This is a genomic window from Corynebacterium lipophilum (assembly GCF_024102595.1).
Lineage (GTDB): Bacteria > Actinomycetota > Actinomycetes > Mycobacteriales > Mycobacteriaceae > Corynebacterium > Corynebacterium pseudogenitalium.
In genome coordinates, this window is sequence record NZ_JAEUWV010000002.1 from 55,603 (window position 1) to 167,952 (window position 112,350).

Here is a 112,350-nt window from a genome sequence, read left to right on the forward strand (position 1 = left end):
CCACCGTGCAGCGGGCCCTTCAGGGCGCCGATAGCCGCGGTGATCGCAGACCAGGCATCGGACTGCGTCGAGGTCACCGTGCGGGCGGTGAACGTGGAGGCGTTGAAGGAGTGCTCCGCGTAGAGAATCATGGTCTTCTCAAACGCCTCGATATCCGACGGGATGGTAGCCGGGGAGCCTTCCTCGTCACCGAAGACCATCCAGAGGAAGTTCTCTGAGAAGCCCTTGTCCTTGCTCGGGGCGATGTAGCCCTTGCCCTGGCGGCGGCGAATGTCGGTGGCCACGATGGTCGGCAGCTTCGCCAACAGCTCGGTACCGATCTTGCGGATGTGGTCAGCATCCGGGGTGAACTTGTACTCGTCGCGGGTGCCCAGGAAGGACACTGCGGTGCGCAGCACGTCCATCGGGTGGCAGTCCTTCGGCAGGTAGTTAATGACCTGGATGAGCTCCTCATCGATGTCGCGGTTGTTCATACATCCGAGGCGGAACTCCTCCGCGCCCGACTTGTCTGGCAGCTCGCCGTGCCAAAGCAGGTACGCAACCTCTTCGAAGGTGCAGTGCTCTGCCAGCTCGTGGACCGGGTAACCGTAGTACAGCAGGGAGTTCGTCTCAGGGTTGACCTTGGAGATTGCGGTGTAGTCCGCAACGACGCCAGCGAGGCCCTTCTTGATTTCTTGAGTGGTCATGGGATGAAGTCCTTTCAGGATAGGGATTGGGTTAGGGATGCGGGATAGGGATTACTCGAATGTGGACGAGTAGGTGTCCTTGGAATATGTGAAGACGGACTGGTCGAACTGGTTGAAGTCTTCGTACTTGACCAGCTCGTATAGGCGGGACCTGTGCTGCATGCGGTCCAACCACGGCTCCTGCGTGCCGGTTTCCGCGATGTCGCGGAGCATGGCCTCGGTCTGCCCCATTGCGAGGCGGAACGTGGTCACCGGCCAAATCACCGCGTTATAGCCGAGGTCCTGCAAGGTTCCGGCGGAGAGCAGCTTGGTCTTACCGAACTCCGTCATGTTCGCCAGCAGCGGGATATCGACGGCCTTGCGGAAGGTCTCGAAGTCCTTCTCGGTATAGAGTGCCTCCGTAAAGATAAGGTCCGCGCCGGCATCTGCGTAAGCCTTGGCCCGCTCGATTGCGGAGTCGATGCCCTCGATGCCAGCCGCGTCGGTACGCGCACAGATGACGAATGCATCGTCGTGGCGCTCCTTTACTGCGGCGCTGATGCGTCGCACCATCAGGTCACGCGGCACTACTTCCTTGCCGTCGAGGTGCCCGCAGCGCTTCGGGTTCACCTGGTCCTCCAGGTGCAGCGAGGCAAGCCCCGCGGCCTCGAACTCAGCCACGGTGCGTGCTGCGGACATCGGTTCGCCGAAGCCGGTGTCGGCGTCGATAAGCACTGGAAGGTTCGTAGCGCGAGCGATGTGCCCGCCGCGCTGCGCGACCTCCGTCAGTGTGGTCAGCCCAATATCCGGCAGGCCTAGGTCGTTGGCGAGTACCGCGCCGGAGACGTAGACACCTTCGAAGCCACCGATGTCCTCGATGAGCCGAGCCGTCAGCGGATTGAACGCGCCGGGCAGTTTTGTAATTTCGGTGGACTCGAGTGAGGCCCGCAGCGCCAGTCGGCGCTCATTTGGCGTTGTATCAGGAACAAACATCTTAGAAAATCCCTCCTGGGATCTGAGGAGCATTGGCTTGCGCGTCCGCGTTCACCTTGATGTTGAGCTTGCTCAAGTCGGTGAGCTGCTCGAGGTTCTGCACGTCTTCAAGGAAACGGTCCTGCTCTTCCTTATCGACGATCCCCTCCGCCAGCGTGCGGAACTTCTGGATGTACTGCTCACGGGCAAACGGGCGTGCCCCCAGTGGGTGAGCGTCCGCCACGGCCATCTCATCCTCGATGACGGTGCCGTCATTGAAGGTGATGACGGCCTTTGCGCCGAACGCCTTCTCGGCCGGATCCTGCGAGTGGTAGCGACGCGTCCACTCCGGGTCCTCCACCGTGGAGATCTTGTGCCACAGCGTGATCGTCTCAGGGCGATTCACACGCTCAGGAGCGTAGGAATCGACGTGGTGCCACGTGCCGTCCTCGAGCGCTACGGCGAAGATGTACATGATCGAGTGGTCGAGGGTCTCGCGAGACGCCTTCGGATCCATCTTCTGCGGGTCGTTCGCGCCGGTGCCGATGACGTAGTGCGTGTGGTGCGAGGTGTGCAGCACGATCGACTCAATATCGGCGGTGGACTTACCGGCATCCGCGATGGTCTGCTTCATGCGACGCGCCAGGTCGATTGGGGCCTGCGACTGGTACTCAGCCGAATGCTCCTTGGTGTAGGTATCCAGGATTGCGCGCTTTGCCTCACCGTCTGCAGGCAGTGGCACCACGTAGGTGCGTTCTGGGGAATGCAGCATCCAGGCGATGAAGCCGTCCTCGCCCTCCCAAATCGGAGCGGGTGCACCCTCGCCGCGCATCGCGCGGTCGACGGCCTCGATGCCCATCTTGCCGGCGAATGCCGGGGCGGACGCCTTCCAAGAAGAGATGAGGCCCTTGCGGGACTGGCGCGTCGCCGTCGTAGTGTGCAGCGCCTGGCCAACCGCCTGGTAGATGGTGTCAATGTCCAGGTTCAGCATGGTGCCCAGACCCGCCGCAACAGATGGGCCGAGGTGCGCCACGTGGTCAATCTTCCACTCGTGCAGGCAAATACCCTTGACCAGGTTGACCTGGATCTCGTAGCCGGTCGCGATACCACGGATCAGCGCCTTACCGTCGAGGCCCTTGTGCTGTGCTACTGCAAGGATCGGCGGAATGTTGTCGCCCGGGTGGGAGTACTCCGCCGCGAGGAAGGTGTCGTGGAAGTCCAGCTCGCGGACCGCTGTACCGTTGGCGAATGCGGCCCACTCTGCGGAGTAGGAGCCGTCGACACCAAAAATCTGCGCACCGCCTTCGGATACTGGATGTGCCTCCGCCATCACGCGAGCGGTCGCGACTGGGCGGCGACCGTAGGAAGCGACGGCGACCGACGCATTGTCGATAATGCGGTTGATGATCATCTCAGTCGTATCAGCTGGAACCTCTACCGGGTCTGCTGCAACCTTGGCGATCTTGTATGCGAGGTGCTCTTCAATCGGGAAATCTTCTGCCGAACGGTGCGTGCGCACGTTGTGTTCGATCATCTTGGCTCCTTCGTCTTCGTTGTAGTTCCGCTACCGCGAAACCTCGTTGATGTTGCAGCTCATACTAGGGAGCCAAATGTGATGCGGGCCATGATTTTCGCATGTAAACTTCTGCGTACAAATTCTGCTACTTGTGCAAATTCTGTTAACTACGCAGTACACGCATACAAAATGGGAGAAAGGTACGATGGCAAAGCTGTACGCGGGGGCAAAGATACAGACGCTCCGCCATGAACTCGAACTCACACAAGGCGAAATGGCCCGCCGCATAGACATCTCAACGAGCTACCTCAACCAGCTCGAAAACGACCAGCGTCCACTCACCGTCAGCGTGCTCCTCCAACTCACCCACGCGTTTCAGCTCTCCACCACTTTCTTCTCCCCCGATGAAGACCAACGCGTGGTCAACGAGCTTTCCGAGCTACTCCCCGACGTCCCACAGCCGAAACTGCACGAGTTCGCACAGCGCTTCCCCGACATCGCCAACTCTCTCAGGGTGCTGCCTTCACCCGAGGCCACCGACTCCGAACACCCCCACGCACTCGTGCGTGAATTCTTCCAGAACCACAAGAACTACTTCCACGAGCTCGACGTTGCTGCCGAGCAGCTCGCAGCGCACGCCGCGAACCGGCAACTGCGACTGACACGCCTCGCGGCAACCTTCGACAGGGAATACGGCATCCAAGTGCGCTTCAACCAATACGCCCACGGCCCCCGCTCGACCCTGCAGCACGACCAGCGCGAGATCCGCCTACGCACCGGACTCACCGAGTCCCAGCAGTGCTTTGAACTCGCCTACCACTACGGCCGCACCGCCTTCGCAGAGCTCATCGACGAGTACGTCCGCGACACTTTCGACGAATCGACACAGCCCGAGCCCGTCCAGCTCGCGCGCCACGGGCTGGCGCAGTACTTCGCCGCCGCTGTCACCATGCCCTACGCGGAGCTCCTCCAAGCTGCCGAAGAAACCCGCTACGACATCGACGTCATCTCCGCGCGCTTCGGCACTGGTTTCGAGTCAACCTGCCAGCGCCTCGCGACGTTGCAGCGCCCCGGCGCAGAGGCGATTCCGTTCGTCTTCGTGCGCACCGACCGGGCAGGCAACATATCGAAGCGGCAGTCATCGACAGCCTTCCACTTCTCGCGCCACGGTGGGGGCTGCCCGTTGTGGGTCGTGCACCGCGCGTTTGAAACTTCGAATAGAGTGACGCGTCAGGTCGCCGTCATGCCGGACGGCCGGACCTACCTATGGATTGCGCGGATGGTGCAGGGCCCCGTCGTAGGATTCGACTCCCCGCGCCGGGAGCACGCGGTGGTGCTGGGCTGCGATATCGCGTTCGCCCAACGCATGATCTACGCCGACGGACTGAACATCTCCCCCGAATCGGCAACAAAAATCGGCCCCGGCTGCGCTACCTGCCCACGAACATCCTGTCCGCAGCGAGCGTTTCCGGGGCCGCCTAGTTCTAGCCCGAGCGCTAGTCCAGATCGGACTTAGCAATCAGCCTGCGTGCCGCCTCTGTAATCGAACCGGACAGGGACGGGTACACCGCCATCGAGTTCGCCAGCTGACGCACAGTCAGGTCGTTGGCTACCGCGATGGTCAGCGACAGAATCAGTTCGGAGGCAGTCGGTGCGACAATCACGCCACCGAGTACCTGGCCGGAGCCCTTGCGGGCGAAGATCTTCACAAAACCGTGCTGGAGGGAACGCATCTTTGCGCGAGGGTTCGTGGACAGGTCCAGTTTGTAGATGTCCGCGTCAACCTCGCCGTCGGTGATCTGCTGCTGCGTCACACCAACCGCGGCGATCTCCGGGCGGGTAAAGACCGCGTTGCCCACCGTCTTCAGGCGTACCGGTGACACGCCCTCGCCCAGCGCGTGGTCGACCGCAATGCGTCCCTGCTGCGCCGCGACCGATGCCAGCGGCATCAGGTCGCTGCAGTCACCCGCAGCGTAAATACCTGCAACGTTGGTACGCGACACGCGGTCAACAATGATGTGGCCCGACGGGGCGACTTCCACACCGGCCGCCTCCAGGTTGAGGTCCGCCGTGTTCGGAATCGAACCAATGGACATCATCACGTGCGAACCGGCGATCTCGCGCCCGTCCGTCGTGCGCACAACCACGCCGTCGCCGGTGTTCGTCACCGACTCCACGCGAGCGTGTTTCTCCAAGTGGACGCCACGGCCCGCGAGCACCTCCTCGAGCACGTCAGCGGCATCGGCGTCATCGTGCGGCAGGATGCGGTCACGCGAAGCAACCATGGTCACCTCGACGCCCAGCTCAGCGAACGCAGAAACAAACTCAGCACCGGTCACACCGGAACCAACCACGATCAGGTGCGTCGGCATCTCCTGCAGGCTGTACATCTGACGCCAGTTCAGGATGCGCTCGCCGTCCGGCTCAGCGCCCGGCAGCACGCGCGGGTTCGCGCCGGTGCACACCAGCACCATGTCGCAATCAATAATCTCGGTGTCTTTACCCTCGCAGTGCACCTCCACGCGGTGCGTGGTGTGACCGTGCTGTTGGTCCGTAAAACGAGCGCGCCCCTGGATAAGGCGCACGCCGCGCTGCTCCAACTGCTTAGCGATGTCACTGGACTGCTTATCAGCCAGCGCGATCACGCGTGCGTTCAGGGCGGTCAGCGAAAGCTGGGCTTCCCCAAGCCCGTGGTTGAGCCCCATGTCGTCTGCACGGCGAAGGTCCGTCTTAATGTTGGCGCCGGCGATAAAGCTCTTCGAAGGAACAACGTCCTTGCGGATAGCGGAGCCGCCCAAACCATTGTCTTCCACAATGGTGATATCGGCCCCGTACTTTGATGCAACCAGCGCAGCCTCGTAACCAGCTGGCCCTCCGCCAATGATGACGATCTTCTTCGACACCTACATACTCCTCAACGGTCTTCGTCGTTCGCACAAATACCTGGCTAGTCTACACGGCCGCCCATGGCTTCGTTACCAACCAAAAGTTGCACTAGCTGAGGTTTTCGGCGTACTTTTCGACGACCCCTCCGAACAAACGCACCCCAACTTCAAGTGCTCGCTCATCAATATCAAGGTTGCCTTGGTGCAGGTCCTGCATCTCTCCCTCACCGCTCCAGGCACCGAGCCGGAACATCGACCCGGGGACGTGCTCCAGGTACCAAGAGAAGTCCTCCCCGCCCGAGGACTGCGGCGCGGTCACCACCGCGTGCGGGTCAATCCTGCGTCCTGCCTGCACCCCGATCGCCGTCGCGGCGTCGTCGTTGAGCACCGGTGGCACGCCCCGCATGTAGTCGAGGTGGTACGTGCACCCGGTCGGTGCGACGACGAGGTCAATCAGGTCAGTGACCAGATCTTCGAGGATCCGCCACGTCCCGATATCCGCTGTCCGCAACGTGCCCAGTAGCTCGCCTGTCTTCGGGATCGCGTTCGCCGCGTCGCCCGACTCGACGTGCCCGAACACCAACACCGTGCCCGTACGTGGGTCGACCCGGCGCGACAGCAGCGCCGGCAACTGCGTAATCAGCGCCCCAAGCGCGTAGACCACGTCCGCCGAAAGCTGCGGGCGAGAGGTGTGGCCGCCAGGCCCGTTGACCGTAATGCGCAGCACGTCCGACGCCGAGGTAATAGCGCCCGTGCGCACACCGATCTGGCCTACGCGCAGTTTCGGTTCGGCGTGGAGGGCGTAAATGCTCGCGACATCCTGCAGCGCGCCCCACTCGATCACGTCGAGCGCACCGCCGTTCATCACCTCTTCCGCCGGCTGGAAGATGATGCGTACGCCGAGCGGCAGCTGGACCGTCGATAAGGCGCACGCCAGCGCGAGCACCACCGTCGTATGCACGTCGTGGCCGCACGAGTGGGAAACGCCCGGGTGCTGGGATGCGAACGGCAAACCGGTTTGCTCCGGCACTTTCAGAGCGTCGATGTCGCCGCGGAACGCGAGCCGCTTGCCGTCTTTTGGGCCCAGGTCGACGTAGAGTCCCGTGCCGGGAAAGAGGACGGGCTCAAGACCGTGCTCACGCAGCACCTTCGCAATGAACTCGGTAGTGGCGAACTCTTGGTTGGAAAGCTCCGGGTAGGAGTGGAAGTGACGACGCCACTCCACCATTGTCAAGTGATGTTCCTTCACCCATTGGTCTACCGCGCGCGCAATTCCTCCGGCCGTCATCGTGTATGTTCACCCTTCACCCAGCATTTGTGCGCGTGGCTCCCACTGCGCCTTATTGTGGCAATGATTCTACGCTCATCTCCGCCGAATCTTGCGACTGGTCATGTTCGTCCACCTGCCCCTCGTCCGCTGGAAGCAGCTGCAGGGGCGAAACATCGAGCGCGGCAGCGATCCGGTAGATCGTCGAAAGCGTGGGGTCAGCAGCCCTATTCCTGTTGTAGCTATTGCGCTCCAGGTTAGAGAGCAGCGAACGAGAGATCCCCGCCCGCTCCGCCAGGTACGCCTGCGATAGCCCCTGCATTGTTCGCAGCGCGCGGATCTTCTCCCCTAACGCAAACGCGTAGCTGGCCCAGTACTGGTCCGAATCCACGTCCGAAAAACGTGCGCCAAGACTCCCCTGAAAGAACACGTATACCCCCTCGTGTACGTAACAAACTTCCGGTGATTATATCCGACGCACGTTACTTTGACTAGAGGTCAATATTGCGTGGCCCGTACAACCTATCTCCGGCGTCACCGAGGCCCGGCACGATGTACGCGTCCTCGTTGAGCCCTGGGTCAATGACGGCGGTGATCAGTCGCACCGATCCGCCGTGCTGCTTCAGCTTGTCGACGCCCGGCTGCGCACTGACCATGCACACACAAGTAATGTCGTCTGCCCCACGGCCTTCCAACAGTTCAATCGCGTGGATGAGGGAACCTCCCGTGGCCAGCATCGGATCAACCAAGAACACCGGCTGTCCCGACAGGTCGTCGGGCAGCGCCTCGAGGTACGGAACCGGCTCGTGCGTCTTCTCGTCGCGCGCCATGCCGATGAAGCCGACCTGCGCGTCCGGGATCATGGACAACGCCGGGTCAATCATTCCGAGGCCGGCACGGATGATCGGAACAATAATTGGGGGCTTTTCCAAGCGAACGCCGGTGGCTGTTGCAACCGGCGTTTTGGTTTCAAAGGTTTCGGTTTTCAGGTCACGCGACGCCTCATAAATCAGCATCGCGCCCAGGTCAGCGAGTGCGGCACGAAACGCGGTGTTGTCGCTTCGCTCATCGCGCATCAGTGTCAGACGGGAGGCTGCTAGGGGGTGGTCAACAACGGTAATTTCCATGATTCACATGGTAATTGAAATTCGGAGGGAACCGTTTACTGACTCTGTGCGTCCAACCTCTTATGACTACTTTCGCTTTTGACCAATCAACGATCCATTCGCACGCTGACTCGCTACGCGACGACGCCGCTGCGCTCCAACCACTGCCAAACGTTCCGGTTCCCAATGTGTGGCCGCTCGCGGAGTTCAGCCAGGCGCTCTCGCAGGCCGTGGAGCAGGAAAACGCGAGAAGCGAGGCTTTGAGTGAGGAAGCAAGCCGCGTCGCTTTCGCGATGCTCCTGGCTGTAAAAGCGGCCATCAGCGTTGATGAGCGATTCAGCAACCTTCTTCAGGCGGTGTTGTGATGGCTGCACTGGCTGCGGGCATTGACCCGATCGCGGCAGCGCAGCTCATTCTGCGACACGTCCCTGCCCCACTTCCCCAACTCCCATTCCTTTCCACTCCAGATTTTTCCGCCATCGAGCCCCTTGCCGCGTTCGTAGGGGCGCACCCTGCGGGCCAGACGCTGCGCAATGCTGCGAACCTGCTGGGGAAAGATCGCGACACCATTGTGAAGATGTTCGGTCAGGCGAGCAGCCTCGTGTTCTTTGCCGCCAAAGACCTGAGCAATATCGTGGTTGACCTCATCCGAGACACCCAACCGCTCCTACCACTGCTACTCAACCCTGCAACTGCGATCGGAGCGGGGATCAAGATCGCCGCCCAGGTCGCGTGGGCGGTCACCCAGGCTGGGCTCACGCTCAACGGACTGGCGAACGACCTCGCACCACTAGCCAAGCAGCTCTCGGAGATCGTGGCACACGCAGCGAGCCAACCCGCTATTGCCGCATCCTCGCAAGCAAAAGCCGCCATGTACGAGCTCGAGCGCCTCATCACAGCCCGCGAACTCCCTCACGCTAAGAACGAGGTCACCCAGCTCGCCGCCGTTCAGCAGGCGGGACCTCCTCCCTCCCGGGGTGGCTCGGCAACTGGTGAAGCTGCGGTCGCGGCGGCGAAACAACAGCTCGGCACACGGTACGCGTGGGGTGGATCTGCGCCCGGCGGGTTCGACTGCTCCGGGCTGACAAGCTGGGCGTATCGGCAGGCCGGTGTGGAGCTACCACGCCTAGCTCAAGAGCAGAATATCGGGCAACAGGTCCGCTACGAGGACCTACAACCGGGCGACCTCGCGGTGTGGGATGGACACGTTGCCATGTACGCCGGTGACGGGATGCTCATCGAAGCTGGCGACCCTGTACAGATGAACCCAGTGCGAACAGAAAACATGGGAATGGCCTTCAAAGGTTTCTGGCGTCCAACAGCGTGATAGATTTGCTGCATGATTACCCGTGCTATTTTGCCCGTCAAGCTTTCACTGACCGACGGCGATTTCTACACCCTGTGGGCGCCAACCTGGAAGGAGCACGGCTCCGAGTGGCAGGCCTTTTTCGGCGATGAAAACTCGGTGCTCGTCTTCGAATCTCCTGAGGCGCTGCTCGCATATGTCAATAACACGCCGAAGCATGACCTGGCGGACCACCCCAAGTGGGAGCAGTTTTCCAACCAGGGCGACGACCGTGTGGTGCCGAATGACAAGCAGTACTTCGACATCATTGGTGCACCGGAGTTGCTGGCTGGCCGCCCAAGCCACGAGAACGTCTCGCACCTGTCCCGCGTGTTGCAGATTTCGCGCTCCCTCGCGGAGGTAGCGGCGGCAGAGCCAGCACTGATCTTCTTCGCCTCCCACTCGATTTTGGGCAACGTCAACCGCGGCTCTGATCACTACCAGGGTGAGAACGGCCTGGACGAGTGGTCTGGTGTCGGCCGCGTCGTGCTGGCGAACTGGGAAGAGGTAGTCAAATCCCTCGACGAGTCGGTCCGCGTAGTGAAGACGGACTCCATCGACGCGGCAGCGGTCAGCGCCGCTGCCGCAGCTATCGAGGCCGCGCAAAAGGCCCGCGAAGAGGCGCAGCAGCAAGCCAGCGAGGCCGAGCGTGCTGAGCAGGAGGCGCAAGACCCATACGACAACTCCGTGTGGGCACGTGCCGGAATCGACCCAGTGAAGGTTTCCATCCAGGGCAAGAGCGTCTACACGCTGCGCACCTACCTGGGCTCCAACCCGGTATTCCTGGGCAAGTACGGTGAAATCTTCACGTTCCCGTCCACCAAGCACCTTGGACGCTGGATTATCGAGAACGATGACCATGACCTCGCCGCAGTAGCAACCTGGCCTGACCTGGTTACCCTGGCCAACGCTGGTGAGCTCGAGGTCACCGTCCACCCGGACAACTCCTACTCCTTCAACGGCATCGCGCAGGACATCAAGCAGGGCGTCGATAGCGTCGATACCAAGCAGATGGCGAAGGCCTACGAACTGCTTGCCGACGCCGCCGACTGGGCCAAGGACGACTCGCTCAACTCCTTCCTCCTGGCAAACCCACGCATGCAGGACTACCTGGCGTACATGCTGGGCTCCACCGAAGCCGCAGGCTACGTCCCATCCGCGCCGTTTACGGATAAGGCTGAGGCGTGGAACGAGATGGAACTGCAGCTCATCAAGCGCTTCTCCAAGTTCTAGTCGCAGCCTACATTCCTGAGGCCGTCGAAGACACCGGATTCTGGCACACGTAAAATGTGCCACCATGGACCAGGTCGATCCGTTAATCTCCGCTATTTATCGTTGGTTCGATGTATCCGGTGTCTTACTGATGGGCATCATCGGTGGCACAATCGCACGCCACCGCGGCTACGACATCATCGGGTTTTTCTTCATCGCGATGCTCTCCGCACTCGGCGGAGGCATGCTTCGCGACGTCCTCATCAACGAAGGCACCGTGGCCGCAATGAGCCAGCCGGAGTACCTCATCCTGGCCTTTACCGGCGCGGTGATCGCGCGCTTTACATACTTCAAAGGGCGCGCGTGGAGCGTGCTTGAAAGCCACGGCGACGCCTTCGTCTCAGCGCTGTGGGCGGCCACCGGGGCGTCGAAAGCCCTGACGTACGGGCTGCCGGTCCTGCCTGCGATCATGATGGGCGTGTTCACCGCGACGGGCGGCGGCATGATCCGCGACGTCGTCACCGGCCGCGAGCCGAGTGTCTTCGGCAACAACCAACCAACGGTCATCCCGGCGGTGGCCTGCTCCATCATCGTCCTGATCGGGCACGCCACGGGCCACATGGCGATCGGGATGGTGCTTGGCCCGATGGTGAGCTTCGGACTCTTCCTGCTCGGCTACTACGGAAACTGGCGGATCTCCACGAACTCCGAGTTCGCGCCGGTAAACCAGACCGCGGCACACCTCGCCGAACTGGCTCGGAAAGCGGAGCGTCGCTCACGCAACATCGCACGTGAACTCGAGCCGACCCGCGTGCGCTCCTGGCGCCACCGCCAGATGGAAAAGGCGCTCCAGCGCAGGATAGAATCGGAGGTCAAGCGCGGCAAAGGGCGTAAGGAGGCCGTGCACGAGGCAGACGCGTTCCTGCAGGAATTCACCTCCCAGTTCGAGGCGATTGATGCTGAGGACAAGCAGGATGTGACGGAGGAGGCGTCGACAAGCGAGTCGCTGCTCGACGGCATCGGGGTGGATCTCTCCGGCGACTCCTACGACGAAGACCAGCACCTGGACCAATCCGCGAGCAAGATGTTGGACATGATCCTGCAGGACGACAAACTCACCGACGAGCTCATCGAGCGGCTGGTCAAACAGTACGAGGCCCGCAACCCCTAGAGCGCCGTGGTGCCGAAGACCCAGCCGGCGCCGAACGTAATAGCAAGGCCGAGTGCGCCACCAATGACCAGGCGCAGCACGGCGCGCGTCACGCTCGCGCCGCCAATGCGCGCGGAAACCGCGCCCGTCGCCGCCAACGCCACGAGCGTCACAATGAACGTCGACGCCACACGCCACGAGTCCGGCGGGAGCAGCACCGCAGCAAGCGGCAGCAACGCACCGAGGAAGAAGGAAATGAACGACGCAATGGCCGCGGACCATGGGTTCGCAAGGTCGTCCTCGTCGATGCCGTAGTGCATTTCCAAGTGGGCCTTGATGGGGTCCTCGGCGGTGCGCTCCTTCGCCACCTTCAGCGCCGTCTTCGAGCTCAAACCAGACGCGACGTAGCCTGCGACCAGGTGCTCGAACTCCTCGTGCGGGTCCTCCTTGTGCAGCTCGAGCTCGCGCTCAATGAAGGCGTTTTCCATATCCCGCTGGGAGGACACAGACACGTATTCGCCGAGCGCCATCGACACCGCGCCACCAATCAGCGCGGCGATGCCGGCCGTAGCGATCGCGGGAACATTCGGGGTAGCACCCGCGACGCCGACGACCACCGCGGCCGTCGAAACGATGCCATCATTCGCGCCGAGCACTGCCGCGCGCAGCTTATTCAGCCGCTCATTCATGCCTTCTACTGCAACCATGCGCACATCGTGGCTGAAACTACACACCTGCGCAACAAAGCGCAGCCTCACCAATATCGTGGGTGACCTGGCGTACGATAGCCTGCGATGAACACTGCAATACGCATCGCAAGCGCCGTGTGCGCGCCCCTGTGCCTGACTCTCGCCCCTGCCCCGCTTGCGCAGGCGGAGGATATGACGGTCACGACCACGGTCACTCCCCGCCCCGGGTTTTACGACGACTACGGCAACTGGGTCCCTCCTGTTCGCCTCCACGCGCCGGACACGAACAATTGCGAACGCTCCCTGTGGCCGCCCGAACCAGTCTCGACGTCCGAAGCTCGCGAAACCGAGACGCTCCAACCACTCCCCGTAACCTACGAGGGCTCCTGCGGCATCGAGGCGCCCGAGGGATTCCATGTCGATGAGGGGGTGCTCGCGTCCGCGTGGCTGGTCGCCAACCTCGATACCGGCGACGTGATTGCGATGAAGGATCCGCACGGCAGGTACAGGCCGGCCTCGATTATTAAGGTGCTGCTCGCACTCGTGGCGATTGACGAGCTGCCCCGCGAACAGCGCGTTGTGGTCAGCGAGGAATCCGCTGGCCAGGAGGGCTCCGCCGTCGGCATCGGGGCCGGCGGCGAGTACACCGTCAACGACCTGCTACACGGCCTGCTGATGGCCTCGGGCAACGACGCCGCCCATGCGCTCGCGCAGGCGCTCGGCGGTGACGACGCCACCCTGACGAAGATCAACGCGAAAGCCCGCGAGCTCGGCATGACTGACACCCGCGCAACCTCCTACTCCGGCCTGGATCGCACCGGCATGTCTACCTCGGCGTGGGATATGGCGCTCGCCTACCGGGCCGCATTTTCCAACCCCACGTTCGCCGAAATCGCGGACACCGCCTCCTACCCCTTCCCCGGCTACGGCGACATCCCGGGATACGAGCTGTGGAACGACAACCAGCTCTACCTCAACGACCCAGACGGCATCGGCGGCAAGACCGGCTACACCGATGACGCAAACCACACCTTTGTCGGCGCCGTCAACCACGACGGCGTGCGTCTGGTGGCAGTCGTGCTAGATACCACGGTAGATAAGATGCGCGCGTGGCAGCAGGCGCAGGCGCTGCTCCACGAGTCCTACGCCTACGCCTCCGAGGGCCACACCCACGTGGCGTCGCTGAACCCTGTCGAGGGAACGCCGACGACAACATCGCAGCCGACCGATACCGCTGATGAGCAGCCTGGAACAGCAAAAAGCCAGGGTGGCATTCCCTGGCTTTCCATCGCGCTCGTCGGCGGCGTGCTGGTGGTTACCGCACTCGCCGTCGCGCTTAGTTTCGCGTCAGCAAAGAAACGATCCCGACGCCAATAGCACCAATCGCGGCCCCAATGCCTAGCGCCTTGCCCGATGCCGAGGCGCTGCTAGCAGGGTCCTGGTACGCGCCCGCGCGCACATTAATGATCGCGGACTCCGGGACCTCAACCGGCTCGAGCTCCAACGACTCCTCTGTAGTTGCGGTCCAGGCAGAAACGTAGAGCACAACGCGCCAGATGAGATAGAGCACCACCATCAGCACAATCACTGGGCCGAAGATCGCGCCGGCTGGGTTGCCCGTCGCCGAGCTGACGATCACGGTTGCGAACTGCTTCACCAGCTCGAACGCGACCGCGCCGAGCAGCGCGCCCTTCAGGCCGGACTTCATCGGCACCTTCGTGCGCGGCATGTACGTGACCATCCACCACATAACCAGGAAGTTCGCCAGCACACCGACCAACAGGCCGACGGCCCACACCACGAGGCGGGCCCCCGGGAAGTCACCGAGACCGAAGTGCTCCATCGCCTGCGAGGTCCAGGAGGATGCACCTACAGCGGTCACACCGAACGCCACGATGAAGAGCAGAATCAAACCGATCAAGCCCAACAGGTCCGTCAGCTTCTTCACGACGAAGTTTCCACCATCATTCGCGTCAAGGTTCCACATCGCCGAAACGCCGACTCGCAGGTTGTTCATCCATCCCAAGCCGGACCAGAGGGTTGTGAGCAAACCGACACCTGCGACGGCTCCACGCTGGTCGATCGCTGCCTGTAGCAACTCGTTGACGGTCTCGCCGAGTCCCCCTTCGAGGTTCTCAGTGATTTGGTCCTGCACCTGCTGCATGATGTCCGGGCGCCCGTTCAAAAACATACCGAGGGCAGCGAACAGCAACATCGCCAGCGGGAAGAGTGACAGTACCGAGAAGTACGTAATACCTGCTGAAAGCTGGTTTCCGCCCTGCGCGGAGAAACGCTCGTTCATCCGCATCAGGTGCCCGACCGCCGGAGCCTTCTTCGCAATCTCGTCCGCAGCGCCCTCTGTTTGCTGCTTCGTGGCGCGCTCAATGCCCTGCCGATCGGTGTACTCCGTCTGTGGCGACGTCGAAGTGGCCATCACAGTCCCTTCCCTACTTCTGGTTTGTTACGTTAAGCACACCATCGTAGAGGAAAGGTCCACCATCTAGCCACCGAATTGCTAGGCTCCCGCGAGAAAACCAACCTTCTCATACACGTCTTTTACCAACGGCGCCGCGATCTCGCGTGCGCGCTGCGCTCCGTCCGCAAGGATGCGTTCCAGCTGTCCACGGTCGTTCATGAGTTCGTCGTAGCGGGCGCGAAGTGGCGTCGTAAAGGCCTCAAGTGCATCGGCCGTGTCAACCTTCAGTGCGCCGTAGCCCTTGCCCTCGTAGCTGGCCACCAGCGAGTCGATCGGGGTGCCGGTCAGCGCAGACTGGATCACTAAGAGGTTGGAAACACCTGGCTTGTTTTCCTTGTCATAGGCGACGACGCCATCGTCGTCCGTCACCGCGGAACGGATCCGCTTCGCGGACACCTTCGGATCATCCAGCAGGTTAATCAGACCCTTGGGGTTCTGCCCAGACTTGCTCATCTTCGACGTCGGGTCCTGCAAGTCGTAAATCTTTGCCGAGCCTTCCGGAATCAGCCCCTCCGGCACAACGAACGTGGAGCCGTAGCGGGAGTTGAAACGCTCGGCGAGCGTGCGGGTCAGCTCAAGGTGCTGACGCTGATCTTCACCAACGGGCACAACCTGTGGCGAGTACAGCAAAATATCGGCGGCCATCAACACCGGGTAGGTGAACAGACCGACCGAGGTGCGATCCTGGCCCTGCTTCTGGCTCTTGTCCTTAAACTGCGTCATGCGGCTTGCCTCGCCGAAGCCGGTGAGGCACTGCAGCACCCAGGTCAGCTCCGTGTGCTCAGGCACATGCGACTGCACGAACAGAGTGGACTTCTCTGGGTCGATGCCGAGCGCGATCAGCTGCGCGCAGCCCGCGATGGTGCGCTCGCGCAGCTCCTTCGGATCCTGGTCGACCGTGATGGCGTGCAGGTCCGGGATGAAATAAAACGCGTCGTACCCGTCTTGCAGGTCAATCCACTGCTTCAATGCCCCAAGGTAGTTGCCGAGGTGGTAGGAATCTGCCGTGGGTTGAATGCCGGAAAGTACGCGCTGTTTTTTAGTCATGCCTACCTACTGTAGACCGGAACGTGCGCGTGCGGTACCTGCCCTATTCTTTTTCCTCTTTGTCGGTCTTATTGTTTGGCCGCGGGTCGGTTCGGCGCATGCGCTTGATGCCGCGGTAGACCTGGCGCGCCCCCGGCACCATCCGCGCTCGCCGGTAGAAGTAAGAGGTCAGCGCGTACTTCGGGTCGATCTCGGCGACGCGCTCGTCGTCGTACACATAGACCGGCAGTGACCAGCCACGCTTCAGGGAAACCAGGCGGATACCCAGCACGAGCAGCACGGTAACAATGACGTTGACCCACTCCGGGACCCTCGCCATCATCATGAGCCACCACGCCACGGTGCCAATCACCGCCGCCGACGCATACAGCTCTTTCCGGAACACCAGCGGCACACGATCGGAGAGGACGTCGCGAATGATACCGCCGGACACACCGGTGGTGATGGCGGCCACGCAGGCAATGATGAACCCGTGGCCGTTCTCAATCGCGATTCGAATACCAACAACAACGAACGCGGCGAGCCCGATGGCGTCGGCAACTAAGAAGCCGCGACGCAGCTGGTGCATCAGCCAACTAATGCGGACAGTCAGTACGGAAGCAACTACGACGAGCAGCAGATACTCGGGTTTTTCCACCCACACCATCGGGTAAATCCCCAGCAGCAGGTTGCGCACCGTGCCGCCGCCGAGCGCGGTCAACGCGCCGAGGGTGATGACCCCGAAGAGGTCCATGCGCATGCGGCCCGCGGACACGGCGGCGGTCATGGCCTCTGCGACGATGCCGATGATGAAGAGCGCGGTGATGAGCTGATCGGTGCTGACTGCGTCCATATTAAATGTCGTATTCCACGATGAGTGGGGAGTGATCCGACCAGCGCTGCTCAACCGTAGGCGCCTTTTCCACCCAGCTGCGCTGCGCGCGCTCGAGCATGGACTTCGTTGCGGCCTGGTAGTCGATGCGCCAGCCGGCGTCGTTGTTAAACGCCTGGCCACGGTAGGTCCACCATGTGTACGGCGCGTCCTCGGGCTGCAGGCGGCGCGCGACGTCGAACCACTGCGGGCTCTCATTCGCTTGTCGACGCCCCTCCGACTCATACTCCACCGCCCCAGCCCACCGGCTTGCTTCCTTGTCTTCGAGGTCCTGCGCGGCGTCATCCGGGAACGCACCGAAGACGGAGTCCATGAACGCGCGCTCGTCGGGCAGGAAGCCGGACTTCTTCCGGTTCGTCTTCCAGTTCTTCAAGTCTTCGCGGCGGTGGCAGATGTTCCAGTCGCCTGCGATCACCATGTCGGGGTACTTCGCGGGCAGTTCCTCGAGCACCGGGCCGAACTGGTCGAAGAAGCGGTACTTCTCGTCCTGCTTGGCCGTCTCCGCCGCACCCGACGGCAGGTAGAGCGATGCCACCCGCACACCATTTTCGAGCGTCGCCGCAATGAAGCGCCCCGCGTCCTCGAATCCTGGGATACCAACACTTACCTCAGATAGGGGGGTTCGTGAGAGAATTCCCACACCCGCGCGGCCTTTCGCGCCCGGAGTTTCTGCCGGGGCGACGGCGAGATACCACCCTTGCTCAAGCGCAGGCGCCAGCGCGAGCTCGGTTTGTTCCTGCGTTGCCCGCACCTCTTGCATCAGCACGACGTCGACAGACGAGGCGTCGAGCCATGCGTGCATCCCGTGATTAAGCTCGTTGCGGACCTTCGTGGCCGCGCGGATTCCGTTGACGTTGACCGAAGCAATGCTTAAAACCATGCCCATGACCCTACCTTTCCCCGCTAATACAAGACACGCGGTATGTAAAAGCTGTACGCTGTGGGTTTAGGCAACACATTTGACGCGATACTTAAGGAGAACCATGGCTCAAATCATTTGGACACGCACCGATGAAGCGCCACTGCTGGCAACCTATTCCCTCAAGCCAATCGTTGAGGCATTCGCCGCTCAGGCGGGACTCGATGTCACCACCGCTGACATCTCGCTTGCAGGCCGCATCATTGCGCAGTTCCCGGAGCGTCTCACCGACGAGCAGAAGATGGACGACGCACTTGCGCAGCTCGGCCAGCTTGCTACTACCCCCGAAGCGAACATCATCAAGCTTCCGAACATCTCGGCTTCCCTGGTCCAGCTGAAGAAGGCCATCGCAGAGCTGCAGGCCGCTGGCTTCGACCTGCCGGAGTACCCGGACAATCCTTCCACCGACGAAGAGCGCGAAGTACAGAAGCGTTACGACGCCGTGAAGGGCTCCGCCGTGAACCCCGTCCTGCGCGAGGGCAACTCCGATCGCCGTGCGCCGGAGGCCGTCAAGAACTTCACAAAGAAGCACCCACACTCGATGGGCGCGTGGTCGAAGGACTCCAAGACCAACGTTGCGACCATGGATGCTGGAGACTTCCGCCACAACGAGAAGTCCGTCATCATGCCGGCGGCCGATTCCCTGACCATCAAGCTGGTCGCCAATGATGGCACCGAGACCGTCCTCAAAGACTCCCTGGCCGTTGAGGCTGGCGAGGTCGTGGACGGCACCTTCATGTCCGCCAAGGCACTCGACGCCTTCCTTCTCGACGCCGTCAAGCGCGCCAAGGAAGAGGGCGTGCTCTTCTCCGCCCACCTGAAGGCAACGATGATGAAGGTCTCCGACCCAATCATCTTCGGCCACGTCGTCCGCGCATACTTCAAGGACGTCTACGACAAGTACGGCGAGACCCTTTTCGCTGCTGGCCTGAACGGCGAGAACGGCCTGGGCGCGATCCTCGATGGCCTTGCTGGCGTCGATAATGGCGAGGAGATCCGCGCGGCCTTCGAGCAGGCACTGAAGGACGGCCCGGCGTTGGCGATGGTCAACTCCCACAAGGGCATCACCAACCTGCACGTACCATCCGACGTGATTATCGACGCCTCGATGCCTGCGATGATCCGCACCTCGGGCCACATGTGGAATGCTGCCGACCAGGAGCAGGACACCCTGGCGACCATCCCGGACTCCTCCTACGCGGGCGTCTACCAGGCGGTTATCGACGACTGCCGCGCCAACGGCGCCTACGACCCAACCACCATGGGCACCGTGCCAAACGTCGGCCTGATGGCGAAGAAGGCTGAGGAGTACGGCTCCCATGACAAGACCTTCAAGATCCCTGCCGACGGCAAGGTGCAGGTTGTCAGCAAGCTTGGCAACGTCCTCATCGAGCACGACGTCGAAGCCGGCGACATCTGGCGCGCATGCCAGACCAAGGACGCCCCGATCCAGGACTGGGTCAAACTCGCGGTCAACCGCGCACGCCTGTCCGGCATGAAGGCCATCTTCTGGCTCGACGAGGAGCGCGCACACGACCGCAACCTCATCGAGCTGGTGAACAAGTACCTGCAGGACCACGACACGGACGGCCTGGACATCTCCATCTTGAACCCGGTTGAGGCGACGAAGGTTTCCGTCGAGCGCATCCGCCGCGGCGAGGACACCATCTCCGTGACCGGTAACGTCCTGCGCGACTACAACACCGACCTGTTCCCGATTCTGGAGCTGGGCACCTCCGCGAAGATGCTCTCCGTCGTTCCACTGATGGCTGGCGGCGGCCTCTTCGAAACCGGTGCCGGCGGCTCCGCGCCGAAGCACGTCCAGCAGGTCCAGGAGGAGAACCACCTGCGCTGGGACTCCCTCGGCGAGTACCTCGCACTTGCAGAGTCCTTCCGCCACGAGAAGAACACCAAGGGCAACGAGAAGGCAGGCGTCCTCGGTGACGCGCTGGACCGCGCAACGGAGAAGCTGCTCAACGAAGGCAAGTCGCCATCGCGCAAGGTCGGCGAGATCGACGACCGCGGCTCCCACTTCTGGCTGGCCCGCTACTGGGCCGAAGAGCTCGCCGCGCAGTCCGAGGACGCAGACCTGGCGGCCACGTTCGCTCCGGTTGCTGCGGCGCTGGCAGAGAACGCCGAGACCATCGACGCAGAGCTGCTCGCGGTGCAGGGCTCCCCTGCCGACTTGGGTGGCTACTACTGGCCTGAGGAGGCCAAGGTCACTGCCGTCATGCGTCCGTCGGCAACGTTTAACAAGGTGATTGACGGTTTGAAGTAAACCCTCGGTTTGATCGGCCCCGGTTGCTGCGTTTTCGCGGCGGCCGGGGTTTCGTTTACGGTTCTTGACCTGGCGCCCAGGATGGTACCTCTACGTGGTAACCAGAGGATGGTAATCAGCCGAGTAACTGGGCCGACGGCGATCACCTCTACTCGGCTGATTACCGTCCTCTGGTTACCATCCTCGGCAAAGAGCGGGCTGCGGGTGTGGTGGCGTCGAGAAGCGACTGCTCACGCGAGCGCAGCCCGGCGGCCAGCGATGGTGTCGCGGACCTCGCGGACGAACTGATCGGGGTACCGACGCAAGAACGACGGCGAGTAGCGGAGGAAGACATACCCCCTGTTGGCGATTATCTTCTGCCGCTCGAACTCTTCCTGCCGCGCGCGTTCGGCGTTGGGTCCCTGGTATTTCACGTTGCCGTCGATCTCGATGAGCAGCCAGCCGTCGATGCAAAGATCTGCGTAGCGTCCAGCCACTTCGTACTGCGTAAGCAAAGGGCCGATCCCCGCCCGGATCAGCAGAGCGCGTGCGAAAGATTCGTAGGGCGAACCGGAATCCGCGACACAGTGCCGGATGCACTCCCGGACCACGGCAACGCCCTTTAGCCTGCCAAGTTGGGATGCCTCCCGTTCAAGAAGTTCAAACGTAAACCCACTACACCGAAGGTAGTCGGCAGCGACGAGCCCTTCGACGAAGCCGTAATGGCGGGCGATGTCAGCAAACGTTCGGAAACCGTTAGTAACCCGGTGGCCGTCGCGCAACGAGATTTCGTTGCTACGCAGCACCATGCGCCGAAACATTATCCCCTCCCGGTTTCGGCGAGATGGCGGGCTCCCCCTCGAAAGCAGACACAGTTCGACGGGTTCTTCCGTCGTACTGATCACCCAAATGCCGTGCATGCGCGCGGCCGATCTTCCGACCAACACCGCTTCCCTGCTCATCATCGCAGCAGCTTCGACGCGCAGCCACTGACGTTCGTGGAACCTCAGCTCTTTCCATCCCGTCTCTGCATACACAATGCTCGTGTCGAGCACCCGATACGGCCCTCGGAGTTTGTCGAGTTCCTTGTGGGAAAGAACCCGCTTGTCCACAATCCCCCGCCGTAGCTCTTCCTTCCGTTCCTCCCACCGTTGCCGTTGTGCATTATGCGCTCTGTCAATCCCCATGTCTTTTCTGACGGCGAAAACCCGGCACCGGTTCCCTCCCGCCGCGAAGGCCTAGCCCGCGTTGCACGACGCGAAGGTTCACGAACGTACACCACCGTCACTATTGTCAACATGGTTGAACCAGCAAGTTGGCATGACTACCGCCCGGGGTGAGCGTGACGCTGGAAGCTCTTCACTTTTCTATTTATATTCACATATATCGCCTGGTTAAACAGTATTGCTAGACAGCTTGGTTCACACGAAACCTACCAAGCGTTACATTGTTCCCCATGACTCAATACGACAACAGCAATACGAAAGATTGGTCCTTCAACACCCGCACCATCCACGCCGGACAGGCCGTGGACAGCGACTACGGGGCCCGCAACCAACCCATCTACATGACCACCTCCTACGTGTTCGACAACGCTCAGCACGCAGCAGACCGCTTCAACCTCTCCAACCCAGGCCCGATCTACACTCGCCTGACCAACCCAACCCAGCAGGCACTCGAAGACCGCATCGCGGACCTCGAGGGTGGCGTCGCAGCTACCGCATTCGCCTCTGGCATGGCTGCAGAGACCGCCGCCATTACGAACCTGGCGTCGGCAGGTGACCACATCGTCACCTCGCCTCGCATCTACGGTGGCACCGAGACCCTGTTCCAGGTGACGCTGCCACGCCTCGGCATCGACGTCACGTTCGTGGACAACCCTGACGATCCAGAGAGCTGGCAGGCGGCTGTCCAGCCGAACACGAAGGCGTTCTACGGCGAGACCTTCGGCAACCCGATCGCCGACGTCCTCGACATTCCGACCGTCGCCGAGGTCGCGCACCGCAACCAGGTGCCGCTGATTATCGACAACACCATGGCCACCGCTGCCCTGGTCCGCCCACTGGAGCTCGGCGCGGACATCGTGGTCGTTTCCACCACGAAGTTCTACACCGGCAACGGCGCAGCTATCGGCGGCGTCCTCGTCGACGGCGGCAAGTTCGACTGGACCGTCGAACGCGACGGCAAACCGGTCTTCCCGTACTTCGTCACCCCGGACCCGGCGTACCACGGCCTGAAGTACGCGGACCTCGGCGCACCGGCCTTCGCCCTGAAGGCTCGCGCTGGCATCCTGCGCGACACTGGCGCTGCAATCTCCCCGTTCAACGCGTGGGTTGCACTGCAGGGGCTGGACACGCTCAGCCTGCGCGTGGAGCGCCACAACGAGAACGCGCTGAAGGTGGCAAAGTTCCTCAGCGAGCACGACAAGGTGGCCAAGGTGAACTTCGCCGGCCTCGAGTCCTCTCCGTACTACGCGGTCAAGGAGAAGCTCGGCCTGCGCTACACCGGCTCGGTGCTCTCCTTCGAGGTCGCAGGCGACAAGGACGACCACACCAACGCCTGGAAGTTTATCGACGCCCTCAAGCTGCACTCGAACCTGGCGAACATCGGCGACGTCCGCTCCCTGGTGGTTCACCCGGCTACAACGACGCACTCCCAGTCGGACGCGGAGGGCCTGGCACGAGCCGGCATCTCCCAGGCAACCATCCGCCTGAGCGTCGGTATCGAAGACGCCGACGACATCATTGCGGACCTCGAGCGCGGATTCGCAGCGATCTAACATGCCCAACCTGGCGCCTGAAGGCGAGCTGCAATTAGTCCCGATTGGCGACTTCACCACAGAGGCCGGAGCCACCATCCAGGACGCCCACATCGCATACCAGCGGTGGGGGCAGTTCCGGGGTGACCCGAAGGGCGACAACAACATCCTTGTTGTTGAGCACGCCTTAACCGGCGATTCCAACGCCGCCGAGTGGTGGAGCGGGGCGATCGGCCCCGGCAAAGCACTCGACACCGACACTTGGTGCGTGATCTGCACCAACGTGATCGGGTCCTGCTACGGCTCGACTGGCCCTGCGAGCACGCATCCCGACGGCGCCGCGTGGGGGTCCCGCTTCCCCGCACTTTCAGTCCGCGACCAGGTCCGCGCCGAACGCACCTTGTTCACCCAGCTCGGTATCCACCGTGTGCATGCCATCATGGGGGGCTCCATGGGCGGGGCGCGCACCCTGGAGTGGACGCTGCTTTACCCCGAATCTGTCGGCTACGCCTGCGTCATGGCGGTCTCCGCGCGCGCAAGCGCCTGGCAGATCGGCATCCAGGAGGCTCAGATTTACGCCATCGTGCGCGACCCCAACTGGCACGGCGGCGACTACTACTCCACCGGCACCTCCCCCGATGAGGGACTGGCTGCCGCCCGGCGCATCGCACACCTCACCTACCGCGGTGAGCTCGAAATCGACGAGCGCTTCGGCACAAGCGCCCAAGAAGGCGAAAACCCACTCGGCCCCTACCGCGAGCACGACCAGCGCTTCGCTGTGCAAAGCTACCTGGACTACCAGGGGCAGAAGCTCGTCAAGCGTTTCGACGCCGGCGCCTACGTCACACTCACTGAAGCCATGAACCGCCACGACATCGGCCGCGGTCGCGGAGGCCTGAACAAGGCGCTGCACTCGTCGACGGTGCCGACGATGATTGTGGGCGTCGATACGGATATTTTGTACCCCTACCACCAGCAGGAACACATGTCCCGCAACCTGGGAAACCTGCTGGGGATGCACAAGCTGTCATCCCCGGTTGGCCACGACGCGTTTCTCGTCGAAGCCCGCCAGATGGACAACATCTTGCGCAACTTCATCGCGCTGACCAGCGCGTAAGATCCTTTTAAGAGCCCAGCGCGTCCACCGACCAGGCTAGCCACACCATCGCGGCGCCCAGGCCGGTGGAAAACGCGATATCGAAACGCTTGGAGCGCACTGCCAGCAGACCAATGACTTGCGAGTCGCACGTCAGGCGCAGCAGTGCGCACCACAGCATGGTCGCCCCGAGTGTGAACGTGGCACGCCGCCAGTGGTCCGTCAGCGACCACACCCCCGCGGCGACAAACCCCAGGATGAACACGCCGACCATCGCCACCTGCACGTTCCGAGGCAGTGGCGAGGGCGGGTTCCCAATGTCATGAGGGTTGTCCAGCGACAACCCTTCTGCCGAGTTAGGCAAGCTGCTCAGCCCGCTCCACGATATTGCGGACCAGGAACGTGCGAGTCATCGGGCCAACGCCACCAGGGTTCGGCGAGACCCAGCCCGCCTTCTCCCATACATCCGGGTGCAGGTCGCCGACCGTTTTGCCGTCGACACGAGAGACGCCCACGTCCAGCAACGCGGCGCCTTCCTTAATCATGTCCGCGGTAATCATGTGTGGCTTGCCAGCGGCCGCGATGACCACATCCGCCCGGCGCGTCTCCGCAGCCAGGTCCTTCGTGCCGGTGTGGCACAGCACCGTCGTGGCGTTGACGTTACGCGAGGTCAACATAAGGGAAATCGGGCGCCCCACGGTCACTCCGCGGCCGATGACACACACGATCGCGCCGTTAAGATCCACGCCAAAGCGCTCCAGCAGCTTGATGGAACCGTTCGGGGTGCACGGCAGCGGCGCGGGCTCGTTAAGCACCAGTTTGCCCAGGTTGACCGGGTGCAGGCCGTCGGCGTCCTTGTCCGGGTCGATCAGTTCCAGGATGCGGTTCTCATCCAGGTGCTTCGGCAGGGGCAGCTGCACGATGTAGCCGGTGACGGCGTCGTCGTTGTTGAGCTCCTCGATGACTTCCTCGAGTGCTTCCTGCGTGATGTCCCCCGGCAGCTCCTTCATGATGGAGGCAATGCCCAGCTCCTCACAGTCGCGGTGCTTCATGCGCACGTAGTTCTGGCTCGCCGGATCATCGCCGACCAGCACGGTGGCCAGCCCCGGCGTGATCCCACGCTCGCGCAGGGCAGCAACTCGTGTTTTGAGATCCGCAAAGATCTCCTCGCGGTACAGTTTTCCGTCTAATTTAATCGCAGTCACGGTGACCATCCTAGACTGTAACCATGTGCGCTTTTCACGTTATCTTTGACAATCCCGTCATCCCAGGCAACACCGGCAACGCAATCCGGCTGTGCGCAAACACCGGCGCCGTACTGCACCTGGTGGAGCCACTCGGGTTCAACTTCGAAGACAAGCACCTGAAGCGCGCAGGGCTGGACTACCACGACCTAGCGGACGTCCAGATCCACCCAACTATCGACGCCTGCTTCGCCTCCATCCCGGACGCCCGCATCTTCGCGTTCACCACGCAGGCAACCGACTACTACCAGGACGTCGAGTACCGCGACGGTGACGCCCTCCTTTTCGGCACCGAGCCGACCGGTCTCCCCGAAGCACACCGCAGCCACCCGCGCGTGACCAAGCAGCTACGCATCCCGATGCTGCCGAGCCGCAGGTCAATGAACCTTTCCAACTCCGCGTCCGTCGCCGTCTTCGAGGCCTGGCGGCAGTTGGGATTCGTCGGCGGCGTCTAGCTCCGGCTCGGTAGCTACCGGGGGCAGCGTACGGGTGCGCAGCGTGTCGACGAGCCAACGCCCCTCCCCCGCACGCACGTCCCGCGCCACCATTTTGACGGCTCCCGGGACCAGATCAAATCGCACATGTGCCAGGCCAAGCCTGCGCTGCAACGGCCCTTGTTTGAAGGAAAGCTCCTGGATATGCGCGTTTTCCACCATCTGGTACCGCTGGGACAGGCGACCGAACGTGACCACGGTGACCTCTGGGTACAGCGTGACTGTCTGCCGCCGCCAATCAACCGGTGAAACCCACCGCGCAGAGCGCGGGGAGCGCAGCTGTGCACGCGACATGTCTCGCATCGCCTCACCGGACAGCGGCGCAATCGCGTCGATGACCTGCATGGCCTGCTCCAAGGTCCCGACCGGCAGCAGCTTGGATGTGCCAGTTGCCTTGTTGCGCTCGGACCCGTACCCGGCCACAGTCACCGAGACGGTCCACCACCCAAACATGCGCCACAGCAGTGGCTGGCGAAGCTGTACCGCGTGGATGCGGTGCAGCGGGACCGCTTGGTGCCTGCGGTTCGCAAGCCCGTACGTCATGTTGATGACGGCCCCGTTGCTGCCGGAGGTGGCGTCGTCAAGCACTGAATTGAAGCGCCACGAGTGGTCGATGGTGCGCCAGATCTGTGGCACGAACCCGACGAGGATCGGTACTGCCGCGGTGATCGAGAGATCGGTGAAGAGCGGGACGGCGCTCGAGACAACAGTAATGATGGTTGAGAGTTGGAACGCCGCAGCAAGCAGCGAACGACCAATCGGGATTGGTGGCACCAGCGTATTAGCCGGGTCGGCGTCTTGCTCGGTGGGCGTCAACGCGGACGCAGCTGCGCCGGGGCGGGCAGCAATGGCCTGCAGGATCTCGGCGCGTAGTTCGTCCGCTTCCGCGCGGGGCAGGTAGGCGATCTCGATGGCCGAATTGTTGCCTCCGGCCGCCTCGACGCGCACCGCCGCAAGCCCGAACAGGCGCGGCGCGAACGGTTCGATGACGTCGACTGCCTGGATCCGGTCGTAGCGAGCGGTGCGCACCTTAGTGGTGAGCACCCCTCGCGTCAGCTCGATGTCTTCTTCGCCAACGCGGAATCCGATCTTGGCCCACCACAGCTGCGAAATAATGAACACTACGAGCAGGCCAACGACGAACACGCCAACGGCCACGCCCACATCCATGATGCCGATGCCTTCGTCCTGCAGCCAGTTGACTAGGGGCATCGTGAAGTTGAAGACAGCGATCGTGAGCAGCGCAAGCAGCGTCGCCCACACGCGCAGCAACGGGGTCAGTCGGTGGACCCGCCGGTACTCAGAGGCCGCCGTCATAGGCCACTCATCTGTTCGCGTGCTTTGACTACAAGCCGGTCACGCAGCGCGTCGGCGTCGTGGGCGGGAAGTCCAGGCAGCGTGGTCACCGAACTGACCGATGCCGTGTTCACCACCAACTTCTTGAGCCCAAGTATCCGCATCACCGGTCCCGTGTTGACGTCCACGAACTGGATGCGCCCGTAAGGGATAACGGTGAGCGTGTGCCACATCTTCCCCTGGCTCAGGATGAGCTCGTTGTTCGTTTCCAGCCACGCCAGGTTGCGTACCTGGAACGGGATAAGGAAGTACTTCCAGATGAAGAACACTCCGCAGACGGCCGCTCCCCACATCCACCAGCCGCCGTACTTCCACTGCGCCCACAGCAGGCTGCCGATGACAATCAGCGCCCACACCGTGTTGGTCACCAGCATGGGCACCATGTACTTCGGTGATACGCGGTGCATCTGCTCAACCGAGGCCGGTAGCGGTGGTCTCGCGAGTGCGTCAGTCTGCTGTTCCATGGGCCCTACCCTAGCGACTTCACCGAAAATCACGTGAACCACGCGAGAGCCACTGGCCGACATCGATTTGCTCCAGACGGTCCGCCACGACGCTGACCGCACCTGACGCATTTTGGACAATCCCGCGCACCACCAGCGCGTGCGCTGTGCGCGCCACTACGCGCTGTCGCTTCCACAGCCCCGGCGACACCATGATGTTCAGCAGCCCGGTTTCGTCCTCCATCCCCAGAAACGTCAGGCCTGATGCCGTCTGCGGCCGCTGCCTGTGCGTGACCACGCCTGCGACGCGGACGCGGGTACCGTCTTCCACGCTACGAAGGTCGACCGCTCGGAGAATCCCCTCCCGTTGCAAGTGTTCGCGCAGCAGCTGCATCGGCTGCGTGTCGGGGGTAACGCCCGTGGCGGCAACATCGGCCGCGAGCAGCTCGAACGCGGTCATCCCGGGCAGCGCTGGGGCGTCGATACCTGAAAGCCCAGGCAGCATGCCGTCGCGCTCTGTTGCTGCGATGCCCGCAGCCCACACTGCTTGTCGACGCTCCCCTCCGAAGCAGTCCAGCGCACCCGCCTTGGCGAGCGCCTCGACGTGCTCCACGGTCAGCTCCGCCCGACGCGCCAGGTCCGCGATGTCCGTGAACGGCGCGGCCTTCTCGATCCTGGCCGCAGCCTTCTCCCCGACCCCCTTCACCAAATTCAGCCCGATCCGAATTGTGTCATTATCTATACAGCGCGCCTGTACGCCGGATCCGTTCACGCTCACCGGCAACACCGTGATGCCGTGGCGGCGGGCGTCTTGAATCAGGGACTGGGGCGAGTAGAAGCCCATCGGCTGTGCCCGCAGCAGGCCGACGCAGAACTGGGCCGGGTAGTAGTACTTCATCCACGCGGAGAAGTACACAAGCGACGCAAACGATTGCGAGTGCGACTCCGGAAATCCGTAGGCGGCAAACGCGACGATCTTGTTCCAGAGCTTTTCCGCGACGTCCGCCCCGATCCCGTTCGTGGTGTTGCAGCCCTCGAAGAACCGGGCTTTGAGCGCCGCCATTTTAGCTGGAGAACGCTTCGAACCCATCGCGCGGCGCAGCGCGTCGGCCTCCCGGCGGCTGAATCCTGCGGCGTCGACGGCGATCTGCATGAGCTGCTCCTGGAACAACGGAATACCCAGCGTCTTCCCAAGAGATTTTTCCAGCACCGGGTGATCGTAGAGAACGGGCTCGAGGCCATCGCGGCGCCGTAGATATGGGTGAACGGATCCGCCTTGAATTGGGCCTGGGCGGATGAGGGCCACCTCGACCACGAGGTCAAAGAAGCGCTGTGGTTTCAGCCGTGGCAGCGTGGAAAGTTGCGCGCGCGACTCCACCTGGAATACTCCGACGGCGTCAGCGCGGCACAGCATGTCGTAGACGTTGGTGTCGGCGAGGTCGAGCTCCCACAGGTGCACCTCTGTGCCCGTTGTATCGCGTACGAGGTCCACCATGTGGTGCAGGGCCTCCAGCATGCCGAGCCCGAGCAGGTCAAACTTCACCAACCCCGCCGAAGCGCAGTCGTCTTTGTCCCACTGCACCACAGAGCGCTGTTCCTTGCGCGCCCACTCGATGGGAACGACGTCCGCGATCGGCCGGTCGCAGATCACCATCCCGCCCGAGTGGATCCCGAGGTGGCGTGGCTGGCCAATGAACTCCTCCGCCAACGTACATACCTGCTCCGGCGGGTCGCTGAGTCCTTTTGACCAGGCATCCGCAGCACCTTGTGGGTACCCGAGCGCCCGGGAAGCGTCACGAACAGCACCCTTCCTCCGGTACGTGATCACGTTCGCCACCTGCGCGGCACGCTCGCGGCCGTAGCGCCGGTAAACGTACTGGATTACTTCTTCGCGCCTGCCGGACTCAATATCAATATCGATATCCGGTGGGCCATCGCGGTCCGGCGACAGGAAACGCTCAAAGAGAAGGCCAGCGCTGATCGGCTCGGCGTTCGTGATCCCGAGAGCAAAGCAGACCGCTGAGTTCGCCGCCGACCCACGGCCTTGGCACAGGATATTGCTGCGCCGACAAAAGTCGACCAGGTCGTACACGATTAAGAAGTAGCCGGGGAATTGGAGCTCCTCAATCACGCTGAGTTCGTAAGCAATCTGCTTCATCGCCTGCTCACGGATGTTTTCCGGGCGCGTCGCGTACCGCACCTGCGCACTCGCGTAGGTCAACTCCTTCAGATAGCTCATTTCATTGTGGCCAGCAGGAGTGTCGTAGTCCGGTAGGTTTGGCGCGACAAGGTCGAGCGTAAACGCGCACTGTTCGGCAACCTCCACGGTGGTGGCCAGCATCGGCTCACATCCCGGCAGCAGCCGGGCGAGCTGCTGCCCGCTGCGCAGCCAGTGCGCCCCCATGGGGTGCAGGTCAGCAACGTCTTGCCGCAGCGCGCGGCGCTGGCCAAGCGCATGTTTCGCTGCAGCGAGGCGCGCGTGTCGGCGCGTCGCAGCGGCAGGCCGGGTACTCACTATGGCGGGAAGATGAACGAAGCGGTCTAATTGTTGGTGATGATCGGCGTCATCCGGCATGAGTGAGACCACGTACTCCCTCACCACATTTTCCACCCCGAAGCTCTCGCTCAATTTATCGAATAGCGGGGTCCACTCCCACCCGCCAAGCGCTAAGCAGGAGCCATCAAGCCACTCCCCGATTTCCCACATCGGCGGGTACGAGAGCTCGCCTTTTTGCCTACCCTCCATGTGTGCGCGCGACATCAGATGCGATAACCTCCGGTACCCTTCCGCACCACGGGCCAGGACGGGCAGCACCCCCTCTTTCAGCGTCAGCTCTGCACCAAACACCGTGGGCATCCCGGCCGCAGCAGCAGCTTCCGCAAACTTCACTGCACCGTAGAAACCGTCACGATCACACAGGCCAAGCGCCGAAAGACCGAGCGACCGAGCGCGCGCGACCAGCTGTTCAGGCTCGCTCGCCCCGCCAAGGAAGCTATAGGACGACACCGCGTGCAACTCGGCGAATGGCACCCCACCGCGCCGCCCACCGACCCCCTCACCCTCCGCTTCACCAGCAAAGGTGAGGTGATCTACCGGAACGACAGGACCGACGTCGTTCCCAGACAGTATCCGCTCCAGCTTTGACCATGTCAGCGGAGCACCCCCATTGAATCGCATGTTCGATAGTGTAAACATGTTCGAATGCTCGCGCAAGCGGATTTATATTCAACGTTTGTAGCCAGGGATAGACTAAGCGGTCCAATAGATGCTAAGTTTTCAAACCATCAATGATTCCCCAACGAAAGACATAAAGGAGACATCATGCGCCTCAACCGTGTGATTGCAACCATCGCAGCTTCAGCCCTCGCCGCTACCAGCCTGGTAGCTTGCTCCAACGACTCTGCCGAGAAGACCACCGACGCTGCCGGTGGCGGCGAGGACACCGTCGTCAAGATTGGTACCACCGACGCTGACCAGAAGGCATGGTCCGTCTTCGAGGACCTCGCGGCAGACAACGGCATCACTCTCGACATCGTGCAGTTCTCTGACTACGCACCAGTCAACGAGGCGCTTGCCCAGGGCGAGATTGACCTGAACAAGTTCCAGCACATCCTCTACCTCGCCACCTACAACGAGGCTTCCGGCAACGACCTGAAGGTGCTGTCCACCACGGAGATCTACCCGCTGGCACTGTTCTGGAAGGATCACGATTCCCTCGACGGCATCGAAGGCACCGAGGTTGCTATCCCGAACGATGACTCGAACCAGGGCCGCGCAATCAACGTCCTCGTCCAGGCTGACTTGATCACGCTGAAGGATGGCGCTGATGAACTGGCACCGTCCCCAGCAGATATCGACGAGGCAGCGTCGAAGGTGAAGGTCGTTCCGGTCGACGCTTCCCAGACGACCTCCGCATACAAGGAAGGCCGCCCGGCCATCATCAACAACTCCTGGCTGGAGCGCGCTGGCATTGAGCCAAAGCAGGCTATCTTCCAGGATGACCCGGCTTCCGAGCAGGGCGAGCCATACATCAACGTCTTCGCTGCACGCGCTGAGGACCTGGATAACCCGACCTACAACCGCCTCGCAGAGCTGTGGAACTCCCCAGAGGTCGCAGCTGCCGTCCAGGAGGATTCCCGTGGCACCGCGGTCGCTGTTGAGCGCTCCCGTGATGACGCAAACGCTATCCTCGCACGCCTTCAGGAGAAGTAATCCGTGACGAAAACCGGCACCCGGGTTGAGTTCCGGGACGTATCGAAAGTCTTTACAACGGGTGGGCGCGAGGTTGTGGCCGTCGACAATGTGTCGCTGACGGTCGAGCCTGGTGAGATCCTTGGAGTGATCGGCTACTCCGGCGCTGGCAAGTCCACGCTGGTGCGGCTGATCAACGGGCTCGACATGCCTACCAGCGGCGAACTCCTCCTCGACGGCACCAATATCGTCGGCAAGAGCGAGAAGCGCCTGCGGGAAGTGCGCCGAAACGTTGGGATGATTTTCCAGCAGTTCAACCTGTTCTCTTCCCGAACTGCGGCGGGCAACATTGAATACCCGCTGCAGCTTGCCGGTTTGGGCAAGCAGGAGCGTCGGGCGCGCGTCGAGGAGCTCCTCGAGTTCGTCGGCCTGTCGGATCGTGGCAAGAACTACCCCGAGCAGCTTTCGGGTGGTCAGAAGCAGCGCGTGGGCATCGCTCGTGCGCTCGCCACGAATCCCTCGCTCTTGCTTGCCGACGAAGCCACCTCCGCCCTCGACCCCGAGACCACCCACGAGGTGCTCGAGTTGCTGCGCCGCGTCAACGCGGAACTTGGCATCACGATCGTGGTGATTACCCACGAGATGGACGTGATCCGCGCGATTGCGGACAAGGTCGCCGTGATGGAGGCCGGCAAGGTCGTCGAGTATGGCTCCGTCTACGAGGTGTTCTCGGACCCGAAAACGAAGGTCGCGCAGCGCTTCGTATCGACGTCGCTTCGCAACACCCCAGACAAGCACGAGGAGCTCGAGTTGCTGAACGCGGCGCCTGGGCGCCTCTTCACCGTCGACCTGACCGAACACTCGGGATTCTTCGGTGCGGCGGAGAAGGCGCGCCAACGCGGCGTGTCGATTCAGCCGGTGCACGCGGGTATTACGACCCTGCAGGAGCACTCCTTCGGCAAGATGACGGTCCGCCTCAACGGCGACGATGCAGCGATTAACGAGTTCCTGCACACGCTGCAGGGCACCACGGATATTCAGGAGATACGTCGATGAACAGTGCTGTCAACGAATTCATTCTGGCGCAGCCGAACTGGGACCGGCTCGGCCCCACGTTCGTAGACGCCATCGGCGATACCCTTTGGATGGTGGGCATCACCCTGCTCGTCGGTGGTATCTGTGGCCTGATCCTCGGCGTGTTCCTGTACACCACCCGCCCGGGTGGCATCCTGCAGAACAACGTCGTGTACTGGGTGATTAACTTCGCCGTGAACTTCTTCCGGCCGATCCCGTTCATCATCATGATCGCGATGCTCTACCCCATCACCCTGTCGGTGGTGGGCACCACGATTGGCCGGGGCGCAGCTACGTTTGTGATGTGTTTCTCCGCGACCTTTACCGTGGCCCGTATTGTCGAGCAGAACCTGGTATCCATCGACCCCGGCATGATTGAGGCCGCGCGTTCGATGGGCGCAGGCCCGTGGACGATCATCCGCACCGTCATCCTCCCCGAGGCGCTCGGCCCGCTGATTCTCGGCTACACGTTCATCTTCATCGCGGTGATCGATATGTCCGCGATGGCCGGCTACATCGGCGGTGGCGGCCTCGGTGACTTCGCCATCGTGTATGGCTACCGCCAGTTCGAGCCGCAGGTGACGTGGGCGGCTGTGATCGTCATCGTCGTCATCGTGCAGCTGGCGCAGTTCTTGGGCAACTGGCTGTCCAAGAAGGTGATGCGCCGCTAAGGTGTGACCAGTTGGTTAGGATGGGTGCCATGAAAATCGCAGCGTTTGATTTTGATGGCACCCTTCATCATCCCACGGACACTGACACGGGCGAGCACGGCTTCGACCCGGCCGACATGGCCGCGATCCAGGCCTGGCGCGACGCCGGGCACATCGCCATTTCTGCCACCGGACGCTCGCGCACCGCGCTCGAGTTCGGAATGCGCCACTGCCCCATCCGCTTCGACTACCAGGTGCTCTCGAACGGTGGCTCCGCAACCACCGGCGACAACGAGCGCCTGCTCTACTCACACCTTGTAGACCCGGAGATCGTCGAACAGGTGGTCACGCACTTCGCTGACACGGATGGGGTGGCGGTGTTCGGCACCACGATCGGCCACGTCGATGGTGAGTTCAGCAACAACACCCAGGCTCGCAGTAGCTTTACCGTCAACTTCGACAGGATGACCACGGCCGACATTCCCCACCACGAGTTCGCCGTCGTCCCCTTGTGGATCCCGAACGACGAAGACCTGCGCGCGGAAGTCTACGAGTGGACGCGCGCGCTGCCGCATGTGTCAGTGGCCCAGAACCAGGACTTCATCGACATCATGGCGCCGGGCCGCACGAAGGGTGCGGGCATCCAGGACCTGTTGCAGCTACTCGACGTCCCACGCGAAGACATCGAGCTGTACACCTTCGGCGACTCGTGGAATGACCTGTCCATGCACGAAATCGCAGATCACTCGCATAGCTTCCGCCACTCGCCCGCCGAGGTGCAGCAGCGCACCGACCACGTGATCAACAGGGTCGCTGACGTGCTGCCCAGCTACATCTAGGAGCGACTAGCGACGACCCAGCTCTTGCCGGGCTTCGGGTCCTTCCCGCATGATGCCATCACGGCATCAACGTCGCGCTGCTCCAACATCACCTCGTAGGCGGTGTCGGTCGCGGTGTCGGTCACGGTGACGTGGGCGGAGGGGCCGTCGATACGCTCGGCGGTGACTTCGAGCTGGCCGTAGCGCACCTTGTCCCCTCGGGTGGCGAGCTGCGTTGCGACGTCCACTTCCGCCACCTGGCCTACCGGGCTGAAGGTGCCGCGGCCGCGGTTGCCCGGCACGAAGTACTCGCCGCGCATCGCAGCTTCAAGCATGGCCTCAGTAGCCTCGAGGTTCATCCGGCCAAAACTGTACGCCCACGGCATGAGCAGCATCGTGGCGGCGAAACGGTGCCCCTTGATGTGCGAGGTTTCCCACACCACGTCGTTGCCATGCCCAAACGGGTACTTCTCTACGAGCTCGTTGACGATGGGGCGGCCCTTGATGGCGCAGCACATGTCGCGCTTCGCGTGGGTACAGACCAGGACGAGTGGCTTCGTACGCGACTTGGCGCTGTTTTGCCCTGGGCCTGACAGGTCGAGATCCAGGATCGCCTCAGGCCCATCGACATGCAGCACCTCGGTTGCTGCCTGGTCGGCGAAGACCAGGTAGACGTGGTGGTCTTCAATCTGGCGGCCTTCCCTCGTTGGGTGGCGGATAAGCAGCAAGGTGGCGTTGTAGCGCTGCATGTGCGCTTTCAACTTTTCGGTCAGTTCGTCCCCGAAGGTGTCGCCGTCGAGTACGTCGTGGCTCCACTTGTGTGGCCACTCAAACAAAACGTAGGTCGAGCCGGGTTTCGCGGTACCCGGCAGCGGCTCACTGTCCGTATCGGAGCAGAGTGTGCGTGCATGGGCTGTAGTCATGTCACCTACTGTAGCGAAAATTTCCCGATTGATTAGGTATACCTAAACCGGGCCGAGTCGGGCAGTTAACATTTTGATAACCTTTTTGATTTTTCGCCGTTCTGCTTTGCTCTTCGAGATTCGTTCTAGCTACGGTATTTTGCGTGTTTCCCTTACCGAAGTTCGCCGTTGCGGCGCTGACGCCCTGTATTGCTGGCGCCGTGCTCGCCGGGTGCGTGTCCTCTCCTGCTCAGGACCAGGCCGCGACCCGCGTCGGCTCGATGCTTGCTGCGCCATCAACGACGCAGCTTCGCCCGCTCGGTACCGCGAACGCGAGCCCGAAGACTCAGCGGCCTTCCGCGCCTACTCAGCTCGCCGTGGCTGGCGTGCGTGTGGGCACCCACGAGGGGTTCGACCGCGTTGTCGTGGACCTCGTCGGCGAGGGCAAGCCGGGCTGGTTCGTGGATTACACCTCCACCCCGATGCAGGAGATCACCGGCAAACCACTGAAGGTGACCGGCAACGCGTTCCTCAATATCAACATCGACGGCACCGTCTACCCCTACGAACTTGGCCTGGACGCGGACCAGATCAAGGTGGATACCCCGGCAGAGACCGGCAACATTATCGACGTCGTCAACGCCGGCACCTACGAGGGTCGCAGCCGCGTGGTCGTAGGGCTACGCTCTGACCTGCCGTATTCGGTGCAGATTCTGGAGCACCCGCTGCGCCTGGTCGTCGACATCGTGCAGTCCTAACACCTAGTGGTAGAGCGCCTCGACGCTCCATCGCTGCCGGTGCCACACCAACAACCACCCGCGCTGCCCTGTTCCTACCGCCTGGTCGTGGCCCAGCACCTGGAGGCGCGCAAGCCGGGTCGGATGCGCACCCCACCACTCTTCGTCAACGGGCCAAGGCCCTGCCCACGCGGTGATGTCGTAGCAGCGCTTGCCCCACACTAGCGTTGTCGGCTGGCCGCTGAGCAGGACTTCGGCGTTGAACAGTATCGGCTGGTCGGCGCTGTCCAGCAGCTGCACCCGCGATGACGGGTGTTCGATCCCACCGCCGAGCCGGGCTGGAAGTGGTGACGGAACGGCGCCGACGAACGCCCCGCGGCCCTGCGGCGGCACCTCCCCATAGGGCACCAGCTGAATACGCTCGGCCACGCCGCGACCTCCAACCGCGACCGGCTGCAGCACCGCCTCCATTCCGAGCTGGGACTGCACCCGCTCGATCACGCGCCGCGCCCCCTCATCCGACGCCCCGTCGGACCACAGCTCCCCCACCATGTCGGGTTGCGCAAGCTCAAGTGGTTCCAGCATGAGCGAGGCGATCGGCCCTGCGCCCCCGTTGGTGAGCCAGCCGTCGAGCTGCCAGCGCACCCGGTCGGCGGTGCCAGCCTCTGTCAGTGCTTCCCGGGTGCGCCACACGCGCTCGACCCGGGTGGCGTCGACAAGCTCGGCGGAGATTTTCAGCCGGAGGCAGTGCACCCCGGCCCCCTTGAGGCGCTGGTGCAGCGTGGCCGCGAGCGCCCGGGCGGCGAACGCGGCGGCGTCGACGCGCTCGATCGGTTCCTCCGGCGTCATCTCGACGGCGAAGTCCTCCACGGGTAGCTCCGGGGCGACGCGCCGGTCCGGGGCCGCGCTGGAGATCCGGTGGAGGTGGATGCCTGCGACCCCGAAGCGAGTCATCACGGCAGAGGACGGCAGTTGCGCGAGCTGCCCCAGCGTCTGGATGCCCAGCTGGCCCAGGGTACGGACCGTTTCCGGGTCCGCGCCGAGTGCCGCCTCCGCTGTGAGCACCCGAAGTGGCTGTACTGCAAGGAACTGCGCCGACTCCCCCGCTGCAACCACGTGCGAGCTCCGGGTGGCGATCACGGCCGTGGCGATCTCATCCGCCGCCCCTGCCATGACGTCAATGCCGTGGCGTGCGGCGGCGTCGAGAAGCATCTCAAGCGCCGTATCTTCATCGCCGTGGAACTTCCCCGCCGCGGCGAGGTCCGCAACCACCAGACCAGGGCGCAGCACCTCCACGGAGGCCGCCACGTCATCCAAGGATCCCGCGAGCGCGCTGAACGTGCGGCCGTCGCGCTCCGGGTTGTCCTCCACCACCGTCAGCTCAGGCGCGACGGCCTGCGCGTTGCGCACCCGCATCCCACGGCGGACCCCGGCGCGCCGCGCCTCCTGCGAACACACCTTGATACGGTGCTGCACCGCGATCGCGATCGGTTCCTCCAGCGTGTCCTCGGCTTCGAGCTTGGCTGCTTGCACGGGCCAATCCGGGAACCAGAGCGCCGCAACCCTCATGAGGGCACCGCCTTCAGGTGCGCACCACCGCCCGCCACAACCCCAAGCTTCAGTAATGCCGGTGGCCGCTTCCAGCCTTTCGCGTGCGCGGACACCTCCAGGTCAATGCCTGCGATGCGCCCGCGGCCGCGCCCGATGCCGTGGAAGCTAGCGATGTCCGCGCTCATGCGCAGCGCGGGCGAAGGCACCGTCACGTTCACGCACAGCATCGCCGCCTCCCCGGCACGCACGCGGGCAAGCAGTGGGCGTGCCTGGGCGGGCGTGTACTGGATTTCGCATCGGGTGTGTAGCACCACCACGTCTAGCCCCTCGGCGAGCACCCCTGCGGCATGCATGGCGTCCATCCCCGGTTCCGGAACCGCTACGGTTCTGCGCAGCGCTTGCTCCGAGAGCTCTGCGTAGGACAACTCCGGCCACCCCACCACGGCCGCGTATCCTCCGGCTTCCGTGACCTGCCGCAGGATCTCTACGATAAGCGACGGCGTATCGCTCACCTGTGTGACTTGCCGTCTTGGTAAACCCCCGTTCGGGAGCACGCGCGCCAACTCTGCAGACAGCGGAACAACACCCTCGCTCCCGATCGGCTCCTGCACAGCACCGCCGTCGAACTCGGCTAATTGCGCACGGAGCTGCGCAATCTGCTCAGCCTTACTGAGCCGCCCGCCACCGTCCGGGGCGAACTCGCGCGAGCGAATAGGTGTTCCATTCATGCCTGTAAGTATGCAACGCGCCCCCGACACGAGCAACAGCAAAGGTCGAACACTATTTCGAACAGTAGCGCCACAAGGCAGGCCCCTATGCGGTACGCTCTGCCCTATGTATTACGCAGACTTCCGCAACCGCGTCACCCCAATTCCCACGCCACCCGTTGTGCGGGCGGTAGCGGCGGGGTGCGTAGCGGCGTCGATAAGCGTGATGGCGGCACCGCTGCCCACGGCCGCGAAAGTCGGTATTGCTCTCGCCGCGGTGCTCGTCGCCCGCGCCACCACCCGGGCACACCCGTACCGCAAGGCCATGGCCGAGTTTGCGCGCAGCCGCAACGTCTCGCAGGTGCCGTCGCTCAGCATGGTGGTGCCGCTGATGCTGTGGTGGCTGGCGCTCATGCTGAGCCCGCTGATCGCGCCGCTGCCCGGCTGGGGGCTGGCACTGCTTGCGGGTGGGTTGTTTGTGGTGGCGTGGGTGCTCATGCCGCACGTCGACGGCACGCGACGCCTCGCATACGCGCCCGCAGCCCCTGCAGCGCCCACCCAGAAGCGCTAGCGGTAGCGCTTCGGCACATCAGCCGCACCCAGGCTGAGCATGAGGCGGTTGGCCCAGTTGAAGAACGCCGCCGAGTTGATCAGGTCGAGGATCTCGAGCTCGCCGCAGCCGACCTCGCGGAGGGCTTCGACGTGCTGTTGCGAGAACGCGATCGGGGTGTGCGTGAGCGCCACGGCGGCGTCGCGCAGCGCGTTCCACAGCGGGGTGCCCAGGTCCGCGGTCACGCCTTCGTCGAGGAGCCGGGAGATCGCCTCGGCGTCGCCGCCTTCCTGCTTCGCGCGCCCCTGGTGTACGGAGGCGCAGTACTCGCACCCGTTGAGACGGGAGACCACGGTCGCGGCGAGTTCACGCTCGGCGCGCCCCAGGCCGCCGTCGGTGTTGTAAAAAATGTCCAGGTCAGTCAGGGTGCGTGCCTTGAGCACCTCAGGGTCACGTGCGAGCAGCCGGAAGTACTCCATGTCGATTCGCTCGGGCTTGAGCAGCGCGTCGCGGTGCTCGTCGGTGAACTCGGACTTGTCCAGGCTGGGCACCCACGCGCGCCAGCCCAGGGAGTGCTCGACGAACTTCGTCGGCGCCACAACTTCGGGCAGCAGGGTGCGTGGCCCGGGCTCCCAGCCGGGGTCAGCCACGCCGTGCGCCCGCCCGCTCATCGACGCCCGCTGCACCCCACCAGCGTCAACCCCGCCGAGCACCCGCACGCCGTGTACGACGCGCAGCTGGAACGTCACAAACGCGATGAGCTGCGCCAACGTCACGATGCCGTTGTCGCTCCACCCGGCGGTCTGCAGGTGACCGATCACTGCGGCGGTGGAATCCTTCGGGTGGACAACCAGCAGGTGTGCGAAGTCCAGGGCAGCGGCGAACTGCTCGGACGCCTCCCCAATGACGTCACCGAACAGGACGAAGTCGCCGTGCCAGTACGGCCCATCGGATGCACCGCGCGCGACAGCGGCGTCGACGGCCTCGGCGAGGCCGGGGGCTTGGTCTTCGAGGTCCTCGAGCAGCTCCCGGTAGAACGCGCTCGCAGTTGGTAGCCCGGTGAGCCCTGCCACGAACGCGGCGACACCATAGCGCCAGGCCAGCGGCACATCCCCCTCGTCAGCGGGCTCGAAGAGGGCCGTAAACGTCAGCTCCGCGTTCTCGACTGCTTCCGGGCGGCGCCTGCGAAGGCGCGCGAGTTCCGGAGAGGCGTCGGCAAGCGTATCGATGATGTTAGACACTAAATTCTCCTAACTGCCGGGCACGGAAGCGCGCGCCCGGGATTGCATGGATCAAGTTCTTTGTCACTTCGTGGCGCGGCCACTGGAAGACGTCATCGGTCGGGCCGTACTCCACCTGGGTACCACGGCTGAGCACGCTGACCGTATCCGAGACCTGGCGCACCACCGCCAAATCGTGGGAAATAAAGATATAGGTCAGGCCCAGCTCTTGCTGCAGGCCTTCCAGCAGCCGGAGGATCTGCGCCTGCACCGTCACGTCGAGCGCGGAAACCGCCTCATCGAACACGACGAGCTCCGGCTCCACCACGAGCGCACGCGCAATGGCGACACGCTGGCGCTGCCCGCCGGAAAGCTGCGACGGGGTGCGCCGCGCGAACTGCTGCGGGTCCAGCGCCACGCGCGCCAGCACCTCGTGCGCCTTCGCGCGCGCCTCGCGTTTCGACGCCCCCGTCAGGTTCCGAACCGGCTCGGCCACGATGGCCTCCACCGTCATTTTAGGGTTCAGGGAAGAAAACGGGTTCTGGTGCACCAGCTGCACCGTGGAGCGCAGCTTCCGGCGGGTGGCGTCGTCGACGCCGGTCACGACGTTGCCGCCGATGGTGACGCTGCCGCTCGTCGGATCCCGGAACAGGGAGATCGCCCGCCCAGTCGTGGTCTTCCCGGAGCCGGATTCGCCCACAATCGCGTGCGTGGACCCTCGCTTCACTTCGAAGGAGACGTCATTGACGGCCACGAAGTCCCCATACTCCTGGCGCAGGTGATCCACGCGCACCAGCACGTCGCCGTCCGGCGCTGGCCGGTGGTAGGCGTTCGCGACGGCGAGCGAAGGGGCGTCGGCAAGCAGGCGCTGTGAATACTCCTCTTGCGGGTCGGCGAGCACCTCCGCGGCGGGGCCTTCCTCCACGACGACGCCGCGCTGCATAATCACCACGTCGTCGGCACGGTCACCCGCCACCGCCAAGTCGTGCGTGATCAGCACGATGCCGAGGTTGAGGCGCTCACGCATCTCGTCGAGCACGTCCAGCACCTTTTCCTGCACGGTCACATCCAGGGCGGACGTCGGCTCGTCGGCGATCAGTACCTGCGGCTCGGGCGCGATGGCTGCTGCGATGAGCACGCGCTGCTTCATCCCGCCCGAGAGCTCGTGCGGGTACTGGCCGTGGCGGCGCTGCGGGTCGTCGATGCCGACGGCCTCCATGAGCTCCAGCGCGCGTGCGCGGCGGGAGACGGCTGTGCCAATACCGTGGACCGCCATCGCCTCCTCGATCGAGGCCCCGACGGGCTTGAGCGGGTTGAGCGAATTGTTCGGGTCCTGCGGCACCAAGCCAATCTTCGCACCGCGCAGCTGACGCCACTGCCGCGGAGACAACTGCGTGATGTCCTTGCCTTGGAAATAGACTGCGCCGTCCAGCACCCGCACGGACCCGCCGAGGAGTCCCAGAGTCGCCATCACCGAGGTCGTCTTGCCAGAGCCGGACTCCCCCACGATCGCGGTGAGTTTGCCAGGCGCGACGGAAAAGGACACGTCTTGCGCCGATGGCGGCTGATTGCCGTACGCGACGGTCAGGCCACGTACTTCAAGTAAAGGTTGCAGGGGTTGCATGGGTTAGGCCTCCGTACGAATGAGTTGGGACAGGTGGTTCGCGCTCATGACGGTGGCGATGATCGCCACGCCGGGCAGGACGATGATCCACCAGGCGGTGGCCATGAAGTCGCGGCCTTCGGCGATGATGAGGCCCCACTCCGGGATCGGCGGCGGGGCACCGTAGCCGAGGAACCCGAGGATGGACAGCTGCAGGATCGCCGTGCCGAACTGCAGGGCCGCCAGCGCGATGACCGGGGTGAGCGAGTTCGGCAGGATGTGGCGCACCAGCACCTGGGACTTCGTCGCTCCAGAGCCGTAGGCGGCCTCAACGTAGTCGGTGCCTGCAACCTGCATCACCTGTGAACGGGCGAGGCGGGCGAACGTCGCCACCGTGGTCATGCCGACAGCGAAGGCCGCCTGCAGTGAGCCGAAGCCCAGCACGATGATGATGGACAGAGACAGCAGAATGCCTGGGATAGCGAGCAGGACGTCCACGATCCGCATGAGCACGGTATCGACCTTGCCACGAAGCGCGCCCGCCACCAGGCCAATCAGCGTGCCGAACACCAGCCCGACCGCCACCGCGATTATCGCGCCGAGCAGCGACTGGCGCGCGCCGTAAACCACGCGCGAGTACACGTCGCGCCCCACGGCGTCGGTGCCGAAGAAGTGCTCCGCGCTCGGCGCTGCAAGGGCTACGTCGACGCCCTTGTATGGGTCGTGCGTGGCAAATATGCCCGGCAGCAGGGCCCACGCGCACGCAAGCAGCAGCACGAGCAGTGCGAGAACCGTTCCCGGTTGTTTCCAATTCGTCGTTCGCATGGTTGCTACTCCCGTCCCGTTTCGATTGCCCGCACGTCGATGGCGTCGGCGGACTGGCTGGCGTACTGCTTCGGTGTTGCGGCAAACGGTCCGCCGGCGGTGCGCAGCCGCACGTCAAGCACCGGGTAGAGCAGGTCAATGATGAGGTTGATGGTCACGTACGCCACCGCAGCGATGAGGACTACGCCCAGCAGCACCGGCGTGTCGCGGTTCGACACGGCGGTGACCACCATGGAGCCCAACCCGGTGCGCCCGAAGACGGTTTCCGTCACCACAGCACCGCCGACGAGCTCACCGAAGAGCAAACCAGCCATGGTCAGCGCTGGGAGCAGCGCATTTCGCAGCACGTCGGACCAGAAGATGCGGGTCTCGCTCGCACCGCGCGCACGCGCCACCTGCACGAATGGGCTGCGCTGCACCTCGTCGATGGAGCGGATCAGCACCTGTGCGAGCGGGGCCGCCATCGGGACGGACAGTGTGAGGGTCGGCAGCACGAGCCCCTCGAGCGGGCCGGGGGCGACCACGTTGATCCAGCCGAGTTCAAAGGACACCAGCTGCAGCAGCACAATCGCGATCCAGAACCCTGGCAGCGACACCATCAGCGAGGGCACCGCGCGAAACAGCTCGCCGATGCGTCCGGCGCCGGGCAGCGTCGCGATGAATGCGGTCGCCAGCGCCACGATGATCGCGAGTCCGACCGAGGTCGCGGCCAGCGCGAGCGTGTGCGGCAGTGCGTCGGCAATGAGCTGGCCCACCGGTGTACCCGTGCGCACCGAGTAGCCGAGACTGCCGGTGAACAGACCCGTCAGCGTCGCCACGTACTGCGTAAGCAACGGCTTATCGACGCCCATCTCCGAACGGATCGCCTCAATCTCAGCCTGGCTGAGTCCCAGTGCCGGGTCAGCGTAGCGGGCCATGACACCGTCGGATGGCAGAGCCGAAAGCAGAAAGAATGCGAGAGTGTAGGTCAGCAGCAGCACGATCAGTGCTTGGCCTACCCGCTTTACGATGTACGGCATGGCGTATCCCCTTCCTGGAGGTAGGCGCTATAGAGCGCAGGGCGTGCAACGGCTTCGACGCCGAATCCGCACAGACGTGGGCTGACGGCGTAGACCTGCGGCTCTTCGAACAGCGGCAGCGTGTAGGCCTGCTCAGTGACGTAGTCCTGGACGGCTTCCACCGCGCGGGCCCGGCCGGCGTCGTCAGGTGTGGAGACCACGGTCTGCAGCAGGTCTTCGAGGTGCTGGTCGATCACGTTGTCATTTTCATCCTGGTTAATGAAGGAGTCTCGGCGCCCAACCGCGTAGTGCGACTCGATGGCGTCGTAGTCCGCCCGGCCGACCATCGTGTGGTAGAGCTGCACCTTGTTCGGGTCCTTCGACGCCACGTTTTGCGTCGAACGGTCGCCGGAGAGCACGGAGAGCTCAATGCCGATGTCGCGCAGGTTGGACTGCACCATCGTCATCACTTCGCGGGCGCGCGGCTGGGTCTGCGCGTAGTTGACGGTCAGGTGCAGGCGTTCCCCGTCCTTGACGCGGATGCCGTCGTTGCCCACGACCCACCCGGCCTCATCGAGGAGCTGCCGGGCAAGCTCCGGGTCGTATGTGTAGGCGTCGCCCTGGTTCTTGTAGCCCAAGCCGGTGGCGGCCACGCTCGAGGTCGCCAGCGGGTAGGAGTCAGAGAACAGGATGCGCAGCAGCTCTTCGCGGTCCACGCTGTGCGTGATCGCGCGGCGCACCCGGATGTCCTGCAGGTACGGGTGCTGCGGGCGCATCGCGATCTGGTTGTTCATCGCGTTCGTGCCGCGGGAGACGATCTGCACGCCGCGGTCTTTCAGGTGGCGCTCGGCGGACGCAGTCACGTCGCGCACGATGTCCGCCTGCCCGGATAGGACCGCGCCGGTGCGCATCGCCTCTTCGGCGGCGAGCCGGTACGTCACGCTGTCCAGCCGGGCGCGGCCCTGGTGTTCGAGGATGGGCGGTGCCCAGTCGTAGTCTTCGCGCGCCCGCAGCTCGATGGAGGTGCCCAGCTCCTCACCGGCGATGACAAACGGGCCGGAGCCGATGATGTTGTGGGCGCTGCCCGGCCCGAAGGACTCGTTGTCGAGCGCCAGGGTGGCGTCGGAAAGCAGCCCGGCGTTGTACACGGAGACCGCTTGCTCGAACCCCGGCGAGGGTGCGGTGAAGTGGAATCGCACCGTGTCTTCGTCGATGACTTCGCCGTAGTCGTAGTTCGAGATCTGCTCGGATGCGTTGAGCAGCCGCTCCTTGTCGCCTTTGCCGTAGAGGTCGAAGTTGGCCACGACGTTCTCCGCGGTGAGCGGCGAGCCGTCGGAGTAGGTGACGTCGGTGCGGATGTCGAACGTGTATACCGTCGCGTCCTCGTTGATCTCCGGCAGCTTCGTGGCGATCCACGGGTGCAGCTCGAGCGTCTCCGGGTCCTGATAGAGCAGTCTGTCTGTTATTTGATTCACGACGCCACCATTCGGGTAGAACCCGGCCGCAGGCGGATAGAGCGAGGTAAACCAGTTCGGCTCCAGGTACGTGATTGCCTGCATGTCCCCGCTTTGCTCTGTTTGTCCTGCACATGCGGTGCATAACCCGAGTAGCGTGGTAGCCGCAAGCAGCGCTCCGGCCTGCGTTCGACGTGTGTGCTTCACTGTTCTCCCTTCGATGAGCGATAACGCTAACACAGATTAGACGGAGCGGTCTCATACGTCTAGACTAAGCAGTCTAAACGGTCACTGTCGCAACAGGAAGGAACACACAGTGCAGCCAGCAATCGCCATCGTCGGCGCAGGTCCACGCGGCATTTCCATCATCGAACGCGTCGCCGCCACGCTCAACGAATCTAATTCCACCAAGCCGCTGACAATCCACCTCATCGACGACGCCCAGCACGGCGCCGGGCGCGTCTGGGACACCGCACAGACCCACACGCTGTACATGAACACGCTGGCCGGCGCCGTCACCCTCTTCACCGAGCCCGGCGCGACCGTCACCGCCCCCGTACTCGAGGGCCCCACCATGTACGAGTGGATCCAGCTCCTGCGCGGCGAGCGCGACGCCGTGTCCGCCACCAAGCAATCACTGTTCGACGCCCACCCAACCCCCGACCACGTCACCGCGGACTTCGGCGCGGAGCTGGCTGCCACCCGCCCGGAGTCCAACCCATCCCGCGCGCTGTACGGCGAGTACCTCCACTGGGTCCTCACGGTCGCGCTGGCGCAGCTCCCCGAGCACGTGACCGTCACCAACCACCGCTCCCGCGCGCAGCGCATCACCGCCGAGAACGGCCGCGACGCCATCACGCTTGAGGACGGCACCACCGTCCACGCCGACGCCACCGTGCTCGCCACCGGCTGGGTCGTCCCCGAGCACCCGGTGGCCTTCCGCGGGCACTGGATTCAGCCGGGCAACCCGGTGGAACAGGACGTCGATACGCTGGTTGCTGGCGAAACCGCAATCGTGCGCGGCCTTGGCATGGGCTTTTTCGACCTCATGGCGCTGAGCACCATCAACCGCGGCGGCCGCTTCGTGCCCGCCGACACCCGCTCCGGGCTACGCTACGAGCCCAGCGGCGCCGAACCACACCTCGTGGTTACCTCTGGCCGCGGCTACCCTTACCTGCCGAAATCCGAGTACCACTCGCTGCCGCCCAAGGCGGACCTCTCGCGGCTGCGCGCCGCGATCGAGCACCACAGCGGCGCCACCACGGTGAGCTTCGGAGAGCAGCTCTGGCCGGCGCTCATCCGCGACTCCTACGCCGCCTACTACACCACGCTTGCGCGCGTACGCCCCGACGCCCTGCACATCCCGCTTGCGGACATCATCTCGCGCATCGACGCCGCACCACTCGCCGGCGCCGCCACCCGCACCAGCCTCCTGCCCTGCACCCGCGCGCTCAACGACGCCCTTGCCGACGCCACCACCGAGCCCTTCGACATCTCCTACTGGATCGACCCCCTGGCCGGGTGCGACGGCCTCGACGCCGAGAGCCTGAACTGCGTCATCGCCGACGCCCTGGCCCGCGACATCGCCGAGGCCGTCGCCGCCCACGACTCCCCCATCAAGTCCGCCCTGTGGGTGATCTCCGCAGGCCGCAAACCGACCGCCATCGCCGTCGAGAACGGCCGTGGTACCCCGGAGGATCAGCGCGGCGCGCTCTCCGACTACATGGCGTTCGGCCAGATGGTCGGCTCCGGTCCTCCGCTGTTCCGCTCCCGCGAGCTCCTCGCGCTCATCGACGCCGGCCTGGTCACCTTGCTCGGCCCAGCCCCAACCGTCACGCAGTCGGGCACCACGTTCACCGCCACCAGCGCCGAGCGCACCGTCACCGCGGATACCCTCGCGGACGCCTTCCTGCCGTCCCCCAACATCACCCGCGCAGCCGACCCACTCACCGCGTCGCTGCTGGAAAGCGAGCGCATCCGCCCGTTCGCGCCTTTCGGCACGCCCACCGGCTCTCCCGAAACCGACGCAGACACCCGCCGCACCGTCCACCCCGACGGCACCCTGGACCCGCGCCTGCACATCGCCGGCATTCCCACCGGCAAGCAGTGGGCCGACACCACCATCTCCCCAATGCCCGGCACCGACCCGCGCATGCTGCAGGAAACGGACCTCACCGCCCAGTCGCTGCTGCGGCAGGCGGGCGTACGCTAACCCAGGTCGCGCGCAACCGCCCACCGGGTCAACTGGTGGCGGTTCGAGGTCTGCGTCTTGCGCAAAATATTTGACGCGTGCGTCTCCACCGTCTTCACCGAAATAAACAGGCGCTGCGCGATCTCCTTATACGTGTAGCCACGTGCCAAAAGCCGCAGCACCTCGAGTTCGCGCCGGGTCAGCGAGTCCACCGCCGGGTCGTCCTCCTCGACGACCGGCCCGCTCGCGAACGCGTCAAGCACGAACCCCGCCAGGCGCGGTGAGAAGTACGCGTCCCCGCCGTGCACCCGCTCAATCGCCTCCGCGAGCTCCGCGCCCGCGATGTTCTTGGTCACGTACCCGCGGGCGCCCGCGCGGATCAGGGCGATGACGTCCTCGGCGGCATCGGACACGCTGAGCACCAAGTACGCAGGGCCCGGAGCCCGCTTCAGCACGGCGAGGCCGCCGCCGTCGGGCATGTGGACGTCGAGAAGCACGACGTCGGGCTGTGTCTGCTCGATCCCTCGCACCGCCTCGGCGACCGTCCCGGCCTCACCGACGATGTCCACCGCTTCCTGCAGCTCTGCCTTCACCCCAGCGCGGAACACGGAGTGGTCATCCACTAGAAACACGCGAGTCATAGGTCCAACGCTAGTTCAATCTCGGTGCCACTGCTTTCCGACGCCACCACGTGCACCTCTCCCCCAACGCGCTCCACGCGGCCCACGATGGAGTCCCGCAACCCGTGGCGGTCCGTCGGCACTGCCTCAGGGTCGAAGCCCTTGCCGCGATCCCTCACGAACACGGTGAGCCTGCCAGCAAGGTGCTCCGCGTAAACATCAACGGTGTCCACACCGGCGTGCTTTGCCGCGTTGACCATCGCTTCCCTGGCTGCGAGCACGACCGCCTCTGCGCGCTCGCCGAAAGGGATGTCCTCGCCCACCGTGACCGGTTTGATCACGATCCCGTACGCGTCCTCCACCTCGCCGGCAGCCTTGCACAGCGCGGCGAAGGTGGTGGTGTGGTTGGACACGGTGTCGTCGAAAAGCCAGGCGCGAAGCTCACGCTCCTGGCCACGGGCAAGCCGAACCACCTCGTCCGGATCACCAGCCTGGCGCTGAATCAGCGCCAAGGTCTGCAGCACCGAATCATGCAAGCGGGAAGCGATCTCCGCGCGCTGGTCCGCCACCGCCTTCTGCTCACGCTCCGCGACGAGCGAGTTCGCCAACTTCGTAATCAACGGCACCACCAGCACTGCTACCCCCAGCACCGTCACCAGCACAGAGACCACAACCCCGGCGACCCCGCTGCTTTCCCCCATGAGCGCGAGCGCCAGCACCCCACCCATCATGAGCAGCGCACCCAGCGCCAGCGCCGCAAGATTCTTCCATGAGGCCATACCGCGGTCGTAGGCCTGCAACGCGATAATCGCACCCACTATGAGCACGCCAACCACGAACAGCACAGCCGATCCAACGCCCGAGGAGCTCTGCAAGGACATCAGCGCACCCGCAAACCCCACCAGCACAAGGAAAACATCCAGCGCTCCAGGACGCTGCCGGGGCTCGGTACTCTCTGCAACCGGCGCGAACATCCACAAGCCCGTGTACAACAACACGCCAATCCCGCCAGTGAAACTTGCGACGACAAAGAACAGCCGCACCCATTTCACGTCCACCCCGAAGTGGCCAGCAACTCCAGAGGCCACACCCGCGATCACGCGGCGTGAACGGTCCCGGGTCAGCCGGGGATACAACGCAGACATGCACTCATCATGACACGGGCGGCGCCTCGGCCACATCGGGGTAAACCCTGAAATCAAAAATCAGGGTCATTCCCGATACCGTCCACGGGCCCACCACGCGACAATGGAGGCATGGAAACCAACACACTGAAGCGCATGTGGGAGACCCGCCCGCCCCGCATCCCAGAAGACCAGGGCGGTAAGGCTGTCATCGCTGGCGTCTGTGAAGGCATCGGCGCCCGCTACCAAGTCGACCCGACGCTTGTTCGCGTCATCTTCGTAGCACTTGCACTCGTATTTGGCGGCGGACTTTTCCTCTACCTACTGTGCTGGATCAACATGCCACGCTTCGGCATGACCCGCAGCCCGTGGAACTCAATTATCACGCCGAAAGAACAACTCACCGAGCCAGAGAAGAAGGACCGCAGCACCGGTTGGTGGCTACTCATCGGGTTGGTGATCTTCTTCCCATCTGTCTCAGCGGCAGGCGATCTCAACGGGGTGCTCGTTACGTTCGTGTTGTTCGCGCTCGGCTGGTACCTCGCCCACCAGCGCCAGCCGGAGCCGCCGGCAGGACTGCTGGTAATGAACCCCGAGGAGGCGTCGACAAGCGAAGGCCCCACCGTGGATACCTCGCACCTCACCGTGCCCGAAGGCTACGAGCACCCCGGCACGCCCCCCGCGTGGGACCCACTCGGCGCGGCGCCCGGGCTGTGGCACCTGCCCGAGCCAACCGAGCCAGCGCCGGAACAGCCGAAGAAAAAGACACGCCTCTGGCTATGGCTGCCCCTGGCTGTCATCCTCGTCTGTGCCCTGTTTATCACCGGTATTGTCGGCCCCCGGTCCGATATCAAAGTGGGCAGCCGCATCGGTGAAATGCACCACTCATTCGAGGACGCGGCTTCAATCCCCGATCTCAACAACCTCGTTGGAGAAACCACCATCGATCTGAGCAGCCTCAAACCACTCGACGAACCGAAGACCGTGAACATTGCCAACGGCGTCGGCGAAATCGAGATCATTCTGCCCAACAACGTGCCGGTCGACGTCCACTGCGAAGCCACCATCGGCGAAACTACATGCCCCCAGGGCAAGCAAAACGCGGACAAGGACGGCGAGCTCCTCACGATCAACGTGAAGCAGCGCGTCGGGTCCGTGTCCGCGTACTTTGCTGATTAAGTCGGCGAATTACTCCCACTCGATGGTGGCCGGCGGCTTGGACGTCACGTCCAGCACCACGCGGTTGACGTCCGCCACCTCGTTGGTGATGCGGGTCGAGATGACCTCGAGCGTCTCGTACGGGATGCGTACCCAGTCCGCGGTCATCGCGTCCTCGGACGCGACAGGGCGCAGCACGATCGGGTGGCCGTAGGTGCGCCCGTCACCCTGCACACCCACCGAACGCACATCAGCCAGCAGCACGACCGGGCACTGCCAAATCTGGTCGTCCAGGCCAGCCTTGGTCAGCTCCTCGCGAGCAATCGCGTCAGCGGCGCGCAGGGTTTCCAGGCGCTCCTCGGTGACCTCACCGATGATGCGGATACCCAGGCCCGGACCCGGGAACGGCTGACGGTTCACGATCACCTCGGGCAGGCCCAGCTCGCGGCCGACCGCGCGGACCTCGTCCTTAAACAGCAGACGAAGCGGCTCGACCAGCTCGAACTCGACGTCGTCCGGCAGGCCGCCGACGTTGTGGTGGCTCTTAATGTTCGCGGTACCGGTGCCACCGCCCGACTCGACGACGTCCGGGTACAGGGTGCCCTGCACCAGGTAATCCACCTTGTGGTCCGACAGCACATCAGCCACGGCGCGCTCGAAGGAACGGATGAACTCCGCACCGATCGCCTTGCGCTTGGCCTCCGGCTCGGTCACCCCGGCCAGTTTGTCCAGGAAGGCCTTGCGCTCATCGACAGTGACAAGCTTCGCGCCGGTCGCAGCGACGAAGTCCTTCTCCACCTGTTCGCGCTCGCCCTGACGCAGCAGGCCGTGGTCCACAAACACGCACGTTAGGCGGTCACCGATCGCGCGCTGCACCAGCGCCGCAGCAACAGCCGAGTCCACACCACCGGACAGGCCACAGATGGCGTAGCCGTCCCCAACCTGGGTGCGAACCTGCTCAATGAGCTGCTCCGCAATATTGGATGCCGTCCAGTTCTGCTCCAGACCAGCGATCTCGGTGAGGAAGCGCGTCAGCACCTCCTGGCCGTGCGGCGAGTGCATCACCTCCGGGTGGTACTGCACACCGGCGAACTTGCGCTCCACGTTCTCGAACGCGGCGACCGGCGCACCCTTCGAAGACGCGGTGACCTCGAAGCCCTCCGGAGCCTGCGTTACCGAATCACCGTGGCTCATCCACACCTTGTGCTCCTCCGGCAAGCCGGCGTGCAGCACACCACCCATGACGTTCATCGCCGTGCGGCCGTACTCACGGGCGCCGGTCTGCTCAACCTTGCCGCCGAGCGCCTGCGTCATCACCTGGAAGCCGTAGCAGATGCCGAAGATCGGAATCCCCAACTCGAAAATCTCAGGGTCCAACTGCGGGGCGCCATCCTCATACACGGACGACGGGCCACCGGATAGGACAAGCGCCAGCGGCTGCTTCTCCTTCACCTCCGCAGCGGAGATCGTGGACGGAACGACTTCGGAGAACACGTGCGCCTCACGCACACGACGCGCAATGAGCTGCGCGTACTGCGCACCGAAATCAACAACAAGAACAGGGCGAGTTTGAGCTGTAGTCACGCACCAAATCTTAACCTACGCAGCACCTAATGTGTACGTGAGCCCGATGACAGTGTCCTGCGCACCACATTCCCGCGCGCACAATTCGGGACCTGGGGAAACGCCAATGCACCCGGCCGAAATACTGGAATCTGGTGCGGGAATCCCTTCGAAACAACAAGACACCACCCGCTTGGCGGGTGGTGTCTTCAGCGTTGCGACGTTACAACAGACTACTTCAGCAGCGCACGCAGGTTCTCCAGCGCATCGTGCACCCCGTCAATCGCCGGGTCGGAGCCCAGCTTCTGCGAGGAAGCGTGCAGGCGCTCGATAGAGTTATCAGCAGCCTGGATAGCGCGGTGCACCTGAGCAACAAGCGGCTCGATGTTCTCGCCGAACGGCTCCTGCGCCGTGGTCTGGGACCAGCGACGAATCATCTCGAGCGGCATCTTGGTCAGCTCGGAAATCGAGTTCACCTTCAGGTCCACGCGGTTCGCCAGGGAGGAGTGCAGGAAGACTGCGTCGTCCATCTGCTTCACGTCCACCTCGAGGGCGTCGAACAGCATAGAGAGCACCTCGCCGCGGTTCGCCTCAAGGGAGAAAATCGCGGTCTGCGCAGTATGCAGACGAGCCAGCGCAATCGCCATACGCGCGGACGCCGCCTTCTTCGCCAACTCGCCAGCCACCTCGTTGAGTGACTGCGCGTTCTCGTCGATGATGCCACGCATCGTTGCCCACACCTGCAGCGGTGCAAGCAACAGCGTACGGGCAGCGCCCTCCGCCATGACGTTTTCCATCTCGCCCTTCACGCTGTTGGTCACAGCGTTTTCTTCCACCAAAGTCTGGCTGGCCTTTGCCAGTTCTTCGGCGGCTTCCTTAATGGAGGACTGGATTTCCATGAAGCGGTCCAGCTCGCGGTAGAGGCGCTTAGTGGCCTCGTACACCTCGCCGGTGCCCTCTGGAAGGTCGAAGCCCGCTTCCTCACGCGCCAGCACCTCGGCCGGCAGCGCTTCGGCAACGAAGGCGTCGTAATCAGGCACAAGCTCCTGCAGCTTGTCCAAGCCAAGCTCTGCACGGCGGCGACGGCCAACGCCCTCGTGGCGCGCCTTCCACTCAACGTCGTTCACCGCTTGGTACACGTCGCCGACGACCTTGAACAGTTCGGTCATCGGGCGGGTGCGCACCGAGAGGTAGTCGCCATTTGGCAGAGGCGTCACGGTAGCAAACACGTCGTACGCAGAGCCGCTCTTTGCGCGGTTACGGACATAGCCTGCGAACGGTCGGCCGTCCTCAATGACGTCCCACATCAGCTTGAACGCGCCACCAGGCATCTCAATATGGCGAATGAGATTGTGTGGCTTCCCGATCATCTCGACTTCGGGATACTGCGCGTAGTGAATAAAGACCTCATTGACATGGGTCATAATGCCCTTGCTGTCCGTCACCGAGAAGAAGATGTGGTTGACATCAACCTCGTGGTGTGGGCCGTCAGGGGCATCTCGTTTAATAACTACTTCGTAGGCCATATTCGATACATTAGGTCAATCTGTTTACGGGCGGACGGTCACGTCGACCTTTTGGAACGACTTGAGATCAGTGTACCCACATTTCGCCATAATACGGCGCAAACCGCCCACTAAGTTCGTGGCAGCGCCCGAATCGCTCGATGGACCGAACAAAATCTCAGACAGCGGAAGACGATCGCCGAACTCCCAGTTGGCAACCTCGCCGCGCGGGAAGCGCGGGTGCGCAGCCGCCGGTTCCCAGTACGCGCCGCCAGCAGCGGCCTCGTTCGCCTTCGCGAACAGACTGCCTACCATGACGGCGTCGGCGCCCATGGCGAGTGCCAACGCGATGTCTCCGGCGTTCGACGGTGCCGAATCAGCGATGACGTGGACATAACGGCCACCGGTCTCGTCCAAGTAGTCGCGGCGAGCTGCAGCCACGTCAGCAATCGCAGTTGCAAGGGGAACGTCCAGCGCCAGGCCGGAAGAGGAACGACCCGAACCAACAATCACGCCGGCAGCGCCAGCACGCATCAGGTGCGTGGCCGTCGTGTAGTCGAAGACACCACCTGCGATGACCGGAACGTCGAGGGAGCCGATGAACTCCTTCAAGTTCAGCGGTTCGCCACCGGGCTGCACGTGCTCGGCGGAAATCAACGTACCCTGCACGAACAGGATCTCTGCACCGGCCTTGATCACTGCAGGGGCAAGCTCGCGCACGTTTTGCGGGCTCACGCGCACAGCGACGGTCGCGCCCGACGCGCGGACCTGTGCAATGCGCTCACTCAACACGTCCAAATTAATTGGCGCCTGATGGAGCTTCTGCAGCGTTGCCGTAGCCTTGGCAATCTTGCTAGGAATCTCGTGGTAATTCTCCTGCTCGAGGTCCTTGGGATTTGGCGCTTGTCCGCAGACCTCGTTGATCGCCTCTTCGAAGTTCGCGTGGCGGCCCAGGATGCCCTCGGCGTTGAGCACCGCAAGTCCACCCTGCTTACCCATCTCGATGGCGAACTCGGGGCTCGCTAGGGCATCGGTCGGGTGGGATACGAGCGGCATGTCAAAGGAGTAGGCGTCGATGTGCCACTCCGTGTTGACGTCCTTCGACGAGCGGGTGCGCCGCGTCGGAACCAGGGTCAGATCGTCAAGGTCGTAGGCCTTGCGGGCTTCGCGTCCGATGCCAATTTCTACATATTCACGCATGTCAGGTTCTCTCCTTCAGGAGCCAGTCAGAAAGGATTAGTTGTGGTAGTTCGGCGCTGCAACCGTTTGCGTGATGTCATGCGGGTGCGATTCGCGCAAGCCAGCCGTGGTGATTTGGACGAACTGCTTCGTCTGCAGTTCTGCAATCGAGGCGGAGCCGGTGTAGCCCATCGCGGCGCGCAGACCACCAACGATCTGGTGGGTGATGGCGTCGATATCTCCGCGGAACGGAACGCGGCCCTCGACGCCCTCCGGCACCAGCTTGTCCTCGCTGGTGACGTCTGCCTGGAAGTAGCGGTCCTTGGAGAAGGAACGCTTCTCGCCGGTCAGGCCACGGCCCTGCATCGCGCCCATCGAGCCCATGCCGCGGTAGCGCTTGTACTGCTTGCCCCCAACAACCACGACGTCACCGGGTGCCTCAGTGGTGCCTGCGAGCATGGAGCCGAGCATGACGGTCGATGCGCCAGCGGCGAGGGCCTTAGCAACGTCGCCGGAGAACTGCATGCCACCGTCTGCGATGATCGGTACTCCGGCCTTGTGAGCAGGTACGGAAGCCTCCAGGATGGACGTGATCTGTGGTGCTCCGACGCCCGCAACAACGCGGGTGGTGCAAATGGAGCCAGGACCGATGCCGACCTTGATCGCGTCCGCACCGGCATCGATCATGGCCTGCGCGGCTTCGCGCGTTGCCAGGTTGCCGCCGACGACGTCAACGCGGTCGCCGAAGTCCTTCTTCACACGGGACACCATCTCCAGCACGCGGTTGTTATGTGCGTGCGCAGAGTCGACGACGAGGGCGTCGACACCCGCCTCAACGAGCAGCGCGGCACGCTCGTAGGACTCTTCACCAGTGCCGATACCAGCGGCAACAAGCAGGCGGCCGTTCGAGTCCTTCGACGCGTTCGGGTACTGCTCGCTCTTCACGAAGTCCTTCACCGTGATCAGGCCAACCAGCTTGCCTGTCTTATCCACGATCGGCAGCTTCTCCACCTTGTTCGCCGACAGCAGCGCAAGTGCCTCCTGTTTATCGACGCCCTCATCCGCCACAACCAGCGGCATCGGTGTCATCACCTCTGCGACCTTGCGGTCGTAGTCCGGCTCGAAGCGCATATCGCGGTTGGTGATGATGCCCACCAGGCGCTCGTCGGCGTCGATCACCGGCAGGCCCGAGATGTGGAAGCGGCCGCACAGCGCGTCGACGTCACGAATCGTCATGTCTGGTGTGGCGGTCACCGGGTTGGTGACCATGCCGGACTCAGAACGCTTTACGATGTCAACCTGCTCCGCCTGGTCCTGAGCGCTCAGGTTACGGTGGAGCACGCCAATGCCACCCTGGCGCGCCATCGCGATCGCCATCCGCGACTCCGTGACCGTATCCATCGCAGCCGATGCGATCGGGATACCCAGCTTGATGTTGCGGCTGAACTGCGAGCTCGTGCTCACTTCGGCCGGCACAATGTGAGACTCGGCTGGCAGCAGCAGCACATCATCAAAGGTCAAGCCCCGCAGTGCAACCTTGTGCGGGTCATCCCCACCTGTAAGAACTCGCTCGTTTGCCATTGACAACTTCTCCTTCCGCGCGCGGTGTACCCGACATTGGTTTTCAGCCATGATATAACGTCGCGCGACACGACACACAGCGGCGTCGAAAAATCCCAACGCACATGGCTAATTGGCCTTGCTACTCCCCACACAATAGGCTGATCGGTGTGAATTACGACGACATGATGCCACTCGACCCGTTCGCAAACGACCCGAACGACCCGGCATCGTTCATCGAGGACGACGAACAGCCGGAGCCCTTAAGCAGCGAGGAGCGGCAGGCGATCATTCACGACCTCGCCCACGTCCGCGACGCACAACGTATCCTGCGCCCCCGCGGCATCCTCGGGATCTTCTTCATGTGTGAAGACTGCGAGCAGACGCACTACTACGACTGGGACATCATGGAGCAAAACATGATCTCCACGCTCAACAACGCGCTGCCGCCCGTCCACGAACCAAGCGCTAACCCGGACGTCAACGCCTATGTCACGTGGGATTACGCGCTGGGGTACATGGACGGCATCGAGTCCGCCGGGCGCTAGTGCTGCGGCGAGGCTGACGCCGGGGGCTCAACCGGCTTGGGGGAGGTCGTCGCCACTGGCGATTCCGGCGCGGCGTCCTTGCCTGTAGTAGCCGGCACGTGCGCACCGCTCGGTTCCGCACTCACTGTCGGCTGCGCGGAGGAATGCTGCTCGACGGCAGGCTGCTCCGTGACCACCTGCGTCACCGTCACCGGTTCGCGCGGCTCAGGTGTCACCGTCACAGTCACGGTGCGCGTCACCGTCACCTCAGGGATTGTCGACGCCACCGTGGGCTCAGACCCTTGCGTCTTCTTCGCATCCATGGAGTCAAGCAACGCCTTGGCCTGCAGCACCAGGGCACGCACAGCGTCGCCGTTACCCTCATCGCTGGCTACTTCCATCTCGTCGAGCGTGCTCGCAAGCTCCATGACCGACGCACGCTCCCCAAACACGGTTGAGGCTACTGGCCACAGAGGGGAATCAGGAGTCGCGTTGTACAACACTGCCCCACTTCCAGCAACGATTGCGGTGGCTGCTGCCGCGCCCACAAGCCCACTGAGCCACGGGTTCATCTGCTTGCGCGCAGGCGCCGCCACGGGCGCTATGTATGGCGGCTCCGGCATCGGACGCTCGACGTCCTCGCGCAGCGCACCCATCAGGCCCAAAAGCGGATCGGTGCCGTCGCTAGGGTCCTCTCCACGTGACGCTTTGGTCAACAGGGCGTCATCCGCCAACAGCTCATCAAACTGCGGGATACGGTGAGCATCACGTGTCATTTCGCAGACTCCTCTTCTTCAAGGGCCTCACGCAGGCGAGCCAGGGCACGGTGCTGTGAGACACGAACCGACCCAGCTGTCCCGCCAACAATCTCTGCTGTTTCTTCCGCCGAAAGGCCAACAAATACGCGAAGAATAATGATATTTCGCGCTTTCTCATTGAGTACATCGAGCAGCTCGCGCATTTTGTTACTCGCGTCGACATCCAGCGCATATCCCTCTGGATCCGCCTCTTGCGATACCCCATCGGGGATATCTTCGGTGGGCAGCATTCGGTCTCGCGCATAGCTGCGGTGCGCATCCGTCACCTTATTAAATGCAATCCCGTACACGAATGCCATGAATGGCTTGCCCTGGTCCTTATAGGTACTGAGCGCCTTGACTACCGCAAAGCACACGTCCTGAGTGACGTCTTCCGGGGTCGGGGTGCGCCCACCGCCAATGCGGGCGCGGGCGTAGCGCAGCACAAATGGATAAATGAGCGCCACGACGCGCTGCGTCGCCCGATCATCACCGGACTGTGCAGCAGGCAGCAGTTGCGCAAGCTGCGCATTCACGTCATCAGTATCTATACCGCTCATACGCGACGCCCGACTCCTTTCCAGTATCGCCTAAGGGTACAGCGCCGAGCATGCCATTCCCAAAGCCTGACCCATCAGGCACGCAAAAGCCCGAACGGCATGTATCCGTCCGGGCTCCCCTCGTCACAAACACTAATTAGTGCGCGTGACCGTGTGCGTGTTCCTCAACTTCTTCCGGCTTGTTCACCACAGAAACCTCCGTGGTCAGCACCATGCGGGCTACCGAGCAAGCGTTGACAACAGCGGAGTGTGTCACCTTCACAGGGTCAATGATGCCCTGCTCAACCAGGTTGCCGTACTCCATCGTTGCGGCGTTGAAGCCTTCGTCGTTCGCCATGTCTGCGATCTTCGACACAACAACTGAGCCGTCCAGCCCAGCGTTGTCCGCAATCCAGAACGCCGGCTTCACCAGCGCGCGGGCAACCGCCAACACGCCAGTCTTCTGCTCGCCCTCGAAGGTCTCCGCGTATTCCTCCAGGTCGCGTGCGATCTGGACCAGTGCGGAACCGCCACCGGCGATGATGCCCTCTTCGACTGCCGCGCGGGCAGCGTTGATGGCGTCCTCGACGCGCAGCTTGCGCTCGTTGACCTCGGTCTCAGTCGCGGCACCGACGCGGATGACGGCGACGCCACCCGACAGCTTCGCCAGGCGCTCCTCCATCTTCTCCTTGTCCCAGGTGGAGTCCGTCGCCTCGATGTCGCGGCGGATCTGGTTGCGACGCTCCTCGACGTCCTCAGCGGAACCGGCGCCGTCGACAAGCACGGTATCGTCCTTGGTCACGGTGACGCGGCGCACCGAGCCGAGGTCGTCCAGCGTGGCGTCCTTGAGCGCCATGCCGACCTCAGGGTCGATGACGGTCGCGTTGGTCACCACAGCCAGATCGTCCATGAACGCCTTACGACGCTCGCCGAAGTACGGCGACTTCACAGCGACAACCTTCAGGGACTTACGCAGCGTATTCACCACGAGTGTCTGCAGCGGCTCACCGTCGACATCCTCGGCGATGATCAGCAGCGGGACGGAAGCCTCCGCAACCTTTTCCAGCAGAGGCAGAAAGTCCGGCAGCGAAGAAATCTTGTTGCGGACCAGCAGCACGCGGGCATTTTCCAGCACCGCCTGGCCGGCGTCGGGGTCCGTCATAAAGTACGGCGACAGGAAGCCCTTGTCGAAGGACACGCCCTCAGTGACGTCGACGAACGAGTCGATCGTCTGGGACTCTTCGACGGTGACGACGCCGTCCTTACCGACCTTGTCCATCGCACCGGCAACCATCTCGCCGACCTCAGGGTCACGGGAGGAAACGGTGGCGACGTTGGCGATCTCGGCGGAGGAAGAAACCTCCGTCGCGCGCGACTTCAGCTCCTCGATAACTTTCTCTGCCGCAGCCTGGATCCCTTTGTTGAGCTGGATCGGGTTCGCGCCAGCCGCCACGTTGCGCAGCCCCTCCGTGACCAGCGCTTGCGCGAGCAGCGTCGCGGTCGTGGTGCCGTCACCGGCGATGTCGTTCGTCTTCACTGCGACGGACTTCACCAGCTGCGCACCGAGGTTCTCGAACGGCTCCTCGAGGTCGATGTCGCGGGCGATCGTCACACCGTCGTTCGTGACGGTCGGGCCACCCCACGACTTCGAAAGCACCACGTTGCGGCCGCGCGGGCCAAGGGTGACCTTGACGGTATCCGCCAGGGTGTCAACACCCTTCTTGATGCCTTCGCGGGCCTCCTGATGAAAAGCAATAAGTTTTGCCATTGGTGGCTACGCCCCCTTCAATTACTTTTCGACGACGGCCAGCAGGTCGCGAGCGGAAAGCAGCAGGTACTCCTCACCGTTGTACTTCAGCTCGGTGCCGCCGTACTTGGAGAAGATCACGGTGTCGCCCTCGTTGACGTCGACAGCAATGCGCTTGCCCTGCTCATCCAAGCGGCCAGGACCAACAGCAATAACAACTGCCTCCTGCGGCTTCTCAGCAGCGGAATCAGGGATAACCAGGCCGGATGCCGTCGTGGTCTCCGCCTCAGCGATCTGTACCAGAACCTTGTCTTCCAGTGGCTTGATGTTGACGTTTGCCATGATCTGAACGCCTTCCTTCAATGTTGTATCTATCAGTTCAGTAGTGTGTGGTTATTCGAAGGCCCAGCCGTCGTCGCGGGTGTACAACTGCGCTCTCAACAACCTTGTTAGCACTCTACCCCTGCGAGTGCTAACACTCAACATTGTGACGGCTCTCACCAATAGTTACTGGTGAACGAGCGGAATCTCCACTTCCAGCGACGTATCCGTCGCCACGGACAGCACCGAAGGCTGCGCCCCCTCGTGGATGAGTTGGCCGGCCAGCGCTGCGATCATCACACCGTTGTCGGTGCACAGCCCGAAGCGCGGCACGCGCAACTCCGCCCCGGCCTTCTCGCAACGCTCCTGTGCAAGAGCGCGCAGGCGACTGTTCGCCGCCACGCCGCCGCCAAGCAGGAGCGTTTTCGCGCCGGTCTCCTCCAGCGCCAACATCGCCTTGCGGACGAGCACGTCGCACACCGCCTCTTGGAACGACGCACACACGTCCTCCACGTTGACCACCCAGCCTTCACGCTCAGCCTTTTCCACGTAACGCGCCACGGCAGTCTTCAAGCCGGAGAACGAGAAGTCGAAGCGGTGCTCGCCCCGCAAATCGTCGGCCCTGCTCAGCGCGCGCGGGAACGGGATCGCATCCGGGTTACCCTTCGCAGCCAGGCGGTCGATCACCGGGCCGCCGGGGTAACCAAGCCCAAGTAGGCGAGAGACCTTGTCGTAGGCCTCGCCGGCGGCGTCGTCAAGAGTGGAGCCCAGCTCGCGCATCGGCTTGCCGACGGCCTCAACCTCCAACAACTGCGTATGCCCGCCAGAAACAAGCAAGGCCACCGAGTGCGGAAGCCGCTCCTGGCCCTCCAGGTTCGCCACCGCCACGTGCCCACCCAAGTGGTTCACGGCGTAAAACGGCACACCCCACGCCGCCGCGTAGGCCTTCGCAGCGGACGCGCCGACCAGCAGCGCACCGGCAAGACCAGGCCCGATCGTCGCCGCAACCACGTCCGGGGCATCGATACCGGCCTCTTCCAGTGCCGCGGCCATCACTTGCGGCATCACCTCAAGGTGGGCACGCGACGCGATCTCGGGCACCACGCCACCAAAGCGTGCGTGCTGCTCCATCGAAGACGCCACCTGGTTCGCAAGGATCTCCATGGTGCCGTCGGAGTGGACGTCGACAATGCCAACGGCCGTCTCGTCGCATGAGGACTCAATCCCGGCAACAATCATGCCTGCTCCCTTTCGATCTTCCGCGGACGCATCATGGAAAACGCGTCCGCGCCAGAAGGTTGATAGTAATTCTTTCGGGTGCCAACCACGGAAAAGCCGTAGCGCTCGTACATGCCAAGCGCCGCGGAGTTGTCGGTGCGCACCTCGAGGAACATCGGGCCGTCGAGAAGGTCGGCGGTGTGGACGAGCTGGTCCATCAGCTCCCTGCCCACCCCGCGGCGCTGCACCTCGGGCGCGACGCCGATGGTGTGAATTTCGAACTCCGGGTCGTTGCGCGGCCCCAGCATCGCAAGGCCCGCATACCCCAGCAGTGCGCCCTTGTCGTCGAAAGCACCGATGTAAAACGTGTACGGCTGCGCGAACTGCGTCAGCAGCACCTCCCGCGACCACGGGGTCTCGCCAGCGAACAGCACCGCCTCCAACGCTGCGACTGCGTCAGCGTCGCTGGGTGTGAGCTCCCGGATATTCACAGTTTGATGTCCGGCAGCGCAGCAGAGCGCGGGCGCGGCTTCGGCGGGACTGCGTCCGGGCGGCGCAAGTACAGCGGTGTGAGTGGCTCCGGCGTATCCGATGGATCGCACGCAGCCAGCAGACCGCGCACCCCCGGCGCGAGATCGTGTACCTCACCAGCCGCGACCGTCACAGTCTCACGCAGCGCGTCCGGGACGACGAGCATGTCAACGGCGTCACCCTCAACGTCGATCGCGCTGGCTGCGCTGACGTGTGGGCCGTCGACGCGCTGTCCGTCACGGTAGAGGCTCCAGTACACCTCGCGGCGGCGCGCATCAGTGACCACTAGCACGCTTTTCCCGGTGGTGTCCCCGGCTTCCGCGGCGATGGCGTCGTGGGTGCAGACCCCGTACACCGGCACACCCAGCGCCTGCCCGAAGGCGGACGCGGTGGCCATGCCTACGCGAAGCCCCGTAAACGGGCCAGGCCCCACGCCAACAACGACGGCTTCGAGCGCACCGTAGGTGCAGCCCGCTTCCGCCAGTAGTTCGTTGACAGTGGGGACCAAAAGTTCGTTATGCGAGCGGGTTCTGATTACCCGCTGTGCATCCACGCGGCGCGACTGTTGCTCGCCCACGCCGACAACGAGGTCGTGCGTGGCTGTATCGAGCGCCAGCGTCAGCATTACGCCGCTACTCCCATGACCCAGCCGTTACCGTCCTTGTGGAACGGCAGCGGCGTATTCATTGGGAACATCTCCGACTGCGGGATGGAGCAGATGTTCACCTTGGAAAGCTCCACCTTGTCCAGGTCGATCTCCGCGTTCTGGTCCTCGTCGAACAGCAGCATGTAACCCCAGTCGCCGGAGAAATCGAAGCGGTCCTGGTCAAGGTTCAGCGCCTGCAGCTTGCTCAGCAGCAGCTGGTCCGGCTCGTTCGGGCACAGCGTGGTGAACCCGATGTAGTCCTTGTCGTAGACGCGAGTCAGGTCGATGAGCTGGCCCGCAACGGCTTCACCACCAGGCTTGACCTCTTCAAGGGAGCGGGAAAGAGAATTCGTTGGCGTCGCAGCCGCCATTGGGGACGGCTTGGTCAGTGGGATGAAAATGAGAGCAACGAGCACAATCACCCACAGTGCACACGCAATAGCGACCCAACCACGGCTAGTATTGTTCAGCTTCAGCATGGCCTACAGCCTACATCTTCCTATTCTGCGTGCACCCACCGCCATGTAATGATGCGGCCCTCACTGTCTTCGTCTTGCTCCACGAGCGTGGTGCGATCAATCCTGACCAAGAGGTACTCGTTTGCGATGTGACCTGCAAGATCACCGCCCCACTCTGCCACCACGACGCTGCGGTCCAGTTCCGACTCGAGGTCCAGCGCGTCGAGCTCACCCAGCGGGTCGCCAGAGCTGCCCTCCCCCAACAGGCGGTAGGCATCGACATGAATTAACGACGCCCCCTCCGCCTCCTTCGCGCGGTGTTCCCTGGCGATGGTGAAGGTTGGGCTCGTCACACGCCCCTTGACCTGCATCCCTTCGGCAATGCCCTGCGTCAGCGTGGTTTTCCCGGCGCCGAGCGGGCCGTCGAGAATCACCACGTCCCCGGCGCGCAAGGTCTCCCCCAGCTCACGCCCCAACGCTTGCGTTTCCTCGCGCGTCTCGCAGACACGCCTGCCGCCGTACTCCCGCACTGTCCGTCCTTTCGGTGCACACAGCACCTCGTAGTGAATGGTGTTCGCCCGCAGCGCGAACTCGTCCGCACTCACGCCGCCGGCGCCAAAAAGTACCGCTTCATCGCCCGGCGCGACACCGGCTTCGTTTGCGCCCAGCCACACCACAATCTGATCCATGCACACCCGACCCACTTGGGGGTAGCGCGCCCCGTTGATGGTGACGTCCATCCGGTCCTGCCAAATGCGCATCACACCGTCCGCGTAGCCGGCGGGCACCACGGCGGTAAACCCGTCCTCGGGCGCAGTCCACGTTCCCGAATAGCTCACCGGCTCCCCCGCCTGGATTGGTTTGACCGCGGTCACTGTTGCAACCCAGCTCATCGCAGGTCGCAGCCCGTTGTCGGTGCCGTCGATTGCTTCCAACCCGTACAGGCCAATCCCGGGACGGATCTGTTCAAAGCGGGCGTCGTCCCTCGTCCACGTCGCCGGCGAGTTCGCCACGTGGTTCACCAGGTCCTCTAGCCCCGCCTCGTGCGCCTGGTTGAGCGCTTCACGGAACGTCGCCAGCTGCCGGTCCGTGTACGGGTCCGCTGGGTTATCCGCGCACGCAAAATGGCTCATCAGCCCGGCCACACGGATCTGACCGGCCTGTTGCGCCTCGGCGGCCATCGCGAACAGCTCCGGCCACTGTTCCTCATCTACGCCCGAGCGGTTCATCCCCGTGTCGATCATCAGATGCACGGTGGGTACGAAGGGGGCGTCAATAAGCGCGCGCAGGTGCGCAAGACTCGGCACACCCATCTCGATGCCCTCCACCAGCTCCTCCCCCGGAGCCCACAGCCACGCCATCACGGGTTTCGACGTCAGCTTCGCCACACTAGCCGCCTCCGCGATCGTCGCGCAGCCGAACGCATCCGCACCGTTCGCCTCCATGATGGGGACGCACTTCGCCGCGCCGTGGTTATAGGCATCCGCCTTCACCACGCACATCAAACGCGCGCCACCAGCCTGACGGCGCATCTGCCTCGTGTTGTGGGCAATCGCCGCCAGGTCAATGCGAAGTTTTAAAGCGTTCATGGGCATCTATTGAACAACGATCACAGCAAATGCGCCACGCCGACTACACCTAGCAGCAGCGATACCACCCACGTCGCGGTCAAACCAACCGTATCCGGGTGTGAGCGCGCCCACGCGAAACCTCGTCCAGCAACCGAGTCCGGCTTCGCCCGTACCCAACCGACCAGCAGGGCGCACAGCGTGGGTAGGGACAGCGCGACCGTCGCGTAGAGCACCAGGAAGCTGTACTTCGTCGTCGTATCGATGCCCGTCGCAGACAGCACCGCAAGGCCACCAAAGAACGGCACCGACGTCGCCGATTGGACGATCCCCAGCACAAACCCCGTCAGCACCGTCAGCGCATTGGGTGCTCGCAGCGGGCGCATCACCCGTTCAATCAACGCGTGGTTATCTCCCCCACGCAGCGCCAGCACCGCGGTCAGGAGACCAGTAGCGATGAGGAGCCACCCGAAAATGGGCCCCTCGACAAACGTTTGCACCACCGGACCGAGGCCATCGAATACGAACAACATCACCGCCGCGAGACTCGCCACCCCAAGCCAGTCGCCAGCAATGAGCAGCGCCGTGATCTTCGCATACTGCCGTTTCGCTTGGGAGGCAACCACCCCGACTGCCACGATAACCCCGATCAACAGCACGTTGATGGAATCAATAAACGCAAAGGACAACGCTCCAAGCATGTCTTGCTCCTTCCGCGCGGCTCCATCAGGCTGAATCTCGGCCCTGTCTCGATCTGGCCCCTAACCCTAAACCACAAAAACGCTGAAGCGCTATTTCAGTACTGCAGAATTCAAGTAGGGTAGGTTGCGTGTCTGCGAAATTGAAGAAGTTAGCTGAACTGTCCAAACGAGGCCCACACAAGGTGCTAGAGGGCGATCTCGGGTACACCGGGTTGCCGGGCAAGGTGTACACGCCTGCAGAGGGCAAGAACCTCCCTGCCGTCGCCTTCGGCCACGACTGGCGCCAGAGCGTCGACGACTACCACGGCACACTTCGCCACCTGGCCAGTTGGGGCATTGCGGTCGCCGCGCCAGCTACTGAAAAGGGGTGGCGCCCCGACCACGCTGGCTTCGCCGCCGATTTAGAAACCGCCCTGCAAATCCTGACTGGGGTGCGCCTCGGGAACGGCAAGATTAGCATCCACCCACAGCGCCTCGGCGTCGTTGGCCACGGCATGGGCGGCGGCGCTGCCGTACTCACCGCGGTAGAAAACCCGAAGGTGCAGGCAGTCGCCGCCATTTATCCGGCGAACGTGGCGCCCTCCGCAGTAGAGGCGGCCCGGCGCGCACTTCGCCCAGGGCTCATCATCGGCCCCGGCGAGGACGGTGACTCGCTCTTCGATCCAGGCAACCCCGCCAAGCTCGCATACAACTGGGCAGGCGAGGTGGCCTACCGCAGCGTCAAGAAAGGCGAGCAGCAGAGCTTCTCGGAGGACTCACTGACCAAGCGCCTGCTCGGCCTGGGCAAGTCGAGCGCCTCCCTGCAGACCACAGTGCGCGGCCTGCTCACCGGGTTCCTCCTGCACCAGCTAGCCGGGGAGAAGAAGTACTCCTCCTACTCCGAGCCGGACGCCGAAGGAAAGAACGTCACGTCCTATACCGGTGAGGACCTCGCTGAGCTGGCGGGCCTCACCAAGGACGACAGCCTCTTCTCATTCTTCTAACGTGCCGGGCTGACCAGCACGCTTCATCTCCCCCGGTGCTTCCGGGGCGTTGGGGCGTGCCTCGGTACGGATCGACGCGATTCCGCCCTGCGGCGGGCGGCGAAACGGGAACAACCGCTCGCCACCCTGTGGAATGACAACAGGTTGGCGTTTGTAGCCAAGCGCGGCGGCCCTTCGCTGCTCGGTAAGCATCATCTCCATTTGGCGATGGTGCTCAGCGATCATCTTTTCAAAGTTCTCCATCCGCATCGCCGTGCGCTGACGGTACTCTGCTGCAAACCTTGAAAAATCCATTTACCATTCCCCCAATTTCTTGACGCCCCAAGCATCAGCCGGGTCTGTATCTGCTGGCTGCTGCTCAGCGTGTTGTTCTGATGACGTCTCTGCTGCCGCCGGTGCCGTCATCGCTTGTTTTTCTGCCGGCACTGGTGGCTGCTCCACCTCGCCGAGTTGCTCAGGTGGCACGAACACACCGTTTTCGTCGACTGCCGGTGCAGGCTCCGGCGCAGGAGCGGGCTCGGGTGCCGGTGCTGTCGGTGGTGCCGGTGGTGTTGGTTCCGCGACGTCACACGGCACCTCCACAGCCTCCGTCGCGCACTGCCAGGCCGCGTCGATATTTGCCGCAAAGACGTTGATGCTTTCAATGACGACAGCCGCGCCCGTTTGCGCAAACGCGCCCGTGAACGCCTGCGCAGCGTCGCACTGCTCCTGTACCGGTGCGAACAACGCCGCTGCGTCGCGTGTCACGGCCTCGATGGGCGCGTTAACATGCACATCGACGTCGAAGTTAAAGGCCACGTTGATCCCTGCCGCACCTGCCAGTGCCGCTGACGCGGACTGCGTGCCGACGCTCTCCAGAGAAACAAGGCGCTCGCACGGCTGCGGCGGTGCCGGCGGCACAGGAGCAGGGGCAGGCACTGGTGCTGGTGCTGGGGCGGAAGGTGGTGCGGCAACACTCGCGCTGGCAGTCGAGGTGCTTCCGGCTGCGTGCGCAGCCGTCGCTGGCGCCGCAGCAGGCGCACTTCCAGCTGGCTTTCCGCCGGGCGCCTGACTGCAAGGCTGTTGTGCTTCCTCCACGCACACCGCGATCGCATCGAGGCACTCAGCGACAGCCACGTTGCATTCTTTCGCTGTCTGGCTCGCCTGCCGCATCGCATCAATTACGACCTGCACCAATGGGCGAATCAGGGTGGCGATTCCAAGCTTCGCAAGTATCTCAAGGTGCGAGTGCGCAAGGACCACGAACTGTTCCACCGCCAGGTTGGACGTCTTCTTGACGTCATCTATAGCGCTGCAGCACGAGGTAATCGAGCTTCCCAGCTCATTTAGGCGTGTAAAGTGCTGCGTCTCCGAATCTGCCGAGCATCGCTCCCGCGACCCCACGCCGATCTGCTCAAACCACTCTTTACTGCCCGGCGTATCCTGGCAAGGCGCCTTCAACGAAAACCTATAGCCCACGGCGTCACAATTGAACTGTGACAGCGAGACACCGACCTGGTGGAAGCCGCGTAGGTCCTGGCAGCGGGTGGCCTGCAGCTCCCGAATGACTTCCTTCGCTAGTGCCTGCAATTGGTCGCGCTCAGGCCCCTCCAGGGCTGGGGCCGTCGCAACTGACTGAGAGAAGCGCTGCACCCCTTGTTCGACAACGTCGCTGGTTACCATGCGGAACCCACCCCCGAAATGCCATCGGTGGCGTCCTCGTCAGCGTCGCGGACCTCCTGTGCAAGGCTGCGAATCCCCTCCCACTGCTGCGTTCGCTCCTGCAACAACCGGAGCGAGTCCGCATAGACCGCCTGCACCGCCGCCGTGATGCGCTGGCCCTGCAAGGCAAAACCGGCACCGAAGTCGTCCGCACCCAGGTCTGGTTGCTGGCGGGCGAAGTCCGTGGCGGTGTCTTCGTAGGCGGAGATGGCGTCGGCAAAATATGACCGCACCGCGTCAACGTTCAGGCTGACGCCCTTGTTGTGCACAGTGTTTACCGTGTTCACCATGTTCAAAATTTCCCCCAAAATCCACGTCGGCTCACCACCGACAGTTCTAACTACTTCTCTTAGTTAGACTCCCCCAACGGCCCCGCGGTTCCCCGCGAGGCCAAATTTCTTACCAACGGACTCTACACTGCCGCAACGACAGCTGCGAGGCGACCCGCCACCTTTCGGGCTTGTTCTTCCTCGGCGGCCTCCACCATGACGCGAAACAGCTCCTCAGTACCGGAAGGACGAAGCAGCACGCGACCCGAGTGCCCGAGCTCTTCCTCGGCCTCATCGATCGCAGCCAGCACCTCCTGCGAGCTCATAATCTTGGACTTCTCCGACACCGGCACGTTGATGAGTACCTGTGGCAGCACCTGCATCACCTGTGCGAGTTCCTTGAGGCTCTTGCCGGTTTCCGCCATCTGTTCCATCAGCAGCAGCGCGGACAGCGTGCCGTCGCCAGTCGTGGCGTGCTCCGGGACAACGATGTGGCCGGACTGCTCGCCACCAAGCGAGAAGTCCCCACGGTTGAGCTCCTCGAGAACGTAACGGTCGCCCACCGCGGTCTGCTTCAGTGCAATGCCTTCGCGCTCCATGGCGAGGGTAAGTCCCAGATTGCTCATGACCGTGGCTACGAGCGTGTTGTCGCGCAGGTTGTTCTCGGCCTTCATGCCGCAGGCCAAGATCGCCATAATCTGGTCACCGTCGATGATGTTGCCTTCGGCGTCGACGGCGAGGCAGCGGTCCGCATCGCCGTCGTGTGCCACGCCAAGATCAGCACCGTATTCGACGACGGCCGCCTGGATCTTGTCCATATGAGTGGAACCGGAGCCATCGTTAATGTTGAAAGCGTTCGGCTCGTTGTAGATCGCCACAACCTCGGCATCGGCGGCCTCGTACGCCTTCGGGGCGACCTCGGACGCCGCACCGTTCGCACAGTCTACAACGACCTTGATGCCCTTCAGGCTGGTGCTCATCGCCTCTTTGAGGTGCGCCAGGTAACGATCTTGCGCGTCCGGCGCCTCCTCGATCACGCGGCCGATACGGGTGCCGGTTGGCCCGCCTTCTTCAAGCGTGTCGAGAGCCCTCTCAATTTCGTCCTCGACCTCATCAGGCAGTTTGTGGCCACCCGCGGAGAAGAACTTGATGCCGTTATCCGGCATGGGGTTGTGGGACGCGGAGATCATCACTCCGATGTCCGCACCGTAGTCATCAGTGAGGTACGCCAAGCCGGGAGTAGGGATCACGCCGACACGCAGGACATCCACGCCTTTCGACGCCATGCCCGCAGCCATCGCTGCCGCAAGCATTTCGCCGGACACGCGTGGGTCGCGGCCAATCAGCGCCGTCGGGCGTCGCTTCGAGGACTCACGGTCCTTCGTTAGTACGGTCGCGGCGGCGGCACCGAGCTTCAGTGCCAACGACGCCGTCAGTCGCTCATTGGCGAGACCTCGGACACCATCAGTTCCAAACAATCGAGTCATGTTGTTTATTATGCACTACCGACAGCTATACAAAAACAACAACCGCCCACCCGGCCAGTGCCAGGGGGCGGTTGATGATACAACCAGCGTAGTGATTAACGCTTGGAGTACTGCGGTGCACGACGGGCCTTGTGCAGACCAGCCTTCTTACGCTCGACCGCACGAGCGTCACGGGTAAGCAGACCAGCCTTCTTCAGGGTTGGGCGCTCAGCCGGGTTGTAGATGTTCAGTGCACGGGCAATCGCCAGACGCAGCGCACCGGACTGACCGGTTGGGCCGCCGCCCTTGATGTTTGCCTTGATGTCGAACTGGCCCTCGCGCTCGAGCAGGGTCAGCGGCAGCAGGATGTCCTGCTGGTGCAGCTTGTTCGGGAAGTAGTCCTCGAACTCACGGCCGTTGACCGTGATCTTGCCTTCGCCCTCGACGACGGTCACGCGAGCGATTGCGCGCTTACGACGACCAACGGTCTGGATTGGGCCCTCGTGCAGCGGTGCAACCTCAACGGTGTCCTGGGTCTCCTCGACCTCTGGAGCAATAGCGTCACCGATGGTGTAGTTGAACTCTTCCGTCGCCGCGGTTGCCGCGTCGATGTCGGTCTCAGCTGCGATGTTGTTCTGATCAGCCATTACTGTGCCACCTGCTTAAACTCGTAGGTTTCCGGCTTCTGAGCCTCGTATGGGTGCTCGGAGCCGACGAAGACGTGAAGCTTCTTGATGGACTCGCGGGAAAGCTTGTTGTGCGGCATCATGCCCTTGACAGCTTCCTCGATAACGCGGTCCGGACGCTCATCGAGCGCACGACCAAGCGTCATAGCAGTCAGACCACCCGGGTAGCCGGAGTGGCGGTAGCGCATCTCGCGATCGCGCTTGTTCGAGGAGATGTGGACCTTCTCGGCGTTGATCACGATGATGTGATCGCCGGTGTCAACGTTCGGTGCGAACTGTGGCTTATGCTTGCCGCGCAGGATATCCGCTGCAGTCGACGCAAGCTTGCCCAAGACCACGTCCGTGGCGTCGATGACGTACCACTTACGGGTAATGTCACCGCTCTTTGGGTGGTAAGTAGACATGCATGACTCCTTCAAGTCTGTCTAGTTGGCTGCCGGCCATAACGTATAAAACTGTGCGCTGTATCCTGCTCAGACGGCGGCCGGTGGAGACCCGACAAGCAGCACGGCACACAAGCTGCAAACTTTACAGCACAAAGCACTGAACAGCAAGACGCTCCCCCTGGCGCCTTGCTGTTCAGCAAGCTTCTGTGTTGTTATCCCCAGCTGTTTGCCGCGGCGTTGTTTACCGCGAGCATGGTGGAGTTGCCGTCTTCAACGGTGCTGGCGATCTGGTTCAGAATGGTGTTCAGATCCTCTGCGGCTTGGTCCCACTTCGCCTGGTGTGCCTGGTACGCGGACGCTGCGGTGCCTTCCCAGGTCTGCGCCATCGGCTGGATGATCTGCTTCAGTTCGTTGAGCTGGCTGGTGATGCGGGTCGCCGACGAGCGCATGTCTTCAGCTGCGTTGGCGATCTGGGCGAAGTCGTACTTGATTTGCATGATGAGTATGTCCCTTTACATTCGGAAGATGGTCGTTGTGTCTGCTGAGAACCGCTGAGAGCGTTTTAGAGCGCCAAGCCCGCGGAACCGGACAGCGAACGGAAGTTGTCGGTGTTCGTAGCGTCGGTGCTCTCGTAGTTCTTGGCGTTGTCGCGGATATTGTTCGCGATGTCACGCAGCGCCTCAGAGAGTCGTCGCTGCGCGTCGTCGTAGCGGACCATCAGGTCATCGAAGCTGCGCTGCGCATTGCCCACCCAGTAGCTGCGCGTGGACTCCGCGACCTGCTGCACGCGGTCGATTTCTCGATTGACGTTGGCGTTGGTGTCATCTGCCCGGTCGGCAGTTGCGCGCATGACGTCGGCTTCTGTTCTGAACTGTTCCATGTTCAATCCCCCTACTAGGTACTGTGTCTTGGTTGTAACGACAGCCTTCCAAGCTGTTCATATAGTTGGACGCACGTTTTGGTGCTCCGGTTCCCTCAATGTTGAAGAAACTTTTCTCCCCACCCTCCCACCACGTGTATGCTGCGAGTTTGCCTCACCCCTCCCCTGTCGGTGGCGTGAATTCGGCGGTGTCGAAGGCCATCTGGCACGTCGCCTGCTGCACCCTGCTGGGCGCCTGCCGCGTCTGGCACGCCACGAAAAGCTGGTAAGAATCCTGCGCCCAGGTTCGCCACAGCGTTTCGGCTCCTCCGGGGGGCGTCTCGCGGTACGTCACGGCGTGGAGGTTGTGATCCACGAGCGTGAGCTCAGGGTCGCGCTCGATACCCCCGAGCAGCTGCGCTACGAACTGCTCGGGCGGCAGCGTGTAGCGGTTCTCTGCGGAGATCAGTACGCGCATGTCGGGGTCGGCGCCTGTTGCCATCCAGCCCTGCTCGTGCTGCGCGAGTTGGAACCCGGGAGGCAGCTCAATCGCAAGTCCGTCCTGCGCGATTCGCACGGCGGTAGGCTCGCTCGCAACAGAAGAAGAGGGGCTTGTTGACGCCCGCGAGGCCGTCGGTTGACTGTGCAGCACAGTGGTCGACGTCGCCCCTTCTGAAGCCTGGGCGGACGTGGGCGAAGAGGGCGTCGATAAGAAACGAAATAGCACGAACCCGCAGATTGCTGCGACCACAACCACTGCGGCGCCGAGGGCGACAAACGGCCACCACGCGCGACGTGGTGCAAGGTCTGCGGCCGTAATCGCGGGTTGCTCTTCGGTCGGAGGGTCAGCCTCTACCTCTAGGCGCTCGGCGGTAATAGTGACGTCGTAGCCGCTCATGGCCTGCTCAAACTGATCGAGGTCCTCGGGGCTCGCGGCGATCTGAATCACGGCGCCGCCCGGATCTGGCCCGAACAGGCCACGCACGTACTGCGCGACTTCCCGCGGGCCGGGGCCGTCGAAACGGTGGACGTTGGCGGCGCCGGTGAACACGGTGTTCGTGGACGTCATGGTGATGCGAAGATCGGGTTTCATAGAGTGCCTCCTTCTGGGTAGGGTGCTGCGACTTGGACCAGGCCACGGGCCTCACCTGACTGGACGAGCAGGCCTCGGCCGGGCGGCTGTGGGACTGGACGCACCCCGAAGAGCGCGCCTTCGTCCCTGGTTCCGTCGAGGATGACGACGTCGGGCAACAGGTCCTTCAGCGAGGACAGGAAGCTGCCGAACATGGCGCGCGATACTCCGCCGAACTTGCGGGCGGCCACCACGTGCAGGCCAATGTCGCGGGCGTGCGGGAACAGCGTGGCCAGCTCGCGCAGGGTGTCCTCCGGGACGAGCTCGAGGTCGTCGATGACGAGATAGAGCTCCGGGCCTTCCCACCAGGAACGCTGCGCGAGCTGCTGCGGGGTCACGTCCGCGCCGGGTAGCCTGCCGCGCAGCGTGGTGATCAGCGCACTGACCGCCTCGTCGACGGCGCTGGTAGAGGCTGCGTAGGCCGCCACCATGTCTGGGTTCGCCCGCCCGAGGTGCGCGCGGCGCACATCCAGAATCACCATGCGGGCCTGCTCACGGCCCATCGCCTCAATCGCGGTGATGGCCGAGGCAATCGCTGTGGACTTGCCAGCACCGCTCGCACCGATGACCAGCAGGTGGCCAGACTCGCTCCACAGCGGTGCAAGTCGGGGTCCACCGACGCCGAGTGGCAGACGTTGGCCTCCCGAGGTGAGCAGGTCCGCAACCTCCACGTGGTTCGGCAGCACTCGCAGGCGCGGCACCCGATGCTGGCCCTGCGTCGCTGCGCGTACATGTGCCACGTCCTGCGCGGAGGTGTGCGCAACCAGCATGAACGCCCCCTCTTCGGTAATGCCGCGGCCCGGCAGCGCGGGAAGTTTCGCCTGCACCTTCCTATTAATCACCGAGTCCATCGGTTCGGTAAGATGCAGCTCAATCCTCGTGCCGATCACGTCACGGACGTTCGCGCGGATCGCGTTCCAACGCTGTGTAGTCGCAACCAGGTGAATACCGACGGCCGGGCCCTCCGCCGCGAGGCGCGTCAACGGTTCGCGCAGGTCCTCCGTCTTCGCATCCGGTGCGAGCAACGTGTGCCAGCCGTCCACAATCAACACGGTGTGGCGCTTCGTGCGCCGCTGCGAGTCGTCGAGCATCTCGACCAGCTCGTCGACGACGCGGCGCACGCGCTCCTCGTCCGTGCGCTGCGCAACACCCGCCACATGCGGCAGTTCGGCGACGTCGCTGAAGTCGCCGGAGCCGGCGTCGATAATGTAGAAGCACAGCTCGTCAGTGGAGTGGCGCAGCGCGAGCGACGCCACCATCGTGCGCACCGCCATCGACTTGCCCGTCTGCGGTCCACCCGCGAGCGCCACGTGGCCACCCGCCACCGACAGGTCCAGCACGAGCGGTACCTGGCGCTGCTTGATCGGCTCGTCAATGACCCCGATGATCGCCTGCAGCTTCGGCAGCGTCTCGCTGCCACCGTAGACCTGCGAAAGCTCAATCTGTGCAGGCAGCGGCGGCAGCCACACCTGGTGCGCCCGCATGCCCAGGGCATCCGCCACCTCCCTCGACTTCTCGACGACCGCCGCCAGCAACGTCGTGGTCGCATCAGTATCGACGCCGACACTCTCCTTCGCGTCCTCCACCGGCGGAGGCTCCCACCCGTGAAACAGGCGAACCTCCACGGCCGCCTCGCGCCTGGTCACGCCGCGGGCGCGCTCCAGCGGCCCCGACACGTACGCCGCGCGGAAACGCTCCAAGTCGCCTGAGCCCGTGGACAAGAAGCCCGCGCCGGGCTCGCTGGGTAGCTCGTAGGCGTCCGGCACACCGAGCACCTGGCGGGATTCGGCCGCGGAGAACGTCTTGAGACCAATTCGGTAGGAAAGGTGCGAGTCCAGCCCGCGCAGCTTGCCCTCCTCCAAGCGCTGGGAGGCAAGTAGCAGGTGCACGCCCAGCGAGCGGCCAAGTCGGCCGACGGCCACGAACAGGTCAGCGAAGTGCGGGTGTTGGCTGAGCAACTCAGAAAACTCGTCCAGGATGATCACCAGCGCCGGCAGCGGCGCGAGATCCTCGCCCGCGAGCCGGGCCGCGGTGTAGTCGGTGATATTGGCGTAGTTCCCAGCCTTGCGCAGCAGCTCCTGGCGACGGTTCATCTCACCGGAGATGGCGTCGTACATGCGCTCAACCAGGATGGATTCGTCCTCCAGGTTGGTAATGACCGCCGAGGTGTGAGGCAAGGACTCGCAGCCGAGAAACGTTGCGCCGCCTTTGAAGTCCACGAGCACGAGGTTGAGCTCCTCCGGCGAGTGCGTGGCGGCAAGCGCCACCACGAGCGTCCTGAGAAGTTCCGATTTTCCGGACCCCGTCGCACCGATGCACAACCCGTGTGGGCCCATCCCGCCCTGGGCGGACTCTTTCAGGTCCAGGTAGAGGGCCTGGCCCTGGGCAGTCGAGCCAATCGGGACCATGAGGCGCTGTCGGGTGCCTTCGCGTCCGGTCCACATGGTGTGCTCGTTGAGCTCGGCGATGTCGTTGATGCCGAGCATCGGGAGCAGCTTGCCTCCGTGGGAGGCGCTTTCGGCGCTGAGCTGTTCGGGGCGGCGATAGAACGCCAGTTGGCGCGCGATGAGCTCCGCCTCCGCAACACCGATCCTGTCGGGCCTGCCCAGAAACTCCAGGCCCATCCCGGTCAGTGCGTGGAGTTCGTCGTCGCAGACCAGGTGGAACGCATCCTCGTCCACCAGCCAGTCCGGGTCCGGGTGGATAACCAGCACGCACGCGTTCTCGCTGCTGGCGGCGCTAGTGCTGAAGGAGATCACTGAGGGGTGGGTGGTGGCGTCGAGAAGTATGACTTGGAACTCGGCCGCCTCCGGCGTGGCGGAGTGCGGCAGCCACTTCACCCACTCGAATTCGCTCGGCGCCTGGGTGGCGTCGATGCCGACGAGCTCCGGGCCGTGGAAAAACGCTAGCTGGGCAACGATCGAGCGCGCGACCTCCGCCGCACGCGGCCCCACCATCGTGATCACGGGAAACGCATTGAGCGCCACCACGATCGGCATCTCTTGGATCGTGTTCACCGCGGCGACCGTCCTGCGCAGGCTCACCGCGCACACCGGGTCGAGGTCCTCGGGCGAGCCAGGGTCGTCGACCTCGATTGGGGTATGCAGTGCCACCGCGCCAACACCAATGCGCACCTGCAGCGCGTACGGCGAGGCGGCGTACTGTTCCCAGACACGCTCCGCAGGCACCGCCGTGAGCAGGGCGTTCGGTGCCGGGTGGAGGTATTCAGCGTGCTCGCGTTGGATCTCGGCGTTGCTGCGCGCCCGGTGGGCGAGGGCGTCCAGGTGCCGCAGGTAGACCCGGCGTGTCTCGTCGATGTCGCCCTGGCGCTCCTGTGGCGAAAACATGGTGACCATGCCGAAGAGCATCATGACCGGGAAGATGAGCATCATTGGGCTCACGGTGCGCCCGGACATCACCATCAGCGCCATCACCGCGCCGATGGCAACCACCATGACCACGGGCAGCAGTACTTTCAACAGTGGCATCGGCTGGTCCTTGTGCGCCTGCGGTACCGCTTCGGCGCGGAGTTGGCCGGTCGGCAGTGGTGGTGGCGGCGCGAGTGTGTGCGCCGTCGATGGTGTCACGACTGGTTCGTGGTCAAGACCAAGCATGCTTTCCCCCTCATGCATTTCCCCGGTTGCGCAATCCCCCTCGCGCAACGTCTGCATGCATTCTAGGCGATGGTGCGCTACATTGTTCAAGTTAAGCGCCAAGTCGCGCATTTGTTTGTTTTCCGGGGGGATTCATCGTGGCAGTTTCTGCAACGCATCACATCGTGCACGTCACCATCCGTATCGACGTCGCTTCGCTTCACCGCGATATCGACCTCAGTTTGCCGACGTCCTCGTCGCTCTACGAACTGATACCCGAGATCGCGCGCTTCGTGGAACTGCCGCAGCTGCACCGCCCTTGGGAGTTCACCAACGTAGCTGGCATCCCGCTCGATGGGCATGCGCCGTTGTACCAGCTCAAGATGCGAAACGGCGCGACGGCGGTGATGCGCCCACAGGAGCAGGCGGCACCGCCCGTGATCCGCGACGCGGCCCATTCCCTGAGTGCGGCCGCGGCCTCTGCCCGCGACGTGCGTGGCCTACACATCGGCGCGACGCTGCTGGGCCTGCTGTGCATTGCAGCGGTGGCTGGCACGGTCGGCGGAGTGGCGTTCGGCGCGGGCCTTGCTGCTGCGGCGGCGCTGGTGCTGTCGCTCGCGGCGCGAAGCAGCGCGGTTTACGTAGCGTTTCTGTGCGCGGCCCCTTTCGCAGTCGGCGCCTGGGTGGCTGGGCCTCCGGCTACGTGGGACGGGTCGAGCGATACGGCAATCGGGATGCTAGCCGCCGCGATCACCGCCGTGGCCTGCGTGGTCATCGGCGCGATGCTCAGGCTGTGCGGTGCGGCGGTCACGACCTTCGCGGCGGTGTGCGCGCTGCTCCTTGCCGCGGCCTCGCTCGGTGCGTGGTTGCCGCAGCACCACGCGGGGGCGGCGGTGGTCGTGCTGCTCGGGTTGCTGCTGGTCATGCTCACGCCCCATATCGCCACGGCCGCCGCGGGCTTGAAGGTGCCACGCATCCCCACCGCTGGCGAGGAATTTGATCGCTCGGATGTGTACCAGCATGACGTCGATACACGCAGCCTCACCGCGCTGACCGTATCTGCCGCGATTGCATGTGCCGTGACCACCTGCTGCTTACCAGCGCTCTACGGCATTGCCACGATGGACGCCGCACTGGGCTGGCGCGTCGCACTCGCCGGTTGCATGGCTGGCGCGCTACTCATCCACGCGGTGCGCCACCACTACCCCACCCCGCGAATAGCACTGACGGCGCTGGCCCTCGGTGCGCTCGGTGCCGTGGTGCTCGCCACCGTATACGAGTCAAGCCCGCACCCAGCGTTCCTCGTGGCCGCAGGCTGCATCGCCATTGTGTGCGCTACCGCCGTCATCTGGTCGCGCCGCGTGCCTGACCTCGAGCCAACCACGGTGGTGTGGTTCGAGCGCGCCGAAGCCGCCGCCATCATCGCAGTCATCCCGCTCGCGGTGCACCTCACCGGGCTGTTCGACCTCATCCGGGGGCTGTAAGCCCATGCGCACCACTGCTTCTCGACGCCTCTTCGTCACCCTCTGCGTCCCGCTCGCCGTTGGAACGACGCTGCCAATCTCGATCCCGGCCCCACCGGCGCAGGCCCAGGACTACGCCTGCGCCCGCCCCGCGCACCTGCCGCCAGACCGCGACACGCCACTGGAGCCTGACCCATCCGTCGCCGCGTCCCGCAGCCACGCGAGTGGACGCGGGGTGCGCGTCGCCGTCATCGACACCGGCATCGCGCGGCACCCGCAACTGCCGCCGGTCACACCCGGCCGGGACTTCGTCACACCCGACGACCCCGATCCATTCTTCGACTGCGACAGCCACGGCACCATCGTCGCCGGCATCATCGCCAGCCGCGACCTCGGCATCGCGCCCGCAGCGCACCTCATCTCCATCCGGCAAACCTCCGCGCACTACCGCGAAGAGCAGGCCGCAGGATCACTCGCCACCCTCACTGACGCCATCAACAACGCCGTCGACGAGCGCGCACGCGTCATCAACATCTCAGTCGTCTCCTGCATGCCGCCTTACCTCGCCACAAGCCTGGACACCCGCGAGCTGGAGGCCGCACTCCACCGCGCCGAAACCTCCGGCGCCGTCGTCGTGGCCGCCGCCGGCAACGCCACCAACGAATGCGCCCACGGCTTCGCCGTCTTCCCCGCGCACATGCCCACGGTCCTTGCCGTCGGCGCACGCGAGGACTCCCACACTGTCGCCGACTACTCCATCGCATCCCCAAAGCCGCCGCTCTCCGCCCGCGGCACCACACCCGTGGTCCTCGCGTCCGACGGCGCAGGGTTCGCCACCGGCATCACCGGCGAGCTCCAACCCGACGGCACACCAACCGTGCAGCCCTACGTGGGCACCAGCTTCGCCGCACCCGTCGTCAGTGGCGCCATCGCCCTCCTCCTCGACCGCTATCCACACCTCTCACCGCAACAAGTGCGTGAGATCGTCTACGCCGCCGCGGAACCCAACGGCGGGGCGCTGCGCCCAGAAGACATCGTCACGCAACTCCCACCCACGCCACCGCGCGAGGCAACCGTCACCACCATCGACGCACCGTTGCCCACCGCATCCCTTGCGGCCCGGCGCGCCGGGCTGGCACTCGGTGGGCTCTTGGCATGCATCGCGCTGACGATCGTGGCGCGCTCCCTCCGTGGGGGCCGCGGACGCCGCGGGCTCTAAGACGCCACCGGTTTCAGCGCCACCGACCGCTCGAGCGGAGCTCCACTCGGCAGCAGCGCAACGATCTGCCACGGCGCTTCCTCGGTGTGGCGCACGCCGATCAGCTCCAGCGTGTCCCGCCCGGCGACCTCGTGGCGGGAGCCCTCCGGCGACACCACGAGCAGGCCTTGCCCTGTATCCACGCCGACGGCGCCCTCGCGTAGTCCCGCGAAGTGGGTCGCGGTGCCCGTCCCCGCCAGCGCTATCGCCCCTTCGAGCACCTCACCGTCGTCCTTCGGCCAGGTGGCTGCGCCACGTTTGTCGTTCACGCACACCGTGTCCTGTGTGGGTTGCACCCAGCGCGGAGCCTCGTGCGGGATGCGCAGGTCCAGTGGCGGCTGCGCGTCCGGGTAGTGCGCGATGTCTGCGCGGTTGACGTTGCGGGATGCGGCGCCGGCGTCGAGAAGCACTTGGGCGGCCGTGTCAGAGACTTGCTGCACACCGCCGTGCTCCGTAAGCACCCAGGTAGTCTCCGGGGTGCGCAGTACCTCAGGGAGGCGCGGTGGCAGCGTGAACGCCGGACCCTCGCGCAGGGCACCAAGCACCGCGTTCGGCGGCGACCAGCGCGGCGTCGTGGCGTCGATCCCCAGGGCACGGCGCATGATGCGCCCCTCCGGCGTGGTGGATGGCGGCAGCTGCCTACGGCCGTGCGCGTCGACGACCCACTCACGGTGATCCGCCACCGCCAGCACCGCCGTGCCCCTCGGTAGCGGCGCAGGCGCTTGACCCGCGACCACCGTGACCTTGCCCTCGGTGTGGCACGCGGACCAGGCATGCGCCTCCGTGGCCTCAGGGGCAAACATCCCAGGAGCCGCGACGATGCCCACTGGCAGGCCGCGCGGCACCGTGGCCAAGTAGTCCCCACCGGCGCGGGCAGGCTCGGCGGCCTCCCCGGCGATGAGGCGAGCGGAAGTCAAGTTCGTCACAGGGTGCAAGGTGCCGTCGACACGCACGTACAGGCCGCCGTCAGTAGCTCGCACGATCGGGGCTTCACCGGGGTGCGGGTTCGGGCTCATCCAGGCGAATAGCCCCATCACCGCGGCGATCAGCACCACCCCGACCGCCCCGAAGATCCCCGCGCGGCGCCGCGCCGCCAGCGGGTCATGGATCATCCGGATGTCGCCGTAGATGAGGCCGTGCTCCACGCGGCGCTGCATGAACCTGTGCCCCGACACCTGCGGTCGCGTTGTTGGCAACAATCGCTGCGACATGTATACCCCCGATGTTGTATCCCCCAATAACCAATAACGCTGCCTTACACTACCAAAGCTCCAGCGGTTCCGAGCCGTGCTTGACGGCGTCAGCCTGCATCTTCGCAAGCTCGGCGCGCGTAAACGCCTCGTTCACCGCGAAGATCACCGTGTCGTCCTTCACGTACACCGGGGTCAGGGCGCTGTTGGCGGTGCCATTATTCAGGTTCACGCGAGGTGGCTGCTGCGCCCAGAACGACGGCGGCGATGCGATGTAGAACTTGATATTCAGCCGCTCAACGGCCCGGTCTACTGCATTCTTTGCTGTCGCGTCACCGAGTACGCCACGCCCGAGCATCTCTACGTCGAACAGCGCAGTTGCGGTGTCGTCGCCTCGTGTCTTCGCCGGCCACAGGTAGTGCCGTGAGAGCGTCGGCACGCCGTTGTAGGCGTAGATCCACGAATGCCCGTCTGCGGGCTCGCCATAGGTCACGCCTTCCCACGCCGCAGGCTGCGTCGCGAGCCAGTCGAACGCAGCCAGGTCGTCATCGTTGACCATCCGCCCACCAACGCGCGGAGCGGTGTAAATGCCCTCCGCCGATTGAGCTGCATTCGCGTGCACGGCGGTCGCAGTACTCGCAGCCACCACGAGAGACACGAGCACCGCCCCAATTGTCGACGCCCCCTTCGCCACCACCGTGCCCTCACGCGCGGCAACCGGCGCCAATGTCAGCATCCGAATCATCACCGAGGCCCCTATGGCCGCCGCGACGATGACGCACATCACCACCGGCAACACCAGGCGGTGCGCCGTGTTGTAGTGCAGCCCCGAAACCAGCGAAGGCACCACGTCCAGCACCGGCGGAAGCGGTGCGGTTGCCTGCACCACCGTCGCAAGTGACAGGACGTAGAACGCCACCGGCCACACCTGGCGACGCCACGCCACAAGCGCCACCGCCCCCACGAGCGCGAGCCACAGCAGCACAGTCGGGTTGTAGTTCGGGAAGTACTCAGTGACGTGGCGCGTATCCATCGTGATCGCGAGCGCCCACGGATTTGGCGCCGTGCCATCCTCCGGAGTAGACCACCCCGCGACCTCCTGCGCCTGCTCGGAACCAGCAAACATCTGTGGCAGGAACAGCACCGCACCGGCAAGCGCCGGGGCCGCTAACCAGACAGTGTCCACGAGGCGTGAACGGACGGGACGAAGAAGCGTCGAAAAGCACCAAGCGAAGGCCACCGCCAGCGCAATCGTGGTCACCGGCGACGGGTGCACCGCCACCACCCCGAAGAACCCGATGGCCGCCGCAAACGCCGAGTTGTGATGCCGTGGCACCTCCAGGAACTGCCAAATCACAATGCCCGTGAGCGCAACTGCCATCATGTACGGCCACATGCCAACAAAATCCGACACCCACATCAGCTGCGGCGCACCGTACACCAGCAGCGGCGCGAACCCCGCCGCGATCTGCGCCGTCAGCCCCCGCGACCGCAGAAACGCAAACACCAGGCACGCCACGGACACGCAAGCCGCCACCGATGGCACGATCGCCTGCGCCACATTCAGCGCGGGGATCGGCGCCATCCCAGCGGTCTTGGCAAACAACGCAACCCCCGCGTGGTACCCCGAGGGATACAACAGCGAACTGTGCGTCTCCTGGTACATCAACTCCCCCATGCGCGTTGGCGACGCAATCCCCTCATCCATGATGAAGCGCACAGTATTGGCGTGCCACTGGGAATCCCAACCCTGCACGATATTTGCCAAACCCAGCGGAGTTCCCTGTAGCCACCGCAGCTTGTCACTGATCAGCATCGCCGACCCCGTAATCACACCAAGCAGCGGCAGCACCCAGACGGGGTCAACCACGCTGCCTTCGCGCCGCTCCTGCGGAGTCCCCGGCAGCAGCGCCCGACGCCACGACAGTTGCCCGGTGCCAGTCCAGCGCTCGCGGGCGCGGCGCGCAAACGCGTAGCGCCACCCCGCAGCACACAACATCACAAACTCCACGCTCACAGAGAACGTCCACGGCGAAAACCTCGCCGAAGTCAGGCCCCAAGACCAGGCACTGAAGCCAATAATGCCGAAGCTCACGGGTATCGACGCCACCACCGACGCCGGCACACGCATGCCGGAGATGACGTTGACCAGGAATCCTGGCAGCACAAACACAAGTACCGCTGCTATGAACATCCCAGCAGTGACCACGCGTACTCCTTCGAGACCTAAGACGTTGAGACTGGTGAAATCTTATCGCTTTGCGCTCTCAGAGCGAACGCCGATCACGAGTTGTGTTGGCTCGTGCCTCCCACTCCTGCTCTGGTGGGTACACAACGTGGTCGAAGGTCAGCCCCTTCGCGGGGGCTAACGGTACGTCGGCGCGCCGCTCAGTGGCGTCGAGCAGTCCAGTGGCCCACGCCAGGTCGCGCTTACCCTGCCCGACCGTGAGGCACGTCGCGGTCAACGCGCGCACCATGTTCCAACAGAACGCGTCGGCACTGATGTGTGCCTCGTAGAGCTGCGGCTCCGCCTCCGTGGAAGCGTCCACCCAGCGGAAGCTGTGCACGTCGCGGATCGTCGTCGCGTGCGGTCGCGGCTTGCAGAACGCCGCGAAGTCGTGCAACCCGAGCAGCACGTCGGCGGTCTGCTGCATCAGTTGCACGTCGACCGGGCGAGCCCACACCGCAGTGTCACGCGTCCGTGTCGGCAGCGCCCCCGCTGGGCTAGTAGTGACGCGGTAGATGTAGTGACGCGCCATCGCCGAGAAGCGGGCGTCGAACTCAGGGGCGACCTCCCGAACTTGGTGAACTCGGATGTCATCCGGTAGCAGTTTGGCAAGGCGACGCACCAGGCGCGCAGGATCACCGTCAAGAGAGCGCTGCTGCAACGCGGCCGGGTCGATGTCTGCGTGCGCCACCTGGCCGCGGGCGTGCACCCCCGCATCCGTACGGCCCGCGACCGTCAGGGCGACGGGGTGGCGCAGCACAAGCGCGAGCGCGTCCTCCACGGTTCCTTGGACGGTCCGCAGGTCTCCTTTCTGCCGGGCCCAGCCGTGGAAGTCGGTGCCGTCATAGGCGATGTCGAAACGCAGCCGCATCGTGTTCATTCGTTACAGGCTAGCAAACTGGTCGCGTGCTCTTAGAATGCGAAAACCCCGCGACACCGTGAAGGTGCACGCGGGGTCTCATGTGGTTGAGCTAGAAAAGCTCACTCAGCGAAGGATTAGTCCTCCTTGGAAGCCTTCGCCTCAGCTGGCTCCAGAACCAGGGAAATCTGGGTCATTGGAGCGTTGTCGCCGGAGCGAGGTGCAACCTTGATCAGGCGGGTGTAGCCGCCGTTGCGGTTTTCGAACTTCGGTGCAAGCTCGTTGAACAGGTATGCAACGATCTGCTTGTTCGGAAGCTTCGCAGCAACAGCGCGGCGTTCCTGCAGGGAACCGCCCTTCGCCTTGGTGATCAGCTTCTCAGCGTATGGGCGAAGTGCTTTCGCCTTTGCATCGGTCGTCGTGATGGCGCCGTGCTCGAACAGGGACTGCGCCAGGTTAGACAGAATGTGCTTCTGGTGGGCGGCGGACCCTCCGAGACGGGCACCCTTCTTCGGGGTAGGCATTTTCGTACTCCTCGTATGGGATTGTGAGCGCGTGCTCTTGGTTTACTCGGTTTCTTCCGCGGTGTCGTCGACGTAGTCACCAGTCTCAGCGTCGTAGCCTTCGATCTGGGTCGGGTCGAAATCTTCCGGAGCGTCCTTCAGCGTCAGGCTCATGGAGGCGAGCTTGATCTTGACCTCATTGATGGACTTCTCGCCAAAGTTGCGGATATCCATCAGGTCGGTTTCAGAGCACTCAGCCAGCTGGCCGACGGTGTTGATGCCCTCGCGCTTCAAGCAGTTGTAGGACCGGACGGAGAAGTTGAGATCCTCAATCGGCAGGTTGTAAGCCGCGATGTACTCCGTCTCCTGTGGGGACGGGCCGATCTCGATGCCTTCTGCTGCCGTGTTCAGCTCACGTGCCAGGCCGAACAGCTCCACCAGGGTGGAACCGGCCGAAGCCAACGCGTCGCGAGCAGACATGGAGTTCTTCGTCTCCACGTCGATGATCAGCTTGTCGAAGTCAGTGCGCTGCTCAACACGGGTTGCCTCAACCTTGTAGGCAACACGGGTCACTGGCGAGTAGATCTGGTCGACCGGAATGCGGCCGGCTTCCCCACCAGAGTTCGGCATCGCCGGGACGTAGCCACGGCCACGCTCCACGACAAGCTCCATCTCAAGGCGTGCCTGCTCATTGAGCGAAGCGATGTGCAGATCCGGGTTGTGGATCTGAACATCAGCTGGCGTCTCAATGTCGCCGGCGGTAACGACTCCCGGGCCTTCAACGGACAGGTACATCACGACTGGCTCGTCGGACTCCGACGACAGCACGATGTCCTTGATGTTGAGGATGATCTCGGAAACGTTTTCCTTCACACCGTTGATGGTGGTGAACTCATGGAGCACACCATCAATCTTGATCGAGGTAACCGCTGCGCCCGGAATGGACGACAGCAGCGTACGGCGCAGGGAGTTACCCAGCGTGTAACCAAAACCTGGCTCGAGTGGCTCGATGATGAACTTCGAGCGGTTGGTATCGATGTACTCCTCGGTCAGCTGCGGACGCTGTGAGATGAGCATGAACTTCTCCTTTTCCGGCTACCACTATATGAAGCCGCGAGAATATGGACTTTCGGAAAGATATCGCACCACTTGTATACGTACGTATCGACGCAGTGCGGGGTGAAGTAAGCGGGCTTACTTCGAGTAGAGCTCGACGATGAGCTGCTCCTGCAGCGGCACCTCGATCTGAGCGCGCTCCGGCAACTGGTGCACGAGAATGCGCAGGGTGTCCGGAACGACCTGGAGCCATGCCGGAACAACGGCGTCCAGCAGGTTGTCCTGGGCCTCTTCGAACCAGAGCATCTTGCGGGACTTGTCACGAACATCGATGATGTCGTACTGCGTGACCTTGTAAGAAGGAACGTCGATACGCTTGCCGTTCACGGTGAAGTGACCGTGGGAAACAAGCTGACGTGCCTGGCGACGTGTGCGCGCCAGACCTGCACGGTATACAACGTTGTCCAGACGGGACTCAAGCAGGATCAGCAGGTTGTCGCCGGTCTTACCTGGGAGGCGGTTGGCCTCCTCGTAGTAGCGACGGAACTGCTTCTCCATCACTCCGTAGGTGAAGCGAGCCTTCTGCTTCTCCTGGAGCTGGAGCAGGTACTCAGATTCTTTGATGCGAGCGCGGCCAGCCTGCCCCGGAGGGTATGGGCGACGCTCGAAGGACATGTCACCGCCGACGAGATCGACGCGGAGGCGACGGGACTTACGGGTAGCAGGGCCGGTATAACGAGCCATGATGTATTACCTCTTTTCCTTTCTGCCTTAAACGCGACGACGCTTCGCCGGACGGCAGCCGTTGAACGGCTGTGGGGTCACGTCAGAGATCGAGGACACCTCCAGGCCAGCAGCCTGGAGCGAACGGATTGCGGTCTCACGGCCGGAGCCTGGACCCTTGACGAAAACGTCAACCTTCTTCATACCGTGGTCCATCGCCTTGCGAGCAGCGTTCTCAGCTGCCATCTGAGCAGCGAACGGCGTGGACTTGCGGGATCCCTTGAAGCCAACGTGGCCGGAGGAAGCCCAGGAGATAACAGCACCGGTCTGATCCGTGATCGAGACGATGGTGTTGTTAAAGGTCGACTTGATGTATGCGTGGCCAGCAGCCACGTTCTTCTTTACGATGCGACGGCCACCACGGCGCGCACCGGAACGAGTCTTAGGAGGCATGGATTACTTCTTCTTTCCTGCGATGGTCTTCTTCGGGCCCTTACGAGTGCGAGCGTTCGTCTTGGTGCGCTGCCCGCGAACAGGCAGGCCACGACGGTGACGAAGGCCCTGGTAGGAGCCGATTTCAATCTTGCGGCGGATGTCTGCCTGCACCTCACGACGCAGGTCGCCCTCTACGGTGTAGGAGGACTCGATTGCGTCACGCAGTGCGGACAGCTGATCGTCGCTCAGGTTGTCCGTACGCAGGTCTGGAGAAATGCCCGTCTTCTCGAGCAGCTCCTTGGCGCGGGTTGCGCCGATGCCATAAATGTAAGTAAGTGCGATCTCCATGCGCTTATTGCGCGGAAGATCAACACCAGCTAGACGTGCCATGTGGAACGTACCTTTCGGGTTGTTACGGCGGTTTTCTCCCTATCCGCCCACGCCAACCGACTCTTTATCCGGACCGTACCGGAGGATGGGCCGTGATACACGTGGCTTTGGCCACCGTAGCCAAAGGTAAGCGACGCGCAGCAACGCCACGCGTCTGGGTAAGGAGGCTTCAAACGAAATTACTTGTAGCGGTACGTAATACGCCCACGGTCCAGGTCGTATGGAGACAGCTCCACGATGACCCGGTCTTCAGGAAGGATGCGGATGTAGTGCTGGCGCATCTTGCCACTGATGTGAGCAAGGACCTCATGCCCGTTGTCGAGCTCGACACGGAACATAGCATTCTTCAAAGGTTCGACGATGCGACCCTCTACCTCAATGGCGCCTTCTTTTGCCATACACTCCACTTCCTATAGCTCACGGAACACAGCGATCCTCATTGATGCGCAATGTTTCCGCTGGTAGCTGACGTAAAACATACTTGTACTACGTGGTGCATAAACACCAGTGGTCAACTATATCCCTTCACCAGCGCAAACACAAGCCCACCTGGGAAGCTAAGTCCGCAGGTGGGCGTCGAAAAGAATGGAGCAGCTAGAAGACGAAGACCTTGTCCCCGATAGCGAGATCCTGGAAGTAGCGCTGGGCGTCCGCGCGGTACATGCGAACGCAGCCGTGCGAGAGAATCGACGGATCACCCTGGTGGAACGCGATACCGTTGTTGGTGAAGTACGTCGCGTACGGCATCGGCGCATTGCCGAACTCCCACGAGATCTCATCCTTCACCTTGCGGTTGACGTAGAACGTACCCTTCGGCGTATCAAGGCCCGGCCTGCCCGGACCGATCAGGTCAGCCTTGTAGTACATCTGGCCGTTATTCTGCAGCCAGGAACGGCGTCCGCCGGTATCCACACACACCTTCGCGTCCTTCGGGCATGGTCCGTAATCGAACGCGGGTTGTGCAGGTGGCGCCGGGCGTGCAGCTGGTTTCGGCGCTGGCTTCGGAGTCTTCTCGGCGATCAGGCCTGGGTAGAAGCGTTCGACAGTAGCATCGATGCTGGCCTTCGCCTGGGCTGGCAAGTCCTTGTTGATTGCCGCCAATCCGTCGGCCTGCGCGCGCAGCGAGTTGCGGGTTTGCCATGCTCGCTCACGGGCGTCGGGCGTACTGGAGCCGATGCTGGAGAGCTGAGACTGCGTCTGCTCAAGCAGGGCACCCAGTCCACCATTCGAAGACATCGCTGGCATCTGCTGCGCCTCCGCCATCGCTGGCTGGGCAAGCAGGGAGGCGGCGACGCCAATTCCAACACTCAAACCGGCAAGCTTGCGGCTCAGTTGGGATGGCTTCGCATGTCGAGGTTGATAACGCATGTGGGCAGTATAGCTTACTTCGCTTCGCGGACAGTGAGGATGCGCGGCCCGTCAGCCGTGGCGGCGACCGTGTGCTCCCAGTGCGATGCCGGGGCGCCGTCGATGGAAACGACCGTCCAGTCGTCACCGAGCACCTCCGTGTCGATCTCCCCGCCGAGGATCAGCATCGGCTCAATCGCCAACACCGACCCCTCCTGGATCACAGGGCCGCGCCCGGGTTTTCCCTCGTTGGCAAGGTATGGATCCTCGTGCATCGTGCGTCCGATCCCGTGGCCGCCGTACCCGTCCACAATTCCGAGCTCCACTCCGAACTTCTCCTCTGCTGCGTACGTCGCGCGTTCGAGTGCATGCGACACGTCGGTCAACCGGTTGCCCGGCACCATCGCTTTCAGCCCCTCGTACAGCACCCATTCTGTTGCCTGGTTCAACTTTTCGACGTCCGCTTCGAGCTCACCCACACCGAACGTCCACGCGGAATCCCCTACCCAACCATGCAAGGTCGCGCCACAGTCGATGGAGACCAGGTCTCCCTCGCGGAGCACAGTCTCTTTGTTCGGGATTCCGTGCACGACTACCTCGTTGACTGACGCACAGATCGAGCCCGGAAACCCCTGGTACCCCAAAAACGTGGGCGTGGCCCCGTGATCACGGATAACAGTCTCGGCGACCTTGTCTAAGTCGAGCGTCGACTTGCCGGGGGCGGCCGCCGCACGCACCTCCTGCAGCGCCAGGCCGACGATTCGGCCTGCCTTCTCCATCGCGTCGAGCTGCTCAGGTGTCTTTGCGACAATCTTGCGTTTCCGGAACCCCATCATTCGCTTCCTTCCTAGAGTTACTGCGTAAAAGGGCCGGTAGGCACTCGTCGAGTCCCTACCGGCCCTTGCGCCTACATAGACGCTGTATGTTACTTCTTCAGCTGCGCCATCGCGCGCTCGTTGATTTCATCAACGTCACCAACAGCGTCGATGGAGATGATCTCGTCGCCGTAGTGATCAATCAGCGGCGCGGTTTCGTCGCGGTAGACCTTGAGGCGGGTGCGGATCGTTTCCTCATTGTCGTCCGCGCGGCCACGGGCGAGCATGCGCTCGACCACCACGTCTTCGTCGACAACAAAGTTGAGCACGCCGTCCAGCTTCAGGCCCTGCTTGCTCAGCAGCTCCTTCAGGATCTCTGCTTGCTCAACGGTGCGCGGGAAACCGTCGAGGAGGAAGCCGTTCGCAGCATCTTCCTGGCTGAGTCGGTCTTCCACCATGCGCGCGGTGACGTCGGTCGGGACCAGCTTGCCAGCATCGATGTAGCTTTTCGCTTCGACGCCAAGCGGGGTGCCCTGGCCGATGTTCGCACGGAACAGGTCACCGGTGGAGATGTGCGGAACGCCGAGCTTCTCGGAGAGAATGGCTGCCTGAGTGCCTTTGCCAGCGCCGGGAGGGCCAAGTAGTACAAGTCGCATTATCGCAACAGTCCTTCGTAGTTGGATTGGAGAAGTTGGGATTCAATTTGCTTGACCGTAGTCAATGCTACGGACACCATAATCAGGATAGCCGTACCGCCGAACGCACTCATGCCACCGCGGCCAGCGCCACCAATGCCGGCGTCGAGCGCCAGGTTCGGCAGGATCGCGATGAGTGCAAGGTAGAGCGCGCCAACGAACAGGAGGCGGTTCATCACGAACGCGAGGTACTCGGCGGTTGGGCGACCCGGACGAATGCCTGGGATGAAGCCACCGTACTTCTTCATGTTCTCTGCCTGGTCGACCGGGTCGTACTGGATAGAGACGTAGAAGTAGGAGAAGAAGATAATCATGGCGAAGTACGCCAGGATGTACTGCCAGGAGCCTGGGTTCTGCAGCCACGCCATGACGTTGTTCATCCACCAGTTGTCCGGCGGAGTCGTGTTGTTCATGGTCACGATCTGCGTGATCAAGACAGGAACGTACATCAGCGAGGAGGCGAAAATCACAGGAATAACGCCAGCCTGGTTGACCTTGAGCGGCAGGTACGTAGAAGAACCGCCGTACTGACGGCGCCCAACCATGCGCTTGGCGTACTGCACCGGGATACGACGCTGGCCCTGCTCGATGAAGATGATGCCGACGACCAACGCAATGATCGCCGCAACGACCATGGCGAAGGTAACCGCGCCGGAGTTCTTCAGGATGTAGGCACCCTCGGACGGAAGCTTCGTCGCAATACCAGCGAAGATCAGCAGGGACATACCATTGCCGACGCCCTTTTCAGTGATGATCTCGCCGAGCCACATAATCAGGACTGCACCCGACGTCATGACGATGATCATCATGATGAGCGTCCAGATGTTGCGGTCCTCAATAAGCACCGGAATCCCCTGGCCGAGGAGCTGCTCACGGTCGGCCAGCGCCACAATACCTGCGGACTGCAGCAGCGCCAGCGCAACCGTGAGATAACGCGTGTACTGCGTCATCTTGGTTTGGCCCGACTGCCCTTCCTTCTTCAGTTCTTCGAACTTCGGGATCACCACGGTCAGCAGCTGCACGATAATCGACGCCGTAATGTACGGCATGATGCCAATCGCGAAGATGGACAACTGCAGCAACGCACCACCAGAGAACAGCCCGATGATGGAGAACATCGTGGCGTTGTCACCCTGAGCGACTTCCTCCAGACGGGAGTTAATCAACGCGTAGTCGACACCAGGCGTCGGAATCTGGGCACCAATGCGGTACAGAATCATCAACGCAAGGGTAATCAGAATCTTCTTCCGAAGATCCGGGTCCTTGAACGCTTGCAATATAGCGGACACAAAGCCTCCTGGCTCCTGCAGCACTCACGCAGGAGATAGTGGACAGTACGGTTGCCAAAAGTGCACGTCACAACCACCGTAGCGGGCAGACGGGACACTCCAGACAGGATTGACCCCACTACTCTACCAGTTAGCAGGCCAAACCCCCGATTCGGCCAGCACCCCCGCGAGGGTTTCCAACTTTCGATTGAAAATCACTACACTCAAAAATAGGTAATTGATATTACATTTATTCACGACTTTTCTGTAGAAAATCCTCGCATTCGAAGGGACAGCGATGAGCACAGCACCTACACCAACGCCGACTCCCGTGAGTCGGCGTAAATTTCTCCAATGGTCAGGCCTCGTAGGAGGCGCAGCCGTAGCGACGACGGCCGTCTCTGGCACGCTCCTGCGCGGCACCCCAGGTGTCGGCGTCGCCGAAGCCGCAGAAGGCACAAGCACCGACCCGAAGTTCGTCTGGTCCGCCTGCACCGTCAACTGCGGCTCCCGCTGCCCACTGCGCCTCCAAGTTGAGGACGGGCGCGTCACCCGCGTCCTTCCCGACGATGGCGGCGACAACTCCATCGGCTCGCAGCAGATCCGCGCATGTGTGCGTGGACGCTCGATCCGCCACCGGATCTACAACCCGGACCGCTTGAAGACCCCGCTGAAGCGCAAGCCGGGCACGAAGCGCGGCGACGGCGAGTGGATCGAAATCTCCTGGGAGCAGGCGCTCGACGAAATCGCCGACCAGATGAAGGGCATCCTGGACAAATACGGCAATGAGTCGATCTACCTCGCGTACGGCACGGGGACCATCGGCGGCACCGTCGCGCGCTCCTGGCCGCCTGTCGAGACTCCTTTCGCACGGTTTATGAACCTCATCGGCGGCTACCTGAACCACTACGCCGACTACTCCACCGCGCAGATCACGGCAGCCTACCCGTACCACTACGGTTCCTGGGTCACGTCGAACTCCTTCGACGACGTGAAGAACTCCAAGCTGCAGGTCATGTTCGGCAACAACCCGCTTGAGACCCGCATGTCCGGTGGTGGCGAGACGTTCGTCACCCAGCAGACGAAACGCAAGTACGGCGTGAAGACCATCGTGATCGACCCGCGCTACTCCGAGACCGCAGTCGGCCTTGGCGACGAATGGGTTCCGATCCGCCCGGGCACCGACGCAGCGCTCGTGGCAGGTATCGCGCACGTACTGCTCTCCGAGAACCTGCACGACCAAGCGTTCCTGGACAAGTATTGTGTCGGCTTTGACGAGGACCACATGCCGAAGGGCGCGCCGAAGAACGGCTCGTACCGCTCCTACATTGAGGGCAAGGGGCCAGATGGCGTCGAAAAGACTCCTGAGTGGGCCGCCCGCGTCTGCGGTGTACCCGCGCAGAAGATCCGCCAGCTTGCCCGCGAGATGGGCACCGCAAAACCAACCGCAATTACCCAGGGCTGGGGTCCGCAGCGCCACGCGAACGGCGAGAACCAGTCGCGCGCGGTGTTTACGCTGGCAGCGCTGCTCGGGCAGATCGGTATCCCTGGTGGAGGCACCGGCGCTCGCGAGGGCTCGGCAAGCTTGCCGATGACGTACCCGTTCAACACACAGTACGAGAACCCGGTGGAGACCTCGATCTCGGTTGCAATGTGGCCACAGGCCGTCGACCACGGCCCAGCAATGACCAAGACGAAGGACGGCGTGCATGGCAAAGACAAACTCGACGTCCCGATCAAGATGATCTGGCAATACGCCGGCAACACCAACACGAACCAGCACGGCGATCTCAATCGCACGGTCGAGCTGCTTCGCGACGACTCCAAGGCCGAACTCATCGTCGTCAGCGACATCCAGATGACGGTGTCCGCGCGCTACGCGGACTACGTTCTGCCGGACTGCTCCACCGCTGAGCAAACCGACATCATCCAGCAGGGCTCGGCGGGCAACCTGGAGTACACCATCCTGGCCTCCAGCGCGATCAAGCCACTGTACGACTGCCGGCCGATTTACGACGTCATCGCCGACCTCGCTGAACGCTTCGGTGTGCGCGACAAATTCACCGAAGGCCGCACCCAGGAAGAGTGGCTGCGCTACACCCTCGACGAATCCCGCAAGGAGATTCCGGAGCTGCCATCCTTTGAGGAGCTCAAGAAGATGGGTGTGTGGCGTCGAGAAGGCGAAACCACGGTCGCACTGAAAGACTTCCGTGAGGACCCAGTGGCCAACCCCCTGGAGACCCCGAGCGGCAAGATCGAGATCTTCTCCTCCGAGCTCTACGAAATGTCGAAGGAGTGGGAGTTTGACCCGAACATCGCAGGCGACAAGCTGACACCGCTGCCGGAGCAGGTCGCAACTTGGGAAGGCGCCGAGGAAGCCGCAGAGAACAAGGAGTACCCGCTGCAGGTCATCGGCCACCACACCAAGGGCCGCACCCACTCCTCCTACGGCAACGTCGATTGGCTGCGCGACGACGCCCACCCGCAGGTCCTCTGGATCAACCCCATCGACGCCAAGGAACGCGGCATCAAGAACGACGACCCCGTCTACGCCTACAACAAGCGTGGCCGGATCCGCTCCATTGCCCGCGTCACCCCGCGAATCGCACCGGGTGTCATCTCGGTGCCGCAGGGTTCCTGGTTCAACCCGAAGGACGGCGGCGTGGACGTAGGGGCATCCGTCAATACGCTGACCAGCTGGCATCCCTCCCCTCTTGCCAAGGGCAACGCGCAGCACACGGCGCTGTGCCAGGTTGAAAAAGCGAAATAACAACACCAAGGAGTGAAACAACAACATGGCTAACAACAACGACAAGCCGAGCAAGCGCCTTGGTTTCTTCTTCGACCAGACCTTGTGCAACGGCTGCAAAGCTTGCCAGATCGCCTGCAAGGACAAGCACAACACACCGATCGGCGTGAACTGGCGCCGCGTGGTCGAGTACTCGGGCGGCGACTGGAACCGCAACGCCGACGGCGAGCTGACCACCAACACGTTCACCTACTACACATCGGTGTCCTGCAACCACTGTGACAACCCGATCTGCACCAAGGTCTGTCCGACCACCGCGATGCACATCGGCGAGGACGGCGTCGTCTCCGTCGACCCGCACAAGTGCGTGGGCTGCCGCTACTGCGAGTGGGCGTGCCCCTACTCCGCGCCACAGTTCAACCCTGAAAAGGGCGTCATGACGAAGTGCGACCTGTGCGCCGACTACCGCGCAGAGGGCAAGGACCCGGCGTGCGTGGCCGCGTGCCCGTCGCGCGCGCTCGACTGGGGCCCTATCGACGAGCTGCGCAAGGAACACGGCGACGTCGCCGGCATCGCGCCGCTGCCGGACCCAACGTTTACCGAACCACGCCTGACCATCAAGCCGCACAAGGACGCAAAGCGCTGGGACGCGTTGGATGCTGGCGAGATCATGAACCCGGAAGAGGTCTAACTCATGAATATGCACGAATGGCCCCTCACGTTTTTCACCACGTTCGGGCAGATGGCGGTCGGCGCGTTCTTCGTCCTCGGCGTCATCACAATGGTGGGACGCACCCGCTACTCCGCGAACGCGATTAACCGCATTTGTGTGCCGGCGCTCTACGCAATCGGCCCAATCATGATCGCAGGCTTCTGCCTCGCGTTCTTCCACCTCGGCAACCCGATCAACGCGCTGAACGTGATGCGCCACATCAGTTCCTCCGGGCTCACCCAGGAGCTCGTGGGCGGCTGCATCTTCGCGGCGCTCGGCTTCCTGTTCGCTGCCTGCCAGTTCTTCGACTGGGGCTCCGTGGGCACCCGCACAACCATCGCGGTCATCACCGCGATTGCCGGCATCGGGTTCATCGCCACCATGGCGCGCCTCTACATGCTGCCCACGATCCCATCGTGGAACCACTGGACCACCCCGGCAGCGTTCTACCTCTCCGCCGCGGTCACAGGTCTGCTCGCGATTGCGGTCGCGCTCACGGCGTACAACTGGCTCGAAGACTCCGAGCTGATCAAGAAGCTCATCCCGTCCGCGCGCAACGAAGACCAGACCGACGCCCAGAAGGAAGAGGTCTGGGACCTCATCCACGCCTCGCTGCGCTGGATCGGCATCGCGCTGACCGTCGTCGTGCCGCTCATTTTCATCGTGATGGTGTTCAACTACGGCCGCCCCGCGGGCCCGAACCCGGCGCAGTTTGAGTTCAACATGACCGCATTCGTCATCCGCATTGGGCTCCTGCTGGTCGGTGCGTTCATCGTGGGCCTCATCCTGGCGTTCGGCGGCCGCACCCGCCGCCCCACCTCGAGCGCGATGCTGTGGATCACCGTCGCGTACATCCTGGTGGTCATCGCGGAGCTGCTCGGCCGCTTCATGTTCTACGGTGCAGTCGACCGGATCGGAATCTGATGCACACTGAGTTAGTTGAACGCTGCCACATCGCGGCAGACATCGTGGGGCAGATCTTTCTCGACGAGCCGCAAGGCCCGCTTCTCGACGCCCTCTCCGACCCTTCCTTCCTGCAGTCATGGCCGCTCGAGGACGACGCCTCGCAGCAAGCCATCAACGCCCTGCTGGAAGCGGAGCGCGACACCGCCGAAGCGTTGCAGCGAGACCACCTCTACCTGTTCATTGGCGTAAGCTCCCCGCTTGCCCAGCCGTACGAGTCCCCGTACTTTTCCAAGGACGGACTCGTCATGGATGAGGACGCCGCGGCCGTCGCCGCCGTTTACCACCAGGTCGGCTTTGACCCCGGCGCCGATAACCTCCCGCCGGACCACATCGGGCTGGAGTTCCGCTGTATCAGCCACATGTGCGCCCTGGCACTCAGCGCGTCCTCCGAGGCCGATCAAGCCGCCGCGTTGGCCGTGCTGCGCTCCTTCACCGCCGAGCACCCCGCCCGCTTCGCTGAGCAGGTGCTTGGGGGCGTCGAAAAGCATGCGAACACCGCGATCTACCGGGCGCTGCCTGGGCTTACGCGGGGTGTGCTGGCCGCCGTCGAAACCCTCTAATACGAAAGCTCCCCACGTCGTCGTTGACGAGTGGGGAGCTTTTCTCTGCGCTGTGGCGCGAAGATGAAGGCTTATGCCTGGGTGGTGGACCCGCCGGCTGCCTCGATCTTCTCAACCGCAGACTTGGAGAACTTGGTAGCGGTGACGTCCAACTTGACGTTGATGTCGCCGTTGCCCAGCACCTTGACTGGGTGGTTCTTGCGAACCAGGCCAGCTGCGACGATGTCGTCGATGGTGATGGTGCCGCCGTTCGGGAACGCTTCTGCGAGCGCCTGAACGTTGACTACCTGGTACTCCACGCGGTTCGGGTTCTTGAAGCCCTTGAGCTTCGGCAGGCGCATGTGAAGTGGCATCTGGCCACCCTCGAATGCTGCGGAGACCTGCTTGCGAGCCTTGGTGCCCTTGGTACCACGGCCAGCGGTCTTGCCGCCCTTGCCTGCTTCACCGCGACCTACGCGGAACTTTGGTTTGTTAGCGCCCTTTGCTGGGCGCAGATCATGGAGCTTGATAATTTCAGCCATGTTGTTCTACTCCCCTGCAACTTCTTCGACGGTAACGAGGTGGCGAACCTTCAGGATCTGTCCACGGGTTGCGGCGTTGTCCTTCTTAATGACGGACTGGCCGATCTTGCGCAGACCGAGAGCCTCGAGGTTCTTACGGGTCAGTGGCTTCTCGCCAACCTTGCCGTGGTGCAATGTGATCTTCAAAGCCATTGTTCTTACGCCTCCTGTCCTGCGCGTGCGCGCAGCATGCGAGCAGGTGCGACGTCCTCGAGGTCCTTGCCACGCTTCGCAGCAACTTCCTCAGGGCGTACGAGCTGCTTGAGACCTGCAACCGTTGCCTGAACAACGTTCAGAGCGTTGTCAGAACCGATCGACTTAGCAAGGATGTCCTGGACGCCAGCGCACTCGAGCACTGGGCGAACTGCGCCACCGGCGATAACACCGGTACCTGGTGCAGCCGGGCGCAGCATAACGATGCCTGCTGCCTCTTCTGCCTGGACTGGGTGAGGAATGGTGCCACCGATCATCGGGACGCGGAAGAAGTTCTTACGTGCTTCTTCTGCACCCTTCTGGATAGCGGCAGGAACTTCCTTTGCCTTGCCGTAGCCAACGCCGACCATGCCCTTGCCGTCGCCAACGACGACGAGAGCGGTGAAGGACATGTTGCGTCCGCCCTTCACGGTCTTTGCGACACGGTTGATGGTGATGACGCGCTCGATGTACTTGTCGCGGTCATCATTCTGGTTGCGACGATCATCGCGACGGCCACGGCCACCGCGGTTGTTGCGCTCATTCTTCTTGTTCTGGTTGTCGGCGGAGCGTCCGCCGTCACGCCGTTCACGTTCGGCCATTACGCGATCCTTCCGTTGATGGTGATGATTGCGGTGGTCATTAGAACTTCAGACCACCTTCACGAGCGGCGTCGGCAAGAGCTGCGACGCGACCGTGGTACTTGTAACCTGCGCGGTCGAAGACGATAGCTTCGATGCCTGCAGCCTTGGCGCGCTCAGCGATCAGCTGGCCAACCTTGGCTGCCTTTGCCTTCTTGTCACCTTCCATTGCGCGCACGTCAGCCTCGATGGAGGATGCCGCTGCGAGCGTGTGGCCAGCGAGATCGTCGATCAGCTGGACGTGGATGTGACGCGAAGAGCGGTGCACAACGAGACGTGGGGTCTCCGGGGTGCCGCGCAGCGTCTTGCGGATACGGAAGTGGCGACGTGCACGAGCCTCGCGGCGGCGGGAGGAAATATCCTTGCCGACCGGGGTGCGCTTGGTGTTCTCTGCAGAATTGCTCATGATTACTTACCCGTCTTTCCGACCTTGCGGCGAATCTGCTCACCTTCGTAGCGGATGCCCTTACCCTTGTATGGGTCATCCTTACGGAGGCGGCGGATGTTAGCCGCGATCTGGCCAACCTGCTGCTTGTCAATGCCCTCGATGGAGAACTTGGTGTTGCCATCGACTGCGAAGCTGATCCCTTCCGGAGCCTCAATGAGGATCGGGTGGGAGTAGCCGAGCGAGAACTCGAGGTTCTTGCCCTTGGCCTGGACACGGTAGCCGACACCGAAGATCTCCATGTTGATCTTGTAGCCCTCAGTCACGCCAACAACGAGGTTGTTGACCATGGAACGGGACAGACCGTGCAGCGCACGGTGCTTGCGGTGATCGTCCGGACGGGAGACGACAATCTCGTTGTCCTCAACCGCAGCGGTGATTGGCTCAGGCAGCTCGAAGTTGAGGGAACCCTTAGGGCCCTTGACCTCTACGACCTGACCGTTAATTTTAACTTCGACACCATTCGGGATGGCGATGGGTGCATTACCTACACGCGACATAGTCTTTTCAACCTCCCTTTACCAGACGTAGGCGAGAACTTCTCCGCCTACACCCTTCTCCTGGGCCTGACGGTCAGTGAGGAGACCCTGGGACGTGGAGATGATCGCCACACCCAGACCACCCAGCACCTGCGGCAGGTCGTTGGACTTTGCGTACACGCGCAGACCAGGCTTGGACACGCGACGCAGGCCAGCGATGGCAGCCTCACGGGTCGGGCCGTACTTGAGGTCCAGGGTCAGCTGCTTGCCAACCTTGGCGTCCTCAACCTTGTAATCAGCAATGTAGCCTTCCTGCTTCAGGATCTCGGCGATGTTTGCCTTGATCTTGGAGGAAGGCATTGTCACGCTCTCGTGCTGTGCGTGCGACGCGTTGCGCACGCGAGACAGCATGTCTGCGATTGGATCAGTCATCGTCATAAGATGTGACCGTTTACCTTTCTCGTTGCGGTTCCCTACCCACCTGACCAGCAAAACTATGTCGTGCCAGGTCGCGTTTTCCGCATGATCTGTCGGGGGCTACTTCACGCTCCCCACGCTCAATAACGCGGGGCGCTCGCCGCCTCCCTTGCACGCGGTCCGCTTCTCGGCGGGGGGCCTGCAACAAAGTTGGATGTACAATGTTTTCTCGGATTTTGCGCGCAGACAACTATCTGTGCACAAGTCCGTTTGGCCACATTACACTCCTTCTATACAAGAAACAAGTCACGTTGGCCCGATCGCTGCGTCGTATAGTCGGTGCTATGAAGCACCTCGACGAACTTTTCGACGCCCTCTCCGCCACCCGCACGCACCGCGAGGAGCTCTACCACTGGTTCCACCAACACGCTGAACTCTCGATGCAGGAAACCCAGACCTCACAGCGCATCGTTCAGGAACTCGAGGCAGCCGGGATCCCATATTCGGTATTGGGCGAAACTGGCGTCGTCGCCACCATCGAAAACGGCCTCGGGCCCGTCGTCGCCTTGCGCGGTGATACTGACGGCCTCCCAATCAAGGAGGACTCCGGCAAGGACTACGCCTGCACGCAGACCCAAGTCGATGCTGCGACTGGGCAGGAGGTGCCGGTGTCCCACGCGTGTGGGCACGACTTCCATATTTGCTCGGTGCTCGCGGCCCTCGTCGCGTTCAACACTTGCCGCGACGCTTGGTCCGGCACGCTGGTAGGCGTATTTCAGCCCGGCGAGGAAACAGCCTCCGGCGCACGTTCGATGGTTGAGCACGGTATCGCCGACGCGATCCCCCACCCCGACGTGTACTTGGGCCAACACGTGCTCGGCACGCTGCCGTTGGGCCATGTGGGGACCCGGCCGGGCCCGGTGCTCTCCCAGGCGTTCTCGGTGAAGGTCACAGTACACGGAGTGGGTTCGCACGGATCCATGCCTGAGATGGGCGTCGATGCGGTCTTGTTGGCGTCGACAATTGTGACGAGGCTGCACACCGTAGTCTCCCGAGAGATTGCTGCTTCCGAAACCGCGGTGCTGACGGTCGGCGCGATCCATTCGGGAGCTAAATCCAACGTCATCCCGGATAGCGCGGAGCTGCTGATCAATACCCGCGCCTATTCGGAGGCGACGAGCGCGCACCTCAAGGAGGCCATCGAACGCATCGTGCGCGCTGAGTGCGAGGCAGCGCGTAGCCCGCAGCTGCCCGAGTTCGAGTACTACGACGCCTACCCGCTCACCAGCAACGATGCCGCAGTAACGCAGCGGGTACGCAACGCCTTCGAGGCGCGATTCGGTGATGAAGCGCAGACGTTGGCGCAGGTCCCTGCCAGCGAGGACTTCTCGATCATCCCGGACGCGCTCGGCGTACCGTACACCTTCTGGGGCCTCGGCGGCTTCGCCAGCTACCCGCATGCGCCGGGCAATCACAGCGCAGCGTTCGCGCCCGACCTCCAGCCGACACTCGACCGCGGCGCCGAAGCGATGGTAACGGCTGCGAGCGCGTGGCTCATCAACAAGAACGGCGACTAAGGTGGCAAACATGGCTAACAACGAAGGTTTGCAATCAACACACGAGTGGCTCGAAGAGGTCTCCCGTACGCTCGGCGTTTCCCCGGATCTCACGCGCTCGCTGGTCGGCGACATTCTGAAGATGACAGCGGACGTCGCGCACAACGGCCCGTCGCGCCCGGCGGCTCCAACGACGGCGTTCGTCGTAGGCGTCGCAACCGGTGCGGCGCTCCAGGGCGATACTGATGCGGACTCAGCAACGACGCGCGCGGCGCTTGCCAAGGTAGCGAAGCTCCTGGAAACGTATGAGCAGGATTAATCGACGCTTCGCCGTCACGAAAGTCACCCGCACCGACAGCGGCTTCGCGCGCGATACTCGCGCCGATACCGTCACCGTGGAAGAGCCGCTGGCGATCCGCGCCACCGGCGACACGTTGACCACCACGATGCGGACCCCCGGCCACGACATCGAGCTGGCACACGGCTGGATGTTCGCGGAGGGACTGATCAGCAGCGCAGAGGACGTTCGTTCCGCGCGCTACTGCGCGGGTGCGGTCGGGCCGAACGGCGAAAACACGTACAACACGCTCGACATCGGCCTCGGGCCCGCGGCCTCCCCCGCTGCACCGCAGTTCATTCGCCTGACCACTACCACGAGCGCATGCGGCGTGTGCGGCACGCAGTCGATCGACGACATCATGGGCAAGGTGCCCGCGCCAATCACTCCCGTCCGCTTGGACCCGGACCTGGTGATGCGATTACCCGGCGCCCTTGCAACCGGCCAAAAGCAGTTCCGTAAGACAGGCGGCATCCACGCGGCCGGTGCGTTTACCTTTGACGGCGAACCTGTAGTAATCCGCGAGGACATCGGTCGACACAACGCGACCGACAAAGTCATTGGCCACCTACTACTCGAAGGTCTCCTGCCAGCCAGCGACCTGATCCTGGTTGTCAGCTCCCGCGCGTCATTCGAGCTTGTGCAAAAGGCCGCGATGGCGGGCTTCCCGGCAATGGTTGCGGTCTCTGCGGCATCCTCCCTTGCCGTCGAACTGGCCCGCGAAACAAAAATGGCGCTCGCCGGCTTTGTGCGCGGCGAGCGCTTCAATCTGTACTCCGGGGAGCTCAGCGACTAGTCCTTGTACACCGTCTTCGTCTTGTTCAACCAAGCGTAGACACCGCCGATGCACAGGCCACCGCCGATGAAGTTGCCGATCCACACAGCAACCCAGTTGCTCAGGATTGCAGCGGCGGTGAATCCCTCAGGTGGCGTGCTGGACAGGAACGCCAGGGAGAACAGCGAGAAGTTCGCAATAACGTGCTCGAGGCCCAGGCCAACGAAGATAGCGATCAGTGGCAGGATCACGACGAACTTGGAGATGAACTCCTTCGCCAGCAGCGCACCAACAATCGCCATGTTGACAATGAAGTTCGCGAAGATCGCCTCAAGCAGCGCGCCGAAGAACGGCTTCGCCAACTTGCCCTCAACCAGAGTGACAATCAGGTGGCTATTATCCATCGAGCCGAACTTGGCCGACTGGCTCATCACAGCCGCGAAAATGATCGCACCGATCAGGTTCGCCACCGTCACCACAACGACGAGCCAAATACCCTTGCCCCAGCTGAACACCTTGTCTGTCGCCGCCCAGGACGCAAACATCATGTCGCCCGTTGCAAGCTCCGCGTTCAGGATGACGATCGCGAACAGGCCAAGCCCGAACAGCAAGGCGAACACAACCGAGCCGAGCCCCGGCGCATATTCATTGACCGCATTTCCCGCCACCGCGGCGAACGCCGTACCGGCGGTCAGGTAAATGCCGGCGAGAATCGCGCGGACGAAAAACCGTGGCATCTCATTATCGAGAAGCTGCTCTTTCTTTTTGGCCCCAGCGTGGACCATTTCTTGCAAAGCCATTGTGGCCTCCTCAAATTCACCTGAGAGATTGTTGCAGAATGTCAGTCTATCCGACGTTTCCCAAAAGCAGTACATGCGTACTTTTCGGGTGTGCTCTGCAGGTTCCCCCAAAAGACGTACACCCCCGCAACCCGGTTGGGTCGCAGGGGTGTTCGTCGAAAAGCAGTGACGCGTTATGCGCGCTGCATCTTGCCATCCTTGTCAGCGAACGGGAAGCCGAGGTGGCGCAGGAGTGCGCGGCCCTCGTCGTCGTTCGTTGCGGTGGTGACGACAGTGATGTCCATACCGCGGACGCGATCGATCTTGTCGATGTCGATTTCGTAGAACATCGTCTGTTCGGTCAGGCCGAAGGTGTAGTTGCCTGCACCGTCGAACTGCTTGTCGCTGAGGCCACGGAAGTCACGAATACGTGGCAGAGCAACCGTCAGCAGGCGGTCCAGGAACTCCCACATGCGGTCGCCGCGGAGGGTGACCTTCGCGCCGATCGGCATGCCTTCACGGAGCTTGAAGTTAGCGATGGACTTCTTCGCGCGGCGAAGCTGTGGCTTCTGGCCGGTGATCGCGGCGAGGTCCTCGAGTGCGCCGTTGATGACCTTGGAGTCACGTGCAGCGTCGCCGACACCCATGTTGACAACAATCTTGGTCAGACCTGGGATCTGCATGACGTTGTCGTACTTGAACTCATCGTTGAGCTTGGTACGGATGTCCTCTTTGTACTGGGTCTTCAGACGAGGGGTGTAGTTCTCAGCCATGCTTAGATGTCCTTCCCGTTCGACTTTGCAACGCGGACCTTCTTGCCGTTTTCGTCGAAACGGTAGCCCACGCGCGTCGGCTTGCCGTCGGAATCCAGGACCATCACGTTGGAGACGTGGATCGGAGCTTCCTGGGTGACAATGCCGCCGGACTCTGCGCCGCGCTCGTTGTAGGAGTTCGCGACGTGCTTCTTCATGCGGTTCACGCCTTCAACGAGAACGCGCTGACGCTTCGGGTATGCCTCAATAACCTTGCCCTGCGCGCCCTTATCCTTGCCAGAGATGACCTGGACCATATCGCCCTTTTTGATTTTCATCCCTAGATCACCTCCGGTGCGAGAGAAACGATCTTCATGAACTTCTTGTCGCGCAGCTCGCGAGCAACTGGGCCGAAGATACGGGTGCCGCGTGGCTCGGTGTCGTTCTTGATCAGCACTGCAGCGTTCTCGTCGAACGCGATGTAGGAACCGTCCGGACGACGGGTCTCCTTCTTCGCGCGAACGATGACAGCCTTAACGACTTCGCCTTCCTTAACGTTGCCGCCTGGGGCAGCTTCCTTCACAGTGGCGACGATCGTATCGCCGATGCCGGCGAAGCGCCGAACGGATCCGCCGAGGACACGGATGCACAGAATTTCACGTGCACCGGTGTTGTCGGCGACCTTCAGGCGCGATTCCTTCTGAATCACTATTGGTCTCCTGACCTGGGTCGATGTGCGTTAGATTTCCGTCCTATACGCACGTGGTCAATGTCTTCGATGTCTTTTCGCTTGTCGACGGCGCCTTCGGCACCGCAGGCGTACATGCTCAGCTCGGAAACGCGCAGAACAAACACGCAGCAACGGACAACTGGAATATTAAAGCACGGAACATGCGCGCCTGCAAACCGCGACTTTTGGTTGTGTGGATTCGTGCCCGGTTCTGACCTTTGGTATGGTCATACCTATGAACTTCGATGGCACACTTGCGGATTCAATCGGCTTCAAGTCGTACCTCTACACCTACGAACTCCCCAAGTTCGCGGTACGCTCCATGCTCGCCGGCATGTTTTTGACGATCATGACGGCCTTCGCCACCGTCGCCTCCACCCAAGTAGAAAGCAGCGCCCCCGGCTACGGCCGCTTCGTGTTCGCAGCTATCTTCTGCCTCTCGCTGTACGTCATCGTTGTCCTGGGTGCGGAGCTCGCCACCGGCAACATGATGTTCATGACCTACGGCAGCGCCTCGGGACGCCTCCCCTGGCTCAAGGGCTTCCTGATGGTCTCCACCTGCACCATCTTCAACCTGCTCGGCGTCCTCATCACCGCGGTATTCCTGGTGCACGCCACGGCGTTCCAGCCGATCGGGATGGACAGCTTCCTCGCCGCGACCGTTGAGACCAAGCTCGCGAAGCCGGACAGCTTGCTGTTCATGGAAGGCATTTTCGCCAACATCGTGGTCAACATCGGCGTGCTGCTCGCCATCCAGGCTGGCAAGGACTTCACCGCGAAGTTCCTCGCCATCATGCTGATCGTTCCCGCATTCGCCGCAATGGGGTACGAGCACTCCATCGCCAGCTTCGTCGTCTTCTCCCTGGCGGGCTACGGCATCGGCGCCGAGCACTTCGCCGGGTTCACACTGACGAATGGCCTGATGAACTGGCTCATCGTGTGGGTCGGCAACTACATCGGTGGTGGCCTCATCATGGGCGGCGTCTATGCTTGGCTAAACAAGGGCGGCACCCCGGCAACCCCGCTGGCGACACGCCGCTAACCCCCAAGCAGAAAGAAAACGCCCCGTTCCCGCGAAGGGAAGGGGGCGTTCGTTATTGCTCGGTGAGCACTTAGCTCGAAGCAGCGATGCCCACGCCGGTTGCCGCAGCAACGATCGACAGGATGACCACAACGGCCATGTTGACGACACCGATGGACGAAAGCACAGCCGGAACCAGCAGCAGGTTCGGACCCTGCGGGCCAGCGAAGTTGCGCAGCTCGTTCATGACGTTGTTCAGCGGCTCTGGGTACTGTGCAGCACTTGCATCGGTAGCAACAACGCCAGACAGGACAACAACAGAAGCGGCAACTGCAATTGCGTTACGAAGTTTCATTCTTACGTTCTCTCTCTATGGTCTCGGGTGAATGGGTGGGATTTAGACGCGCTGCGAAGACGTCGCGATGTTCGTCAGGAAGCCCAAAGAGGACAGCAGTGCAGGCACGAGGATCAGGTTCTGTGCCTGGTAGCCACCGAGGCGCTTCAGCTCGTGCAGGACACCTGCCAGCGGTTCTGGCGCTGGCTGTGCTGCCTGTGCGACCGGTGCGCCCACTGCAAGAGCGGAAGCCACGAGGCCTGCGGCGAGAATGCGACGAAGTTTCATAGTTTTCCTCCTGTGATGTCCGCTAGACCCTTGTGAGCTAGCGCGCTGAACAAGACACCAACAGATTAACAGACCAATTTAAGGTTGTTGCCAGTTTTCTAAAAAACTTTTATTTTGCTTCTTCAGCTATCTTTTTCGGCTCGACGAAGAAGAGGGCATCGCCAAACTTCGTGTCTGCAGGAAGGCTTCTCGACGCCCCAATCTCCCCTACCCGCTTCGTATTCGAGACAACGACCGGAGTCGTCACTTCGTATCCTGCGTCGCGGATGGCATCGATATCGAACGTCGCGAGGAGCTGGCCTGCTTCTACGACGTCACCTTTCTTCACGTGTGCAGTGAAGTGCTCGCCCTTGAGGTTCACGGTGTCGAAGCCGATGTGCATGAGAATGTCCACGTTCTTGCCATCGGTCCCCTTGGCGCGGATTGCGTAGGCGTGGCCGGACGGGAACGTGACCGCAACCGTACCGGCGACGGGTGCGCGCAGCTCCCCAACCGTCGGCACGATTGCCACGCCGTTCCCCAGCTTGCCCTGGGCAAACATCGGGTCACTGACCGTCGCAAGCGGCACGGCGTTGCCCTCGAGAGGCGCCACGACGTGGAGCGCCTCGTCGGACGCCTCGAGCAGCGCTTGCTCGGCAGCGGCATCGGCGGCTGGATCCTCGGTTGCGTCCGGATCGATGCTGCCATGCTTGCCCACCAGGTAGCGCCCGTACCCGTAGGCCGCCACGAAGGCGATCACGAACGTAATGACGCCGAGGATCAGGAAGGTCACCATGTCATTCGCGCGGATGGAGACCACGCCGATAAAGCCCGCCGCACCAAGCGCAACTGCCTTGACATCAAAGATCGCAATCAGCATTGCACCAATACCGGCCGCGCCGAGGCCGATAAAGAAGGGCCAGCGGAGACGCAGGTTGACGCCGAAGATGGCGGGTTCCGTGATACCAAATACGGCCGAGATGCCCGAGGAACCAGCTAGACCTTTGAGCTTTGCGTTGCGCGCCAGGAAGTACACGGCAAGGGCCACTGCGCCTTGCGCGATGTTCGCCATGGAGGCCGTCGGGAAGATGAAGGAGCCGCCCTGATTAAACAGCTCGAGCTCGATTGGCGGGAAGGACTGGTGCAGGCCAGTGATCACGATCGGCGAGTACACCAGACCGAAAAGCAGGCCACCGATTGGGCCACCGAAGTCGTACAGGCTGGAGAGGCCGACAATCAGCAGGTCACCGAGCCAGCGGACAAACGGGCCGACGGCGATGAAGGTAATGAAGCCCGTAATCAGCAGGGTTGCCAGCGGAGTAATCAGGAAGTCCGCCGTACCCTTCAGACGCTTGTGGAACCACTTCTCGATCGTTGCCAAGATCCACGCGACCGCCAGCACCGGCAGCACCGCACCCTGGTAACCCGCCTGCGCGACTGGCAAGCCGAACAGGTCCCAGAACGGCATCGTTCCGTCGGCAACGGAGTTCGCCACGTCGTAGCCGTTGACCAACGCCGGGTGAACCATCGCCATGCCCATGCCGGCGCCGAGGTATTCGTTGCCACCGAAGCGCTTCGTCGCGGAGTACCCCACCAGCACCGGCAGGAACGCGAACGGTGCGGAGGCCAGCACATTGATGATCTCCGTCAGACCCTGGATCTGCGGGAACATCCCCACCAGGGAGTTCTCCCCGAACAACCCCTCGGCGGTCAGGACGTTGTTGAGCGCCATGAGCAGACCGCCGCCAACCAGGATTGGGATCAGCGGCACGAAGATGTCAGAAAAGACCTTAATGAAGCGCGTAAACCAGTTGCCCTGGTTCGCCGCTACTTCCTTCAGGTCTTCCGTGGAGACAGCAATGCTCTTGCTGGTCATGCCGTTGAGCTGATCAAAGACAATGTCCACGTCACCGGGGCCGACGATGATCTGGAACATGCCGCCGGTTGCGAACGTGCCCTTCAGATCCGGGTCGTTCTCCAGTGCGTCCTGCGCAACCTTGTCGACGTCCTTAAGCACGAAACGCAGTCGCGTCGCGCAGTGGGCGACGCCAACGATGTTTTCCTCGCCCCCTACCCCGGCGAGGACCCGCCGGGCTACTTCTTTGTGGTCCATGTGGGAATCCTTTCTCTTCCCACACAGTCAAACATCTATACGGGCATAAATCAGCTTACTTGCGTCCGATTACCCCCGGTTGTGGCCGATTTCACGTACTTCCACAGCGCCCCATGGGGCTCCCTCAGTACCGAAGACCGCCGAGGAGAACGCCACTTCCCCGTCTCCGGCAACAACTTCGAGCGCCGCCCCGTCAGCGCACACCACGAGTTCGCCCTGCGCGCACTCGGCGCGGCGCTCGTCACCGCCGACCGTCACGCTCAGCGTTCCACGCCCGGCCTCGCCAGGCCGCCACGCCACGTGAGCACCAACGCCACCGGCATCGTCGACCAGGTCGGCCTCCCACGGCTGTCCCCTGAGAGCTTCGCGGTGCACGACCATCCCCGCGGGATCGGTTGGGAGAAGGAGTTCGGTGCGAAGCTGGCCGTCGACAAGTTGGAGCCTGCGAGGCAACGTCAGCTGATGCACCCAGCCCTCTGCCTGAAGCGTTGGGGTGTCATCGCGGGCAGGCAGTCCCATCCAACCGAGCGACAGCGCATCGCCATCGTCCTCGGCGACCATCTGCGGCGCGTAAAACTGATGCCCAAAGTCCAACGCCCGGAACTGCAACTCCACGCGAAACCACAGGCCATCAAGCGAACCGACGACGTAGCCGCACTCGTCCGAGCCCGGGTACTGCGGGCACAGCACGAGTACCTCGCGCCACTGCCCCGTCGCGTGGTCACGCATCCGCAGCAGGTTCGGGCACTCCCACATGTAGGCGGCCTCAACGCGCGGGTCCAGCCCCTCGAACTGCAGCGCGCCAGCAAACGACCAGTTCAGCAGGTCCGGTGACTCGTAGAGCACCACCGCGCCGCGCTCCTCCTCACGCTGCGCGCCGAGCACCATGCGCCAGGAGCCGTCCTCATTCTGGGTGACGTGCGGGTCCCGGTAGTGGGCGGTAAAGCCGAGGGCTGGGCCGTCAATGAGCGGATTCTCCGGTGCACGGTGGTACACACCGCCCATCGGGCCCTCCAAGTCCTCAACGCGGACCAGGTTCTGCGTGGTCGGGCGGCACCCATCCTCCTTCACGTTGCCGGTGTAAAACAGCATGACCTCACCGTCGTGGACCACGGAGGACCCGGAGTAGCACCCGTGCGTGTCGTACGGGAAGTCCGGATACAGCGCGTCCGGAAGGTGGCGCCACTGGCCCAGGCCCTCCTCACCCCCAATTGTGGTGACGGCGTGGCCCCAACCGGTGCGCTTCGCAGCGTGCGGAAAGCACGGATCATGCTGGTAAAACACGTGGAGTTGATCGCCGATGAGCGTGACGCCGTTCGGGTCGTTGAGGCGCCCTTGCGGCGGGGACAGGTGAAATGTTGGCCGGTACGTCATGCGACTTAGTCTACGGTGGAACCATGATCACTGTGTACGGCGAAGCCCTCGTTGACCTTGTCCCCCAGGACCGTTCCCCGCTCGCGCCGCTGGTGCCCGCGCTCGGTGGCGGCCCGTTCAATGTGGCCCGAGCTCTGGGCCGACTCGGCGCAGACGTCTCCTTCCAGTCACGGTTGTCTCGCGACAACTTCGGGGAGGCACTCGCCCAATCGCTTCTCGACGCCCACGTGGACCTCACCAACTGCGGCCGCGGCGACGAGCCCACTACCCTGGCCGTCACCGCGCTGGCGGAGAACGGCTCGGCGACCTACACCTTCTACGTTGACGGCACCGCCGACCGCTTTGCACAGCCAGTCCCGGTGCAGGAGGGCTACGCGGTGTTCGGGACCCTGTCCCTGGCGCTAGAGCCCGCGTCGCTGCGCTACGCGGAGGCCGCCTCTGAGTCGGCGAAGCACGGCGCAATCGTCTGCCTGGACCCGAATATCCGCCCGGCGTTCGCTTCCGAGAAACACCGCCTGTTCCTGCGGGGGCTGCTCGATTCCGTAACGGTGCTCAAACTCTCCGACGAGGAAGTCGAGTTCCTCGGTGACACCTCCCACGTGCCAGTCGTGGTGACCACGCTCGGCGCCGACGGCCTGCGGGTACGCGCGCCGTTCGGCACGGTCACGGTCCCGTCACCGAAGGTCACGGTCGCGGACACGATCGGCGCCGGCGACACGGTGATGGCGGCGCTGGTCCACCAGTTCGACGCCCGCGGCCTGGACCGCGACGGCCTGCTCGCCCTCGGCGAGGAGGAATGGTGCGACATCCTCACGTTCGCCACCCGCGCGGCCGCGATCACGGTGTCGCGCACCGGCGCAGACACCCCCTTCGCCCACGAGCTGGATTAGGAAGCCGCGTTCGCTGGCTCCCACCCAAGCGCCGGCGCGACGTGCTCGGCGAACCCGCGCAGGATCTGCATGCACACGTCCACCCCGGCCTGGTTCGGAACGGTGAGCATCAGCGTGTCCGCGGCCTGGATTGCTGGGTCATTACCGAGCTCCTCGATAAGCTGATCGGCCTCTGCGGCGTACGTCTTGCCGAACGTGGTGTACACACCACGCTCAATCTGACCGATCTGTTCCTCGGTATCCAGCAGTCCGAAGAGCCGCTCGGTGTCCTCGTCCACGATCGGAAAGATAGAACGAGAAACAGAAACGCGCGGCTCCCAGTCGTGGCCCGCGGCCGCCCACGCCTTCCGGTAGTGCTGAATCTGTTCCGCCTGCAGCTCGCCGAGGCTGCGGCCGTCGGCTTCCGAAATCAGCGTGGAGCTCATCAGGTTCACGCCGTCGCGGGCAGCCTGCTCGGCGCTGGCGAACGTACCTGCTCCCCACCACACCCGGCGCGCCGCATCCTCGGAGTGTGGCATCACCGAGAGCGGGCTGGCAGGCGGGTACATCTGCGGGTACTGCTCCTCAAGGGATGCGGCGAGCGCCATCGGGTCCCCGCGCAGCGCGGAAATGAAACGCTGGAAATGTGCACGCGCCAGGTCAGAACCGTTCGCGGCCTCTGACTCGTAGCCGAAAGCGCGCCACCCTCTATCGGCAGGCTCCGGTGACCCGCGGGAGACGCCGAAGGCGAGGCGGCCGTCGCTTAGCAAATCGAGCGCGGCGACGTCCTCCGCGAGCTGCAGCGGGTTAGTGTAGCGCATATCCACGACGCCGGTGCCCACCTCAATGTGCTTCGTCGCCGACGCCATCGCGCCGAGCAGCGCAATCGGAGACGCGAACTGCGGCGCAAAGTGATGCACGCGCACGTATGCGCCGTTGACACCGATAGCATCCGCCTGGCGTGCCAGCTCCACAGTGTCCTGCAGCGCCTCGCGGGCGGTCATCCCCTGGCGCCCGGGTGGTGCGTGGTGACCGAATGAAAGGAACCCAAACTTCTTCATGCGGCCACTCTAGCGCGCTACTCCACCGTGACGGACTTCGCCAGGTTGCGCGGCTGGTCCACGTTCAAGCCACGTGCTTGCGCAACGGTGCAGGCGAAGATCTGCAGCGGGATCGTCGACAAGAGGGGCTGCATGAGGCCGGCCGACTGCGGGATGCGGATCACGTGGTTGGCGAAGCGGTTCACGTCTTCGTCGCCCTCTTCCGCGATCACGATGGTGACGGCGCCACGCGCGCGGACTTCCTGGATGTTGGAGACAACCTTGGCGTGCAGGTTGTGGCGCGAACGCTTCGACGGCACGATGACGAACACCGGCTGCCCTTCCTCAACCAGCGCGATCGGGCCGTGCTTGAGCTCGCCTGCGGCGAAGCCCTCTGAGTGCAGGTAGGCGACCTCCTTGAGCTTCAGTGCGCCCTCGAGCGCGACTGGGAAGCCGACGTGGCGGCCGAGGAAGAGTACCGACTTCGCGTCGGCGAGCTCGCGGCCAAGTTCCTGGATTTCTGCTTCGTTGTCCAGGATCCACTGGATCTTCTCCGGCATCTCCTCCAGCTCAGCAATGATGGTCTGGATTTCGTCGGTGAACTTGTTGCCGCGGACCTGCGCCAGGTACAGCGCCAACAGGTAGGACGCCACGATCTGGGAGATGAACGCTTTCGTCGACGCCACTGCGATTTCTGGGCCAGCGTAGGTGTACAGGGATGCGTCGGCCTCACGCGGGATGGAGGAGCCGACCGTGTTGCAGATCGCGATGACCTTCGCGCCCTGCTCGCGCGCGTGGCGTACCGCCATGAGGGTGTCCATGGTCTCGCCGGACTGCGAAATTGCTACGACCAGGGTGTTCGGGGTGACGATCGGGTCGCGGTAGCGGAACTCGTGCGCCAGCTCGACCTCCGTCGGGATGCGGCACCAGTGCTCAATCGCGTACTTCGCCACGTGCCCCGCGTACGCAGCGGTACCGCAGGCCACGATGATGATCTTGTCGACGCTGCGCAGCACGGACTCGTCGATACGTAGTTCGTCGAGCGTGAGCTTTCCCTCGGCGTCGAAGCGGCCGTAGAGGGTGTCGCGAACGGCGGCCGGCTGGTCGTGGATCTCCTTCGCCATGAAGGAATCGAACCAACCCTTTTCTGCGGCGGTGACGTCCCACTCGACGCGGAACGGGCTGCCCTCGGCGTGGTTGCCTTCGAAGTCAATGATGTCGTAGCTGTCGGCGGTCAGGGTAACGATCTGCCCGTTGTCCATCTCCACCGCGTCGCGGGTGAACTCGATGAAGCCGGAGACGTCAGAGCTGAGGAAGTTCTCACCCTCGCCCAGGCCGATGACCAGCGGGGAGTTCCAGCGCGCCGCAACGATACGGTCCGGGAATTCCTGCTCGATGGCCAGCAGCGTGAACGCGCCCTCGAGTCGCAGGGCGGTCAGGCGCATTGCCTCGGTGAGGTCCTTGTTCGCCTCAGTATTGAAGATGTCCAGCAGCAGCGTGGCTGCCACCTCGGTGTCAGTTTCGGAGCGGAACGTGTAGCCCTTCTCGCTCAGCTCAGCACGAAGTGCCGCGAAGTTCTCGATGATGCCGTTGTGCACCACGGCCAGCGCGCCGTCGCCGACGACGTGGGGGTGGGCGTTGGCGTCGGTAGGCCCGCCGTGGGTTGCCCACCGGGTGTGCCCGATGCCCAGGTTGGAGGGCGCAAGCGGTGCCTCGGCGATGGCCTGCTCAAGGTCCGCGACCTTGCCTGCCTTCTTCCTGCACGCGATGGTGTCGCCCTGCATGACTGCTACCCCGGCCGAGTCATAACCGCGGTATTCGAGCCTGCGAAGCCCATCAATAATGACGGTGAGGGCGTCGTGCTCGCGTGCACGCTCGCCACCTATGTATCCAACGATTCCACACATGGGGCGAATTTTACACGCGGCGTAGTTCCTGAAAAAGTGACGCCGCCGTACCCTAGCCCAGCGAGCCGGTGAGCTTTCCGTGAAACTCCGTGGTACTCGGGTTCATGCCGACAAAGCGCACGTGCTTGCCGTGCTCGGCGTACTTTTGCTCAATGCTGTCGAGCGCCGCGACTGTTGACGTGTCCCACACGTGCGCGCGGTGCAGGTCCACGACAACCTCTTCCGGGTCCTCCGAGTACATAAACAAGGTGGTCAGGTCGTTGGAGGAGGCGAACAGCAGCTGGCCGGATACCACGTAGTGGGCAACGCCGTCGATAACTTCGCGGGTCACTTCAACCAGGTGGGCGACGTTGCGTACAAAGATGACCGACGCAACTAGGACGCCAACCACGACGCCGATGGCTAGGTTGTTCGTCGCCAGCACCACCGCGACCGTGATCAGCATCGTGACGGTTTCCGACACCGGAAG

The 112,350-nt window shown here is 63.2% G+C and carries 112 protein-coding genes and 1 pseudogene (2 of these 113 cut by a window edge); 31 read left to right on the forward strand and 82 right to left on the reverse strand.

The features are described from left to right. The 3 genes in view from JMN37_RS02140 to prpD are tightly spaced (at most 51 nt apart) and all read right to left on the reverse strand, a layout consistent with a single transcriptional unit that may run on beyond the window. On the reverse strand, positions 1-686 hold the 5' portion of the coding sequence (locus JMN37_RS02140; RefSeq protein WP_070362990.1) for a bifunctional 2-methylcitrate synthase/citrate synthase. 475 nt of this gene lie to the left of the window's left edge; the window shows 686 of its 1,161 coding nt (coding positions 1-686); it begins with the start codon at positions 684-686; its stop codon lies beyond the left edge, outside the window. A 51-nt stretch (positions 687-737) separates the two neighbouring features. Then, positions 738-1,658 (reverse strand): methylisocitrate lyase, encoded by a 921-nt coding sequence (gene prpB / locus JMN37_RS02145; protein WP_252930947.1) that lies wholly within the window; start codon positions 1,656-1,658, stop codon positions 738-740. Between the two features lies 1 nt (position 1,659). Then, on the reverse strand, positions 1,660-3,171 hold the full coding sequence (gene prpD, locus JMN37_RS02150) for a 2-methylcitrate dehydratase PrpD (RefSeq protein WP_252930948.1): 1,512 nt from the start codon (positions 3,169-3,171) through the stop codon (positions 1,660-1,662). Positions 3,172-3,358: 187 nt separating this feature from the next. On the opposite strand from prpD, the gene JMN37_RS02155 reads away from it, so the two are divergent. Next, entirely contained in the window at positions 3,359-4,669 is a 1,311-nt protein-coding gene (locus tag JMN37_RS02155) for a helix-turn-helix domain-containing protein (protein WP_252930949.1), read from the forward strand. Here the strand turns inward: JMN37_RS02155 and JMN37_RS02160 are convergent. From JMN37_RS02160 to upp, 4 genes are all read right to left on the reverse strand, one after another. Beyond that, positions 4,650-6,056, reverse strand: coding sequence for an NAD(P)H-quinone dehydrogenase (locus JMN37_RS02160; RefSeq protein WP_070362994.1), 1,407 nt, complete (start codon positions 6,054-6,056; stop codon positions 4,650-4,652). The genes JMN37_RS02155 and JMN37_RS02160 overlap by 20 nt on opposite strands. Positions 6,057-6,147: 91 nt before the next feature. Further along, positions 6,148-7,326, reverse strand: coding sequence for an amidohydrolase (locus JMN37_RS02165; protein WP_252930950.1), 1,179 nt, complete (start codon positions 7,324-7,326; stop codon positions 6,148-6,150). 52 nt (positions 7,327-7,378) lie between these two features. Further along, positions 7,379-7,696, reverse strand: a complete 318-nt coding sequence (locus JMN37_RS02170) for a helix-turn-helix domain-containing protein (protein ID WP_252930951.1) — start codon at positions 7,694-7,696, stop codon at positions 7,379-7,381. Between the two features lie 100 nt (positions 7,697-7,796). Continuing rightward, positions 7,797-8,432: a uracil phosphoribosyltransferase gene (upp, locus tag JMN37_RS02175; protein ID WP_070477655.1), complete on the reverse strand. Its 636-nt coding sequence runs from the start codon at positions 8,430-8,432 to the stop codon at positions 7,797-7,799. A 62-nt stretch (positions 8,433-8,494) separates the two neighbouring features. Between upp and JMN37_RS02180 the strand changes: the two genes are divergently transcribed. The 4 genes from JMN37_RS02180 to JMN37_RS02195 all read left to right on the forward strand — a co-directional run bounded on the left by JMN37_RS02180 (position 8,495) and on the right by JMN37_RS02195 (position 12,139). Then, positions 8,495-8,776, forward strand: coding sequence for a hypothetical protein (locus JMN37_RS02180; protein ID WP_070362998.1), 282 nt, complete (start codon positions 8,495-8,497; stop codon positions 8,774-8,776). Further along, positions 8,776-9,738: a C40 family peptidase gene (locus JMN37_RS02185; protein ID WP_252930952.1), complete on the forward strand. Its 963-nt coding sequence runs from the start codon at positions 8,776-8,778 to the stop codon at positions 9,736-9,738. Before JMN37_RS02180 ends, JMN37_RS02185 begins: the two co-directional genes overlap by 1 nt. A gap of 12 nt (positions 9,739-9,750) precedes the next feature. After that, positions 9,751-10,989 carry a SatS C-terminal domain-containing protein gene (locus JMN37_RS02190; RefSeq protein ID WP_252930953.1) on the forward strand — a complete coding sequence of 413 codons (1,239 nt, stop codon included), beginning with the start codon at positions 9,751-9,753 and terminating at the stop codon, positions 10,987-10,989. Between the two features lie 64 nt (positions 10,990-11,053). After that, positions 11,054-12,139, forward strand: coding sequence for a trimeric intracellular cation channel family protein (locus JMN37_RS02195; protein ID WP_252930954.1), 1,086 nt, complete (start codon positions 11,054-11,056; stop codon positions 12,137-12,139). Here the strand turns inward: JMN37_RS02195 and JMN37_RS02200 are convergent. Beyond that, positions 12,136-12,825 carry a VIT1/CCC1 transporter family protein gene (locus JMN37_RS02200; RefSeq protein ID WP_252930955.1) on the reverse strand — a complete coding sequence of 230 codons (690 nt, stop codon included), beginning with the start codon at positions 12,823-12,825 and terminating at the stop codon, positions 12,136-12,138. The two genes, JMN37_RS02195 and JMN37_RS02200, sit on opposite strands and share 4 nt — an antisense overlap. A gap of 87 nt (positions 12,826-12,912) precedes the next feature. Here JMN37_RS02200 and JMN37_RS02205 point away from each other — a divergent pair, with 87 nt between their 5' ends. Next, the gene (locus JMN37_RS02205; RefSeq protein WP_252930956.1) at positions 12,913-14,184 is read left to right on the forward strand and encodes a D-alanyl-D-alanine carboxypeptidase family protein; all 1,272 of its coding nucleotides are present in this window, start codon (positions 12,913-12,915) and stop codon (positions 14,182-14,184) included. Here JMN37_RS02205 and JMN37_RS02210 read toward each other — a convergent pair. The 4 genes from JMN37_RS02210 to JMN37_RS02225 form a co-directional block, all read right to left on the reverse strand. Then, positions 14,144-15,241 (reverse strand): YhjD/YihY/BrkB family envelope integrity protein, encoded by a 1,098-nt coding sequence (locus tag JMN37_RS02210; RefSeq protein ID WP_070477651.1) that lies wholly within the window; start codon positions 15,239-15,241, stop codon positions 14,144-14,146. The two genes, JMN37_RS02205 and JMN37_RS02210, sit on opposite strands and share 41 nt — an antisense overlap. A gap of 81 nt (positions 15,242-15,322) precedes the next feature. Beyond that, positions 15,323-16,330 (reverse strand): tryptophan--tRNA ligase, encoded by a 1,008-nt coding sequence (gene trpS / locus JMN37_RS02215; protein ID WP_070363004.1) that lies wholly within the window; start codon positions 16,328-16,330, stop codon positions 15,323-15,325. Positions 16,331-16,373: 43 nt separating this feature from the next. Beyond that, positions 16,374-17,162 carry a trimeric intracellular cation channel family protein gene (locus JMN37_RS02220; protein ID WP_070363005.1) on the reverse strand — a complete coding sequence of 263 codons (789 nt, stop codon included), beginning with the start codon at positions 17,160-17,162 and terminating at the stop codon, positions 16,374-16,376. Position 17,163: 1 nt separating this feature from the next. After that, positions 17,164-18,081: an exodeoxyribonuclease III gene (locus tag JMN37_RS02225; RefSeq protein ID WP_252931022.1), complete on the reverse strand. Its 918-nt coding sequence runs from the start codon at positions 18,079-18,081 to the stop codon at positions 17,164-17,166. Positions 18,082-18,184: 103 nt separating this feature from the next. On the opposite strand from JMN37_RS02225, the gene JMN37_RS02230 reads away from it, so the two are divergent. Beyond that, positions 18,185-20,398 (forward strand): NADP-dependent isocitrate dehydrogenase, encoded by a 2,214-nt coding sequence (locus tag JMN37_RS02230; protein ID WP_252930957.1) that lies wholly within the window; start codon positions 18,185-18,187, stop codon positions 20,396-20,398. Between the two features lie 230 nt (positions 20,399-20,628). Here JMN37_RS02230 and JMN37_RS02235 read toward each other — a convergent pair whose 3' ends face one another. Continuing rightward, entirely contained in the window at positions 20,629-21,489 is an 861-nt protein-coding gene (locus tag JMN37_RS02235) for a hypothetical protein (protein WP_252930958.1), read from the reverse strand. Positions 21,490-21,833: 344 nt separating this feature from the next. Here JMN37_RS02235 and JMN37_RS02240 point away from each other — a divergent pair, with 344 nt between their 5' ends. After that, positions 21,834-23,156, forward strand: coding sequence for an O-acetylhomoserine/O-acetylserine sulfhydrylase (locus JMN37_RS02240; RefSeq protein WP_252930959.1), 1,323 nt, complete (start codon positions 21,834-21,836; stop codon positions 23,154-23,156). A 1-nt stretch (position 23,157) separates the two neighbouring features. Next, on the forward strand, positions 23,158-24,252 hold the full coding sequence (metX, locus tag JMN37_RS02245) for a homoserine O-acetyltransferase MetX (RefSeq protein ID WP_252930960.1): 1,095 nt from the start codon (positions 23,158-23,160) through the stop codon (positions 24,250-24,252). Positions 24,253-24,259: 7 nt separating this feature from the next. Here the strand turns inward: metX and JMN37_RS02250 are convergent, their stop codons facing one another. Both JMN37_RS02250 and JMN37_RS02255 read right to left on the reverse strand, forming a co-directional pair. Beyond that, the gene (locus JMN37_RS02250) at positions 24,260-24,595 is read right to left on the reverse strand and encodes a DUF3017 domain-containing protein (protein ID WP_240492742.1); all 336 of its coding nucleotides are present in this window, start codon (positions 24,593-24,595) and stop codon (positions 24,260-24,262) included. Then, entirely contained in the window at positions 24,588-25,436 is an 849-nt protein-coding gene (locus JMN37_RS02255) for a bifunctional methylenetetrahydrofolate dehydrogenase/methenyltetrahydrofolate cyclohydrolase (protein WP_205634833.1), read from the reverse strand. Before JMN37_RS02255 ends, JMN37_RS02250 begins: the two co-directional genes overlap by 8 nt. A gap of 23 nt (positions 25,437-25,459) precedes the next feature. On the opposite strand from JMN37_RS02255, the gene JMN37_RS02260 reads away from it, so the two are divergent. Further along, positions 25,460-25,930, forward strand: coding sequence for a tRNA (cytidine(34)-2'-O)-methyltransferase (locus tag JMN37_RS02260; protein ID WP_070477642.1), 471 nt, complete (start codon positions 25,460-25,462; stop codon positions 25,928-25,930). On the opposite strand, the gene JMN37_RS02265 is transcribed toward JMN37_RS02260, so the two are convergent. From JMN37_RS02265 to JMN37_RS02275, 3 genes are read right to left on the reverse strand one after another with little or no spacing between them, the layout of a single operon-like run. After that, a complete protein-coding gene (locus JMN37_RS02265; RefSeq protein ID WP_252930961.1) occupies positions 25,853-27,286 on the reverse strand; it encodes a PH domain-containing protein in 1,434 nt (477 codons plus the stop codon). The two genes, JMN37_RS02260 and JMN37_RS02265, sit on opposite strands and share 78 nt — an antisense overlap. Continuing rightward, entirely contained in the window at positions 27,283-27,789 is a 507-nt protein-coding gene (locus JMN37_RS02270) for a PH domain-containing protein (protein ID WP_240492743.1), read from the reverse strand. Before JMN37_RS02270 ends, JMN37_RS02265 begins: the two co-directional genes overlap by 4 nt. A gap of 19 nt (positions 27,790-27,808) precedes the next feature. After that, the gene (locus JMN37_RS02275) at positions 27,809-30,946 is read right to left on the reverse strand and encodes an error-prone DNA polymerase (protein ID WP_370295873.1); all 3,138 of its coding nucleotides are present in this window, start codon (positions 30,944-30,946) and stop codon (positions 27,809-27,811) included. A gap of 144 nt (positions 30,947-31,090) precedes the next feature. On the opposite strand from JMN37_RS02275, the gene JMN37_RS02280 reads away from it, so the two are divergent. The 4 genes from JMN37_RS02280 to JMN37_RS02295 are packed head-to-tail and all read left to right on the forward strand — an operon-like array spanning position 31,091 to position 34,523. Next, positions 31,091-31,981, forward strand: coding sequence for a MetQ/NlpA family ABC transporter substrate-binding protein (locus JMN37_RS02280; protein WP_070363016.1), 891 nt, complete (start codon positions 31,091-31,093; stop codon positions 31,979-31,981). Between the two features lie 3 nt (positions 31,982-31,984). Then, entirely contained in the window at positions 31,985-33,016 is a 1,032-nt protein-coding gene (locus tag JMN37_RS02285) for a methionine ABC transporter ATP-binding protein (protein WP_070363017.1), read from the forward strand. Further along, a complete protein-coding gene (locus JMN37_RS02290; protein ID WP_070975850.1) occupies positions 33,013-33,705 on the forward strand; it encodes a methionine ABC transporter permease in 693 nt (230 codons plus the stop codon). The genes JMN37_RS02285 and JMN37_RS02290 overlap by 4 nt, the downstream gene beginning before the upstream one ends. Before the next feature lie 29 nt (positions 33,706-33,734). Beyond that, positions 33,735-34,523, forward strand: a complete 789-nt coding sequence (locus tag JMN37_RS02295) for an HAD family hydrolase (RefSeq protein ID WP_084028662.1) — start codon at positions 33,735-33,737, stop codon at positions 34,521-34,523. On the opposite strand, the gene JMN37_RS02300 is transcribed toward JMN37_RS02295, so the two are convergent. Then, positions 34,520-35,425, reverse strand: a complete 906-nt coding sequence (locus JMN37_RS02300; protein WP_070363020.1) for a sucrase ferredoxin — start codon at positions 35,423-35,425, stop codon at positions 34,520-34,522. The two genes, JMN37_RS02295 and JMN37_RS02300, sit on opposite strands and share 4 nt — an antisense overlap. A 143-nt stretch (positions 35,426-35,568) precedes the next feature. Between JMN37_RS02300 and JMN37_RS02305 the strand changes: the two genes are divergently transcribed. Beyond that, positions 35,569-36,162, forward strand: a complete 594-nt coding sequence (locus JMN37_RS02305) for an AMIN-like domain-containing (lipo)protein (protein ID WP_252930963.1) — start codon at positions 35,569-35,571, stop codon at positions 36,160-36,162. Positions 36,163-36,165: 3 nt separating this feature from the next. Here the strand turns inward: JMN37_RS02305 and JMN37_RS02310 are convergent, their stop codons facing one another. Next, positions 36,166-37,710 (reverse strand): Y-family DNA polymerase, encoded by a 1,545-nt coding sequence (locus JMN37_RS02310; RefSeq protein ID WP_252930964.1) that lies wholly within the window; start codon positions 37,708-37,710, stop codon positions 36,166-36,168. Next, positions 37,707-38,420, reverse strand: a complete 714-nt coding sequence (gene imuA', locus JMN37_RS02315) for a DnaE2-dependent mutagenesis accessory factor ImuA' (RefSeq protein WP_252930965.1) — start codon at positions 38,418-38,420, stop codon at positions 37,707-37,709. The genes JMN37_RS02310 and imuA' overlap by 4 nt, the downstream gene beginning before the upstream one ends. Before the next feature lie 106 nt (positions 38,421-38,526). Here imuA' and JMN37_RS02320 point away from each other — a divergent pair, with 106 nt between their 5' ends. Then, positions 38,527-38,970, forward strand: a complete 444-nt coding sequence (locus JMN37_RS02320) for a hypothetical protein (protein ID WP_252930966.1) — start codon at positions 38,527-38,529, stop codon at positions 38,968-38,970. Here JMN37_RS02320 and JMN37_RS02325 read toward each other — a convergent pair. Genes JMN37_RS02325 through JMN37_RS02345 form a run of 5 tightly spaced genes read right to left on the reverse strand, consistent with a single transcriptional unit; the run spans position 38,967 to position 45,256 of the window. Further along, positions 38,967-40,190: an alkylhydroperoxidase domain protein gene (locus tag JMN37_RS02325; protein ID WP_252930967.1), complete on the reverse strand. Its 1,224-nt coding sequence runs from the start codon at positions 40,188-40,190 to the stop codon at positions 38,967-38,969. The two genes, JMN37_RS02320 and JMN37_RS02325, sit on opposite strands and share 4 nt — an antisense overlap. Next, the gene (locus JMN37_RS02330) at positions 40,183-41,793 is read right to left on the reverse strand and encodes a dipeptide ABC transporter ATP-binding protein (RefSeq protein ID WP_252930968.1); all 1,611 of its coding nucleotides are present in this window, start codon (positions 41,791-41,793) and stop codon (positions 40,183-40,185) included. The genes JMN37_RS02325 and JMN37_RS02330 overlap by 8 nt, the downstream gene beginning before the upstream one ends. A gap of 3 nt (positions 41,794-41,796) precedes the next feature. Then, entirely contained in the window at positions 41,797-42,597 is an 801-nt protein-coding gene (locus JMN37_RS02335; RefSeq protein ID WP_071572750.1) for an ABC transporter permease, read from the reverse strand. Positions 42,598-42,602: 5 nt separating this feature from the next. Continuing rightward, positions 42,603-43,616, reverse strand: coding sequence for an ABC transporter permease (locus JMN37_RS02340; RefSeq protein ID WP_083433168.1), 1,014 nt, complete (start codon positions 43,614-43,616; stop codon positions 42,603-42,605). Then, positions 43,601-45,256 carry a TIGR04028 family ABC transporter substrate-binding protein gene (locus JMN37_RS02345; protein ID WP_252930969.1) on the reverse strand — a complete coding sequence of 552 codons (1,656 nt, stop codon included), beginning with the start codon at positions 45,254-45,256 and terminating at the stop codon, positions 43,601-43,603. Before JMN37_RS02345 ends, JMN37_RS02340 begins: the two co-directional genes overlap by 16 nt. A 109-nt stretch (positions 45,257-45,365) precedes the next feature. Here JMN37_RS02345 and JMN37_RS02350 point away from each other — a divergent pair, with 109 nt between their 5' ends. Further along, positions 45,366-47,261, forward strand: a complete 1,896-nt coding sequence (locus JMN37_RS02350; RefSeq protein ID WP_252930970.1) for an FAD/NAD(P)-binding protein — start codon at positions 45,366-45,368, stop codon at positions 47,259-47,261. Here the strand turns inward: JMN37_RS02350 and JMN37_RS02355 are convergent. Further along, positions 47,258-47,881 (reverse strand): LuxR C-terminal-related transcriptional regulator, encoded by a 624-nt coding sequence (locus JMN37_RS02355; protein ID WP_252930971.1) that lies wholly within the window; start codon positions 47,879-47,881, stop codon positions 47,258-47,260. The genes JMN37_RS02350 and JMN37_RS02355 overlap by 4 nt on opposite strands. Further along, positions 47,878-49,005 carry an ATP-binding protein gene (locus JMN37_RS02360; protein ID WP_071572753.1) on the reverse strand — a complete coding sequence of 376 codons (1,128 nt, stop codon included), beginning with the start codon at positions 49,003-49,005 and terminating at the stop codon, positions 47,878-47,880. Before JMN37_RS02360 ends, JMN37_RS02355 begins: the two co-directional genes overlap by 4 nt. Before the next feature lie 111 nt (positions 49,006-49,116). Between JMN37_RS02360 and JMN37_RS02365 the strand changes: the two genes are divergently transcribed. Continuing rightward, a complete protein-coding gene (locus JMN37_RS02365) occupies positions 49,117-50,163 on the forward strand; it encodes a PspC domain-containing protein (RefSeq protein ID WP_252930972.1) in 1,047 nt (348 codons plus the stop codon). Between the two features lie 9 nt (positions 50,164-50,172). Here the strand turns inward: JMN37_RS02365 and guaA are convergent, their stop codons facing one another. The 4 genes from guaA to guaB all read right to left on the reverse strand — a co-directional run bounded on the left by guaA (position 50,173) and on the right by guaB (position 55,970). Then, the gene (guaA, locus tag JMN37_RS02370) at positions 50,173-51,726 is read right to left on the reverse strand and encodes a glutamine-hydrolyzing GMP synthase (protein WP_252930973.1); all 1,554 of its coding nucleotides are present in this window, start codon (positions 51,724-51,726) and stop codon (positions 50,173-50,175) included. A gap of 212 nt (positions 51,727-51,938) precedes the next feature. Continuing rightward, positions 51,939-53,231 (reverse strand): PAS domain-containing protein, encoded by a 1,293-nt coding sequence (locus JMN37_RS02375; RefSeq protein WP_070477610.1) that lies wholly within the window; start codon positions 53,229-53,231, stop codon positions 51,939-51,941. Positions 53,232-53,255: 24 nt separating this feature from the next. After that, positions 53,256-54,410 carry a GuaB3 family IMP dehydrogenase-related protein gene (locus JMN37_RS02380; protein WP_070363034.1) on the reverse strand — a complete coding sequence of 385 codons (1,155 nt, stop codon included), beginning with the start codon at positions 54,408-54,410 and terminating at the stop codon, positions 53,256-53,258. Between the two features lie 36 nt (positions 54,411-54,446). Then, positions 54,447-55,970: an IMP dehydrogenase gene (gene guaB / locus JMN37_RS02385; RefSeq protein WP_071572756.1), complete on the reverse strand. Its 1,524-nt coding sequence runs from the start codon at positions 55,968-55,970 to the stop codon at positions 54,447-54,449. Between the two features lie 104 nt (positions 55,971-56,074). Here guaB and JMN37_RS02390 point away from each other — a divergent pair, with 104 nt between their 5' ends. After that, positions 56,075-56,497, forward strand: a complete 423-nt coding sequence (locus tag JMN37_RS02390; protein ID WP_070363036.1) for a DUF5319 domain-containing protein — start codon at positions 56,075-56,077, stop codon at positions 56,495-56,497. Here the strand turns inward: JMN37_RS02390 and JMN37_RS02395 are convergent. The 10 genes from JMN37_RS02395 to JMN37_RS02440 form a co-directional block, all read right to left on the reverse strand. Then, entirely contained in the window at positions 56,494-57,252 is a 759-nt protein-coding gene (locus tag JMN37_RS02395; RefSeq protein ID WP_071572757.1) for a hypothetical protein, read from the reverse strand. The genes JMN37_RS02390 and JMN37_RS02395 overlap by 4 nt on opposite strands. Further along, entirely contained in the window at positions 57,249-57,833 is a 585-nt protein-coding gene (gene shbA / locus JMN37_RS02400) for an RNA polymerase sigma factor ShbA (RefSeq protein WP_070477602.1), read from the reverse strand. Before shbA ends, JMN37_RS02395 begins: the two co-directional genes overlap by 4 nt. Before the next feature lie 136 nt (positions 57,834-57,969). Continuing rightward, a complete protein-coding gene (gene groL, locus JMN37_RS02405; RefSeq protein WP_070477601.1) occupies positions 57,970-59,580 on the reverse strand; it encodes a chaperonin GroEL in 1,611 nt (536 codons plus the stop codon). Positions 59,581-59,601: 21 nt separating this feature from the next. Further along, entirely contained in the window at positions 59,602-59,901 is a 300-nt protein-coding gene (gene groES, locus JMN37_RS02410; RefSeq protein ID WP_070363040.1) for a co-chaperone GroES, read from the reverse strand. 165 nt (positions 59,902-60,066) lie between these two features. Then, complete coding sequence (tsaD, locus tag JMN37_RS02415) at positions 60,067-61,119, reverse strand: tRNA (adenosine(37)-N6)-threonylcarbamoyltransferase complex transferase subunit TsaD (RefSeq protein WP_071572758.1); 1,053 nt, start codon at positions 61,117-61,119, stop codon at positions 60,067-60,069. Continuing rightward, the gene (gene rimI, locus JMN37_RS02420) at positions 61,116-61,589 is read right to left on the reverse strand and encodes a ribosomal protein S18-alanine N-acetyltransferase (RefSeq protein WP_070477599.1); all 474 of its coding nucleotides are present in this window, start codon (positions 61,587-61,589) and stop codon (positions 61,116-61,118) included. Before rimI ends, tsaD begins: the two co-directional genes overlap by 4 nt. Beyond that, a complete protein-coding gene (gene tsaB, locus JMN37_RS02425; RefSeq protein WP_071572759.1) occupies positions 61,586-62,254 on the reverse strand; it encodes a tRNA (adenosine(37)-N6)-threonylcarbamoyltransferase complex dimerization subunit type 1 TsaB in 669 nt (222 codons plus the stop codon). The genes rimI and tsaB overlap by 4 nt, the downstream gene beginning before the upstream one ends. Next, on the reverse strand, positions 62,254-62,754 hold the full coding sequence (locus tag JMN37_RS02430; RefSeq protein WP_070363044.1) for a hypothetical protein: 501 nt from the start codon (positions 62,752-62,754) through the stop codon (positions 62,254-62,256). Before JMN37_RS02430 ends, tsaB begins: the two co-directional genes overlap by 1 nt. A gap of 20 nt (positions 62,755-62,774) precedes the next feature. Further along, entirely contained in the window at positions 62,775-64,322 is a 1,548-nt protein-coding gene (gene alr / locus JMN37_RS02435; RefSeq protein ID WP_083433170.1) for an alanine racemase, read from the reverse strand. 20 nt (positions 64,323-64,342) lie between these two features. After that, entirely contained in the window at positions 64,343-65,002 is a 660-nt protein-coding gene (locus JMN37_RS02440; RefSeq protein WP_071572761.1) for a GAP family protein, read from the reverse strand. Between the two features lie 128 nt (positions 65,003-65,130). On the opposite strand from JMN37_RS02440, the gene JMN37_RS02445 reads away from it, so the two are divergent. After that, positions 65,131-65,985, forward strand: coding sequence for a dienelactone hydrolase family protein (locus JMN37_RS02445; protein ID WP_252930974.1), 855 nt, complete (start codon positions 65,131-65,133; stop codon positions 65,983-65,985). On the opposite strand, the gene JMN37_RS02450 is transcribed toward JMN37_RS02445, so the two are convergent. The 10 genes from JMN37_RS02450 to eccCa all read right to left on the reverse strand — a co-directional run bounded on the left by JMN37_RS02450 (position 65,974) and on the right by eccCa (position 76,098). Continuing rightward, positions 65,974-66,279 carry a hypothetical protein gene (locus JMN37_RS02450; RefSeq protein WP_070975823.1) on the reverse strand — a complete coding sequence of 102 codons (306 nt, stop codon included), beginning with the start codon at positions 66,277-66,279 and terminating at the stop codon, positions 65,974-65,976. The genes JMN37_RS02445 and JMN37_RS02450 overlap by 12 nt on opposite strands. Next, a complete protein-coding gene (locus JMN37_RS02455) occupies positions 66,280-67,647 on the reverse strand; it encodes a hypothetical protein (RefSeq protein ID WP_252930975.1) in 1,368 nt (455 codons plus the stop codon). Next, on the reverse strand, positions 67,641-67,976 hold the full coding sequence (locus JMN37_RS02460; protein ID WP_070975820.1) for a hypothetical protein: 336 nt from the start codon (positions 67,974-67,976) through the stop codon (positions 67,641-67,643). Before JMN37_RS02460 ends, JMN37_RS02455 begins: the two co-directional genes overlap by 7 nt. A gap of 122 nt (positions 67,977-68,098) precedes the next feature. Then, a complete protein-coding gene (glmM, locus tag JMN37_RS02465; protein WP_071572764.1) occupies positions 68,099-69,442 on the reverse strand; it encodes a phosphoglucosamine mutase in 1,344 nt (447 codons plus the stop codon). Positions 69,443-69,537: 95 nt separating this feature from the next. Further along, positions 69,538-70,068, reverse strand: coding sequence for a 30S ribosomal protein S9 (gene rpsI / locus JMN37_RS02470; protein WP_070363052.1), 531 nt, complete (start codon positions 70,066-70,068; stop codon positions 69,538-69,540). Beyond that, a complete protein-coding gene (rplM, locus tag JMN37_RS02475; RefSeq protein ID WP_070363053.1) occupies positions 70,068-70,511 on the reverse strand; it encodes a 50S ribosomal protein L13 in 444 nt (147 codons plus the stop codon). Before rplM ends, rpsI begins: the two co-directional genes overlap by 1 nt. Before the next feature lie 194 nt (positions 70,512-70,705). Further along, complete coding sequence (locus JMN37_RS02480) at positions 70,706-70,990, reverse strand: WXG100 family type VII secretion target (protein WP_070477587.1); 285 nt, start codon at positions 70,988-70,990, stop codon at positions 70,706-70,708. Positions 70,991-71,055: 65 nt separating this feature from the next. After that, positions 71,056-71,373 carry a WXG100 family type VII secretion target gene (locus JMN37_RS02485; protein WP_071567367.1) on the reverse strand — a complete coding sequence of 106 codons (318 nt, stop codon included), beginning with the start codon at positions 71,371-71,373 and terminating at the stop codon, positions 71,056-71,058. A gap of 154 nt (positions 71,374-71,527) precedes the next feature. Then, positions 71,528-72,445: a type VII secretion-associated protein gene (locus JMN37_RS02490; RefSeq protein ID WP_071572765.1), complete on the reverse strand. Its 918-nt coding sequence runs from the start codon at positions 72,443-72,445 to the stop codon at positions 71,528-71,530. Next, the gene (gene eccCa / locus JMN37_RS02495) at positions 72,442-76,098 is read right to left on the reverse strand and encodes a type VII secretion protein EccCa (protein ID WP_071572868.1); all 3,657 of its coding nucleotides are present in this window, start codon (positions 76,096-76,098) and stop codon (positions 72,442-72,444) included. Before eccCa ends, JMN37_RS02490 begins: the two co-directional genes overlap by 4 nt. Positions 76,099-76,235: 137 nt before the next feature. On the opposite strand from eccCa, the gene eccD reads away from it, so the two are divergent. Both eccD and JMN37_RS02505 read left to right on the forward strand, forming a co-directional pair. Then, positions 76,236-77,561, forward strand: a complete 1,326-nt coding sequence (eccD, locus tag JMN37_RS02500; RefSeq protein WP_177224252.1) for a type VII secretion integral membrane protein EccD — start codon at positions 76,236-76,238, stop codon at positions 77,559-77,561. A 4-nt stretch (positions 77,562-77,565) separates the two neighbouring features. Beyond that, a complete protein-coding gene (locus JMN37_RS02505; protein ID WP_071572767.1) occupies positions 77,566-78,759 on the forward strand; it encodes a S8 family serine peptidase in 1,194 nt (397 codons plus the stop codon). Here the strand turns inward: JMN37_RS02505 and eccB are convergent. From eccB to secY, 13 genes and pseudogenes are all read right to left on the reverse strand, one after another. Further along, on the reverse strand, positions 78,756-80,009 hold the full coding sequence (gene eccB / locus JMN37_RS02510) for a type VII secretion protein EccB (protein ID WP_071572768.1): 1,254 nt from the start codon (positions 80,007-80,009) through the stop codon (positions 78,756-78,758). The genes JMN37_RS02505 and eccB overlap by 4 nt on opposite strands. A 49-nt stretch (positions 80,010-80,058) precedes the next feature. Continuing rightward, a complete protein-coding gene (locus JMN37_RS02515; protein ID WP_252930977.1) occupies positions 80,059-82,197 on the reverse strand; it encodes a DUF6541 family protein in 2,139 nt (712 codons plus the stop codon). 58 nt (positions 82,198-82,255) lie between these two features. Continuing rightward, on the reverse strand, positions 82,256-83,095 hold the full coding sequence (truA, locus tag JMN37_RS02520; protein ID WP_071572769.1) for a tRNA pseudouridine(38-40) synthase TruA: 840 nt from the start codon (positions 83,093-83,095) through the stop codon (positions 82,256-82,258). A gap of 122 nt (positions 83,096-83,217) precedes the next feature. Beyond that, positions 83,218-83,598, reverse strand: a pseudogene (rplQ, locus tag JMN37_RS02525) (50S ribosomal protein L17); the annotation flags it as partial. A gap of 42 nt (positions 83,599-83,640) precedes the next feature. Then, positions 83,641-84,654, reverse strand: coding sequence for a DNA-directed RNA polymerase subunit alpha (locus tag JMN37_RS02530; protein ID WP_070363062.1), 1,014 nt, complete (start codon positions 84,652-84,654; stop codon positions 83,641-83,643). Positions 84,655-84,771: 117 nt separating this feature from the next. Continuing rightward, positions 84,772-85,377, reverse strand: a complete 606-nt coding sequence (rpsD, locus tag JMN37_RS02535) for a 30S ribosomal protein S4 (RefSeq protein ID WP_070363063.1) — start codon at positions 85,375-85,377, stop codon at positions 84,772-84,774. Between the two features lie 27 nt (positions 85,378-85,404). Continuing rightward, positions 85,405-85,809, reverse strand: a complete 405-nt coding sequence (gene rpsK, locus JMN37_RS02540) for a 30S ribosomal protein S11 (protein ID WP_070363064.1) — start codon at positions 85,807-85,809, stop codon at positions 85,405-85,407. 3 nt (positions 85,810-85,812) lie between these two features. Further along, positions 85,813-86,181 carry a 30S ribosomal protein S13 gene (gene rpsM, locus JMN37_RS02545; protein ID WP_070477572.1) on the reverse strand — a complete coding sequence of 123 codons (369 nt, stop codon included), beginning with the start codon at positions 86,179-86,181 and terminating at the stop codon, positions 85,813-85,815. A 179-nt stretch (positions 86,182-86,360) separates the two neighbouring features. Continuing rightward, entirely contained in the window at positions 86,361-86,579 is a 219-nt protein-coding gene (infA, locus tag JMN37_RS02550; protein WP_018017508.1) for a translation initiation factor IF-1, read from the reverse strand. A 196-nt stretch (positions 86,580-86,775) separates the two neighbouring features. Then, positions 86,776-87,549 (reverse strand): L,D-transpeptidase, encoded by a 774-nt coding sequence (locus JMN37_RS02555; protein ID WP_071572770.1) that lies wholly within the window; start codon positions 87,547-87,549, stop codon positions 86,776-86,778. Positions 87,550-87,563: 14 nt separating this feature from the next. After that, a complete protein-coding gene (gene map / locus JMN37_RS02560; protein ID WP_071572771.1) occupies positions 87,564-88,361 on the reverse strand; it encodes a type I methionyl aminopeptidase in 798 nt (265 codons plus the stop codon). A 92-nt stretch (positions 88,362-88,453) separates the two neighbouring features. Then, positions 88,454-88,999 (reverse strand): adenylate kinase, encoded by a 546-nt coding sequence (locus JMN37_RS02565; RefSeq protein ID WP_070363068.1) that lies wholly within the window; start codon positions 88,997-88,999, stop codon positions 88,454-88,456. After that, positions 88,999-90,327: a preprotein translocase subunit SecY gene (secY, locus tag JMN37_RS02570; RefSeq protein WP_070477568.1), complete on the reverse strand. Its 1,329-nt coding sequence runs from the start codon at positions 90,325-90,327 to the stop codon at positions 88,999-89,001. The genes JMN37_RS02565 and secY overlap by 1 nt, the downstream gene beginning before the upstream one ends. A gap of 277 nt (positions 90,328-90,604) precedes the next feature. Here secY and JMN37_RS02575 point away from each other — a divergent pair, with 277 nt between their 5' ends. From JMN37_RS02575 to JMN37_RS02590, 4 genes are read left to right on the forward strand one after another with little or no spacing between them, the layout of a single operon-like run. Further along, complete coding sequence (locus JMN37_RS02575; RefSeq protein WP_252930978.1) at positions 90,605-93,076, forward strand: DMSO/selenate family reductase complex A subunit; 2,472 nt, start codon at positions 90,605-90,607, stop codon at positions 93,074-93,076. Positions 93,077-93,101: 25 nt separating this feature from the next. Continuing rightward, positions 93,102-93,746 (forward strand): DMSO/selenate family reductase complex B subunit, encoded by a 645-nt coding sequence (locus JMN37_RS02580; RefSeq protein WP_070363070.1) that lies wholly within the window; start codon positions 93,102-93,104, stop codon positions 93,744-93,746. Positions 93,747-93,749: 3 nt separating this feature from the next. Continuing rightward, entirely contained in the window at positions 93,750-94,691 is a 942-nt protein-coding gene (locus JMN37_RS02585; protein ID WP_070363071.1) for a dimethyl sulfoxide reductase anchor subunit family protein, read from the forward strand. After that, positions 94,691-95,293, forward strand: coding sequence for a TorD/DmsD family molecular chaperone (locus JMN37_RS02590; protein WP_070363072.1), 603 nt, complete (start codon positions 94,691-94,693; stop codon positions 95,291-95,293). The genes JMN37_RS02585 and JMN37_RS02590 overlap by 1 nt, the downstream gene beginning before the upstream one ends. Positions 95,294-95,364: 71 nt before the next feature. Here JMN37_RS02590 and rplO read toward each other — a convergent pair whose 3' ends face one another. The 6 genes from rplO to rpsH are packed head-to-tail and all read right to left on the reverse strand — an operon-like array spanning position 95,365 to position 98,048. Next, the gene (gene rplO, locus JMN37_RS02595; protein WP_070363073.1) at positions 95,365-95,814 is read right to left on the reverse strand and encodes a 50S ribosomal protein L15; all 450 of its coding nucleotides are present in this window, start codon (positions 95,812-95,814) and stop codon (positions 95,365-95,367) included. 6 nt (positions 95,815-95,820) lie between these two features. Beyond that, a complete protein-coding gene (gene rpmD / locus JMN37_RS02600; protein ID WP_070363074.1) occupies positions 95,821-96,006 on the reverse strand; it encodes a 50S ribosomal protein L30 in 186 nt (61 codons plus the stop codon). Between the two features lie 5 nt (positions 96,007-96,011). After that, the gene (gene rpsE, locus JMN37_RS02605) at positions 96,012-96,647 is read right to left on the reverse strand and encodes a 30S ribosomal protein S5 (protein WP_070363075.1); all 636 of its coding nucleotides are present in this window, start codon (positions 96,645-96,647) and stop codon (positions 96,012-96,014) included. Between the two features lie 40 nt (positions 96,648-96,687). Then, the gene (rplR, locus tag JMN37_RS02610) at positions 96,688-97,092 is read right to left on the reverse strand and encodes a 50S ribosomal protein L18 (RefSeq protein ID WP_070363076.1); all 405 of its coding nucleotides are present in this window, start codon (positions 97,090-97,092) and stop codon (positions 96,688-96,690) included. 2 nt (positions 97,093-97,094) lie between these two features. Further along, a complete protein-coding gene (rplF, locus tag JMN37_RS02615) occupies positions 97,095-97,631 on the reverse strand; it encodes a 50S ribosomal protein L6 (protein ID WP_070477559.1) in 537 nt (178 codons plus the stop codon). Between the two features lie 18 nt (positions 97,632-97,649). After that, complete coding sequence (gene rpsH, locus JMN37_RS02620) at positions 97,650-98,048, reverse strand: 30S ribosomal protein S8 (protein WP_070363078.1); 399 nt, start codon at positions 98,046-98,048, stop codon at positions 97,650-97,652. Between the two features lie 323 nt (positions 98,049-98,371). Between rpsH and JMN37_RS02625 the strand changes: the two genes are divergently transcribed. The 3 genes from JMN37_RS02625 to fdhD are packed head-to-tail and all read left to right on the forward strand — an operon-like array spanning position 98,372 to position 100,716. Beyond that, positions 98,372-99,604 (forward strand): amidohydrolase, encoded by a 1,233-nt coding sequence (locus JMN37_RS02625; protein WP_252930979.1) that lies wholly within the window; start codon positions 98,372-98,374, stop codon positions 99,602-99,604. Between the two features lie 10 nt (positions 99,605-99,614). Then, positions 99,615-99,902, forward strand: a complete 288-nt coding sequence (locus JMN37_RS02630) for a DUF6457 domain-containing protein (RefSeq protein ID WP_070363586.1) — start codon at positions 99,615-99,617, stop codon at positions 99,900-99,902. Continuing rightward, a complete protein-coding gene (gene fdhD, locus JMN37_RS02635; protein ID WP_070363079.1) occupies positions 99,889-100,716 on the forward strand; it encodes a formate dehydrogenase accessory sulfurtransferase FdhD in 828 nt (275 codons plus the stop codon). The genes JMN37_RS02630 and fdhD overlap by 14 nt, the downstream gene beginning before the upstream one ends. Here fdhD and JMN37_RS02640 read toward each other — a convergent pair. The 4 genes from JMN37_RS02640 to rplN all read right to left on the reverse strand — a co-directional run bounded on the left by JMN37_RS02640 (position 100,713) and on the right by rplN (position 102,935). Further along, positions 100,713-101,495 (reverse strand): formate/nitrite transporter family protein, encoded by a 783-nt coding sequence (locus JMN37_RS02640; RefSeq protein ID WP_070363080.1) that lies wholly within the window; start codon positions 101,493-101,495, stop codon positions 100,713-100,715. The genes fdhD and JMN37_RS02640 overlap by 4 nt on opposite strands. Positions 101,496-101,668: 173 nt before the next feature. Then, positions 101,669-102,247, reverse strand: a complete 579-nt coding sequence (gene rplE, locus JMN37_RS02645) for a 50S ribosomal protein L5 (protein WP_070363081.1) — start codon at positions 102,245-102,247, stop codon at positions 101,669-101,671. 2 nt (positions 102,248-102,249) lie between these two features. Then, positions 102,250-102,564 carry a 50S ribosomal protein L24 gene (rplX, locus tag JMN37_RS02650; RefSeq protein ID WP_070363082.1) on the reverse strand — a complete coding sequence of 105 codons (315 nt, stop codon included), beginning with the start codon at positions 102,562-102,564 and terminating at the stop codon, positions 102,250-102,252. 2 nt (positions 102,565-102,566) lie between these two features. Then, on the reverse strand, positions 102,567-102,935 hold the full coding sequence (gene rplN, locus JMN37_RS02655; RefSeq protein ID WP_070363083.1) for a 50S ribosomal protein L14: 369 nt from the start codon (positions 102,933-102,935) through the stop codon (positions 102,567-102,569). A gap of 256 nt (positions 102,936-103,191) precedes the next feature. Here rplN and JMN37_RS02660 point away from each other — a divergent pair, with 256 nt between their 5' ends. Further along, the gene (locus tag JMN37_RS02660) at positions 103,192-103,998 is read left to right on the forward strand and encodes a formate/nitrite transporter family protein (protein WP_070363587.1); all 807 of its coding nucleotides are present in this window, start codon (positions 103,192-103,194) and stop codon (positions 103,996-103,998) included. Positions 103,999-104,068: 70 nt separating this feature from the next. Here JMN37_RS02660 and JMN37_RS02665 read toward each other — a convergent pair whose 3' ends face one another. From JMN37_RS02665 to JMN37_RS02680, 4 genes are all read right to left on the reverse strand, one after another. After that, a complete protein-coding gene (locus JMN37_RS02665; protein ID WP_070363084.1) occupies positions 104,069-104,332 on the reverse strand; it encodes a hypothetical protein in 264 nt (87 codons plus the stop codon). 42 nt (positions 104,333-104,374) lie between these two features. Continuing rightward, positions 104,375-104,599 carry a hypothetical protein gene (locus JMN37_RS02670; RefSeq protein ID WP_070363085.1) on the reverse strand — a complete coding sequence of 75 codons (225 nt, stop codon included), beginning with the start codon at positions 104,597-104,599 and terminating at the stop codon, positions 104,375-104,377. A gap of 109 nt (positions 104,600-104,708) precedes the next feature. Further along, positions 104,709-106,691: a sucrose-specific PTS transporter subunit IIBC gene (locus JMN37_RS02675; protein WP_071572778.1), complete on the reverse strand. Its 1,983-nt coding sequence runs from the start codon at positions 106,689-106,691 to the stop codon at positions 104,709-104,711. A 69-nt stretch (positions 106,692-106,760) separates the two neighbouring features. Then, positions 106,761-108,065 (reverse strand): glycoside hydrolase family 32 protein, encoded by a 1,305-nt coding sequence (locus JMN37_RS02680; protein WP_252930980.1) that lies wholly within the window; start codon positions 108,063-108,065, stop codon positions 106,761-106,763. Between the two features lie 23 nt (positions 108,066-108,088). Between JMN37_RS02680 and JMN37_RS02685 the strand changes: the two genes are divergently transcribed. Then, positions 108,089-108,955: a carbohydrate kinase family protein gene (locus JMN37_RS02685; protein WP_070477548.1), complete on the forward strand. Its 867-nt coding sequence runs from the start codon at positions 108,089-108,091 to the stop codon at positions 108,953-108,955. Here JMN37_RS02685 and JMN37_RS02690 read toward each other — a convergent pair. The 3 genes in view from JMN37_RS02690 to JMN37_RS02700 are tightly spaced (at most 52 nt apart) and all read right to left on the reverse strand, a layout consistent with a single transcriptional unit that may run on beyond the window. Further along, complete coding sequence (locus tag JMN37_RS02690; RefSeq protein ID WP_071572780.1) at positions 108,952-109,995, reverse strand: LLM class flavin-dependent oxidoreductase; 1,044 nt, start codon at positions 109,993-109,995, stop codon at positions 108,952-108,954. The two genes, JMN37_RS02685 and JMN37_RS02690, sit on opposite strands and share 4 nt — an antisense overlap. Positions 109,996-110,012: 17 nt before the next feature. Beyond that, a complete protein-coding gene (gene glmS / locus JMN37_RS02695; RefSeq protein ID WP_252930981.1) occupies positions 110,013-111,881 on the reverse strand; it encodes a glutamine--fructose-6-phosphate transaminase (isomerizing) in 1,869 nt (622 codons plus the stop codon). A gap of 52 nt (positions 111,882-111,933) precedes the next feature. Further along, positions 111,934-112,350 carry the 3' end of a SulP family inorganic anion transporter gene (locus tag JMN37_RS02700; RefSeq protein WP_071572782.1) on the reverse strand. The gene runs 1,086 nt beyond the window's last position, so only the last 417 of its 1,503 coding nucleotides appear in the window; its start codon lies beyond the right edge, outside the window — the gene reads right to left on this strand; its stop codon occupies positions 111,934-111,936.

What these genes read in the sequence shown, in the direction of transcription:
- prpB (WP_252930947.1), bottom strand. Translation starts at nt 1,658, where the DNA reads ATGTTTGTTCCTGATACAACGCCAAATGAGCGCCGACTGGCGCTGCGG.
- prpD (WP_252930948.1), bottom strand. Translation starts at nt 3,171, where the DNA reads ATGATCGAACACAACGTGCGCACGCACCGTTCGGCAGAAGATTTCCCG.
- JMN37_RS02155 (WP_252930949.1), top strand. Translation starts at nt 3,359, where the DNA reads ATGGCAAAGCTGTACGCGGGGGCAAAGATACAGACGCTCCGCCATGAA.
- JMN37_RS02165 (WP_252930950.1), bottom strand. Translation starts at nt 7,326, where the DNA reads ATGACGGCCGGAGGAATTGCGCGCGCGGTAGACCAATGGGTGAAGGAA.
- upp (WP_070477655.1), bottom strand. Translation starts at nt 8,432, where the DNA reads ATGGAAATTACCGTTGTTGACCACCCCCTAGCAGCCTCCCGTCTGACA.
- JMN37_RS02180 (WP_070362998.1), top strand. Translation starts at nt 8,495, where the DNA reads ATGACTACTTTCGCTTTTGACCAATCAACGATCCATTCGCACGCTGAC.
- JMN37_RS02185 (WP_252930952.1), top strand. Translation starts at nt 8,776, where the DNA reads ATGGCTGCACTGGCTGCGGGCATTGACCCGATCGCGGCAGCGCAGCTC.
- JMN37_RS02190 (WP_252930953.1), top strand. Translation starts at nt 9,751, where the DNA reads ATGATTACCCGTGCTATTTTGCCCGTCAAGCTTTCACTGACCGACGGC.
- JMN37_RS02195 (WP_252930954.1), top strand. Translation starts at nt 11,054, where the DNA reads ATGGACCAGGTCGATCCGTTAATCTCCGCTATTTATCGTTGGTTCGAT.
- JMN37_RS02200 (WP_252930955.1), bottom strand. Translation starts at nt 12,825, where the DNA reads ATGGTTGCAGTAGAAGGCATGAATGAGCGGCTGAATAAGCTGCGCGCG.
- JMN37_RS02205 (WP_252930956.1), top strand. Translation starts at nt 12,913, where the DNA reads ATGAACACTGCAATACGCATCGCAAGCGCCGTGTGCGCGCCCCTGTGC.
- JMN37_RS02210 (WP_070477651.1), bottom strand. Translation starts at nt 15,241, where the DNA reads ATGGCCACTTCGACGTCGCCACAGACGGAGTACACCGATCGGCAGGGC.
- trpS (WP_070363004.1), bottom strand. Translation starts at nt 16,330, where the DNA reads ATGACTAAAAAACAGCGCGTACTTTCCGGCATTCAACCCACGGCAGAT.
- JMN37_RS02220 (WP_070363005.1), bottom strand. Translation starts at nt 17,162, where the DNA reads ATGGACGCAGTCAGCACCGATCAGCTCATCACCGCGCTCTTCATCATC.
- JMN37_RS02225 (WP_252931022.1), bottom strand. Translation starts at nt 18,081, where the DNA reads ATGGTTTTAAGCATTGCTTCGGTCAACGTCAACGGAATCCGCGCGGCC.
- JMN37_RS02230 (WP_252930957.1), top strand. Translation starts at nt 18,185, where the DNA reads ATGGCTCAAATCATTTGGACACGCACCGATGAAGCGCCACTGCTGGCA.
- JMN37_RS02240 (WP_252930959.1), top strand. Translation starts at nt 21,834, where the DNA reads ATGACTCAATACGACAACAGCAATACGAAAGATTGGTCCTTCAACACC.
- metX (WP_252930960.1), top strand. Translation starts at nt 23,158, where the DNA reads ATGCCCAACCTGGCGCCTGAAGGCGAGCTGCAATTAGTCCCGATTGGC.
- JMN37_RS02260 (WP_070477642.1), top strand. Translation starts at nt 25,460, where the DNA reads ATGTGCGCTTTTCACGTTATCTTTGACAATCCCGTCATCCCAGGCAAC.
- JMN37_RS02265 (WP_252930961.1), bottom strand. Translation starts at nt 27,286, where the DNA reads ATGACGGCGGCCTCTGAGTACCGGCGGGTCCACCGACTGACCCCGTTG.
- JMN37_RS02270 (WP_240492743.1), bottom strand. Translation starts at nt 27,789, where the DNA reads ATGGAACAGCAGACTGACGCACTCGCGAGACCACCGCTACCGGCCTCG.
- JMN37_RS02275 (WP_370295873.1), bottom strand. Translation starts at nt 30,946, where the DNA reads ATGCGATTCAATGGGGGTGCTCCGCTGACATGGTCAAAGCTGGAGCGG.
- JMN37_RS02280 (WP_070363016.1), top strand. Translation starts at nt 31,091, where the DNA reads ATGCGCCTCAACCGTGTGATTGCAACCATCGCAGCTTCAGCCCTCGCC.
- JMN37_RS02290 (WP_070975850.1), top strand. Translation starts at nt 33,013, where the DNA reads ATGAACAGTGCTGTCAACGAATTCATTCTGGCGCAGCCGAACTGGGAC.
- JMN37_RS02295 (WP_084028662.1), top strand. Translation starts at nt 33,735, where the DNA reads ATGAAAATCGCAGCGTTTGATTTTGATGGCACCCTTCATCATCCCACG.
- JMN37_RS02300 (WP_070363020.1), bottom strand. Translation starts at nt 35,425, where the DNA reads ATGACTACAGCCCATGCACGCACACTCTGCTCCGATACGGACAGTGAG.
- JMN37_RS02310 (WP_252930964.1), bottom strand. Translation starts at nt 37,710, where the DNA reads ATGAGGGTTGCGGCGCTCTGGTTCCCGGATTGGCCCGTGCAAGCAGCC.
- imuA' (WP_252930965.1), bottom strand. Translation starts at nt 38,420, where the DNA reads ATGAATGGAACACCTATTCGCTCGCGCGAGTTCGCCCCGGACGGTGGC.
- JMN37_RS02320 (WP_252930966.1), top strand. Translation starts at nt 38,527, where the DNA reads ATGTATTACGCAGACTTCCGCAACCGCGTCACCCCAATTCCCACGCCA.
- JMN37_RS02330 (WP_252930968.1), bottom strand. Translation starts at nt 41,793, where the DNA reads ATGCAACCCCTGCAACCTTTACTTGAAGTACGTGGCCTGACCGTCGCG.
- JMN37_RS02335 (WP_071572750.1), bottom strand. Translation starts at nt 42,597, where the DNA reads ATGCGAACGACGAATTGGAAACAACCGGGAACGGTTCTCGCACTGCTC.
- JMN37_RS02340 (WP_083433168.1), bottom strand. Translation starts at nt 43,616, where the DNA reads ATGCCGTACATCGTAAAGCGGGTAGGCCAAGCACTGATCGTGCTGCTG.
- JMN37_RS02355 (WP_252930971.1), bottom strand. Translation starts at nt 47,881, where the DNA reads ATGACTCGCGTGTTTCTAGTGGATGACCACTCCGTGTTCCGCGCTGGG.
- JMN37_RS02360 (WP_071572753.1), bottom strand. Translation starts at nt 49,005, where the DNA reads ATGTCTGCGTTGTATCCCCGGCTGACCCGGGACCGTTCACGCCGCGTG.
- JMN37_RS02365 (WP_252930972.1), top strand. Translation starts at nt 49,117, where the DNA reads ATGGAAACCAACACACTGAAGCGCATGTGGGAGACCCGCCCGCCCCGC.
- JMN37_RS02375 (WP_070477610.1), bottom strand. Translation starts at nt 53,231, where the DNA reads ATGGCCTACGAAGTAGTTATTAAACGAGATGCCCCTGACGGCCCACAC.
- JMN37_RS02380 (WP_070363034.1), bottom strand. Translation starts at nt 54,410, where the DNA reads ATGCGTGAATATGTAGAAATTGGCATCGGACGCGAAGCCCGCAAGGCC.
- guaB (WP_071572756.1), bottom strand. Translation starts at nt 55,970, where the DNA reads ATGGCAAACGAGCGAGTTCTTACAGGTGGGGATGACCCGCACAAGGTT.
- JMN37_RS02390 (WP_070363036.1), top strand. Translation starts at nt 56,075, where the DNA reads ATGGCTAATTGGCCTTGCTACTCCCCACACAATAGGCTGATCGGTGTG.
- JMN37_RS02395 (WP_071572757.1), bottom strand. Translation starts at nt 57,252, where the DNA reads ATGACACGTGATGCTCACCGTATCCCGCAGTTTGATGAGCTGTTGGCG.
- shbA (WP_070477602.1), bottom strand. Translation starts at nt 57,833, where the DNA reads ATGAGCGGTATAGATACTGATGACGTGAATGCGCAGCTTGCGCAACTG.
- groL (WP_070477601.1), bottom strand. Translation starts at nt 59,580, where the DNA reads ATGGCAAAACTTATTGCTTTTCATCAGGAGGCCCGCGAAGGCATCAAG.
- groES (WP_070363040.1), bottom strand. Translation starts at nt 59,901, where the DNA reads ATGGCAAACGTCAACATCAAGCCACTGGAAGACAAGGTTCTGGTACAG.
- tsaD (WP_071572758.1), bottom strand. Translation starts at nt 61,119, where the DNA reads ATGATTGTTGCCGGGATTGAGTCCTCATGCGACGAGACGGCCGTTGGC.
- tsaB (WP_071572759.1), bottom strand. Translation starts at nt 62,254, where the DNA reads ATGCTGACGCTGGCGCTCGATACAGCCACGCACGACCTCGTTGTCGGC.
- JMN37_RS02430 (WP_070363044.1), bottom strand. Translation starts at nt 62,754, where the DNA reads ATGCTGAAGCTGAACAATACTAGCCGTGGTTGGGTCGCTATTGCGTGT.
- alr (WP_083433170.1), bottom strand. Translation starts at nt 64,322, where the DNA reads ATGAACGCTTTAAAACTTCGCATTGACCTGGCGGCGATTGCCCACAAC.
- JMN37_RS02440 (WP_071572761.1), bottom strand. Translation starts at nt 65,002, where the DNA reads ATGCTTGGAGCGTTGTCCTTTGCGTTTATTGATTCCATCAACGTGCTG.
- JMN37_RS02450 (WP_070975823.1), bottom strand. Translation starts at nt 66,279, where the DNA reads ATGGATTTTTCAAGGTTTGCAGCAGAGTACCGTCAGCGCACGGCGATG.
- JMN37_RS02455 (WP_252930975.1), bottom strand. Translation starts at nt 67,647, where the DNA reads ATGGTAACCAGCGACGTTGTCGAACAAGGGGTGCAGCGCTTCTCTCAG.
- JMN37_RS02460 (WP_070975820.1), bottom strand. Translation starts at nt 67,976, where the DNA reads ATGGTGAACACGGTAAACACTGTGCACAACAAGGGCGTCAGCCTGAAC.
- glmM (WP_071572764.1), bottom strand. Translation starts at nt 69,442, where the DNA reads ATGACTCGATTGTTTGGAACTGATGGTGTCCGAGGTCTCGCCAATGAG.
- rpsI (WP_070363052.1), bottom strand. Translation starts at nt 70,068, where the DNA reads ATGGCTGATCAGAACAACATCGCAGCTGAGACCGACATCGACGCGGCA.
- rplM (WP_070363053.1), bottom strand. Translation starts at nt 70,511, where the DNA reads ATGTCTACTTACCACCCAAAGAGCGGTGACATTACCCGTAAGTGGTAC.
- JMN37_RS02480 (WP_070477587.1), bottom strand. Translation starts at nt 70,990, where the DNA reads ATGCAAATCAAGTACGACTTCGCCCAGATCGCCAACGCAGCTGAAGAC.
- JMN37_RS02485 (WP_071567367.1), bottom strand. Translation starts at nt 71,373, where the DNA reads ATGGAACAGTTCAGAACAGAAGCCGACGTCATGCGCGCAACTGCCGAC.
- JMN37_RS02490 (WP_071572765.1), bottom strand. Translation starts at nt 72,445, where the DNA reads ATGAAACCCGATCTTCGCATCACCATGACGTCCACGAACACCGTGTTC.
- eccCa (WP_071572868.1), bottom strand. Translation starts at nt 76,098, where the DNA reads ATGCTTGGTCTTGACCACGAACCAGTCGTGACACCATCGACGGCGCAC.
- JMN37_RS02505 (WP_071572767.1), top strand. Translation starts at nt 77,566, where the DNA reads ATGCGCACCACTGCTTCTCGACGCCTCTTCGTCACCCTCTGCGTCCCG.
- eccB (WP_071572768.1), bottom strand. Translation starts at nt 80,009, where the DNA reads ATGTCGCAGCGATTGTTGCCAACAACGCGACCGCAGGTGTCGGGGCAC.
- truA (WP_071572769.1), bottom strand. Translation starts at nt 83,095, where the DNA reads ATGAACACGATGCGGCTGCGTTTCGACATCGCCTATGACGGCACCGAC.
- JMN37_RS02530 (WP_070363062.1), bottom strand. Translation starts at nt 84,654, where the DNA reads ATGCTCATCTCACAGCGTCCGCAGCTGACCGAGGAGTACATCGATACC.
- rpsD (WP_070363063.1), bottom strand. Translation starts at nt 85,377, where the DNA reads ATGGCTCGTTATACCGGCCCTGCTACCCGTAAGTCCCGTCGCCTCCGC.
- rpsK (WP_070363064.1), bottom strand. Translation starts at nt 85,809, where the DNA reads ATGCCTCCTAAGACTCGTTCCGGTGCGCGCCGTGGTGGCCGTCGCATC.
- rpsM (WP_070477572.1), bottom strand. Translation starts at nt 86,181, where the DNA reads ATGGCACGTCTAGCTGGTGTTGATCTTCCGCGCAATAAGCGCATGGAG.
- infA (WP_018017508.1), bottom strand. Translation starts at nt 86,579, where the DNA reads ATGGCAAAAGAAGGCGCCATTGAGGTAGAGGGTCGCATCGTCGAACCT.
- JMN37_RS02555 (WP_071572770.1), bottom strand. Translation starts at nt 87,549, where the DNA reads ATGCGTTATCAACCTCGACATGCGAAGCCATCCCAACTGAGCCGCAAG.
- map (WP_071572771.1), bottom strand. Translation starts at nt 88,361, where the DNA reads ATGGGGTTCCGGAAACGCAAGATTGTCGCAAAGACACCTGAGCAGCTC.
- JMN37_RS02565 (WP_070363068.1), bottom strand. Translation starts at nt 88,999, where the DNA reads ATGCGACTTGTACTACTTGGCCCTCCCGGCGCTGGCAAAGGCACTCAG.
- JMN37_RS02575 (WP_252930978.1), top strand. Translation starts at nt 90,605, where the DNA reads ATGAGCACAGCACCTACACCAACGCCGACTCCCGTGAGTCGGCGTAAA.
- JMN37_RS02580 (WP_070363070.1), top strand. Translation starts at nt 93,102, where the DNA reads ATGGCTAACAACAACGACAAGCCGAGCAAGCGCCTTGGTTTCTTCTTC.
- JMN37_RS02585 (WP_070363071.1), top strand. Translation starts at nt 93,750, where the DNA reads ATGAATATGCACGAATGGCCCCTCACGTTTTTCACCACGTTCGGGCAG.
- JMN37_RS02590 (WP_070363072.1), top strand. Translation starts at nt 94,691, where the DNA reads ATGCACACTGAGTTAGTTGAACGCTGCCACATCGCGGCAGACATCGTG.
- rplO (WP_070363073.1), bottom strand. Translation starts at nt 95,814, where the DNA reads ATGGCTGAAATTATCAAGCTCCATGATCTGCGCCCAGCAAAGGGCGCT.
- rpmD (WP_070363074.1), bottom strand. Translation starts at nt 96,006, where the DNA reads ATGGCTTTGAAGATCACATTGCACCACGGCAAGGTTGGCGAGAAGCCA.
- rpsE (WP_070363075.1), bottom strand. Translation starts at nt 96,647, where the DNA reads ATGGCCGAACGTGAACGGCGTGACGGCGGACGCTCCGCCGACAACCAG.
- rplR (WP_070363076.1), bottom strand. Translation starts at nt 97,092, where the DNA reads ATGAGCAATTCTGCAGAGAACACCAAGCGCACCCCGGTCGGCAAGGAT.
- rplF (WP_070477559.1), bottom strand. Translation starts at nt 97,631, where the DNA reads ATGTCGCGTGTAGGTAATGCACCCATCGCCATCCCGAATGGTGTCGAA.
- rpsH (WP_070363078.1), bottom strand. Translation starts at nt 98,048, where the DNA reads ATGACGATGACTGATCCAATCGCAGACATGCTGTCTCGCGTGCGCAAC.
- JMN37_RS02625 (WP_252930979.1), top strand. Translation starts at nt 98,372, where the DNA reads ATGAAGCACCTCGACGAACTTTTCGACGCCCTCTCCGCCACCCGCACG.
- JMN37_RS02630 (WP_070363586.1), top strand. Translation starts at nt 99,615, where the DNA reads ATGGCTAACAACGAAGGTTTGCAATCAACACACGAGTGGCTCGAAGAG.
- fdhD (WP_070363079.1), top strand. Translation starts at nt 99,889, where the DNA reads ATGAGCAGGATTAATCGACGCTTCGCCGTCACGAAAGTCACCCGCACC.
- JMN37_RS02640 (WP_070363080.1), bottom strand. Translation starts at nt 101,495, where the DNA reads ATGGCTTTGCAAGAAATGGTCCACGCTGGGGCCAAAAAGAAAGAGCAG.
- rplE (WP_070363081.1), bottom strand. Translation starts at nt 102,247, where the DNA reads ATGGCTGAGAACTACACCCCTCGTCTGAAGACCCAGTACAAAGAGGAC.
- rplX (WP_070363082.1), bottom strand. Translation starts at nt 102,564, where the DNA reads ATGAAAATCAAAAAGGGCGATATGGTCCAGGTCATCTCTGGCAAGGAT.
- JMN37_RS02660 (WP_070363587.1), top strand. Translation starts at nt 103,192, where the DNA reads ATGAACTTCGATGGCACACTTGCGGATTCAATCGGCTTCAAGTCGTAC.
- JMN37_RS02665 (WP_070363084.1), bottom strand. Translation starts at nt 104,332, where the DNA reads ATGAAACTTCGTAACGCAATTGCAGTTGCCGCTTCTGTTGTTGTCCTG.
- JMN37_RS02670 (WP_070363085.1), bottom strand. Translation starts at nt 104,599, where the DNA reads ATGAAACTTCGTCGCATTCTCGCCGCAGGCCTCGTGGCTTCCGCTCTT.
- JMN37_RS02675 (WP_071572778.1), bottom strand. Translation starts at nt 106,691, where the DNA reads ATGGACCACAAAGAAGTAGCCCGGCGGGTCCTCGCCGGGGTAGGGGGC.
- JMN37_RS02680 (WP_252930980.1), bottom strand. Translation starts at nt 108,065, where the DNA reads ATGACGTACCGGCCAACATTTCACCTGTCCCCGCCGCAAGGGCGCCTC.
- JMN37_RS02685 (WP_070477548.1), top strand. Translation starts at nt 108,089, where the DNA reads ATGATCACTGTGTACGGCGAAGCCCTCGTTGACCTTGTCCCCCAGGAC.
- JMN37_RS02690 (WP_071572780.1), bottom strand. Translation starts at nt 109,995, where the DNA reads ATGAAGAAGTTTGGGTTCCTTTCATTCGGTCACCACGCACCACCCGGG.
- glmS (WP_252930981.1), bottom strand. Translation starts at nt 111,881, where the DNA reads ATGTGTGGAATCGTTGGATACATAGGTGGCGAGCGTGCACGCGAGCAC.